At 36.7% G+C, this 109609-nt stretch carries 97 protein-coding genes, 16 tRNA genes, 2 rRNA genes, 3 CRISPR repeat arrays and 3 riboswitches (2 of these 121 cut by a window edge); of the genes, 85 read left to right on the top strand and 30 right to left on the bottom strand.

Annotated features, from left to right (window positions below; all coding sequences use genetic code 11):
• The 18 genes from UtA1_RS16190 to UtA1_RS16105 form a co-directional block, all read left to right on the top strand.
• Positions 1-1496: ribosomal RNA gene (locus UtA1_RS16190) — 23S ribosomal RNA — on the top strand; it begins 1431 nt to the left of the window's first position.
• A gap of 122 nt (positions 1497-1618) precedes the next feature.
• Positions 1619-1734, top strand: a 5S ribosomal RNA gene (gene rrf, locus UtA1_RS16185).
• A gap of 14 nt (positions 1735-1748) precedes the next feature.
• Positions 1749-1823 (top strand) — tRNA-Asn (locus UtA1_RS16180).
• Between the two features lie 8 nt (positions 1824-1831).
• A tRNA-Ser gene (locus UtA1_RS16175) sits at positions 1832-1924 on the top strand.
• A 13-nt stretch (positions 1925-1937) separates the two neighbouring features.
• Positions 1938-2012, top strand: a tRNA-Glu gene (locus UtA1_RS16170).
• 4 nt (positions 2013-2016) lie between these two features.
• Positions 2017-2092 (top strand) — tRNA-Val (locus tag UtA1_RS16165).
• Between the two features lie 21 nt (positions 2093-2113).
• A tRNA-Met gene (locus UtA1_RS16160) sits at positions 2114-2190 on the top strand.
• 4 nt (positions 2191-2194) lie between these two features.
• Positions 2195-2270 (top strand) — tRNA-Asp (locus UtA1_RS16155).
• Positions 2271-2278: 8 nt separating this feature from the next.
• Positions 2279-2354: transfer RNA gene (locus tag UtA1_RS16150), tRNA-Phe, on the top strand.
• A 7-nt stretch (positions 2355-2361) separates the two neighbouring features.
• Positions 2362-2437 (top strand) — tRNA-Thr (locus UtA1_RS16145).
• Positions 2438-2445: 8 nt separating this feature from the next.
• Positions 2446-2530, top strand: a tRNA-Tyr gene (locus tag UtA1_RS16140).
• 4 nt (positions 2531-2534) lie between these two features.
• Positions 2535-2608 (top strand) — tRNA-Trp (locus UtA1_RS16135).
• Positions 2609-2634: 26 nt separating this feature from the next.
• Positions 2635-2710, top strand: a tRNA-His gene (locus UtA1_RS16130).
• Positions 2711-2736: 26 nt separating this feature from the next.
• Positions 2737-2812 (top strand) — tRNA-His (locus UtA1_RS16125).
• 34 nt (positions 2813-2846) lie between these two features.
• Positions 2847-2921, top strand: a tRNA-Gln gene (locus UtA1_RS16120).
• A gap of 5 nt (positions 2922-2926) precedes the next feature.
• Positions 2927-3001: transfer RNA gene (locus tag UtA1_RS16115), tRNA-Gly, on the top strand.
• 7 nt (positions 3002-3008) lie between these two features.
• A tRNA-Cys gene (locus tag UtA1_RS16110) sits at positions 3009-3082 on the top strand.
• Between the two features lie 50 nt (positions 3083-3132).
• Positions 3133-3215, top strand: a tRNA-Leu gene (locus tag UtA1_RS16105).
• Between the two features lie 138 nt (positions 3216-3353).
• Here the strand turns inward: UtA1_RS16105 and UtA1_RS16100 are convergent.
• Together UtA1_RS16100 and UtA1_RS17530 are read right to left on the bottom strand one after the other, a co-directional pair.
• Complete coding sequence (locus UtA1_RS16100; RefSeq protein WP_197722728.1) at positions 3354-4304, bottom strand: ISL3 family transposase; 951 nt, start codon at positions 4302-4304, stop codon at positions 3354-3356.
• A gap of 12 nt (positions 4305-4316) precedes the next feature.
• Positions 4317-4616, bottom strand: a complete 300-nt coding sequence (locus UtA1_RS17530; RefSeq protein WP_197722727.1) for a transposase family protein — start codon at positions 4614-4616, stop codon at positions 4317-4319.
• A gap of 301 nt (positions 4617-4917) precedes the next feature.
• On the opposite strand from UtA1_RS17530, the gene UtA1_RS16095 reads away from it, so the two are divergent.
• Genes UtA1_RS16095 through UtA1_RS16080 form a run of 4 tightly spaced genes read left to right on the top strand, consistent with a single transcriptional unit; the run spans position 4918 to position 8045 of the window.
• Positions 4918-5469, top strand: coding sequence for an RNA polymerase sigma factor (locus UtA1_RS16095; RefSeq protein ID WP_096552212.1), 552 nt, complete (start codon positions 4918-4920; stop codon positions 5467-5469).
• Complete coding sequence (locus tag UtA1_RS16090; RefSeq protein WP_096552210.1) at positions 5462-6226, top strand: hypothetical protein; 765 nt, start codon at positions 5462-5464, stop codon at positions 6224-6226. The genes UtA1_RS16095 and UtA1_RS16090 overlap by 8 nt, the downstream gene beginning before the upstream one ends.
• A complete protein-coding gene (locus UtA1_RS16085) occupies positions 6223-7101 on the top strand; it encodes an ABC transporter ATP-binding protein (RefSeq protein ID WP_096552208.1) in 879 nt (292 codons plus the stop codon). Before UtA1_RS16090 ends, UtA1_RS16085 begins: the two co-directional genes overlap by 4 nt.
• Positions 7098-8045 carry a hypothetical protein gene (locus UtA1_RS16080; RefSeq protein WP_096552206.1) on the top strand — a complete coding sequence of 316 codons (948 nt, stop codon included), beginning with the start codon at positions 7098-7100 and terminating at the stop codon, positions 8043-8045. The genes UtA1_RS16085 and UtA1_RS16080 overlap by 4 nt, the downstream gene beginning before the upstream one ends.
• A gap of 126 nt (positions 8046-8171) precedes the next feature.
• Here UtA1_RS16080 and UtA1_RS16075 read toward each other — a convergent pair whose 3' ends face one another.
• Both UtA1_RS16075 and UtA1_RS16070 read right to left on the bottom strand, forming a co-directional pair.
• Positions 8172-9296, bottom strand: coding sequence for an IS4 family transposase (locus tag UtA1_RS16075; protein WP_096551139.1), 1125 nt, complete (start codon positions 9294-9296; stop codon positions 8172-8174).
• 218 nt (positions 9297-9514) lie between these two features.
• On the bottom strand, positions 9515-10870 hold the full coding sequence (locus UtA1_RS16070) for a transposase (RefSeq protein WP_096550004.1): 1356 nt from the start codon (positions 10868-10870) through the stop codon (positions 9515-9517).
• Positions 10871-11351: 481 nt separating this feature from the next.
• Here UtA1_RS16070 and UtA1_RS16065 point away from each other — a divergent pair, with 481 nt between their 5' ends.
• On the top strand, positions 11352-11855 hold the full coding sequence (locus UtA1_RS16065; RefSeq protein ID WP_096552204.1) for a hypothetical protein: 504 nt from the start codon (positions 11352-11354) through the stop codon (positions 11853-11855).
• 33 nt (positions 11856-11888) lie between these two features.
• Positions 11889-12488, top strand: coding sequence for a hypothetical protein (locus UtA1_RS16060; protein ID WP_126434545.1), 600 nt, complete (start codon positions 11889-11891; stop codon positions 12486-12488).
• Positions 12489-12649: 161 nt separating this feature from the next.
• On the opposite strand, the gene UtA1_RS16055 is transcribed toward UtA1_RS16060, so the two are convergent.
• Positions 12650-13774 carry an IS4 family transposase gene (locus tag UtA1_RS16055; RefSeq protein ID WP_096552200.1) on the bottom strand — a complete coding sequence of 375 codons (1125 nt, stop codon included), beginning with the start codon at positions 13772-13774 and terminating at the stop codon, positions 12650-12652.
• A 186-nt stretch (positions 13775-13960) separates the two neighbouring features.
• On the opposite strand from UtA1_RS16055, the gene UtA1_RS16050 reads away from it, so the two are divergent.
• A complete protein-coding gene (locus UtA1_RS16050; protein WP_096552198.1) occupies positions 13961-14179 on the top strand; it encodes a tautomerase family protein in 219 nt (72 codons plus the stop codon).
• 43 nt (positions 14180-14222) lie between these two features.
• Here the strand turns inward: UtA1_RS16050 and UtA1_RS16045 are convergent, their stop codons facing one another.
• Positions 14223-14969 carry a tRNA 2-thiocytidine biosynthesis TtcA family protein gene (locus tag UtA1_RS16045; protein WP_096552196.1) on the bottom strand — a complete coding sequence of 249 codons (747 nt, stop codon included), beginning with the start codon at positions 14967-14969 and terminating at the stop codon, positions 14223-14225.
• A gap of 114 nt (positions 14970-15083) precedes the next feature.
• Positions 15084-15980, bottom strand: a complete 897-nt coding sequence (locus UtA1_RS16040; protein ID WP_096552194.1) for an HNH endonuclease — start codon at positions 15978-15980, stop codon at positions 15084-15086.
• Positions 15981-16126: 146 nt separating this feature from the next.
• Between UtA1_RS16040 and UtA1_RS16035 the strand changes: the two genes are divergently transcribed.
• The 4 genes from UtA1_RS16035 (at position 16127) to UtA1_RS16020 (ending at position 21123) form a co-directional block, all read left to right on the top strand.
• Positions 16127-17008, top strand: coding sequence for a tetratricopeptide repeat protein (locus tag UtA1_RS16035; protein ID WP_096552192.1), 882 nt, complete (start codon positions 16127-16129; stop codon positions 17006-17008).
• 134 nt (positions 17009-17142) lie between these two features.
• Positions 17143-18258 (top strand): IS4 family transposase, encoded by a 1116-nt coding sequence (locus tag UtA1_RS16030; protein ID WP_096549683.1) that lies wholly within the window; start codon positions 17143-17145, stop codon positions 18256-18258.
• Between the two features lie 371 nt (positions 18259-18629).
• On the top strand, positions 18630-20009 hold the full coding sequence (locus tag UtA1_RS16025) for a M20/M25/M40 family metallo-hydrolase (protein WP_232019871.1): 1380 nt from the start codon (positions 18630-18632) through the stop codon (positions 20007-20009).
• Positions 20010-20229: 220 nt separating this feature from the next.
• Positions 20230-21123 (top strand): 3-hydroxyacyl-CoA dehydrogenase, encoded by an 894-nt coding sequence (locus UtA1_RS16020; RefSeq protein ID WP_096552190.1) that lies wholly within the window; start codon positions 20230-20232, stop codon positions 21121-21123.
• A gap of 141 nt (positions 21124-21264) precedes the next feature.
• On the opposite strand, the gene UtA1_RS16015 is transcribed toward UtA1_RS16020, so the two are convergent.
• The 4 genes from UtA1_RS16015 to nikC are packed head-to-tail and all read right to left on the bottom strand — an operon-like array spanning position 21265 to position 25194.
• Entirely contained in the window at positions 21265-22284 is a 1020-nt protein-coding gene (locus tag UtA1_RS16015) for an ABC transporter ATP-binding protein (RefSeq protein ID WP_269471052.1), read from the bottom strand.
• Positions 22247-23293, bottom strand: coding sequence for an ABC transporter ATP-binding protein (locus UtA1_RS16010; protein WP_096552187.1), 1047 nt, complete (start codon positions 23291-23293; stop codon positions 22247-22249). Before UtA1_RS16010 ends, UtA1_RS16015 begins: the two co-directional genes overlap by 38 nt.
• 31 nt (positions 23294-23324) lie before the next feature.
• Positions 23325-24281 carry an ABC transporter permease gene (locus UtA1_RS16005; RefSeq protein WP_096552185.1) on the bottom strand — a complete coding sequence of 319 codons (957 nt, stop codon included), beginning with the start codon at positions 24279-24281 and terminating at the stop codon, positions 23325-23327.
• 16 nt (positions 24282-24297) lie between these two features.
• Entirely contained in the window at positions 24298-25194 is an 897-nt protein-coding gene (gene nikC / locus UtA1_RS16000; RefSeq protein ID WP_096552183.1) for a nickel transporter permease, read from the bottom strand.
• A 332-nt stretch (positions 25195-25526) separates the two neighbouring features.
• Here nikC and UtA1_RS15995 point away from each other — a divergent pair, with 332 nt between their 5' ends.
• The 3 genes from UtA1_RS15995 to UtA1_RS17355 all read left to right on the top strand — a co-directional run bounded on the left by UtA1_RS15995 (position 25527) and on the right by UtA1_RS17355 (position 28816).
• Entirely contained in the window at positions 25527-26594 is a 1068-nt protein-coding gene (locus UtA1_RS15995; RefSeq protein WP_232019870.1) for a M42 family metallopeptidase, read from the top strand.
• A 17-nt stretch (positions 26595-26611) separates the two neighbouring features.
• Positions 26612-28201 (top strand): glutathione ABC transporter substrate-binding protein, encoded by a 1590-nt coding sequence (locus UtA1_RS15990; protein WP_096552179.1) that lies wholly within the window; start codon positions 26612-26614, stop codon positions 28199-28201.
• A 471-nt stretch (positions 28202-28672) separates the two neighbouring features.
• The gene (locus UtA1_RS17355; protein ID WP_172597779.1) at positions 28673-28816 is read left to right on the top strand and encodes a hypothetical protein; all 144 of its coding nucleotides are present in this window, start codon (positions 28673-28675) and stop codon (positions 28814-28816) included.
• Between the two features lie 78 nt (positions 28817-28894).
• Here UtA1_RS17355 and UtA1_RS15980 read toward each other — a convergent pair whose 3' ends face one another.
• The 3 genes from UtA1_RS15980 to UtA1_RS17865 all read right to left on the bottom strand — a co-directional run bounded on the left by UtA1_RS15980 (position 28895) and on the right by UtA1_RS17865 (position 29718).
• A complete protein-coding gene (locus UtA1_RS15980) occupies positions 28895-29176 on the bottom strand; it encodes a YjcQ family protein (protein WP_172597891.1) in 282 nt (93 codons plus the stop codon).
• A 50-nt stretch (positions 29177-29226) separates the two neighbouring features.
• Positions 29227-29451: a DUF2188 domain-containing protein gene (locus UtA1_RS15975; RefSeq protein ID WP_096552175.1), complete on the bottom strand. Its 225-nt coding sequence runs from the start codon at positions 29449-29451 to the stop codon at positions 29227-29229.
• Positions 29452-29595: 144 nt separating this feature from the next.
• Positions 29596-29718 carry a hypothetical protein gene (locus UtA1_RS17865; protein ID WP_269471051.1) on the bottom strand — a complete coding sequence of 41 codons (123 nt, stop codon included), beginning with the start codon at positions 29716-29718 and terminating at the stop codon, positions 29596-29598.
• 465 nt (positions 29719-30183) lie between these two features.
• Here UtA1_RS17865 and UtA1_RS15970 point away from each other — a divergent pair, with 465 nt between their 5' ends.
• From UtA1_RS15970 to UtA1_RS15955, 4 genes are all read left to right on the top strand, one after another.
• On the top strand, positions 30184-30630 hold the full coding sequence (locus tag UtA1_RS15970; RefSeq protein WP_172597890.1) for a helix-turn-helix domain-containing protein: 447 nt from the start codon (positions 30184-30186) through the stop codon (positions 30628-30630).
• A gap of 60 nt (positions 30631-30690) precedes the next feature.
• Positions 30691-31662 (top strand): hypothetical protein, encoded by a 972-nt coding sequence (locus UtA1_RS15965; RefSeq protein ID WP_096552171.1) that lies wholly within the window; start codon positions 30691-30693, stop codon positions 31660-31662.
• A gap of 367 nt (positions 31663-32029) precedes the next feature.
• On the top strand, positions 32030-32374 hold the full coding sequence (locus UtA1_RS15960; protein ID WP_096552169.1) for a hypothetical protein: 345 nt from the start codon (positions 32030-32032) through the stop codon (positions 32372-32374).
• Positions 32375-32537: 163 nt separating this feature from the next.
• The gene (locus tag UtA1_RS15955; RefSeq protein WP_096552167.1) at positions 32538-33461 is read left to right on the top strand and encodes a hypothetical protein; all 924 of its coding nucleotides are present in this window, start codon (positions 32538-32540) and stop codon (positions 33459-33461) included.
• A gap of 63 nt (positions 33462-33524) precedes the next feature.
• Here UtA1_RS15955 and UtA1_RS15950 read toward each other — a convergent pair whose 3' ends face one another.
• The 3 genes from UtA1_RS15950 to UtA1_RS15945 all read right to left on the bottom strand — a co-directional run bounded on the left by UtA1_RS15950 (position 33525) and on the right by UtA1_RS15945 (position 35327).
• Positions 33525-33923, bottom strand: a complete 399-nt coding sequence (locus UtA1_RS15950; RefSeq protein WP_232019869.1) for a winged helix-turn-helix transcriptional regulator — start codon at positions 33921-33923, stop codon at positions 33525-33527.
• 149 nt (positions 33924-34072) lie between these two features.
• Positions 34073-34351, bottom strand: coding sequence for a hypothetical protein (locus UtA1_RS16870; protein ID WP_096552165.1), 279 nt, complete (start codon positions 34349-34351; stop codon positions 34073-34075).
• Positions 34344-35327 carry a ParM/StbA family protein gene (locus UtA1_RS15945; protein WP_096552163.1) on the bottom strand — a complete coding sequence of 328 codons (984 nt, stop codon included), beginning with the start codon at positions 35325-35327 and terminating at the stop codon, positions 34344-34346. The genes UtA1_RS16870 and UtA1_RS15945 overlap by 8 nt, the downstream gene beginning before the upstream one ends.
• Positions 35328-35463: 136 nt before the next feature.
• Here UtA1_RS15945 and tnpA (UtA1_RS15940) point away from each other — a divergent pair, with 136 nt between their 5' ends.
• Genes tnpA (UtA1_RS15940) through tnpC (UtA1_RS15930) form a run of 3 tightly spaced genes read left to right on the top strand, consistent with a single transcriptional unit; the run spans position 35464 to position 37777 of the window.
• Positions 35464-35787, top strand: a complete 324-nt coding sequence (gene tnpA / locus UtA1_RS15940; RefSeq protein WP_096549686.1) for an IS66 family insertion sequence element accessory protein TnpA — start codon at positions 35464-35466, stop codon at positions 35785-35787.
• Positions 35784-36140 (top strand): IS66 family insertion sequence element accessory protein TnpB, encoded by a 357-nt coding sequence (tnpB, locus tag UtA1_RS15935; RefSeq protein WP_096549687.1) that lies wholly within the window; start codon positions 35784-35786, stop codon positions 36138-36140. The genes tnpA (UtA1_RS15940) and tnpB (UtA1_RS15935) overlap by 4 nt, the downstream gene beginning before the upstream one ends.
• Before the next feature lie 59 nt (positions 36141-36199).
• On the top strand, positions 36200-37777 hold the full coding sequence (gene tnpC, locus UtA1_RS15930) for an IS66 family transposase (RefSeq protein ID WP_126434373.1): 1578 nt from the start codon (positions 36200-36202) through the stop codon (positions 37775-37777).
• Between the two features lie 793 nt (positions 37778-38570).
• Here the strand turns inward: tnpC (UtA1_RS15930) and istB are convergent.
• Both istB and istA read right to left on the bottom strand, forming a co-directional pair.
• Positions 38571-39326: an IS21-like element helper ATPase IstB gene (gene istB, locus UtA1_RS15925; protein ID WP_096552161.1), complete on the bottom strand. Its 756-nt coding sequence runs from the start codon at positions 39324-39326 to the stop codon at positions 38571-38573.
• Positions 39323-40855, bottom strand: a complete 1533-nt coding sequence (gene istA / locus UtA1_RS15920; protein WP_016839663.1) for an IS21 family transposase — start codon at positions 40853-40855, stop codon at positions 39323-39325. Before istA ends, istB begins: the two co-directional genes overlap by 4 nt.
• Before the next feature lie 805 nt (positions 40856-41660).
• Between istA and UtA1_RS15915 the strand changes: the two genes are divergently transcribed.
• Complete coding sequence (locus UtA1_RS15915; RefSeq protein ID WP_096552159.1) at positions 41661-42026, top strand: hypothetical protein; 366 nt, start codon at positions 41661-41663, stop codon at positions 42024-42026.
• Positions 42027-42030: 4 nt separating this feature from the next.
• A complete protein-coding gene (locus UtA1_RS15910) occupies positions 42031-43326 on the top strand; it encodes a hypothetical protein (RefSeq protein WP_096552157.1) in 1296 nt (431 codons plus the stop codon).
• Between the two features lie 305 nt (positions 43327-43631).
• Here the strand turns inward: UtA1_RS15910 and UtA1_RS15905 are convergent, their stop codons facing one another.
• The gene (locus UtA1_RS15905; protein WP_096552155.1) at positions 43632-44756 is read right to left on the bottom strand and encodes an IS4 family transposase; all 1125 of its coding nucleotides are present in this window, start codon (positions 44754-44756) and stop codon (positions 43632-43634) included.
• 259 nt (positions 44757-45015) lie between these two features.
• The gene (locus UtA1_RS15900; RefSeq protein WP_096552153.1) at positions 45016-45822 is read right to left on the bottom strand and encodes a DUF3800 domain-containing protein; all 807 of its coding nucleotides are present in this window, start codon (positions 45820-45822) and stop codon (positions 45016-45018) included.
• Positions 45823-47023: 1201 nt separating this feature from the next.
• Between UtA1_RS15900 and UtA1_RS15895 the strand changes: the two genes are divergently transcribed.
• The 6 genes from UtA1_RS15895 (at position 47024) to UtA1_RS15875 (ending at position 52965) form a co-directional block, all read left to right on the top strand.
• Entirely contained in the window at positions 47024-47446 is a 423-nt protein-coding gene (locus tag UtA1_RS15895; RefSeq protein WP_096552151.1) for a MerR family transcriptional regulator, read from the top strand.
• Positions 47409-48914 (top strand): class I adenylate-forming enzyme family protein, encoded by a 1506-nt coding sequence (locus UtA1_RS15890; RefSeq protein ID WP_096552149.1) that lies wholly within the window; start codon positions 47409-47411, stop codon positions 48912-48914. The genes UtA1_RS15895 and UtA1_RS15890 overlap by 38 nt, the downstream gene beginning before the upstream one ends.
• Positions 48911-50581 carry an acyl-CoA dehydrogenase family protein gene (locus tag UtA1_RS15885; protein WP_096552147.1) on the top strand — a complete coding sequence of 557 codons (1671 nt, stop codon included), beginning with the start codon at positions 48911-48913 and terminating at the stop codon, positions 50579-50581. Before UtA1_RS15890 ends, UtA1_RS15885 begins: the two co-directional genes overlap by 4 nt.
• Positions 50582-51101: 520 nt before the next feature.
• A complete protein-coding gene (locus tag UtA1_RS15880; RefSeq protein WP_096552145.1) occupies positions 51102-51758 on the top strand; it encodes a FusB/FusC family EF-G-binding protein in 657 nt (218 codons plus the stop codon).
• Positions 51759-52167: 409 nt separating this feature from the next.
• Positions 52168-52368: an MBL fold metallo-hydrolase gene (locus UtA1_RS17730; protein ID WP_232019868.1), complete on the top strand. Its 201-nt coding sequence runs from the start codon at positions 52168-52170 to the stop codon at positions 52366-52368.
• A 9-nt stretch (positions 52369-52377) separates the two neighbouring features.
• A complete protein-coding gene (locus UtA1_RS15875) occupies positions 52378-52965 on the top strand; it encodes an MBL fold metallo-hydrolase (protein ID WP_232019867.1) in 588 nt (195 codons plus the stop codon).
• Positions 52966-52992: 27 nt separating this feature from the next.
• Here the strand turns inward: UtA1_RS15875 and UtA1_RS15870 are convergent, their stop codons facing one another.
• The 5 genes from UtA1_RS15870 to UtA1_RS15850 form a co-directional block, all read right to left on the bottom strand.
• Positions 52993-53760, bottom strand: coding sequence for an IclR family transcriptional regulator (locus tag UtA1_RS15870; protein WP_016839096.1), 768 nt, complete (start codon positions 53758-53760; stop codon positions 52993-52995).
• A 144-nt stretch (positions 53761-53904) separates the two neighbouring features.
• On the bottom strand, positions 53905-55059 hold the full coding sequence (locus UtA1_RS15865) for a CaiB/BaiF CoA transferase family protein (protein WP_016839095.1): 1155 nt from the start codon (positions 55057-55059) through the stop codon (positions 53905-53907).
• A gap of 130 nt (positions 55060-55189) precedes the next feature.
• On the bottom strand, positions 55190-55996 hold the full coding sequence (locus UtA1_RS15860) for an enoyl-CoA hydratase/isomerase family protein (protein WP_096552143.1): 807 nt from the start codon (positions 55994-55996) through the stop codon (positions 55190-55192).
• Between the two features lie 205 nt (positions 55997-56201).
• Complete coding sequence (locus tag UtA1_RS15855) at positions 56202-57254, bottom strand: acyl-CoA dehydrogenase family protein (RefSeq protein WP_096552141.1); 1053 nt, start codon at positions 57252-57254, stop codon at positions 56202-56204.
• Positions 57251-58405 (bottom strand): acyl-CoA dehydrogenase family protein, encoded by a 1155-nt coding sequence (locus UtA1_RS15850; RefSeq protein WP_016839092.1) that lies wholly within the window; start codon positions 58403-58405, stop codon positions 57251-57253. Before UtA1_RS15850 ends, UtA1_RS15855 begins: the two co-directional genes overlap by 4 nt.
• 186 nt (positions 58406-58591) lie before the next feature.
• Here UtA1_RS15850 and rpoN point away from each other — a divergent pair, with 186 nt between their 5' ends.
• The 7 genes from rpoN to UtA1_RS18095 all read left to right on the top strand — a co-directional run bounded on the left by rpoN (position 58592) and on the right by UtA1_RS18095 (position 69307).
• Complete coding sequence (gene rpoN, locus UtA1_RS15845) at positions 58592-59914, top strand: RNA polymerase factor sigma-54 (RefSeq protein ID WP_096552139.1); 1323 nt, start codon at positions 58592-58594, stop codon at positions 59912-59914.
• 473 nt (positions 59915-60387) lie between these two features.
• Complete coding sequence (locus tag UtA1_RS15840; protein WP_096552137.1) at positions 60388-62424, top strand: hydantoinase/oxoprolinase family protein; 2037 nt, start codon at positions 60388-60390, stop codon at positions 62422-62424.
• Positions 62425-62446: 22 nt separating this feature from the next.
• Positions 62447-64426, top strand: a complete 1980-nt coding sequence (locus tag UtA1_RS15835; protein WP_096552135.1) for a hydantoinase B/oxoprolinase family protein — start codon at positions 62447-62449, stop codon at positions 64424-64426.
• A gap of 124 nt (positions 64427-64550) precedes the next feature.
• Positions 64551-65990: an amino acid permease gene (locus tag UtA1_RS15830; RefSeq protein WP_096552133.1), complete on the top strand. Its 1440-nt coding sequence runs from the start codon at positions 64551-64553 to the stop codon at positions 65988-65990.
• Between the two features lie 130 nt (positions 65991-66120).
• On the top strand, positions 66121-67683 hold the full coding sequence (locus tag UtA1_RS15825) for a sigma-54 interaction domain-containing protein (RefSeq protein WP_232019866.1): 1563 nt from the start codon (positions 66121-66123) through the stop codon (positions 67681-67683).
• 217 nt (positions 67684-67900) lie between these two features.
• Positions 67901-69040 carry an IS110 family RNA-guided transposase gene (locus UtA1_RS15820; RefSeq protein ID WP_096550217.1) on the top strand — a complete coding sequence of 380 codons (1140 nt, stop codon included), beginning with the start codon at positions 67901-67903 and terminating at the stop codon, positions 69038-69040.
• Between the two features lie 132 nt (positions 69041-69172).
• Positions 69173-69307: a hypothetical protein gene (locus UtA1_RS18095; protein WP_172597927.1), complete on the top strand. Its 135-nt coding sequence runs from the start codon at positions 69173-69175 to the stop codon at positions 69305-69307.
• Positions 69308-69649: 342 nt separating this feature from the next.
• Here the strand turns inward: UtA1_RS18095 and UtA1_RS15815 are convergent, their stop codons facing one another.
• Positions 69650-71302, bottom strand: a complete 1653-nt coding sequence (locus tag UtA1_RS15815) for an IS1182 family transposase (RefSeq protein WP_096552131.1) — start codon at positions 71300-71302, stop codon at positions 69650-69652.
• A 233-nt stretch (positions 71303-71535) separates the two neighbouring features.
• Between UtA1_RS15815 and UtA1_RS15810 the strand changes: the two genes are divergently transcribed.
• The 4 genes from UtA1_RS15810 to UtA1_RS15795 all read left to right on the top strand — a co-directional run bounded on the left by UtA1_RS15810 (position 71536) and on the right by UtA1_RS15795 (position 75593).
• Positions 71536-72855, top strand: a complete 1320-nt coding sequence (locus UtA1_RS15810; RefSeq protein WP_016839086.1) for an aminotransferase family protein — start codon at positions 71536-71538, stop codon at positions 72853-72855.
• A 14-nt stretch (positions 72856-72869) separates the two neighbouring features.
• Positions 72870-73061: a hypothetical protein gene (locus UtA1_RS15805; protein ID WP_016839085.1), complete on the top strand. Its 192-nt coding sequence runs from the start codon at positions 72870-72872 to the stop codon at positions 73059-73061.
• Between the two features lie 55 nt (positions 73062-73116).
• Positions 73117-74532, top strand: a complete 1416-nt coding sequence (locus tag UtA1_RS15800) for an aldehyde dehydrogenase family protein (RefSeq protein ID WP_096552129.1) — start codon at positions 73117-73119, stop codon at positions 74530-74532.
• A gap of 428 nt (positions 74533-74960) precedes the next feature.
• Complete coding sequence (locus UtA1_RS15795; protein ID WP_096552127.1) at positions 74961-75593, top strand: cupin domain-containing protein; 633 nt, start codon at positions 74961-74963, stop codon at positions 75591-75593.
• A 49-nt stretch (positions 75594-75642) separates the two neighbouring features.
• Here the strand turns inward: UtA1_RS15795 and UtA1_RS15790 are convergent, their stop codons facing one another.
• Entirely contained in the window at positions 75643-76641 is a 999-nt protein-coding gene (locus tag UtA1_RS15790; protein WP_096552125.1) for a zinc-dependent alcohol dehydrogenase family protein, read from the bottom strand.
• 409 nt (positions 76642-77050) lie between these two features.
• Here UtA1_RS15790 and UtA1_RS15785 point away from each other — a divergent pair, with 409 nt between their 5' ends.
• From UtA1_RS15785 to queE, 12 genes are all read left to right on the top strand, one after another.
• Positions 77051-77287 carry a hypothetical protein gene (locus UtA1_RS15785; RefSeq protein ID WP_096552123.1) on the top strand — a complete coding sequence of 79 codons (237 nt, stop codon included), beginning with the start codon at positions 77051-77053 and terminating at the stop codon, positions 77285-77287.
• A 148-nt stretch (positions 77288-77435) separates the two neighbouring features.
• A riboswitch (Fluoride riboswitch) is annotated at positions 77436-77498 on the top strand.
• 55 nt (positions 77499-77553) lie between these two features.
• A complete protein-coding gene (locus tag UtA1_RS15780; protein WP_016839081.1) occupies positions 77554-77931 on the top strand; it encodes a fluoride efflux transporter FluC in 378 nt (125 codons plus the stop codon).
• Entirely contained in the window at positions 77931-78284 is a 354-nt protein-coding gene (locus UtA1_RS15775) for a CrcB family protein (RefSeq protein ID WP_197722764.1), read from the top strand. The genes UtA1_RS15780 and UtA1_RS15775 overlap by 1 nt, the downstream gene beginning before the upstream one ends.
• Positions 78285-78370: 86 nt before the next feature.
• Positions 78371-78721 carry a DUF2200 domain-containing protein gene (locus UtA1_RS15770; RefSeq protein WP_096552119.1) on the top strand — a complete coding sequence of 117 codons (351 nt, stop codon included), beginning with the start codon at positions 78371-78373 and terminating at the stop codon, positions 78719-78721.
• A gap of 90 nt (positions 78722-78811) precedes the next feature.
• Positions 78812-79591: an alpha/beta fold hydrolase gene (locus tag UtA1_RS15765; protein ID WP_016839078.1), complete on the top strand. Its 780-nt coding sequence runs from the start codon at positions 78812-78814 to the stop codon at positions 79589-79591.
• A 231-nt stretch (positions 79592-79822) separates the two neighbouring features.
• Entirely contained in the window at positions 79823-80377 is a 555-nt protein-coding gene (locus UtA1_RS15760; RefSeq protein WP_096552117.1) for a dihydrofolate reductase family protein, read from the top strand.
• Between the two features lie 22 nt (positions 80378-80399).
• Positions 80400-80792 (top strand): hypothetical protein, encoded by a 393-nt coding sequence (locus UtA1_RS15755; protein ID WP_096552115.1) that lies wholly within the window; start codon positions 80400-80402, stop codon positions 80790-80792.
• A gap of 268 nt (positions 80793-81060) precedes the next feature.
• Positions 81061-82014, top strand: coding sequence for a UV DNA damage repair endonuclease UvsE (uvsE, locus tag UtA1_RS15750; RefSeq protein ID WP_096552113.1), 954 nt, complete (start codon positions 81061-81063; stop codon positions 82012-82014).
• Between the two features lie 113 nt (positions 82015-82127).
• Positions 82128-82173, top strand: a riboswitch (PreQ1 riboswitch).
• Between the two features lie 84 nt (positions 82174-82257).
• Positions 82258-82758, top strand: coding sequence for a preQ(1) synthase (queF, locus tag UtA1_RS15745; RefSeq protein ID WP_016839074.1), 501 nt, complete (start codon positions 82258-82260; stop codon positions 82756-82758).
• 4 nt (positions 82759-82762) lie between these two features.
• Positions 82763-82806: riboswitch (PreQ1 riboswitch) on the top strand.
• 52 nt (positions 82807-82858) lie between these two features.
• Positions 82859-83539, top strand: a complete 681-nt coding sequence (gene queC / locus UtA1_RS15740) for a 7-cyano-7-deazaguanine synthase QueC (RefSeq protein WP_096552111.1) — start codon at positions 82859-82861, stop codon at positions 83537-83539.
• Entirely contained in the window at positions 83526-83996 is a 471-nt protein-coding gene (queD, locus tag UtA1_RS15735; protein ID WP_096552109.1) for a 6-carboxytetrahydropterin synthase QueD, read from the top strand. The genes queC and queD overlap by 14 nt, the downstream gene beginning before the upstream one ends.
• Positions 83989-84717 (top strand): 7-carboxy-7-deazaguanine synthase QueE, encoded by a 729-nt coding sequence (gene queE / locus UtA1_RS15730; protein WP_096552107.1) that lies wholly within the window; start codon positions 83989-83991, stop codon positions 84715-84717. Before queD ends, queE begins: the two co-directional genes overlap by 8 nt.
• Before the next feature lie 240 nt (positions 84718-84957).
• On the opposite strand, the gene adhP is transcribed toward queE, so the two are convergent.
• Complete coding sequence (gene adhP / locus UtA1_RS15725; protein WP_096552104.1) at positions 84958-85974, bottom strand: alcohol dehydrogenase AdhP; 1017 nt, start codon at positions 85972-85974, stop codon at positions 84958-84960.
• Positions 85975-86236: 262 nt separating this feature from the next.
• A complete protein-coding gene (locus tag UtA1_RS17345; protein ID WP_016838205.1) occupies positions 86237-86392 on the bottom strand; it encodes a hypothetical protein in 156 nt (51 codons plus the stop codon).
• Between the two features lie 172 nt (positions 86393-86564).
• Here UtA1_RS17345 and UtA1_RS15720 point away from each other — a divergent pair, with 172 nt between their 5' ends.
• The 15 genes from UtA1_RS15720 to tnpC (UtA1_RS15640) all read left to right on the top strand — a co-directional run bounded on the left by UtA1_RS15720 (position 86565) and on the right by tnpC (UtA1_RS15640) (position 107607).
• A complete protein-coding gene (locus UtA1_RS15720) occupies positions 86565-86936 on the top strand; it encodes a VOC family protein (protein WP_096552102.1) in 372 nt (123 codons plus the stop codon).
• Positions 86937-87183: 247 nt separating this feature from the next.
• The gene (locus UtA1_RS15715; protein ID WP_096552100.1) at positions 87184-87870 is read left to right on the top strand and encodes a phosphoribosylaminoimidazolesuccinocarboxamide synthase; all 687 of its coding nucleotides are present in this window, start codon (positions 87184-87186) and stop codon (positions 87868-87870) included.
• Between the two features lie 225 nt (positions 87871-88095).
• Positions 88096-89061 (top strand): asparaginase, encoded by a 966-nt coding sequence (locus UtA1_RS15710; protein ID WP_096552097.1) that lies wholly within the window; start codon positions 88096-88098, stop codon positions 89059-89061.
• 412 nt (positions 89062-89473) lie between these two features.
• Positions 89474-90382, top strand: coding sequence for a hypothetical protein (locus UtA1_RS17725; RefSeq protein WP_232019865.1), 909 nt, complete (start codon positions 89474-89476; stop codon positions 90380-90382).
• A 424-nt stretch (positions 90383-90806) separates the two neighbouring features.
• Positions 90807-92865: a CRISPR direct-repeat array (repeat unit 29 nt; unit sequence CTTTAAATCCCACTAAGTTCAGAGAAAAC).
• Positions 92866-93434: 569 nt separating this feature from the next.
• A complete protein-coding gene (gene cas6 / locus UtA1_RS15690; protein WP_096552095.1) occupies positions 93435-94151 on the top strand; it encodes a CRISPR-associated endoribonuclease Cas6 in 717 nt (238 codons plus the stop codon).
• On the top strand, positions 94144-95925 hold the full coding sequence (locus tag UtA1_RS15685) for a hypothetical protein (protein ID WP_096552093.1): 1782 nt from the start codon (positions 94144-94146) through the stop codon (positions 95923-95925). Before cas6 ends, UtA1_RS15685 begins: the two co-directional genes overlap by 8 nt.
• The gene (gene cas7i / locus UtA1_RS15680; RefSeq protein WP_096552091.1) at positions 95922-96821 is read left to right on the top strand and encodes a type I-B CRISPR-associated protein Cas7/Cst2/DevR; all 900 of its coding nucleotides are present in this window, start codon (positions 95922-95924) and stop codon (positions 96819-96821) included. The genes UtA1_RS15685 and cas7i overlap by 4 nt, the downstream gene beginning before the upstream one ends.
• A complete protein-coding gene (cas5b, locus tag UtA1_RS15675) occupies positions 96802-97503 on the top strand; it encodes a type I-B CRISPR-associated protein Cas5b (protein WP_096552089.1) in 702 nt (233 codons plus the stop codon). Before cas7i ends, cas5b begins: the two co-directional genes overlap by 20 nt.
• Positions 97504-97508: 5 nt before the next feature.
• Positions 97509-99824 (top strand): CRISPR-associated helicase/endonuclease Cas3, encoded by a 2316-nt coding sequence (locus tag UtA1_RS15670; RefSeq protein ID WP_096552087.1) that lies wholly within the window; start codon positions 97509-97511, stop codon positions 99822-99824.
• A 39-nt stretch (positions 99825-99863) separates the two neighbouring features.
• Positions 99864-100346, top strand: coding sequence for a CRISPR-associated protein Cas4 (gene cas4, locus UtA1_RS15665; protein ID WP_096552085.1), 483 nt, complete (start codon positions 99864-99866; stop codon positions 100344-100346).
• Positions 100336-101322 carry a type I-B CRISPR-associated endonuclease Cas1b gene (gene cas1b, locus UtA1_RS15660; RefSeq protein WP_096552083.1) on the top strand — a complete coding sequence of 329 codons (987 nt, stop codon included), beginning with the start codon at positions 100336-100338 and terminating at the stop codon, positions 101320-101322. The genes cas4 and cas1b overlap by 11 nt, the downstream gene beginning before the upstream one ends.
• A gap of 4 nt (positions 101323-101326) precedes the next feature.
• Positions 101327-101590, top strand: a complete 264-nt coding sequence (gene cas2 / locus UtA1_RS15655; protein ID WP_096552081.1) for a CRISPR-associated endonuclease Cas2 — start codon at positions 101327-101329, stop codon at positions 101588-101590.
• Between the two features lie 150 nt (positions 101591-101740).
• Positions 101741-105185: a CRISPR direct-repeat array (repeat unit 29 nt; unit sequence GTTTTATCTGAACTTAGAGGGATTTAAAG).
• 112 nt (positions 105186-105297) lie between these two features.
• Complete coding sequence (gene tnpA / locus UtA1_RS15650) at positions 105298-105618, top strand: IS66 family insertion sequence element accessory protein TnpA (RefSeq protein WP_003352856.1); 321 nt, start codon at positions 105298-105300, stop codon at positions 105616-105618.
• The gene (gene tnpB, locus UtA1_RS15645; RefSeq protein ID WP_145986163.1) at positions 105612-105968 is read left to right on the top strand and encodes an IS66 family insertion sequence element accessory protein TnpB; all 357 of its coding nucleotides are present in this window, start codon (positions 105612-105614) and stop codon (positions 105966-105968) included. The genes tnpA (UtA1_RS15650) and tnpB (UtA1_RS15645) overlap by 7 nt, the downstream gene beginning before the upstream one ends.
• Positions 105969-106029: 61 nt before the next feature.
• Positions 106030-107607, top strand: coding sequence for an IS66 family transposase (gene tnpC, locus UtA1_RS15640; RefSeq protein ID WP_096552079.1), 1578 nt, complete (start codon positions 106030-106032; stop codon positions 107605-107607).
• A 66-nt stretch (positions 107608-107673) separates the two neighbouring features.
• A CRISPR array of direct repeats spans positions 107674-109609; the repeat unit is 29 nt; unit sequence GTTTTATCTGAACTTAGAGGGATTTAAAG; it runs 268 nt beyond the window's last position.

Below are 109609 nucleotides of genomic sequence, written 5' to 3'. Positions count from 1 at the left end.
TGATATTCCTGTACCACCTCCCCGCCGTTTGAGTGATGGGGGGACGCAGGAGGATAGGGAATGCACGCCGTTGGTCGAGCGTGTCCAAGCAGTAAGGCGTGGAAGTAGGCAAATCCGCTTCCTAATACGCTGAGCTGTGATGGGGAGCGCGTTACGCGCGAAGTTCCTGATTTCACACTGCCAAGAAAAGCCTCTAGCGAGGCGGGAGGTGCCCGTACCGCAAACCGACACAGGTAGTCGAGGAGAGAATCCTAAGGTGAGCGAGAGAACTCTCGTTAAGGAACTCGGCAAAATGACCCCGTAACTTCGGGAGAAGGGGTGCTCATTGGGGTGCAAGCCCTGATGAGCCGCAGTGAATAGGCCCAGGCGACTGTTTAGCAAAAACACAGGTCTCTGCAAAACCGTAAGGTGAAGTATAGGGGCTGACGCCTGCCCGGTGCTGGAAGGTTAAGAGGAGGAGTTAGCGCAAGCGAAGCTCCGAATTGAAGCCCCAGTAAACGGCGGCCGTAACTATAACGGTCCTAAGGTAGCGAAATTCCTTGTCGGGTAAGTTCCGACCCGCACGAAAGGCGTAACGATCTGGGCACTGTCTCAACGAGAGACTCGGTGAAATTATAGTACCTGTGAAGATGCAGGTTACCCGCGACAGGACGGAAAGACCCCGTGGAGCTTTACTGTAACCTGATATTGAATTTCGGTGCAACTTGTACAGGATAGGTAGGAGCCGTAGAAGGGGGAGCGCCAGCTTCCCTGGAGGCGCCCTTGGGATACTACCCTGGTTGTACTGAAATTCTAACCCGCAAGCCTGATCGGCTTGGGAGACAGTGTCAGGTGGACAGTTTGACTGGGGCGGTCGCCTCCTAAAAGGTAACGGAGGCGCCCAAAGGTTCCCTCAGAATGGTTGGAAATCATTCGCAGAGTGTAAAGGCATAAGGGAGCTTGACTGCGAGACCTACAAGTCGAGCAGGGTCGAAAGACGGGCTTAGTGATCCGGTGGTTCCGCATGGAAGGGCCATCGCTCAACGGATAAAAGCTACCCCGGGGATAACAGGCTTATCTCCCCCAAGAGTCCACATCGACGGGGAGGTTTGGCACCTCGATGTCGGCTCATCGCATCCTGGGGCTGTAGTCGGTCCCAAGGGTTGGGCTGTTCGCCCATTAAAGCGGTACGCGAGCTGGGTTCAGAACGTCGTGAGACAGTTCGGTCCCTATCCGTCGTGGGCGTAGGAAATTTGAGAGGAGCTGTCCTTAGTACGAGAGGACCGGGATGGACACACCGCTGGTGTACCAGTTGTCTTGCCAAAGGCACCGCTGGGTAGCTATGTGTGGACGGGATAAGTGCTGAAAGCATCTAAGCATGAAGCCCCCCTCAAGATGAGATTTCCCATTGCATAAGCAAGTAAGATCCCTCAAAGACGATGAGGTAGATAGGTCCGAGGTGGAAGCACGGTGACGTGTGGAGCTGACGGATACTAATCGATCGAGGACTTAACCAATCATTTCAATGTCGTTATCCAGTTTTGAGAGAACAACCTCTCGTTATTAAAAAATATAAAAAATACTTGAAAAAAGTATAGAATATGATATAATAATACTTGTCTTTCGGTAAGGAATAAAGCCTAGTGGCGATAGCAAAGAGGTCACACCCGTTCCCATACCGAACACGGAAGTTAAGCTCTTTAGCGCCGATGGTAGTAGGGGGCTTCCCCCTGTGAGAGTAGGACGTTGCTAGGCTTATATAAAATCATTCCGAAGTAGCTCAGTGGTAGAGCAACCGGCTGTTAACCGGTTGGTCGTAGGTTCGAATCCTACCTTCGGAGCCATTCTTCTTGGAGAGTTGTCCGAGAGGCTGAAGGAGCACGATTGGAAATCGTGTAGACGGGGATAACCTGTCTCAAGGGTTCAAATCCCTTACTCTCCGCCATAATTAAGAGATTGGCCCCTTGGTCAAGTGGTTAAGACACCGCCCTTTCACGGCGGTAACACGGGTTCGAATCCCGTAGGGGTCACCAATTCGGAGGATTAGCTCAGCTGGGAGAGCACCTGCCTTACAAGCAGGGGGTCGGCGGTTCGATCCCGTCATCCTCCACCATAAAAAAACAATTAACATTATCGCGGGGTAGAGCAGTCTGGTAGCTCGTCGGGCTCATAACCCGGAGGTCGCAGGTTCAAATCCTGTCCCCGCAACCAAAGTGGTCCCGTGGTGTAGCGGTTAACATGCCTGCCTGTCACGCAGGAGATCGCGGGTTCGAGTCCCGTCGGGACCGCCATAAAAAGTGGGTCGGTAGCTCAGTTGGTAGAGCATTTGACTGAAGATCAAAGTGTCGGCGGTTCGATTCCGTCCCGACCCACCATAAATATGCCGGTGTAGCTCAATTGGCAGAGCAACTGACTTGTAATCAGTAGGTTGAGGGTTCGATTCCTTTCGCCGGCACCATACTTTCCGGAGGGGTAGCGAAGTGGCTAAACGCGACGGACTGTAAATCCGTTCCCTTTGGGTTCGGCGGTTCGAATCCGCCCCCCTCCACCATTACAGGGGCATAGTTTAACGGTAGAATAGAGGTCTCCAAAACCTTTGGTGTGGGTTCGATTCCTACTGCCCCTGCCATTTTTAATTTTCACCAAGATATTTTGGCGACTGTGGCGAAGTGGTTAACGCATCGGATTGTGGATCCGACATACGTGGGTTCGATTCCCATCAGTCGCCCCATACATATTTTAATATACCTGCTTTTGGCGGCTGTGGCGAAGTGGTTAACGCATCGGATTGTGGATCCGACATACGTGGGTTCGATTCCCATCAGCCGCCCCATAAAATAGAATAAAAGTTGTTTATATAATATTATTGGGGTATAGCCAAGTGGTAAGGCAACGGATTTTGATTCCGTCATGCCCAGGTTCGAATCCTGGTACCCCAGCCATTCAAGCGGAAGTAGTTCAGTGGTAGAACACCACCTTGCCAAGGTGGGGGTCGCGGGTTCGAACCCCGTCTTCCGCTCCAGTAATTTGGCGGCTTAGCCAAGCGGTAAGGCACGGGTCTGCAACACCCTTATCACCGGTTCGAATCCGGTAGCCGCCTCCAAATAAATAAATATCGGTTTAACCGATTTATTTTTTTCTCTTTTTTATTATGCCGATGTGGCGGAATTGGCAGACGCGCACGACTCAAAATCGTGTTCCCAAAAGGAGTGTGGGTTCGACTCCCACCATCGGCATTAGGATTCAAGGAAACCTTATATCATCAAACCCTTCAGTAATAATGGGTTCTTTGTCAAATGGTGTTGGTGAATAAATGTTAGTGACATTATTTGGTAATATGTAATCGGATGGCTTAGGGGAAATTCGAGGTTCCCCTAAGCTGTTTTTATTTTCGCTAAGTTTTGGGTAATGAATATTCGGTTTCTAAAGTGATAGAAGGATCGATAACCGAAAGAAATGCGTTTAATCACCTTGATTTTGCTATTAATCCTTTTGTTATAATCATATTTCAACGTATTCTCCACGTAATTGATGTATTTGTTTATTGTCTTGATGGCGGTTTTCATATAGCTGGAAACGCTGTTCTGTTTATTTGCCAAGGTTTTCTTCAAGAGCTCAAAGTCTTTGGTTTTGATGCAATGTCGAACGTATTGGTATAACTCATAGGACGCTTTTAATTCAGAATCTAAATCAATGAGATAGTGGAGAATCTCCACCTCACACATATGCTTTTTAAAGCAACGATGATATGTATAGTTCTTATAATCAAGTTTTGTTTGATCTTTCAGAAGGAGCTTCCAGTATGTTTTCAATTTATTGTAATTCTTTTTATCCCGATTCATGACGTTGATGCGCGTTTTGTTTAAAGCTCTGCTAAATAGTTGGAGGATATGGAATTTGTCGAGTACGATTTCCGCTTTAGGGAAAACTTCTTGGATTAAGGAAATATAAGGGCTGTACATATCGATGACAATCGTTTTTACCGCATCTCTCGCCTTCTTGGAATACCGTAAGAAATACTCTTTGAGGACATGTAATCTCCGGTCCTCCACGATATCCACAATCTTCCCCGTTTCAGAGTCGCAGAAAATAAAGGACATCGCTCCAGCTGCGGATTTCACTGATTTAAACTCATCAAAACACAAATGCTTTGGAAGGTAGTGAACATTTGGTTGATAGTAGCTATAAAAGCTGTCAATGACACGACTGACAGTGGCATGAGAAACATGATGTTTCATCGCAATATCTTTTTCGGATATTTTATCTTTGGCGTTTAAAGCAATCGATACTTTGGTATTGTTGGAAATACAACAGTTTTTAGCCACGACGCTCGTTTTTCAAGTAAACGTGGAATGACAATGTTTACAGAAATGACGCTGTTTACGCAATTTTAAGTAAGTATGAAAACCTGAAATGCTAGGCATTTTAATGAGAGACGTTTTAAAACCGTGTATAATGATTTGATCATCAAAGACATATCCACAAGCATAACAAGCTTTTGGTTGATACGTTAACGTCCCATGAAAGACTTTCGCTTTTACTTTTTTGATCGTTTCGGTAGAACAAAAATTTTCATCGAAGGTGATATTTTTGTCTTTTATATTCAGTAGATTTCGTATAGAATGTTGGTGAGACATGTGACACAACTCCTTTGGGAAATGTGGTTTTGGTCGATTACATTTTACCAGAGTTTGTCACGTGTCTCATTTTTTTGTGTAAAAAATGGTGCTGGTTGTATCCACCAACACCAAATATTGTAGAGCCGTTTTAAATTGGCTTCACATAGTAGATTGTAAGTTGCGTAAAATAAACCTAATTTCTCGTTTTCCCATTTAGAGAAATTAGGTTTTTTATTATTTATAAAAATAGTCAAACTATTTTATAGTCAATTACGGATATATTAATAGAATTTCATGATGGAAAATAAGTGGTGAAATTATGAATGTTGAAGAGATATGGATACGGAAAATAAAGAGAAATGGGAATGAAGCGGCGGCAAATAAACTCATTTCCAAATATTATAAAGAGATGTACGCCTTTGTATACAAACAAACGCTCAATAAAGAATTAGCTTTAGATTTGACGCAGGAAATTTTTATTGTCGTATTAAAATCTATCAAAAACTATGACAACAAGAGGGCTTCCTTTCGTACTTGGCTTTATCATGTAGCTTCGAATCGCTTGATTGATTATTATAGGTCGAAAAACTACAAAATACAATTGCTGGAAGATCCCATAGAGGACTATCAATTTCAAGATGAAGAAAATATCCAAATTTCACTGGAGTATAAAGAAGATTATGAAAAAGTTACTCAACTGATTAATCATCTTGAAACTTCATCTCAGCAAATACTTCGGCTTCGTTTATTTGCGGAATATACATTCCGGGAAATCGCAACAATGGTGATGCTGCCTGAAAGCACGGTCAAAACAAAATATTATGCGGCATTGAAACAACTTCGAAAAAGATTGGAGGGTTATCATGAATAAAGAAAAATTCACTATACCATTCCCTGATGAATCTGAAATTCAAAAAGAAATCCATCAAATTGTAAGGACTGGCTTGAAGCCTAAACAGTCATTTTTTTCTTACATAAAGTCAATGTATCAATGTCTTGGTATAAGGCAATTGTTATCAGACCGTTCAGAGCTGGCTTTTACTATTATTATTGCAGCTTTTGTAGTATTCTTTTACATCCTAAAACCGGACCCGGAATTTATGAAAGCGGAGGATCTATATATTTCCCTTTTTTGCTTGTCACCGGTCTTATTCATTGTACTTACTGTATACACCTACTCGAACAAACTGATCAATGCAACTTATGAAGTTGAAATGGCATGCAAATATAATGTTTTCCAAATCATTGCCTTTCGGATGTTACTTTTCAGCTTCATGACGGTTTTAGCGAATACATGGACTATTCTTGTGATGGTCAAAACATATGACGCTTTTCAATTTATAAGGGCATTTATGATTTCAAATTCGGGGCTGTTCATTTTCTCTATTCTTTTTTTATACGTGATGATGAAACGCCGTACAAAAATGGCAGCGGGCATGATGATTTTCGGATGGTTAATTGGGCATCTGCTCCTTGGATTTTTGGCGAATGAACTGTATAGTGCGTTATTAATGAGCATTCCACTCTTTGTATATGGATTGATTTTAGTTGCAAGTATCGTGATATACTTCAACTTTATTCAGAAATTATTTCACTATAAAACTGAAGGAGGAGCTTTTGTAGGGTGATTATCGTAAACAATGTGAGCAAATATTATGGAGATTTTTGTGCTTTAAAAAATATTAACTTGGAACTGGTGCCAGGGGTGTATGGGCTACTTGCACCAAATGGAGCGGGGAAAACTACATTAATAAAAATGCTTGCCACTTTAATTTTTCCGACTGAAGGGGAAATTCTGTATGAAGGAAAAAACATTCTTGATATGGATGAAGATTATCGGAAACTTATCGGTTATTTGCCACAGCAATTCGGCTTTTATAAAAATTATACGCCAAAACAATATTTAACCTATTTGGCGGCATTAAAAGGAATAAAGAAAAAAGAAGCAAATCAAATAATTCCTGAACTTCTAGAAAAAGTATCATTGCAAGATGTGATGAACAAAAAAATGAAGAAGTTCTCAGGTGGAATGATCCAACGTGTAGGCATTGCCCAAGCGCTTTTAAATGATCCTAAAATTTTAATATTGGATGAGCCCACTGCCGGACTAGATCCTAAGGAACGGGCAAGATTTCGCCACATCATTTCGGAATTATCCCGAAACCGCATCGTGTTAATTTCCACCCATATCGTATCAGATGTGGAATCCATTGCGAATGAAATTGTGATGATTAAAAATCAGGAAATTTTTATGAAAGACTCTGTTGAACGAATTTGTAAAAACTATGAAGGATTTGTATATGAAACAAAAATAAAAATAGAAGAATTCAACAGATTTAGTGAGCAACATTTTATTATTGCTGAAAGACAAGAGCAAGATGGAATAAAAGTCAGATTTGTGGAGAAAAATCAAAAGGCTGAAGATTGGGTGGCAGTTGATCCAAATTTGGAAGATGTATTTCTTTATGAGTACCGTGATCGAGAGAAAGCAGGGATTGAATGAACATTCTTTTTCATGAATGCAAAAAAGCTTTTTTATCCCCTGTATTAATATTTCTGCTTCTTTTATTTACGGCGTTCAACTTGTATTTCATTTTCAGCCATTCCTATCTGAAAGATGAATTATCAGTTGCCAATGAAATCGCCAAAAACTATGGTTTGAATATTACTGATGAATCCTTGAAAAAATTTGAACAAGATTATTTAAAAAATTTAAATCGACTCAATGAAATGGTAGAAAGATATACAGAGGAAAAGTTTACGAGTGTTCAGCAGTTTTTGGATACGAAGAGTATTGAAATGTACGATTTATTGAGCGAAGAAGAGTGGAAGTTTATCAACAAATGGTATTTGGAAGAGCAATATTTGAATATGGCCAATATATTGATAAGAGATTACGAACAGTTAAATTGGAACGAAATTAGGGAAACCGTTGCAAGGAAATATCAATTAAGTGGCCAAGCTGAAAAGATATTGGAAAATGAATATAAACAACTTGCTGAACGATTTGAGGAAATCAAAGAAAATGGGGAGCATAAAACATGGTTCTTTGCAGGAAATCCTTATCGGATGCACAGTTTTTTATTCAGAAAATTATTTAAATATATATTTTTTGAATCGCTCATTCTCATTGTTTTGGCAACAGCATTAATTACAAATTATGAATTCGAAAATAAAACTCATTTGGTTGCCTATTCTACTAAAAGAGGAAGAAACTTGGCAAAAGATAAATTTTGGGCAAATCTAATCGTGGCAGGAAGTCTCGCTACCTTTCTATTCATTGTCACTTTAACTTTCTATTTTTCGGTTTTCGATTATTCGCATTTATGGAGAAGTTCCGTAAGCAGTGCATTGAATTGGGAATACAATGAGCCTTATGTTTCTTGGTGGGATTTGAATTTTTTACAATATTTTTTATTAAGTGAATCACTACCGTCGCATAAATGATGTCTGAATTTTCAGTTTTATTTTTTTCTGGACTTTAGAGAAAAAACGAAAACACCTAAGCGAGGGTAGTAAACATCCATTTTTTTACTATAACCTATGACTTGTGCAACAACGACTGGCAAACCTTTATGGGACGCCGTTTCCTTCGATTTTTCGTAACCAAATGTGAGCGGATTTCCACAAAGAAGCCTTTAAATAGCGACTAATTTGTAAGTAACTGCGTTCGCTATTCGTGTTCAACTGAGCTAAAACATTCAGACAGTACACTATCATGGCTACGTACACTTGATTATGCACAGCTTGTTCACTGTGACCGTAGAATTTTTTAATGTTCAGGTGCTGCTTCATCCATTTGAAGAACAGTTCAATCGCCCAGCGTGACTTGTAGATTTCAGCGATTTCAACTGCACTTAAATCAAAACGATTTGTCAGTAAATGAAGCTCATTTCCTTTTGTATCCTGCAATTTGAGTAAGCGAAACACGTTTTCAGAACGATTTTGTGGTGTCCCAATGACAACCATTTCATCAGAGAATACGGGTGAATCTTCTGGTAACGAAAAGGATTCTAACACTCGGACAACAGCGTTTTTACGCAAACGGGTCACAAAGAAATAGCCATCTTCCGTCATTTGATCAAAGCGCCCATAATCCAAGTAACCACGATCAAACACGTACATGCATTCTTTGTCATCCACGAATACTTCTAGTTGACCACGATCATGTTCGTTGGCATTCGTGAGTACGGCTTGATCTGGATAGGAGAGTCCTTTTTCCATAAAAACAAGTCGTAAGTGAAGCTTTACTCCTGATTTTGTTTTTCGAAACTCTGCCCACTTATGATGGGTCAAATCAAGCGGTAATGTACTCGAATCAATGATTTTTAGTGGCGTTGTCAGCTTTCTTCGCTTTTGAAAATGTGTTTTCTCATGAATTTGAGTCACTAAATCAAGAAAAATCGATTGAAAGAAAACCGTTGGAATGGCGTTGATTCGTCTCCCTAACTGTGAAAAACTAATCGATTCCAATCCCGTTGCTCGTTGTAATTCTTCTAAAAAGACAGCGTCACTCAACGCCCGTAAACTCTCGGTTTCATGGAGTTGGGCATACAAAAGCAGTTTCATAAATGAAGCCATATAAAGCTTCTTGGTATAGTGATTTAATTGATGAGTTTTCACTAGGTCGTCAAATAATGGACGATTAATCGGTGAAAACCATTGTTCAAATGATGTTTTTCGTGTAAACTTATCCATTATCGAAATTCCTTTATATTGGATTTGGATAGGTTTACTACCACCAAACCATTATAAAGGATTTTTTTGTGTTTGGATTATATTTCAGAAAATTCGGTTTGTTTGAAGGTGTTAAATTTTTTTAATGCGACACTAGTGTAAGTGAATCAATTTCATAAATCATAGTATTTCTGAAGTATAGAGTACCCCTATACTAAAAACTTTGTTTTTTTTTAAAATTATGCAACTTGGTTTTGTTGCTGTAATAAAGCATTGATTCGATCAACTGCTAGTTTGCAGGTATTATAAATTAACGTCACCAGATTGAAATGCATTTTTGCTTTCTTTCCTGTACGATGACGGACATTGTTTAATTGAAAGTATTCCTTTAAATAAGCGTTAACGCGTTCGACTGCTGTACGTTCTTGATAAAGCTGTTTCCATCGTTCTGTCCCACGTGCTGGATAGGTAAATTTACGGATATCTATATCACATTTGATTTTGAAAACTTTTTGGCAAAGGGTGTCTTCTCGTAATGGGCAAGTTGCACATTCCTTTGGACGTGTGAATTTTAATGTATTGTACTTAGCGTCAAAGCTGTCATATTGGTAACTATGTTCACGCACACAGGTTGGACGAAAATGTTCATCGAATCCTATATATTCTCCTTCTCGGCGAACGTTGTAAGGAATCACGACTCGCATGGACTGTGATACGGCTTGACGGTAAATAGGTTCAACATCATAACCAGCATCAAATATAGCTATTGTAAATTGACCGTTTCCTAAGTGATGAAGTTTTTTCAATAATGGAATCGCAGCTTTACAATCACTTAAATTACCTGAGGACATCAAACGAGTGATGATATATTGACTTTTCGTCGAAACAGCTAAATGTGCTTTATAACCAAACCAGAATGTATTTTTTCCTTTACTATTCTTTTTCACACCCCATTTTGGCTCAATCGGTACATCCTTCCAAAGGGTTTCTAATGGGATATCCAGCTGTTCTTTCAGTTCTTTTTCATAGGTTGATTGATTTCCTTTTTTCTCTACTTGTTCGGCTAACCAAACAGCTCGTTCAGCTTTCGTTTTACGACCACGTTTTTTAGGAGTTTTAGGTGCTTTCTTTTCTGATGGTGTGAACGCATCACGAGCTTCAAAGTGACTCGCATCGATGGCGACATGTTCATCATTTAGAAAGCCTTCCAACATCGCTGTTTTGATGAGTGTATCGTTCATTTTATCTAGCACATCTGATTCACTAATGACTTGAATCATGCGTGAATAAGAGCTTTCAGATGGTACGACATCAGACACAAGGAATCCACAGTCGAAACGAAATAAAGGATCATGGACCAAACGTTTGACTAAATCCTTGATAGTTGGAATACGTTCGACAATACGTATAATCAGCGATTGAATCATTGCACCATAATTCAATTCACGTGGTGCACCTTTCAATGTCTTTTTAGAAAACAATTGAAATATAGGCTGAATGTCGATAGCACTAAAAATGGCATCATAACGATGGGAACTTTCCATTTCTAATAATTGATGGATGTCAAAAAGAGAAATTTGTTTTACAATAGTCATAGGGTACTCACCTCTTTCGTATGGTTTGTTTAGTTACCTACCATTATAACGAAATTTGGGGAGGTACCCATTTTTTATTGTCTTGAATCCCTTGAAAATCAAGGGGTGAGAATTATGAAATTAACTCAAGTGTATTTGTGATATGCATTTGCTTACTCATTTTTTCAATTATTACATTTGAGATTTCACTATTCTTGAAAAATAGCTATTTTACATTTTTTGTGGTTGCCATCTTTTTTGGAATGTCCATATTAATGCCAAGTTTTATGTCTAAGTCGTCCATTTTATTATTTGTTTTTCATTTTAACCCAGCTGTACTTGCGATAAATCCGCATATGTTTTTCATGGGCAACAGTGAATTGACCATGTTCAAATATTATGAAGTGTGGATATTAAGTGCATGGAGCATCCTAGTTAGCTTTTTCTATGTTTATAGTATGAAAAAATTTAGGAGACAAGATTTTCATTAAGGAGAATGGATATGCACGTATTATTACATGAAATAAGGAAGCTATTCTCTTGGAGAATGCTACTGATAGTGTTTCTGGCAAATCTCATTTTATACTTTCTTCTCATTGAGTTTCATATTACAAATTTTCCAAATGGAAGACCATCTCGTGATTTATATAATATTGGAGTAGAGATGATAGATAAATATGGAACTTATATGGATGAAAAAGAAATTGAAGACTTTATCAATGTTTATAAGGCGAAGGTAAAGGAAGCGGATGCATTTTTGCAATCCAGAAAGGAATTTGTGGATGCCCATTTGGATTCCTATGAAAAGTTGCGCCATCTAGAATTTGGCGATGAAAGAATGGAACTTAGCAATCAAATCATGTTCGACGAAAATGTAGATTTGTTTTGGAAATTGCAGGCAAGAGAGTATATAATGGAAGAAATTCAAACAAGAGAAACTTATTTGGCATCTTATTTAAATGAAGCGAAAGGAGCTCAAAAGGAACGCTATCAGGAATTGCTGTAAAGAGGCAGACATGGCTTGTATCCATCGGAGGCGATGAGCAATTATCAGGATTTCATATCCAATGTGGCGATTGCCATCATCATTAGCGTCATAATCATCATATCTCCAATTTTTATAAAGGATCGGACAAGTCAAATGCTTGAATTGCAGTATACGACGAAAAAGGGCCGTGCACTGTTTAAAACGAAAGTTGCTGCCGGAGTGATGGCTGCAATCATTGTCATGACGGTCTTATTCGCAATTTATTTCAGTCTGTATTCTCTCAATCATACATCCATGTTTTTTAATCTGCCAATTTATCTGTTTACTTGGTTTGAATTTTGGTATGATGTAACATTTTTCCAATATATTGTGATAACGGTTTTAGCAATTTATATTCTTGGAATGGTTTTTGCCCTTTTCTCCATGTTCTTTTCAAATAGAATGGCAAATTACGTTTCTTTAATCGGTATTCAAATTCCATTCATCATTGCTTTAATTGCAGTTCTCATTCCTTATTTGGTGAGACGGCTTATGGATTTAGACATACCGAAATGGATTGCGCCAACGTCTTATACAGTGATGGCATTAAGTAGCGTAATATTGGTTGTTTTATTATGGGGTAGGGAGAAAAGAAAGGATATTGTGATGTGAAGTATATATAATCAATCACTACCGTCGCATAAATGATGTCTGAATTTTCAGTTTTATTTTTTCTGGACTTTAGAGAAAAAACGAAAACACCTAAGCGAGGGTAGTAAACATCCATTTTTTTACTATAACCTATGACTTGTGCAACAACGACTGGCAAACCTTTATGGGACGCCGTTTCCTTCGATTTTTCGTAACCAAATGTGAGCGGATTTCCACAAAGAAGCCTTCAAATAGCGACTAATTTGTAAGTAACTGCGTTCGCTATTCGTGTTCAGCTGAGCTAAAACATTCAGACAGTACACTATCATGGCTACGTACACTTGATTATGTACAGCTTGTTCACTGTGACCAAAAAACTTTTTAATGTTCAGATGTTGTTTCATCCATTTGAAAAAAAGTTCGATTGCCCAACGTGATTGGTAGGTTTCTGCAATTTCATCTGCGTCAATGTCAAACCGATTTGTCAGTAAATGAAGCTCATTTCCTTTTGTATCATGCAATTTGAGTAAGCGAAACACGTTTTCAGAACGATTTTGTGGTGTTCCAATGACAACCATTTCATCAGAGAATACGGGTGAATCTTCTGGTAACGAAAAGGATTCTAACACTCGGACAACAGCGTTTTTACGCAAACGGGTCACAAAGAAATAGCCATCTTCCGTCATTTGATCAAAGCGCCTATAATCCAAGTAACCACGATCAAACACGTACATGCATTCTTTGTCATCCACGAATACTTCTAGTTGACCACGATCATGTTCGTTGGCATTCGTGAGTACGGCTTTATCTGGATAGGAGAGTCCTTTTTCCATAAAAACAAGTCGTAAGTGAAGCTTTACTCCTGATTCTGTTTTTCGAAACTCTGCCCACTTATGATTGGTCAAATTAAGCGGTAATGTACTCGAATCAATGATTTTCAAAGGCGTTGTCACTTTTCTTCTTGTTTGGAAATTGGTTTTCCGATGAATTTGTGCCACTAAATCGAGAAAAATCGTTTGAAAGAACTCAGTTGGGATGGTATTGATTCGTCTCCCTAACTGTGAAAAACTAATCGATTCCAATCCCGTTGCTCGTTGTAATTCTTCTAAAAAGACAGCGTCACTCAACGCCCGTAAACTCTCGGTTTCATGGAGTTGGGCATACAAAAGCAGTTTCATAAATGAAGCCATATAAAGTTTCTTGGTATAGTGATTTAATTGATGTGTTTTCACTAGGTCGTCAAATAATGGACGATTAATCGGTGAAAACCATTGTTCAAATGATGTTTTTCGTGTAAACTTATTCATGGTTTTGTCCTTTGTATTGGATTTGGATGGTTTACTACCACCCAACCATTATAAAGGATTTTTTTGTGTTTGGATTATATTTCAGAAAATTCGGTTTATTTAAAGGTGTTAAATTATTTTAATGCGACGCTAGTGATAATCAATATATTTCTGAACAATAAGGTTCCGGGAAAGGAGAAATTCAATATGCCAATCATTACGGTAAAGCTAGCGAAGGGGAGAACGGCTGAGCAAAAACAGCAGTTTGTGGAAGCCATTACGAAAGAAGCCGCCAAAACATTACAGGTAAACGAGGAATGGGTGACGGTTATTTTTGATGAATATAATCGGGAAAACTGGGCATCGGGCGGTCAGTTGCATTCAATCAAGTTTGGAGAAGGATTTGGAAGAGCCGGTACGGAATGAAATACAAGCTGATAATAAAAAACTGTGGGTTCATTCCCACAGTTTATTTATCCATTCTCCAAAAATCTTCTTCCCGCACATTTTTCACCGCATGTAAAAAGTTTTGTCGCACATTTGGGTATTTTTCGCTTAATCCTTTGACGAGTTCTTTCATTTCTTCCCGTTTTGTGTTTTTATCCGCAGGGCAAGGGTTATGTATAATAGGAATGTCTTTCGTTTTGACGAATTGAATGATGGATTGTTCTTCAATGGCAATCATTGGGCGAATTAACGTGATGTCCAAACGACTCATATAGGATACCGGTTTAAATACGCCCAATTTTCCACCAAACAGCAAATTCATGAAGAACGTTTCGATGCCGTCATCCAAATGGTGGCCGTAAGCGACTTTATTGCAGCCAAGGGATTTTGCGTAATCATATAAAATCCCTCTTCGCAAGTTGGCACATAAGGAACAAGGATTTTTTTCCTGGCGGATGTCAAACACGATTTTGCTGATGTTGGTTTCTTTTATGTGCAGCTCGTGGCCAAGACTTTCCACATAATTTTGCAGCGGCGCAAGATTCATTCCTTCAAAGCCGAGAGTCAAGGTAACAGGAACAATATCAAATTGGAAAGGAGCCTGTTGCTTGAGCAGTGTGAGAAGATAAAGCAAAGTGGAGCTGTCCTTTCCCCCAGATAAGCCAACAGCAACCCGATCTCCTTCTTCAATCATATTGTATTCCATAATCGTTTTCCGAAAGGGTTTGTAAAGGCGTTTGTTTTCGGAGTTTGAAATTTTTAATACCATTGCAGACACCTTCTGTTTAGGATATGTTTTCTAACAAATTATAAAATATGGTTCGAAAAATTTGAAGGACTCGAGAAGGTTTGTATTGCTAATTTAAAGAACGCTTTGTCACGGTTAACGATTTTCACTTCCGCCGCCCCATAAAAATCGCCCGCCGGTATGAGCCGTATGGTTATGTATGTCTTCATCCACTAGCTGCAAAACACCGGGTTCTTCGTTATGATGCCAGACATAACCATCTGGAGTTTCACCATTAGCAAGCATTTCAATATCGGACTGGGAAAGGTGCAAGTCATTGGCTAAGCTCGGATTGTCCAAAATGGCTTGATACAATGTGTGATTGGCGATGCTAAAATGCACATCATCGCTTTCCAGATAGTAATCTTCCGGAAGTTCCACACTAAATTTGGATTCAAAAATCGGGAAGACCCCTTCCTTCACTTCACCATCAGGCAGTTCCACCGTTTTATCTTCAAAAGGCACCCCAGTTTCTGGATGCTCCGTGCCATTTAAATGATCGTTGATGGTATCGATTTCTTGCGCCTCTGCTAGATCAGCCCCATCCAATAAATCAACGACTCCAATGGCAAGGGTAGAAACCGCTGCGACTTTTCCTATATTTTTTAAACCTTGTATTGTTTGAGTCTTATCTCCACTCACAATTCCCTGATAAGTAGTAGAAGCATTATGGACAGTGTATTTTACCGAATTGACAACGCCTTTTACAGTTTTGCCAGTGGATTCTTTTAAGTCGTTGAATCCCTTTTCTTTATAATAGTCATCTTTTTTGATAGCTCCATATGAAGTTTCCATTGCTCCGTCAATAAATTGTCCTGCATTTTCTAAGGCAATTTTTGAAGCGGATTGGATGCCCTCTCCCACTTCTTCCATCCATTCGCCTAGACCTTTCCACTTTTGGCCAACCGCTCTGCCAGTCACCTTGACAGTACCACCAATGAGGCCGCCACCAACTGTTCCGATTCCTTTTCCAACTTTGCGGAATAGAGCCATATGATCTCCCCTCCTGAATCAAAATACATGAACTGTAAAAGATATAGTATTATTTTATTAGGGAGAATTTTCCTAGTCAATTATCTTTTGGAAACTACTTATTACCTTAAAGAACTGACACAATCCTGTTTAGAAGGGAATGGATAATGTTGTTCAGAGAATTTGAGAACCACTCTATTGAAGATTTACTTGATATTGAACAAGTGCTATTGGAGAAAAGAGCAGAGGATGAACCAGGGGCGAATAACCGGTTGCATCATTTATATAAAATACTGCTGAAAAAAATAAGAAGAAATAAAGAATATCGATATTTGGAACAGTACATAACTAAACGGTTTATTAAGCATTTAATTTGGTTTGGAACTTATATGAAAAGCTCTGTGGAAAAATCAGAAAAGGAAGCAGAACGTTACTTTCATTTAGCTCTAAAGGAAGAGCCACATATTCCTATGGCTCGTTACCGTTTAGGATTTTTAGCGTATAAAAGAAAGGATTATGTGCAAGCCTTACAGCATTTTGAAAAGGCTATTCAATTAAATGAAGGGGAAGTTGAGCCAGATTATCAGTTAAATGAGATTCAACATTACTATGCCCATTTGTATTTGACGAACAGTGCGCTATTCATCGCGAAAAATGCCCAATATTCCATCATGAACATAAAAAATAAATCCTTCCATCAACTTCCAAATTATGAAATTTCACCATTCTATGAAATGATTGCTTCTAATAATGAAGAATATTTAACGCAAAATGCTTATACCGTTGTTTCAAAAGAAGGAAAACGCTATTGCACAAAGGAAGAGGCAGAAAACTTGCAAGATACTGAGGGCATGTTAATTTGCTATTTTGGTGACCGGGAAATTGCAGCAATTTTCAATGGCGAATACGTGAAATTGACCAATCAACAAGCAGAGCTGCTTCGATATCTTTTGATATATGGAACAGAAAAGCATCCAATCACTAAAATTGATGTGGCAGATATATTTACTAGAAAAAATCCAAATTTCGAATTGAAAAATAATCACTAGCATTGCACTAATTAAATCTGATGATTCAAAATACTAAGAATGTTCAATTTTTTATTGATTTCGAAACAAAAAAATCCTTTACAATGGAAGTACAGGTGGTTCCTGTCCAAATCCAATCGTAAAGGATAAACGTTATGGACAAGAATACACTAATTTCATCATTTGGTAAATGGGTTTCACCCATAAATATTCAAAAACTTAGCGAACAAGTCAAAGAATTGAAACAGGACTATTACACAAAAAAGCTGACAACAGAAGCCTATATTAAACTTTTATTGGTAGCCCAGCTGCTCGAATTTAAGAGCTTAGAGGAAATGAGTGATGCACTTGTAGACGAAGATCTTCAAAAAGCACTCGGATTTGAATCGATAAGTGCCTCTCAGCTATCCCGAAAAAACAATCAGATCAACCCACTAATTCTTGCAAATTTGTTCTTGGATCTTGTTTGGAAAATTCAACGGTACCATTATAAAACCGGAAAGAATATGCCACTGAAAATCATTGATTCAAGTACACTCCCGTTGAATTTGACCAATTATAAATGGGCAAAATTCCGTAAAACAAAAGCTGGTGTAAAGCTACACTTACGGCTCGTTTTCATGGATAAAGACACCGTCTATCCTGAAAAAGCAGTGATTACGACAGCAAAAGAACATGACCGAAATCAACTCGAAGTCCTAGTGGATGATAAAGAAGCCATGTATGTGTTTGACCGCGGTTATGTGGACTATGAACGTTTTGATCGGATGACAGATGATGGCTATTTCTTCGTTTCAAGACTGAAGAAAAACGCAGTCATTCGTGAAGTCTATACATTTTCACTTCCTGATGATTGTCACGTTCTATCCGATAAAATGGTCTACATTGGTACCACACAAAATCGTACTGAAAATGTCTTTCGTCTACTAGAAGTTATGGACACAAAAGGGAACTTACTTCGTTTCATCACCAACCGATTTGATTTAAAACCAGAAGAGATAAGTGATATTTACCGATCTCGCTGGGCTATTGAACTCTTTTTCAAATGGCTCAAGCAACACGTAGAAATTAAGCACTTTTATGGAATGAGTGAAACAGCTATTCAAAATCAAATTTTCTTAGCCCTTATCACGTATTGCTTACATGTTCTCATTCAATTGGAGATGAAAAGTAAGAAATCTCTACTTCGAATTACTCGTTGGTTAAAGAGAGCTCTGTGGAAACCAGCTTATGTTTGGTTGCGAAAATTTGATGGGCGAGCCAGTCCATAATCTCCCTTTTGTCGTTGTCGCTCTGGTTTAACTGTATATATTTACCAAATGGGCAGTGCCACCTTTCTTTAGGTTTTGTCTTTTTGGCACAAATTCACAAAAATTAATTAACAGAAAATTCTAACTATATTTATGCAATGCTAATGAAAAATAATACATTTACAAAAGCGATTCAAAGACTGAAAGAAAGATTGGAAAACATTCATTTCCCAATTAGGATGATTCAGAATAAACAGGCGGGATATTACTTTGCTGATGAAATAGACTATCTTATCATCCACCGTACAGATGAGGATTTCTTTTTGAAAAAATGACAGGTCTGTCACCCTCCTTTTATATCATAAATACATCAAAGCAAAGGAGTGGTGATGATGTTGAAAACTTGGAATCAATTATTCACAAGAAGCGGCTGGATTTTAGAGGAACAAGGGAAAAATACATTTGATTGCAAAAAGGAAACGGAAGAAAATCTTCAATTTTTGCAAGCCTGTTTAGAAAAAGCGGATGTACAGTATGTTTTAAAAAATAGGGAATTAATGATTGTTCAAGAATTGATGGATGAATCCAATTGGATAAGAGCAGTTGAAAAGGCGGCAAAAGAACGAAGAGACACAGCCTATTACTTCAACCCGGAATACGACGAACTGGAAATTTGTCATTTGGATTTATATATGATGGGAACTGTCCGTCAATTAAACCGTTTGGGGTTTTCTACAACCTTGTCATGTGACGGCCATGACAGAAGATTTCCTATTATTTATTTGATGAAAGATATTGACATCGACCTGCTAACAAGCATATTGCGGCTATTTGGCATTCCTCGCGTGTCTTTTTATGAAATGCGAAACCATTATAAATTATCCCTGCGCATCAAACGCTCTCAACTTTTAGACTTGGCTGAACAGTTAAGCAATCTACATTCAGAATGGTTGGAGCAAGGAATTGAATATATTGAGCGACAATTATTAAATCAAGAAATTGAACAATGCCTTTCAATTCCGGGCTCAAGCGGGGAAGAGGATGTTATTCGCAAAGTGGTGCGAGAAAAAATGAAACCGTATGTGGATTACATCACGGTTGACCACTACGGCAATTTGTTGGCAGAAAAGACATACGGAAACGGCAATGGACCAACCATTCTTTTAAATGCTCATTTAGATACGGTTTATGAAATAGAACCTGGTAGAACGATTCAAAAGAACGGAACGATTTGGACTTCCAGCGAGGGAATTTTAGGAGCGGATGACCGGGCAGGCGTAGCGATAATAGTAATGATTGCAAAACATCTGAATCAATCTGATTTTTGTGGAAAAGTAAAATTTATTTTTACCGTGGAAGAAGAAATCGGATTGGTTGGGGCTCAGCATGTCGATGAATATTTCTTGTGGGGTGTTGATGCAGCGATAGTTTTAGATCGGCGTGGAAATTCTGATATTGTAACTTCTTGCGGAGGAATCATCCCATTCTGTAGTTCGCAATATGGATTATTTTTTGAACAAGTGGCGAAAGAAATCGGCTTAGTCGGCTGGGCTTGCAGGGAAGGCGGAAGCAGTGACACGGGCGTTTGGGCAAGCCATGGCATTGAAAGTGTGAATCTTTCAGTAGGATATGGCAATGAGCATACAGCTCAAGAATTTTTAGATGTTCAGGCTACTTACCAAACTTATACTTTATTAAAAGGGATTTTCCAAAAAGGAAGAGAATTGCGTAGAACTTTGCGGAATATTTCAACGATGCGTTGCGCACAATAAGGATATTGAAAAGAAGAGACTTTGTTCTGCTTGGCAGAATGAAGTCTTTTTTATGGAGGAATTGTTACCTATACTTTATGTTTAAAATTTTTTCAGAAAGCATTTTTTGTGAAAAACCTTGAAGTTTATACATTTTATGAACCTTATCTACTAACCATATTTTTCAAAAAATTATAGGTGTAAAATAATAGTAGATTTCTTAAGAAACGGAGGCATACTTATGAACATTAAACAAGTGACAGTAGCTGGCGGAGGAGTATTAGGAAGCCAAATTGCATTTCAGACAGCGTTTTCGGGATTTCCAGTCAATCTTTATGACATTAGTGACGAAGCTTTAGAGAAAGCAAAAGAAAAAATTCGTGCATGGCAAGAAGCATATAAGAGAGATTTAGGGGCTACTCAGGAAGATGTGGAAAAAGCCTACAATAACTTAACTTTCTATACAGATTTAGAAAAAGCGGTGAAAGGTGCAGACCTTGTCATTGAAGCGGTGCCGGAAGTGTACGATATTAAAGCAGACTTTTATAAAAAACTTTCTGAAGTGGCGGATGAAAAGACCATCTTCGCTTCCAATTCTTCTACGATGTTGCCAAGCCAATTTGCTGACATTTCCGGAAGACCTGAAAAATTTTTGAATTTGCATTTTGCCAATGAAATTTGGAAGCACAATACAGCCGAAATTATGAAACATGAAGGCACAGACGAAAAAGTATTTGAAGAAATCATTGAATTTGCCAAAGCCATTGGCATGGTTCCACTGCCATTATATAAAGAACAACCTGGATATATTTTAAATTCTTTGCTCGTTCCATTTTTAGATGCGGCCCAAAAATTAGTGGTCAATGGCATTGCCGATCCTTATACAGTGGATAAAACATGGATGATTGCAACAGGAGCCCCACAAGGTCCATTCGCTATTTTGGATGTGGTTGGCATTAACACTCCTTATAATTTATGCCTTGCCAGAGCAAAAGCAGGAGACAAAGAAGCAGAGAAAGTTGCCGAGTACTTGAAAAAAGAATTTCTTGATAAAGGCCGCTTAGGTGTACAAAACGGCAAAGGTTTCTATGACTATCCAAATCCGAAATACCTTGATCCGGACTTCTTAAAATAAAATAGATTTATTGGAAAAAGGGGAAATTCAGTTCTCCTTTTTCTTTGAGAATAGAAACAAAATCATTTAAAGGAAAAGGGTCTGTTTTATAAATATTTGTAACAGACCCTTCTTTTTTATGTTGATAGAAAGCGTCCATAATCAAATGTTGAGAGGTTTTGGGGATGAAATTTCCTCCATATGATGGCAGGCTGCTAAATGGCCCTCATTGGAATGCTTAGGCTTTCTTAGTTCTGGATTCGTTGTTCTACAAACATCAGTAGCGAACGGACAGCGACTGTGAAAACGGCAACCCGTCGGCGGATTAATTGGGGAAGGCACATCGCCTTTCAAAATGATTCGCTCTTTTTTTCGGTCAATATCTGTGCTTGGAATAGCTGATAATAAAGCTTTTGTATATGGATGTTGAGGGTTTTCAAACAATGTTTTTTTATCAGCCATTTCGACAATTTTGCCTAAATACATTACAATAATGCGATCAGAAATATAACGGACAACCCCCATATCATGGGAAATAAATAAATAGGTCAATCCCAATTCCCTCTGAAGTTTTTTCAACAAATTAAGAACTTGTGCTTGAATAGAAACATCAAGGGCGGATACTGCTTCGTCTGCAATGATTAATTTAGGATTAACTGAAAGTGCGCGGGCAATCCCAATCCGTTGACGTTGACCGCCGCTGAATTCATGCGGGTAGCGATCAGCCTGTTGTGCAGAAAGTCCGACAAGTTCTAATAATTCCAATACTCGTTTATCCCGTTCATTTTTTGGTAAGACATTTTGAATTTCCATGGCTTCCAACAAAATTTGTCTTACCGTTTGTCTAGGATTTAACGAAGCATACGGATCTTGAAATATGATTTGCAAATTTTTCCTCATTTTATTCATTTCTTTTTTGCTTAATGCTAATAAGTCGACTCCGTCAAATTCCACACTGCCTGAAGTTGGTTCATCAAGGCGAAGTATGGCTCGTCCCGTTGTAGATTTTCCGCAGCCTGATTCTCCGACGATGCTTAGCGTTTCCCCTTCATAAATAGTAAAGGAGATGTCATCAACCGCTTTTACATAATTAAGCGTTCTTCCCAAAATGCCACCTTTAATTGGAAAGTATTGTTTTAAATGTTCAACTTTGAGCAATATTTTCTTTTCTTGCACGGACATCGATCCCTTTCTCACCGTCCCACTCATTGGTATAAATCCAACAGCGGACTTGATTGTTATTTTTGTCTGTGATTAGCTCAGGCATTTTTTGTTTGCAAAGTTCTGTTGCAAAAGGACAACGAGGTGCAAATCGACAACCAATTGGGATTTCAGCTGGACTTGGCACCATTCCTTCAATAATATCTAAATCCCCTTCCACATCATAATCGTGAGGAGGAATTGATTTCATTAATCCGACGGTATATGGATGTTTCGGCTGTTTAAATAATGTTTTTACATCGGCATATTCAACCACTTGGCCACAATACATCACTGCGACATAATCGCATATTTCCGCCACTACACCAAGGTCATGGGTAATGAATAGCACACCCATTCCGAGTTTTTGTTGAAGATCTTTGATGAGGTTAAGAATTTGCGCTTGAATCGTTACATCTAGCGCAGTTGTTGGTTCATCTGCAATAAGCAAGTCAGGATTGCAAGCTAATGCCATGGCAATCATGACACGTTGCCGCATTCCCCCTGAAAGTTCATAAGGATATTGTTTGATTCGTTTTTCCGGGGAAGGGATGCCGACAAGTTTTAACATTTCAATGGAACGTTTCGTTGCCTCTTTTTTGCTGAGTCCTTGGTGAATGAGATAGGCTTCATTTATTTGTTGGCCAATTGTAAGGGTTGGGTTTAAGGATGTCATCGGTTCTTGGAAAATCATAGAAATTTCATTTCCCCGTATTTTTCGCATTTCAGCTTCTGATTTTTCGAGTAAATTTTCCCCTTTAAAAAGAATTTCCCCTCCGACGATTTTTCCCGGTTTTTCTATTAGGCGAAGAATGGAGAGTGAGGTAATGCTTTTTCCAGAACCGGATTCTCCAACGACGCCGAGCGTTTTTTGTTTTGGAATAGTAAATGTGACGCCATCTACCGCTTTTACTTCTATTTCTTTTGTAAAAAAGGAAGTTTGCAAGTTTCTTACTTCCAATATATTTTCATAGGAATTTGAAGAAGCCATATGTATTTTCCTTTCTAGTAAAAATGTTCGTCTATTCGAAGTCAATGCGTTTATTTAATAATTTGTAAGCAATGTCGACGAGTAAATTTACCAGTACAAACAATAAGGCGATGATTAAAACGGAGCCTTGAACAACAGGAAAATCCCGTGTAGCGATGGAATCTACAATCAGTCTTCCAAGCCCGTTGATAGCAAAAACCGTTTCCGTTAATACTGCTCCGCCAAGCAATGTACCGAATTGCAAACCAACTACTGTGACGACAGGAATTAATGCATTTTTTAAAGCATGCCGATAAATCACAATACTTTCTTTTACACCTTTTGCACGTGCTGTTCGAATATAATCTTGTCCAATTACATCTAGCATGCTGGAGCGGGTCATTCTGGCAATAATCGCTGCACTTCCAGTACCAAGTGTGAGGACAGGCAACACCATTTGTTCAAAACTTCCCCATCCGGATGGTTTAAACCAACTTGTATCTTCCAAAAATGGAATCCAGCTTGGCAAATCAATGCCGATTGCAAACCATTGGATAAGCATTAATCCTAACCAGAAATTAGGCATAGACAATCCAAATAAGGCAAGAACCATAATTCCTGTATCGATAAATGAATTTTTTCTTGTAGCAGAAATAACTCCTGCAATGATTCCTATAAAAATAGCTAATACCGTACTATAAAAGGCTAATTCTATTGTGATTCCAATGCGCGATTCGATTTCTTCCGTCACATCACGACCACTTCGAATGGATGTACCTAAATCGCCTTGAACGGCATGTCCAATATATTTGAAGTATTGAACAGGCAATGGATCGTTCAAGCCGAGTTGTTCTCGGATATTTTCAACTTGTTCTTTTGTCGCGCTTTCACCAGCCATAATTTGTGCCGGATCTCCCGGTATCAGATGTAGCATGCTAAAAACTAATATGGAAATCCCAATTAACACAGGAATTGTTTGCAAAATCCGGCGCACGATAAATTGAAACACGTTTGGTCACCTCGTTTTAGTCTTTATTTTTTGGATCAAGAGCATCCCTCAATCCGTCCCCGAGCAAGTTAAAGGCAAGTACAACAATGACGATGGATAAACCAGGAAATAATGCCACATGGGGTGCGTTAAATAAGTAATTTCGCCCGTCACTAAGCATTGCTCCCCACTCTGGAGTAGGAGGTTGTGCCCCTAAACCAAGAAATGAAAGACCGCTTGCAGATAAAATCGCTGTAGCAATATTTAATGTTGCCTGAACAATTAATGGTGAAGTGATATTAGGAAAAATATGTTTAAAAATAATTCTTCGATCGCTTGCACCGAGAGCACGTATCGCATCAATATATTCCAATTTTTTTACTGATAAAGTGGATGCGCGGACAATGCGTGCAAAAATAGGAATTGATGAAAAGGAAACGGCTATTATCACGTTAATTAAACTTCCGCCTAATATAGTGACAATGGCAAGGGCTAAAAGAATTCCAGGAAATGCAAGGAAAATATCCATGATTCGCATGATGACTGAATCGATTTTTCCCCCGTAGTAACCGGAAATGATGCCCAATAAAACGCCAATTGTTGCACCTAATGCGACAGAAAAAAATCCAACAATCATTGTAAGCCTTGTGCCGTAAAGGATTCGGCTAAAAATATCCCTTCCAAAGTTGTCGGTTCCAAACCAATGTTCACTGGAAGGGGTCTGAAGCTTATTTAACATATCCTGTTGGATGGGATCGTAGGGTGCCAACAATGGGGCAAAAAATACAATAATCATAAATAACAGAATAAAGCTTCCCCCTATAACGGCTGATTTATTTCTAACCAATCGGCTAAATACTTTTTTCCAATTGTTGAGTCGAGCGGTGCGCTGTACAGGCAAGTAGGTATTGGAACTATTTTTCATCCCAACCATCTTTTTACTTCCTTTCTATTTATCTAAAATTTTCCTTAGCTGTTTTTTGATTTTAACATAGTTTAAAAATTATTAGAATAATAAATTCTCTAATTAGCATCTTCATTCTGAATTTTCTAAATGATGATAAAATATCCCTTTATTTTCGGTAAGTACAGAGAATTCTATCGTTGAGTATAGAAAGAATATATTATTAAAATCTATTATACCTTCATAATTTTCTAATTATTTTATAAAAAAGAATTGATTTTCCTACTTGTTTTAGTATAATTCTAAGGTATAAATTGTCATAATGGCTAGTACTTAACTAGGCATTTTTATGAAAGGAGTCCATGATGGAACAACTTTTAAAACAACTGAGTGAATTGCATGGTCCTTGTGGGTATGAACATGAAGTAACATATTTCATTCGAGACTATGTAAAAAACAAGGTTGACGAATTTTATGTTGATTCTTTAGGAAATGTCGTCGCCAGAAAAAAAGGTAGCAGGTCAGGTCCGGTTATATTGTTGACTGCTCATATGGATGAAGTAGGATTTATTGTTAGAAAAATTGAGGACAATGGCTTGTTACGCTTTGAAAAGCTGGGAGGACATGATGATCGGATTTTATTGGCGCAACAAGTGAAGGTTCTAGGTGACAAACAAGTGTTAAATGGTGTCATTGGAACAATGTCTGCCCATTATATGAAATTCGATGATCCGAAAAAAGTTCGCACCCATAAACAATTGTATATTGATATTGGTGCCACTTCGAAGCAAGAAGCTCTGGAAATGGGAGTGGATGTAGGAACTCCTGTTACATGGGCAACCGAATTTAAAACAATGGGGAAAAAGGAAAATGCTTTTTTTGTCGGCAAAGCATTTGATAACAGAGCAGGTTGTGCCGTCCTATTATCAGTTTTAAACGAATTGGATGGCAAAGACTTTTGCGGTGAAGTCATTTTTCTTTTTACCGTTCAGGAAGAGGTTGGTTTACGGGGAGCTAAAACAGCCATTAAACAATTAGAAGATGTGGATGTGGCAATTGCCATCGACACAACTGCTGTCAGTGATACGCCGGAAGAAACAATGGATAGAAGCTTGGCACTTGGGGCAGGAACAGGTATTAAAGTGATGGACTTTAGCTTAATTGTACATAAAAAAGTGAAAGACACTTTAAAAAATATTGCCAAAGTGAATCAAATTCCATATCAATTAGAAGTATTTCCGGGTATCGGTACTGATGGGGGTGGAATTGCTTATGAAACGAAGGGAATTCCAACAGGGGTTTTATCTATCCCTTCCCGTAATGCCCATTCTCCAGTCGAAGTGATTAGCCGTTCTGATTTAATGGCGACAAGAGATTTGGCGCTCGCTTTTATTTTGAGTTTAGAAGAAACGTCAACATTTGAATTTTAAGAAAGGAAGGAAAAAGAATGCAGAAGTTTAAGAAATCCTATATTTTCACATTGCTACTGATTCTAACTTTAGTGTTAGCTGCATGTAGCGATGATAAGAAAGAGGAAAGTTCGGATAATCCAAAATCAAATAATGAAGGAGGCAATTTAGTTATTGCCACTCAATCTGATGCGGTATCTTTAGACCCGCATTTAACAAATGATACGGCATCTGCCAATGTTCGCATCAATATTTATGACACATTAGTTGTGCAAGATGAAAATATGCAAAATCAACCAGGTCTTGCAGAAAGCTGGGAACAAGTAGATGATACAACTTGGGAGTTTAAACTTCGTCAAGGTGTTACTTTCCATGATGGAACACCGTTTAATGCGGAAGTTGTAAAAGCGAATATTGAACGTATTTTGGATCCAAAAATAGCGTCACCAGTACAATTTATGTACAACATGATTGATAGTGTAGAAGTTGTCGATGATTATACAGTTCGCATTAAAACAAAATATCCTTTCTCTCCACTTCCTGCACACTTTGCTCATCCAGGTGGACAAATGATTTCTAAAAAACAAATTGAAGAAGATTATGCAGCAATGGAAAAAGGTGAAAAACCAGGAAGTGTAATCAATGCCAACCCTATCGGTACAGGTCAATTCAAATTTAAAGAATGGAAAAATGGACAGTCCATTACTTTAGTGAAAAATGAAGATTACTGGGGAGAACCATCAAAACTAGATTCTGTTACATTTAAAGTTGTTCCTGAAGATTTAACTCGAATTTCTGAATTGCAAACAGGAGATTCTCATATCTCAACACCGTTAAGTCCATCCGATTTGGAACAAGTGGATAATACAGACGGATTACATTCTCAAAAAACAAAAAGTTCAGCAGTTACTTATATCGGTATGAATATGTCGAAAAAACCATTTGATGATGTTCGAGTTCGTCAAGCAATCGCAATGGCTATTGATAAAAAAGAAATCATTGATGGTATTTATAATGGTGTAGCTATTGAGGCAAAAGGACCTTTAGCACCTGGCCTATTTGGTTATGATGATAGTATTAAAGGAATTGAATATAATCCAGAAAAAGCGAAAGAGTTATTGGCAGAAGCGGGTTATCCAAATGGATTCTCCACAACAATTTGGACAAACGATGACCGCCAACGTTCAGATATTGCAACAAATGTTCAATCTCAATTAGCAAAAATCGGTATCAAAGTGGAAGTAAAAACTCTTGAATGGGCATCAATGCTTGAACAAACAGCTAAAGGCGAACACGAAATGATGGTATTTGGCTGGACAACTGTTACAGGAGATGCCGATAATGGCTTATATGCGTTGTATCATTCTTCTAATGTAGGTGTTCAAGGTAACCGTACATTTACGAAAGATGCAGAATTAGACAAAGCCTTAGATGAAGCTCGTAAAACAGCAGATCCTGAAAAACGTCAAGAATTCTATAGTCAAGCTCAACAACGAATCACTGAACTTGCGCCATGTGTATTCTTGCTTCATCAAGAAAATCTAGTAGCTGTTCGCGATGAAGTAAAAGGATTAAAACAACTTCCTATTGGATTGTTAGACCTTAAAAAAGTTTCTATTGAAAAATAAAAATGATGGAAAGCATCCGAAGTCAATGCACTTTCGGATGCTTTTTTTAGTGCGCCTGGCATGGGTGTAATCTATAGGGTGTAAGTCCCGAACTGTGAAGGCAGAAGTAACAGTTAGCTTAACGCAAGGGTGTCCGTGGTGACGCGGAATCTGAAGGAAGCGAGCGGCAAACTTCCGGTCTGAGGAACACGAACTTCATATAAGGCTAGGTATCATTGGATGAGTTTGCTAAACAAAACAAAGTCCTTTCTGCCAAAGGTGGTACAGAGTAAATGAAGCAGATAGATGGAAGGAAAGATTACATTCTTACCCGGGGAGGTCTGGCGGATATGTGAAGTACGCTTCATAACCTACTTAGTGATAAGTAGCTGAACCGTCAGAAGTCAGCAGAGGTCATAGTATTAGTTGGTTTAGAACTACTAAGAAGGACCGAACAATTAAGAGAGAATAGCCCTTGGCATTCAGTGAGTCATGATGAACACAGAAAACGTAGTACCTCACTTGAGGAAGGAAGCGGTGAATCCCGTGGGAGACCTCTTGGAGGGTGGAGTGACCACTGGCATAAAGAGAACAGCTATTCACGGAAGTTATAAAGACTTGCGTCAATCATCTTAATTGAACCGCCGTATACGGAACCGTACGTACGGTGGTGTGAGAGGACGGGAGTTAATCGCTCCCTCCTACTCGATTATCTTATAGCTTGATAAAATCTTTAACTTCTTTAGCTATTCGATATGCTTTAGCCCATTTACTGTTTTCATCCAAATATTTAAGTCCTGACAATGTTATCTTTGCCATCTCATAATGTGGGATATTGTCCGCCCAATATATATTTTGAATGAACCCTTCTTGTTTTGCTATACCTATGATATCATGCAGTTCTTCTTCACTAACGTCAAAGCTGTTTGCAGTGAATGAACAATTCCCTTTATCAATTTCTTTTAGAACAACATAAAGTAATCGTTGTTTATCCATAGTATCTTCCTCTAATTCAGAATCAATTTGTAGTAAGAGATGCATGTAAATTAACCCTTTGGAGGGTAAGAATCGTTTCCGTAACTATTTCTTTCTCTGATTTGTCCTCTTCTGTTATGAATAAATAGTTCTGATTTTTGATTCTGAGCAATGGTCTTAGCGAACGAAATAGCTTCACGTTGAGTATCAAAAATTTTAGTGGCTCTTGAATTACCCGCACCTTTAACCTGATAACCACCGCCAGGATGTGGAGTAACATGTTGGTTCTTTCCCATATAGTATCACCTCTGAGTTTTGAAATAGGAGGGGGGCGAACATATTGTCCTCTATACTTAAAAAGAAATTTTCGTTAATATATATAACTGCAAATACATTATTCTGTTGCTCTTATTTGTTCGGCAAAACAAATAAGGGCTTTTTTATTTCAATTTTCTCTTCAGTTCACGTTCAAGCTTCTGCAATTCTTTCTTCACTTGTTTTTCGATTTCTCTATTCAAATCTCTAATAGCTCTATTAAGTTGATTGATATTTACTTTTAACATATTAGTCACCTTCACTTTCAGAATATTATAATCATTCCCCCCTGCACTTTAGCATTATATCATTAGTTATCTGTATAAACAATATATATTGTGGTTGTTTTGGTATCAAAATACTATATATTGTGTTTTGTGGTATTTTTAATTTAATTTGTCAAATGATAAAACATATGAATAGTAGAGGAAAAAAGAGTATTTATAAGAAAATACGGGGGATCCATCCGAATTTAAACAAATTTTATTTTTGCATTTTGTTAAAACATTTTGTCAAGGAAGACAAGGTGTTTTTTATGTGAAAATAATAGCTTAATCGCACTATATAACCAATCTATTAACGAATAAATCAAATTCTAAAATCTATAATATAAAGTTCTTTATTACAAACACGGATTTCTATTTAAGAAAACTGCCAAAACAGGATGCTCTAATCGAAATGATTAGACAAATTTAACGGGAGGAGAAATGAATATGAGTAAAAATGATAGGGCAGTAAGTAACAATTTTGGGTCGACTTTGAGGTACTGGCGTGAAAAACGGGGCTACTCTTTACAACAGCTTTATGAAAAAACGGGGGTTAGCACTGGCTACCTTAATCGACTTGAGAAGGGAGAAAGAAAAGCACCATCTGTCCCAATTGCTTCTAAAATTTCCAAGGCCCTTGGAATCCCACTATCTTTATTGTTGGATATTTCAACAACAGAAACTTCGGTACAAGAAGCTCCTATGATATCAGAGTTAATCTTGTACAATGACTGTAAGATTGATGAACACAATCTGATTAGTAAAGATGCGAAAGAAGCTCTTGTACAGATAATTGAGTTCATAATCGAAATGTCTTGGGATGAGAATAGTAAAATTAAGCAGTTATTTGACCTTTCGGAACTGATTGATGACTTTAAACAGGTAAGTAAATAGTTTAAAAATAGGGGGCTTTTTTAAAAAAGTCTCCTTTTTATTACAGGGAGGAAAAAAGAGATGAGTTTTAAGGGAAGCGAAAAAGAGTTTATATTTTCTTTATCCCTGCAACAAAATAAAGGAATTCTTGAGAAGGAGCTTGGTTTTAGCTTAGAAAACGTACAATTGGAAAAACATTATCCAGGTATGAAAATTGATATGTATGGATTTGACAACACAGGGAATGAAGTATTTGTAGAAAATGTTTTGCTTAAGAGCAATACAACGCATCAAAAAAAGGTGTTAAAAATAATCAACATGATTGAAAAAGGAAGCGTTGTCTATCTTGCTTACGATTTTCAAGAGCACCACATAAAGGAACTACAACAAACAATTTTGAAATCTGGAAAATCAATCAATTTGTACTTGATAAAACTGAATCCTAATATTTTAAATCCTCTTGAAATGTTAAATAGGATGCATAAGTTAAAAATCTATGAAAACTTGCACTTGTTAGATATAACTAATCCTATTCAATTCTTAGAAAAGGATAGCATTGTAAAGCCGATACAAGGAACGAAGATAGAGAGAAAAGAAAAGAGGTATAATTTTGAATTAAGAAAAGATGCCAATGAATATCTCTTAGAAACACTAAGGAAGAGAATTCCATATTTCCTTCCATTTCATCGGCAAAAAGCTAACTTAGATAGTATTCGTGTGATTAGCTTTGGTGCTGGTCGAAGTGACTGCAATTACTTTGTCTCTTTGAGCGACAGACGGAACATGGCGTTCGTAGAATTGCGGTTTAGCGAGAATACCAGGAAAATATACAACGCTATTAAAGAAAAAGAGGTCCTTGTTAAAGAAAGAATAGGGGAAAAGGTTGTATTTAAGGATAACTCAATTTTGGTAGAGTTCAAGCCTTTAAAAAGCGTGAAGGATACAGTAGAAGAACTGGTAGATATTTTTGAAAAAATGATTATTGCTTTCTCGAATTACACTTATTATTTCTATGAGGAGCACATGTGGCAGTACCATAGTCAAGGAATATAAGAGGGAGAAAAGGCATTGGAAAAACCAGTGCCTTTTTTAAGGCGTTTTTGTTTTAGTAAGGATAGAAAGGAATACTAAAAAGGCGTTTGTTACATAAATATGTTGCAACAATGCTGAAAGAAGTAATAAACAGTTCATAATATGTTCATACGATTTTAGTAACTATTTAGAGCAATTGCATAAGAAGTACGAAATAGTTCATACCTCTAAATCATTTTAGTGGTCTATTTGTTTTTGAGGAAACCATCAGTATAGTGACGTTTTGTTTTATTCCTTCCGCAAAATGTCTTCAACAGAGTTATTGTTTTATAAGGATAAATAATTGTTGTTGTATAATATTTTGTAAAGAAAAAAGGGGGAGTCACTCATGAAAGAGGAAATCTTGTTATTGAAAATCCATAAAGCATTAAAAGAAGGTAAAGATTACTATGAAGCTACTCGTGGAAATTGGAAGATAAATAAAGGCAGAATTCCGTATATTCAATATGTCGCTGGAGTTAGTGGTGGAAAAGTTGTTTGTGCATTTCAACCTTCAAAATGGGAAATTATCGAAGAAGGTTCTGAGAAGGGAAGAAAACGTTTTGAAGGCACTGAAGCTCCTTTGGAAATATTGAAAAAGTTACAAAATGCAGAAGAAAAAGTGCTGAAAAAATTTGGACGTGGAAGTGCAGTTGCTTATATCTCTTTGTCCGAATTGAATAGTATCTTATAAAATAGTGAGCTATTTTCTAATTTAAGAAATTACGTGAACTGTCAAGACAAGATGAATTAACTGACTTTGAAATAGAGACTTATTAGAACCGTTCGAGTATTGGATTAAATAGTGTTGCAAATGAAACAAGAAGGTTAGTCAATCTTGAAAGTGGTGAATTGTAATGGATGCTTTTGAGCATTTAAGAAAATGGCAGAATATGATAAATCAAATAAACAGTAGTCAAAGAATGATAAATCAAATGACAAGAGCCAGTGAATTAGCCAGTAAACTAATAGTCAGTTATCCTATGGGGCAAGAAAGAGCTGTAATAAAAGCCAGTAAGTTAGCCAGTGAAATGAGAAATAGTGGTCTAATAGCCAGTTATCATGCGGAAAAAGTAAATTCTATAGAAAAAGTAAGTGCATTAGCTCATGAAATGGCAAAAAGCAGTGCAATGGCCCGTTATTCTACGGAGCGACAAAGAGCCATAATCAAAGCAAGTAGATTAGCAAGTGAATTAGCTAAAACTAAAAGTGGTCTAATAGCCAATTTTTCTAATGATTCAGTAAGAGCAATGTCAAACATTCCACGCCATGACTTTTCTAAAATGGCAAAAGCAATAACTCTTTTAAACACTCATAAGATTGTTTTTTCAAACACCCATAAGTTTTCTTCTTTTTTCAATCATCTATCTTCTAATATAAATGATTCTTTTATTGAGAAATTAAATGACTACGTTCAGGATAAGAAAGAGGATGAGTTTGAGGAAATTGAAGAATTGCAAGAGGATTTGCAAGTGGAAATTAAAAAACCAGAATTTTTCAATTTAGCTCTTAAAATCAACATTATCCTTGATTTAACAGATGCTGATGTTCAGGAAGGCAAGTTAGACGAAGAAGACGTGAGCACTTGGAAAAAGGTTTTAACCCCAATTTTAACGGTTCTCAGTCAGCTATTTCTTGCTTGGGCATTTAGCGATACACCAATTCAAGAAACAAATATCTATAAAAGCATTGAAAGTATTATTCAATATGTCGAAAAGATGAATATAGATATAGATGACCAGGAACAGCAACAGAAACTCCCAGAGAAAGAGTCACAGTAAATCTAAGTATTGCAAGAAATTTTGAAGAAAAGCTTGGGGCTTAACTCATAATCTTCCTAAAAGTCATAAGCCAGAACCAAAGCTATTATTGATAAAGCCCCATGCTCTTTGGATTTCATTCAATTCTACTTTGAGTTCCTCGCTTTGAGATTTGTAATCACTATAGAGTTCAGGTTTTTTGGAAATTAGAAGCAATAAGTCGAAAACCAAGACATAGGGAGTATCTCTTAAGTCGCCACTTAATAACTGATATTGTCCATTTTTAATCTTGCGTATTGCACTGTATTTAAGCAGTCTATTAATTCGTTTTGATATGTTTGAAGGGGAAATACCTAACCTGTTTGAAAGCTCTTTTTGTGAGATGTTAGCTACTCCATTTTCATCTTTTAATTCATTAAGTATATTAATCAAAGACAAGTCTGTTTCCATCATTTTTTTGAAAGCCTTTATAAAATCATCCACTATAAAGCACCATCCTACTTAATAGTAAGTCATTTCTTATAAAATCTCTTGCCTTAATTATATCACTGAACTGCTTGTTACAAGGGAATATATTTGTTCTATAAGGTTTGAGTAAGCACAAATGAAAAGAGCCATTTATAATGATGGCTCTAAAATAATTGATTAATTAAATCTATATCCTCTTCAGAAAGTTTTTCCACCACGTCGTTAGTTTTCAAAGAGACATTTGCTAATAAGTTCTTGTTTTGAAGAAGCTTGTACACGATTTCCTCCACTTTAGCTTCTAAATCTGGAGCATTCTGTTGATTGTACATGTCAGCTTCAATTAACTTGCACAGATAACTGCTGATATTATCTTTCGTTTTAAGATATTCGTAGAGGTGTAGAGCGTTTTGTTTGAAACTTATCGACACTTTATATTTAGACAAGTTTCTTCACTTCCAAAACTCTATAGAAGCTAAGAACATTGGAAAACTGGCTGTCTTGTTCGATTATTGCTGAAGGATATTGCTTTAAAATTTCCTCTTTTAGTAACAGAGCACCACCTCCGCAACACACGACAGTAGTATTGTTAAACGTAATCCCTCTTGATTTGGCATAGTTGAACAGTTCAGCTACATGAGTACTGATTAGGTTCTCTATAATTTCCTTGCTGTCTTCCTGTTTAGTACCGTTGGCATATAGATAACAACCATCTTTTAAAATCTGTTCCACATCCTCATCTGAAACAGATATACCGTATCGGGATGTCAACTTCTCTGCAATTTTTGAGCGTAGGATATTGATTCCATTGTTACTAATGACCATTGTATCCAGTAATGGAACAAGTCCGTTGAACGAGCAATAGTTTACGTTCAGGCCACCAATATCGACAATTAAGCTACGCTTTGTTTTAAAATCTCCTATTCTTGAATAAATCGGACCAGTTCCTTCTGGCAATAAAATCACTTTTTCAATTCTGAAAATGAATGCTTTACCGTTCACTCGAAGTGTGATAGCTCTTTGTTGATTTTGGATGAAATTACCAAATCTCTCTTTTAAGACTGCATTTTTATAAATGTTTATCGGAACATTAACTGCAACACGAATATTGGGTATACCATGATTCTTGGCATCGTTTTTTTCGATAAACTTTGTAATTGCCAGGTAGATACATAGCAAATGTTCCATTGAATGTTTAGTAATATCATAACTTGTTTTATTTTCAGCTACCATATCACCTATCAGATAGGTTTTTCCTTCAAATTCAATGATATGGTTATTCGCTGTGATGTCTATCCCTAAATTCTGAATCTCCTGTATCTTTGTTCTAAACTGTATTTTGTGTAGAGTTCCGTTAATTGAGCAAACACTTTTTGTTGTGTGTTTTCCACTATCAACTGCAATGGCTAAATAATTAATCATATATTTCGATTCCTCCTTTAAAATTTTTGTTTTTATATGATAAGCAGATTAAAGGTAAGCGTCAAATACTCAGCACCTTCTAGTTGTGAATGTTCCGTGAGATAATCTCCTTAGAAAAAATGCTGGAGGTTATGCTATGAATGATGCTGACAAAAGAATAGAATGGAAATCTAGGTACGATGCTTGGAAAACAAGTGGGTTGAGTGCTGCTGAGTGGTCTCGCATCAACGATGTAAAAAAGCATCAAATGTACTACTGGATACGAAAGTTTAGAGAGGAAGAAATTTCTACGAATGAGCATCAAACAAAATGGTTGACGGTGGATGTCCAAGATATCTCCTCCCATCATACGGGTCAGGAATCTGTGCTTATTCATTACGGTGCTCTGTCCATCGAAGTACGTCCGGGCACCGATTTGAATCTACTTTCTGATGTAGTGCGTGTGATCCAAAAACGATGATATCCAACGCAAATTTTGAACGAGTGTACCTTGCGCGTGGAAGCACAGATCTCCGGAAATCGATAGATGGTCTCGCAGTCATCGTCAAAGAATGCTTCGATTTGGATCCTTTTTCCCCTTGTTTATTCGTTTTCTGTAATCGGAAAAGGGATAAACTTAAAATCCTACAATGGGATAATAATGGGTTTTGGCTCCATTATCGAAGATTAGAGCGAGGAACATTCGACTGGCCATCCGATCAGGATGGGACACCAATGAATATTAGTCCACGCCAACTTCGTTGGTTATTGGACGGATTATCTATTGAGCAAAAACAAGCGCATCCCGCAGTGAAAGCTCGTACCATTCTTTAAAATTAAAAAATTTGAGAATCCGACTGGTCAAGCCGGATTCTTTTGCGTATACTGGAACTATGAAAAACATGGACATGAAAACTCAAGAAACAATTGAATACTATAAAGCGCGTACCGAAAAGCTTGAAATAGAAAAGGAAGCTTTGGAAGCAAAGCTAAAATGGTATGAGGAGCAATTTCGGTTAAGTCAACAACGTCGTTTTGGTTCTTCCAGTGAGAAGATCAATTCAGACCAACTGTCTCTTTTCAATGAAGCTGAAGCTACCGCAAATCCTGATGAAGAAGAGCCGACGATTGAAACCATTACATATACACGCAAGAAGAAGCGAAATCGTCGAGATGAAAAACTAGACAACCTGCCTACTGAAACGGTGGAATACCGTTTGCCAGCTGAGGAACAGGTTTGTTCGTGTTGCGCTGGACCGCTACACGAAATGAGTACGCAGGTACGCAGAGAAATAGAAGTTATTCCAGCACAAGTAAAAGTGAAAAAGCATGTCCAATATGTTTATAGTTGCCGTCATTGTGAACGCCATGAACTCGAGACGCCTATTGTCACGGCGAAAATGCCGGCTCCTGTTTTTCCGGGAAGTCTGGCATCTCCATCGTCAATGGCTTATACGATGACGCAGAAATACGTTGAAAGTATGCCTTTGTATCGCCAGGAAAAACATCTGGAGCGATTTGGCATATTCATTTCCAGGCAAACCTTATCCAATTGGATTTTGTATGGAGCCGACACCTGGTTGAGTCCTGTTTACGACCGAATGCGTAACCATCTATTGAATCAGGATATCCTCCATGCGGATGAGACCACCTTACAGGTTCTTTCAGAACCTGACCGACGAGCGACTTCCAAATCATTTATGTGGCTTTATCGGACAGGACGAATGGGGCCTCCAATTGTATTGTATGACTACCAGCGAACCCGTGCATCCAAACATCCTTTACGATTTTTGGAAGGTTTCCGTGGATATTTACATGTGGACGGGTATGCCGGTTATAACGGAATCCCCGATGTCAGTCTGGTCGGTTGTTGGGCTCATGCCAGACGTAAATTCACAGAAGCTTTGCAGGCTCTTCCTGAATCGGCTAAAACTACTCACGTTAAAGCCAAAGAAGGTCTTGCATTCTGTAACCAACTTTTCTCGATAGAACGGGATCTAAAGGACGTTAGTCCTGAAGAACGTTATAAGAAACGTTTAGAACGCAGCCAACCGGTATTGGAGGCTTTTTTGGCATGGCTTCGTGAACAAGCCACAAGAGTGTTGCCAAAAAGTGCACTTGGGCAAGCCATTAAATATTGTCGTAATCAATGGGACCGTTTAGTAGCTTTTTTAGAGGATGGTCGTTTAGAAATTGATAACAACCGCGCAGAACGATCCATTAAACCGTTTGTAATCGGGAGGAAAAACTGGCTGTTTAGCAATACCATAAAGGGAGCTAAATCCAGCGCAATCATTTATAGCATTGTGGAGACTGCGAAGGAAAACGGATTAAACCCATTCAATTACCTTAAATATTTATTTGAACAGCTTCCAAATATTAATCTGACTGACAAAGAAAAATTAGATCAACTCCTTCCTTGGTCCACAACAATTCCAGAAGAATGTCGTGTTCCTAATAAAGCTAAATAAATCATAACAATAGTCCACATCTAAAGGTAGGTGTGGACTATTTTACGCTTACGATTAAAGGAGAAAATTCCGAAATGTAGGACTAACCATGTCGTATAAGGTGCGAAGAAGGCAGATATAGTCGAGGATATGAATGATTTAGTAATAGTTCATAACTGTTAAGAATTTTGGAATAAGAAGTGATGAATTCTTTGGAAACAATTTAATGTTTGTAATTGCGATGACTAATGGGAACAAAACTTTTAAGAGTCCATACAAGGTTTTAGAGTAGTTCCCAGTAATTAGGAGGGCTCAAGTGGTAAGGAGCAAAGTATGAAATCCGTTGACTTAGAGGATACTGTTTGATTTGGATAATAAATTCGTTTTTTAAATAGTGTTTGAATCATGTCAACTTTTTGATGAGTTTTATATGTGATAGTTACAAAATTGAAAAGTGATTTTTATTGTGAAAAGAGGGGTTAAACCCAGATTTATCAAGGCTTTACGCCTTGTTGCAACTTTCGGAAAACATAAACCTATATATTAGGCAGTAAAAAAATCTAAAATTGACTAAGAAGAAAGTTGTATTATTTATCAAACGTCAAAAATTTTAAGGAAATTCATCCTTTCAAGTTGTCGATAGTAAATATGAAAAATCCAATCCACTATAATCAATCGCCAGTATGCGATTAAATTTAAAAACATCTAAGAAACGCAAAATTATCTAATAGTGTAACCGTCAAGTAGAATTAAACAATTTTCCACAAATAATTTTAAACAGTTTTCTACAATTAAGATTCAACAGTTTGCTAAATTAAAATAATACCTTTCTGTATTTCATACGAATGCTATCCGTTTCGTTATCGAAAGTGATAATTTCACTCCTATGTAATAAACGGTCAAGTATAGCTGTTGTTAAAGTAGGATCACCAAGAAATTTTCCCCATTCATTTGGCCCTTTATTAGAGGTTAGAATGAATGCTGCTTTATCATATAAATCATAGATAAACTGGAAAAATAGATTGGCTTCCTGAGTCTCGTAAGTCATGTACATGACATCATCAATAATAATTAAATCCGAAGCTATAATACGTTTGTAGCGTATTTTAGATTTATTGATATATTCTTTTGTTTTTAAAATATACATAAGCTGATTCATGGAGACAAAGGATACTTTGTATCCTCTCTCCACAGCGTGTATTCCTAATGCAACGGATAAATGTGTTTTTCCTGCTCCTGTTGGTCCCATCAAAATTAAAGTAAAAAATTCTTCAATCCAATTCAGTTCTTTTAATACATTTAGTTGTTTTTCACCAAGAGCTGTTTGTTCCTTCAAATCATAGGTATCAAACGTCAATATTTCTGGGAACTCTGCACATTTCATTAATCTCTCATTATTTTTCTGCTCTCTACATCGCATCTCATAGCTTAAGATTTCATAAACCAGTTCATGATATGTCCAATTCTTTGCTTCAGCTTCACGGAGTAAATTCGGTAATTCTTTAGCCGTCTCAGCGAGGCGCAAGGTACGACATTTATCTTGTAAAATTTCATAGGGATGATGATTCATTCATTTTCACCTCCAGATAAGACTTTTAAATAAATGTCTTCGGATCGTTCTGGTGCTGATAAATCTTTATACTTCTCATTCAATTCAACGATTTTAGGTGAACTTTTTTGATATTGTACAGATAATGCATGTGCAATATCCCGAAAATCATTTGCACTGGTCATTCCAAGTTTCTTCATTTCAGATAAAGCTTCCTCACAATGATTTGGGTAAATTCTGATGGCTTGTTGTAGTACTTTGAGTTGATCCACTAAATGACGTGGATATCGTTCTTTCAATTTGTGTATTAACCATTGAATATTCTCTTTATCTATGAATGTTTCTTGAATTTGATGAATTAAAAGATCTCGTTTACTTGTGCTATGTTCCCGATGGGAGGGATCTGTAATAATCAATCCTTTTCCTTCGGATATTCGGTGCTTTGCTAACTCCATCCCAGTTTCTTTCAGTCGAATAATTAACCAACCATCCTCTTCTTGTAAATAAGCAAGATTTGGGGCATCTGCTCTATATGTTCCTTTAGGAACGCTATATCGATTTCCTTCATAACGAATAACATTGTCCTTATGGATATTTCTTGTTATACTTGGAGTTGAAACATTTGCGAAAATGTAAGTACCAGAGACTTTCTTTAAGTGTTGCTTTTCCAGGGCGTGCACTTCAGAAGGTCTCTTTTTCGTATTATGATGAACTTTATAGTTTCCTGTTCTTTTCAACCAAGCGTGGCACGATTGATTCCAATCTGAAAGATGATCGAATACTCGATTTTTGCTAAAATTATTTTTTACAAATTTCACAACCTGTTCAATTTTACCTTTTGATTCCGGATCACTCTTTCTACATAAATAAACATTAAATTTACGGGTATGATGATATTTAGTAAATTCAGCTGTAAGAATTAAATCACCTGCATTTTCACTAACTGCTAATAACGCATCTTGGTCATAGACCATTTCTTCTGGCATTCCTCCAAAGTATTCAAATGCATTTTCATGCATTCGAATCATATCGGAAGTACGAAAAGGTCGATCGAGCCATTCTACATATTTATATCTTGAATGTGATAAAACAAATGCGATAAAATACAACTTTTTATTCTCACCTTGTCTGTTTTTGACGGTAGTTTGTCCAAAATCCACTTGAGCCTGTTTTCCCATTGGTAATTCTGGAACTACACTATATGTCCTCTGAACCTTTACCTTTGGAATCCGATAGTAATCCCTCATTTCGTTTAAATAATTTCGTACAGTGTTCTCAGCGACTTCCCTGAAACCTAACTTTTCTTCCAACCAATCATAAACTTGTGCAGCAGTTAAATCAGGATGTTCCTTCAACCACCCTAGAATTTGATCATGATAAGGGTCTAGTTTCTTTTCTCTTGTACGTAATGTACTTAAAAATTCTTCAAACTCATCAGTACTCATATTCAAATAATCTATCACTCTATTTCTTGAAATATTTAGTTTTCTTGCAATAGCACTCTTGGAGAATCCCTCTTTGTATAAACGATGAATCTCGATGTAAAGCATAAATCTGTTCACTCCTAATTCCTCACTTTCAATAGACTAGTAACAGTATATTTGAAAGTGATTGATGGTGGGGAAACTGTTTAATCTTATTTGGGGAATTCTGTTGAGTTCTATTTGTGGAAAACTGTTGATTCTAGTTTAGCGTTTACAAATAGCCAAAGAACGTATTAAATAGTTAAAAACATAATATTTATTCTAAAAATACTATGATAAAAAATGTTTTTGCGGATAAACACAAAAGTAAATAGCAAATGTCGTATTACTTTTTAAGAACTCTATACGCAAAAATTGTCGTGATAAATTTCAAAATTCCACGGGAATATAACATAATCAAGGAATGATAATGCTATATATGAAATATCTAAAATAAACTTGAAAAGAAAATATAACTATAACATAAACGTGGAATGGTACTGCCACTTTTAAATACGACATTTGCGGAAGTACTATTCAAAAAGATACATTTGAGCAAAAACATCATTTCCAATAAACAATAGAATCGCTATTCCTGTAGTGTACTAAGTAAAACTAAATTGAAGCCGAAAACTACAAAATACCAAAAAATTCAAGTTGTTAAAAGTAATCCTTTTTTCTTAAAAATTCATAGAAATTTATGTAATAGTTTATAAAAAGGTATGAACTTTTTTACATAATCTATGAAAAAGTTATAAAAAGTAAATATACCAACTGCTAATTGTAAAATATTAGGGTAAGACGTTGTTCCACAGATAATCTATAGGTAAAATTATCAATCCAATTTATACTCTTCTACATAGACGATACTTAGTAAAGGAGGAAGTATAAATTGGAGATATTTGAGGAGTTGCGATTACAAGTTTTTGACAAAAACAGATGGAACGACAAGGTATTTTTTGTTTTTGGTTATGAGGCTGGATTGGGAAAAAGCAGGAAAGTACAGCAATTCTTAGCTGAAGTAGAAGATAAGTCATTATACGTACAAAAGTTTGAAAAAGACGGGGAATTGGATACCACTGTTGAGAGAATGAATTCATTGGCGGGGAAGAGAGTAGCAGAAAGGTTTGCAGGGGATGATACTAAATCTAAAAAGGCAAGAAAAAAGGCAATTGAGGCGAAGGTTCTTTGTATTACTCACAAAATGTACTCGCAAATTTGTAAGGGACTGCACAAGGACTTGATAGAGGGGGCGTAAAATTTTGTGTATCGACGAATACCCAGACCTATTAGTTCCGATAGCAGTTACGAATCAAGAAATTGGTCAATTGTGGACAGACATCTATGAATATGGTTTTCCTGAAACTGATGAATTCGCCAGTCGGTTGAGAACTATGTTAAATCAATACTCAAATGATTATAAGGTCTTGGAAGATAAAGAAATGGTATTTATCGACTTTAGGGCAGAGAAATTCGACAAGTATAAAGAAACAGTAGGAAATTTATTAAAAAAGGTAAAGAAGAAAGAACATAAAGAATTATTATTTAAGTTTCAGCAGATTCTTAATAATGGCTGTTACTACTATGAAAATGCTTTCCACACATTCGATTCATCAGCTAAGTTTGTTATGCTTGAGTGCAATATCATATTGGATGCGAATGCAGATTATGATTATAGATACTCTTTATCCAATAAATTTTTAGTAAAGAAACAGCCCAAATTCTATGATTACTCTCAAACAGAATTTTTCCATTATGAGCTGGATACGAGTAAAAAAGCATTAACAAAATATATTAATCTTACAGAAAATGTTTTAAAAGAGATATCACTGGAAGGAAGAAGTGGTGTATTGTTCATAACAGATAAAGAAAATAAGGAGCAAGTAGAACAAGCAATTGAGGATTATTTTAATAATAAGTTGGAAGGGGTTAAAGAGACGCCTGTGTTTTCGGTTTCAACGGATTATTTTGGGAATTTAGTCGGGAAAAATTGTTATAGAACGCTGGATACAGTTATTGTGCTGAAGACCCCCAATTTTAATTATTTAACTTATGCCCTCACTAATTTCTTCTACAAATTCCACGATAACCTTGCAGTTGGTACTATCTCCATTTTTAAAGATGAAGATGTGGAAAGAATAAGAATCTCCACAATTGCAGGAGAATTTTATCAAGGAATCAGAAGAATTTCACGTGACAATCCTGCAGACGCAAAGATATATGTATTTACAAATAACCAAAAAGCAATCGACACCGTTTTAGAGCAATTACCAAACATTAAATATAACAAATATCAAATTAATGTTGAGAAGAGAGGAAAGGAACAGTCAAATAAAATTCAAAAAGAACTAACTGAATTTGAAAAGAAGATTGCAGAGGTTAAATCTATTCTTATTAAAGCTAAGCAGTCGGGAACAACAAGTATAAAGAAAAAAGAACTTAGAAGTCAAGTTGATATTTCCGATAAGTCAAATTTCTCAAAGATATTAAAAGCACTTCAGCCATTTCTAAGAATAAATAAAATTGAAAGCAATGGACAAAAACTCATTTTTAAATAAATATCCAAAGCTATTGCGAAGGATGTCTTTATAGGCATCCTTTTTTCTATATCAATGTGAATAGTTGTAAAGCACGTTCGTTGGTTATCAATCAGGTCATTCGAACTGTAGTCATCTGTTTTCTCTCAAGGATAGATGTTATCAAAAACATAGTAAGGATCACTACCGTCGCATAAATGATGTCTGAATTTTCAGTTTTATTTTTTCTGGACTTTAGAGAAAAAACGAAAACACCTAAGCGAGGGTAGTAAACATCCATTTTTTTACTATAACCTATGACTTGTGCAACAACGACTGGCAAACCTTTATGGGACGCCGTTTCCTTCGATTTTTCGTAACCAAATGTGAGCGGATTTCCACAAAGAAGCCTTCAAATAGCGACTAATTTGTAAGTAACTGCGTTCGCTATTCGTGTTCAGCTGAGCTAAAACATTCAGACAGTACACTATCATGGCTACGTACACTTGATTATGTACAGCTTGTTCACTGTGACCAAAAAACTTTTTAATGTTCAGATGTTGTTTCATCCATTTGAAAAAAAGTTCGATTGCCCAACGTGATTGGTAGGTTTCTGCAATTTCATCTGCGTCAATGTCAAACCGATTTGTCAGTAAATGAAGCTCATTTCCTTTTGTATCATGCAATTTGAGTAAGCGAAACACGTTTTCAGAACGATTTTGTGGTGTTCCAATGACAACCATTTCATCAGAGAATACGGGTGAATCTTCTGGTAACGAAAAGGATTCTAACACTCGGACAACAGCGTTTTTACGCAAACGGGTCACAAAGAAATAGCCATCTTCCGTCATTTGATCAAAGCGCCCATAATCCAAGTAACCACGATCAAACACATACATGCATTCTTTGTCATCCACGAATACTTCTAGTTGACCACGATCATGTTCGTTGGCATTCGTGAGTACGGCTTTATCTGGATAGGAGAGTCCTTTTTCCATAAAAACAAGTCGTAAGTGAAGCTTGACTCCTGATTTTGTTTTTCGAAACTCTGCCCACTTATGATTGGTCAAATTAAGCGGTAATGTACTCGAATCAATGATTTTCAAAGGCGTTGTCACTTTTCTTCTTGTTTGGAAATTGGTTTTCCGATGAATTTGTGCCACTAAATCGAGAAAAATCGTTTGAAAGAACTCAGTTGGGATGGTATTGATTCGTCTCCCTAACTGTGAAAAACTAATCGATTCCAATCCCGTTGCTCGTTGTAATTCTTCTAAAAAGACAGCGTCACTCAACGCCCGTAAACTCTCGGTTTCATGGAGTTGGGCATACAAAAGCAGTTTCATAAATGAAGCCATATAAAGCTTCTTGGTATAGTGATTTAATTGATGTGTTTTCACTAGGTCGTCAAATAATGGACGATGAATCGGTGAAAACCATTGTTCAAATGATGTTTTTCGTGTAAACTTATCCATGGTTTTGTCCTTTGTATTGGATTTGGATGGTTTACTACCACCCAACCATTATAAAGGATTTTTTTGTGTTTAGATTATATTTCAGAAAATTCGGTTTATTTGAAGGTGTTAAATTATTTTAATGCGACGCTAGTGAGATTTCATTACAAAAAATTTACTATAGAAAAATAATTATAAAAAATGTAATGCTCTATAGAGAAGTGGTGACAAAGCTGTTCCGAAATTTAAGAACTGAATTGAAAGGATTCGAGAATTTTGCTTACCAGGTTTGTTTTACTAAGAAAGCAGAGATGTAATCTGAAAAGTGTATAAAACTCAATTCTTTGTTTCCACGCCACTCATAATATTTAATGTTGCTTAGAATTTCTTTAAACTCTGGATTTTTTAAAAGTTCGATTGTAAGTCTAACTTTTGCTTGTTCAATCTTACTTGTTTTATCATTAACAGTTGGATTTCTAATTATAGTTCTTATTAATCCTAATAGTACATCTGTCAATTCTAATCCAATCTCGGAGTTTTTAGGAAACATATAGCATTCTTTAGCATAGAATTTTTCACCACGGTATAAAGAATGACTATTCAGAGTGGAAATGAGAGTTTTATCTAATTCTAATGTTTCATACTCCGTTGATTTGTCAATATAAATATTAGCAGAGACTCTCATATCTCCACCATATCCTCTAATAAGACCATATATTAGTCGCTCAGGGAATTTTGAGTAAATAGTTGCATCTCTGTCTTTTTTGGAAAATAACTCCTGTCCTTTTAAGAAACCATAATGATAGTTTATTACATTGAGTTTAATAAATTCTTTATACATTATGAAAATGTCAATCAGATTTAAAATGTTTTCTTTCGCAAACTCGTTACCATTATAGTTTTTCCAGTGTATTTTAAAAATTTTCTTCTTTAAAAAATAATTCATATATTGGATATCGTCTTGCTCATATATTTTTTTAGGAATTGAAAGAGAGCCCAAAAGATTTGGTCGGTCATCACCTTTTCCTGATTCGTCAAAAAATACATTTATTTCTCGAGTGTGAAAGGCGTTAAATAAGTGACTCATGTTTCAATTTCCCCCCATTAGAAAAATATTGACTTTTTTATTGAAATGTAATAAAATTTCCTTACCAATGATGAATAAAGTTTTTATTTTCAATTAAGATAGTTAATATCCCTCTCATTCAATATGAGTGCGAGGTCGGATAAAGGCAACTCATTCAATCTGAATGCGTTGCCTTTTTGATTTGGTGAAAGTTATGTTCCATAAAGCGGAAGAAATCGTCAATTTTTTACTCTAATTTTATTTTCATTGTACCTTTAACTGGTGTATATAGGAAGTCTTTTTTGAAGGAGTTTTATTAATTGCTGGTCAGGGGGATATAATGCCTTAGTTTAAATAAAACAGGGATTTTTCTGTTAAATGTTCAGCACATTGGTGTTTGTTTTGTTATTTAAGATTTTTGTGGTTTAAAGTTTAAAGTCGAATTTCATTTTTAGTTAATTACCTCAGTGTAGAAAAATTTATGAATCTTAATAATGCAGAAAAAAGGCAAGAAAAAAGTATTGACCAAAAATGAGATAATTTATACAATATCTGTAAACAACACGAAAGCTCGAATCGTATTCGGTAATAATGAACAAAAAATGAGGAAATGAAAGAACCCCTTGTTGCATATGGATTTGCTTTAATTGAGAGGAATGCACGGTTTCATAATCGACTCAAAATCGTGTTCCCAAAAGGAGTGTGGGTTCGACTCCCACCATCGGCATTAGGATTCAAGGAAACCTTATATCATCAAACCCTTCAGTAATAATGCTGAAGGGTTTTTTTTCGTTCAAAACATATGGTGTTTTAACCACTTTGAAAATAGAGTGGTTTTTATTTAGGGAAATTGCAGGAATTAAAATACTTTAGGTGCGATTTAACGTGAATGGTTGCAAAAAAGGACATATCTAAACGGTGCCATTACATACCGTGAAACATCAAAATGTACAAGCAATAAATTCTTGAAGGATTTTTTTAGTAAAATGGATGGATTACGATTTTGTGGCGGTGGCTATATGCTACCGCCAATTTATTTAGTTTAACGTGTTGAAAGGCGAATCAATTCCGATAAGGAGAAACAGTCTATCAATTTTCAACTCGATTGTTGCCAATCTAGTAGCTATAATAGATTATAAAATATTCAAAAAATTCATATATCTAATTGAAGTTTACGTTAACGTCAATGTTATAATAAGACAAATTCGAAGAGGTGAGTGGAATGAAAACAATACGAGAAGTTGCAAAGCTATTCAATGTTACGCCTAGGACACTCAGATATTATGAAGAAATTGGATTGCTTTCGCCGACCCGTTCTCATTCAAAATTGCGCACCTTTTCGAAAAAAGAAATTGCAAAATTAAAATTGATCATGAGGGGCAAAAGATATGGCTTTTCACTTGACGAAATAAAGGAGATGATCATGCTCTTTGATTGCGACCGTACCGGTATTCAGCAGCTAGAAAGAACTGTAGAGTATGGTGAACAGAAAATCAAAGAAATTGAAGAAAAGATTCAAGAGTTGACCCAATTGAAAAGAGAGTTAGTGGAGTTGCATGCGACATTTAGCGAAAAATTAGCGAAATTAAAGGGGGAAAATGCTAAAAATGAACAGTTCCATGTTATTAGCAAGAAATGCCCGTAAATATCCAATGAACGAAGCGGTGATTTGTCAAGGGCGACGGGTGATTTATAAAGAATTGGACGAACTCGTTACTCGTTTTAGCCATGCTTTGCTCAATCTTGGTATTAAACCAGAAGATAAAGTCATTATCTATATGCCAAATGTATTGGAATTTGTCGTTAGTTATTTTGCTATCCAACGAATTGGAGCAATTGTTGTTCCAGTCAATGCAAGATTCACTTTATCGGAAGTAGAATACGTAGCGGAACATGCTCAAGCAAAAGCCATTATTGCCCATGAAGCGATCTTTGCAGCAGTTGAAAACATAGAAAATATCAATCTAAAAATTAAAACAGGGACCAAAAAAGAAGGCTGGCATGATTTTGACGAATTAATTGAAAACGCTACCAATACCCCAATACAATGTCTTTTAAGTGAAGATGATTATTCAACTATCCTCTATACATCAGGAACAACTGGAAACCCTAAAGGAGTTTTATTTATCTATCGAAATATTTTAGCGGTTGCCCACATGATTGCAATAGAAATGGAAGTCAAACCAGAAAGTCGTATGTTGTTAATGATGCCACTAACCCATTCAGCACCACTTCATTTATTCCTAATGTCAGCAGTACTAGTCGGAGCAACAAATGTACTCACTCCAACTTTCACGCCAGATTTATTCATCGACATAATTGAAAAAGAAAAAACAACTCACTTTTTTGGTGCACCTGTTGCCTATTTAGTTACTGCTTCTCATCCGAGATTACAAACGGCAGACTTATCATCAATGAAATGGTGGGTTTATGGTGGTGCACCATTATCTGAAAAAGAGGTGCGTTATTTACAAAAAGCATTTAGAACAGACAATTTAACTTGCGTATATGGTCTAACAGAGGCGGGGCCAAGCGGGACGTTGTTATTCGGCCATGAACATAAAGAAAAAGCAGGTAGTATTGGAAAGCGAGCAGCATTTGGAACAGAAATTCGAATAGTGAATGACATGGGAGAAGACGTCCTTGTTAATGAAATTGGAGAAATCGTATTGTTTGGAGAAGGAAATATGGTCGGTTACTATTGCGATGAAGAAGCAACAAAACAAGCCTTTATCGGTGAATGGTTAAGATCTGGCGATTTAGCACGTGTAGATGAAGATGGCTATATTTGGATTGTTGACCGGAAAAAAGATGTGATTATTTCAGGTGGCGTTAATATTTATCCAAAAGAAATTGAAGATCGAATTTTACAATTTGAGGGAATTCATGAAGTGGCTGTCATCGGTGTGCCACACCCAGAGTGGGGAGAAACGGTGAAAGCTGTGTTTGCGGCGAAAAAATCAATTGATATCGAAGAATTAAAGGCGTATTTATCTAGTCATTTGGCGAAATACAAAGTACCACGTATTTATGAACAAGTAGAAGCTCTCCCTCGAAATGCCTCAGGAAAAATCTTGAAACAACAATTGAAAGTGCAGGCGATTACAGAATGAAAGTATTACAAAACTTGGTTACTGAGAAGGAGACAAATTTTTTTACAAGTGATGAAACTCTACAAAAAATACTAAAGCAAATGCTTGATAAAGACTTCTATGATTATGCAATGCGTGAACTAACAGATTTTGGGTCACTTGTATGCGGTGAAATTGATAAGCGTGCTAAACATACGGATCGAGAAGGAGAACCTCGTCTCATCCGTTACGATAAATATGGAGAAGAAGTATCTGAAATTTGGGTCAATGAAGGATATAGAAAAACAGTTGAACAAACTTACAATACAGGAGTTGTAGGTTACGTGCATAAAGAGATCCCACAACTCGGAAGAAAAGGGAACTATGTTTATAGTTTTGCACAAGGGTATCTTTTATCCCATGCGGAGCCAGGATTTTATTGTCCTGTGACGTTGACATTAGCGACTGCTTATTTGTTAGACCATTATGCAGATGAAGAGTTGAAGGCAAAATTTTTACCACACGTTTGTTCAACTGGGGAAGTAGAGTTATTTGAAGGGGCAACTTTTTTAACGGAGCGACAAGGTGGATCAGATGTTGGAGCAAATATGGTTGAAGCAAGATTTGACGGTACTCATTATCGATTATATGGAGAGAAATATTTTGCATCCAATGCGGGGATGTGTGGAGTGGCAATGGTATTGGCTCGCATGCCAGGTGCTCCAAAAGGTACAAAAGGTCTAACTTTATTTGCTGTTCCTTGGAGGAATGAAGACGGTTCAATCAATAATCTGCGCATCCGTAGGTTGAAAGATAAATTGGGAGTGCGCGCTGTGCCTTCAGGTGAAGTAGAATTTGACGGATCCATAGCTTATGTGGTCGGGGATCCGAAAAAAGGGATCTATTATATGCTTGAGGCATTAAATTTATCAAGAATTTGTAATGCGGTCGCTTCTGTCGGAATCATGAGAAGAGCGTTTCTAGAATCAAAATATTATCTATCAAATCGCGAAGCTTTTGGTCAAAGATTAATAAATTATCCAATGATTCAAGATTCTTTATCAAAAATGGCTGCAAAACTTCATGTTGAAGTAGCAACGACCTTTGACTTGATTCAATTATATGATTTGGTAACGAACGGTAAAGGAACTGAGCGAGATACTATTTTAAATCGATTGAACATTGCAATAATGAAGAAAGAAACTGCTGAACAAGCTGTTCGTTTCGCCCAAGAAGCGATTGAACTTCATGGCGGAAATGGTTATATTGAAGATTTTGTCACGCCAAGATTATTACGTGATGCTCAAGTGTTAACTGTTTGGGAAGGAACGGCAAATATATTAGCCCTAGAAGTAATACGATTATTTAAGAAATATAACGCACATGAGTTATTTATAGAAGAAATAAACAATCGTTTGAAGAAAGTGAAAGAATCCAACTTAAAACAAATTGTTATGGAAAAACTAGAAGAATTAGCGGAAGAATTAGAAACGTTTGTTGCTTTAGATGATGCACTGCAAACATTTGAAGCGAAAGGCATCACACAGAAATTGGCATGGATGTATGAAAGTATAGTAGCTGTTGAATGGGGAAGCCAGTACGGTGAAAAATATGAAAAACTAGCTGAAATCTATTTAGAAGATACGTGGAAGCTTCGAAAATTAGGAGATTCAATGAAAACAGTTTTATATTTTGATGAAGTGGTATAAGTGTATGACATCTATTGGTTTTGACAATCTTGGATGGTTAAAAATACGGTGATTGTAAATTAGAAAAATCCTTATTGGGTCACTCCGATAAGGATTTTTTGATCATCATTCATCGTGATTCTAAGAAAGTAGGTGTTAAAAATTAAATGTCAAAACGCATTTAAAAGTAGATTTTTATCTCTTACAACTTTATATTTACTCCTTCAATCCTACTTTTTACACAATATATAAAAGAAAGAAATCTTACATCTCAAGTGGTGGATATTTCTCTATTTCTTCTTATTTGATAGAAGCATCGAAATATTGTATAATACAATTATTGTTTGGAGGTGATATTTAATGGCAGATAAAATAAATTATCAGCCAGAAATTGGAACTTCCCATGCGAAGTCTGTTGTTGAAATGGCGATACTTTGCATGGGTGGATTGTAATTAAATCGCCTATGGTCTATCCCATTTCTGAAACAGCTTTGCATATAACGTTAATTTCTTTATTAAATTAATTAAGGAGCTGTCAGGAATGGAAAATTATAATGTAACAAAATTTGAACCTTTTATTAGAAATGACCAATATAATTTTATTAAATACGAACTAAAGAATATTATTTCAGCATATTCGTCTATTAAAGATAAGGAAACGCTTAATGCTTTAAAATTGAATTCCCTAGATAAGATTCTAAACTTGTTTCCTGAGTTAAGTAATGAACAAATAGAATACTTTAATTATATTATTGAAATAGAAGAGGAAGCTCAAGCTAAGCATTTTCTTGAGGTATTAAAACAATTTGTTATTCCGTTTACGAATTTAACAGATAAAACTATAAGAAAACTCTTTCCTAAAATTAAAAAATTAAGAGTTCCTTCCCTTGAGGAATTAGATCTTAAGCAAATTTCATATTTTGGTTGGAACGATATTGGGTTAGGAAGAAAGTTTCTTATTGTAGAATATAAAGGCAAATTAATGGGTATTGAAGGAACATTTAAGGTAACAAACAAAGGGATATGTTCTTTATGTAACAGGTATGAAGAAATTGGTTTGTTTATGGCGAATGTAAAAAGTGGAAAAGAATCGTATACGAATAGAGGAAATTATATTTGTAAAGATAGTCAGAAATGTAATGAAAATATCACTTCAATAGACAAACTAAATTATTTCATTGAAATATTAAAAAATTAACTGTGGGTTCAATCCCACAGTTTTTTTACTTTCTAAAATTCAAATTCCCATAATAATTATCAAAGAATGGAATAAAATTTTTATCTTTACAGAATTACAAGAAATCAATAAGTTAAGCAAGCTTGTTATAAAAGACAAAAATGAAATGAGTTAATCAAAAAACAACATATCAAAATCTCCCGACAAATTCTTGATTAAAAAACTAACCACCATTAAACAAAACAGTATATAGAGTAACGTGAAAAGTAAATACGGTTCCTTTTTAAGATAGCTAAGGGCGTACTTTTCAACGTTTATTACGTACTCGTAATGACTTAGAATATTGTTTAGAGCAATCATTGAAAGAGATTCAAATTGGTAATATTGAAGATTTACGATAGTGACAAATTAATACAAAGAGGAGATCAATATGATTCAATATCAAGACAAACACCTCACCGTATTCGAAAGCCAACTTTATAAAACTACGTCCACTGTTATTCAAACTGAAGATTGTGTGATTGTCGTCGATCCATGTCTGCTTCCTTCTGAAGTGGATGAAATTCGTGAGCATGTAGTAAGCATGAAAGGAAACCGACCTGTTTATTTGATTATCACTCATTCCGATTAGGACCACATCGTGGGGGCTGGAGCATTTCCAGAAGCAATTGTTATTGCTAGCGAAGCCTTTCAGTTGAAAAATCCAAATGAGATTCTGGAACAAGTAAAGGCGTTTGATGATGAGTATTATATCGATCGAAAAACTCCGGTAGTTTATCCCAATGTGGATATTGTTGTGAAGAAAGACGGCGAGCAACTGAAAATCGGCAATACCACGCTCACTTTTTATGAAGCGAAGGGACATACGGATGATGGCATCTTTGCAATTGTTGAGCCTCTCGGGATTTGGATTGCAGGCGATTATTTATCCGATATAGAATTCCCATTTATTTATTCAAGTTCAACCGACTATATGAAAACATTAGAAAAAACGGAAGCGATTTTATCGGTTCACCGAATTAAATTCTTAATTACAGGGCATGGCCATGTTGCTCGCAGCACAGAAGAAATTCTAATAAGAAAACAGGATAGCCTTAAATATATTAATAATCTTAAACAAGTGATTCAGTCCAATGCAGAACATGAACATTTAGTTGATTCATATCGTTACAAAAGAAGTTTAAAGAAGTGCCATGAGGAAAATGTACGGTTCTTGTTGAATGAATAGGTGCTAGGTACAAAAAGTGCCTGGCACCTAATACAATTGATTTTCAATTTCTTTTGCGGCTTGTTGCATTTTTTGTATGAGTTCTGTTTCATTGTAATCCGTATATCGAATTACTGGAATGACTATGCTGATTGATGCAATGGATTCCTGTGCTGCATTTAAAATGGGAACAGATATGGACCATGCTCCGCGAACTCTTTCACCGTTGCTGATGCAATAGCCTTGCTCACGAATTTGTTCCAATTGTTTCAGGAGCTGTTCCTTTGTTTTTACGGTATGTTCAGTAATCTTATCTAATTGAACATTATTTACATAATCCTTATAATTAGGCATAAATGCAAGCAGCGTTTTTGATGATGCTCCTGCGTAAAGTGGGGAAGTGTCACCTACTAGCATTTTTGTTGAAAGTGGATATGATGAATCAAAATTTAAAATGCATCTTCGTTCATAACCATCGATGATATTAAGTGAAAGACTTTCTTTTGTTTCTTCGTTTAAACGTTTTAAAATGGGTTCTGCTACAAGAATTAAGCTCGACTCTTGTTTCACTAAGTTTCCTAAATATAATAATGAGTGGCCGAGTTGATAACGCTTTGTTTGCTCATTTTTATGCAAAAATCCTTCAACAACGAAGGTAGAAACAATGCGTTGCAAACTGGAGATGGTTATTCCAGTTTTTTTGCTGAGTTCTGTTAAGGAAAGACTCGGTTCATCATTTGAGAATGCTTTTAATACTCGAATGGCTTTGTGCAGCGATGTAATTGTATAGTTTTTTTCATATGTTACTTTATCCAATTCTTACACCTACTTCACGCAGTTTTTTAGTTTAACACTTGTCCGGGAAACCTACTTCATTAAAGAGAAAATGCAAAATGAGTTCTTTTGCTATTCCATTATTATATAAGAATATTTAAGTTGTTTCATATTAACGAAAGTGTTTTATGACTGTTTAAAATTTATTGGTTGTTCCAAATACTTATCGGAATGTTCGCCAAGCAATGGAGGTGCAAGTTTATATTGGATATTTAAGCCCGAAAATTGCAATGGATTTTTAATGAATTTGACTTTGCCATATTGAGGATGTTCGAGTTCTCCAATTAAGTTGCGAGCTTTTACTTGAGGCTGCTCAAGAGCTTCAGCAATGGTATGCACTTTTCCACAAGGGATTTTATATTGATGTAATAAGAGAATCCATTCATCCCGTGTTTTAGTAAGTGTAATTTCAGATATCATTTGGCTAAGAATCGATTCATGTTTTTTGCGCAGGGAATTCGTTAAGAAACGTTCATCTTCCACCCATTCTTCGTGGCCAAGCATTTTACAGAGTTTACGGAACTGGTCATTTGTACCTGCACAAATCATCAATGGACCATCTGCACAATTGAAAACTTGATATGGAGCGACATTATTATGAAGGTTGCCTAAACGTTTAGAAATGAAGCCGGCATTAATATAGGCACTTGCAACATTTGCAAGGCTGCTAATTTGCACATCAAGCAGGGAAAGATCGATAAATTGTCCTTCTCCAGTCATGTCACGCATGCGCAATGCTGATAATACGCCAATGACAACATATAGAGAAGTTAAAATATCGGCAATAGGCACCCCGACTTTTGTCGGCTCGCCATCCGGTTGCCCTGTAACGTCCATTAAACCGCTCATTGCTTGAATGACTGGATCGAATCCAGGCATATGTGCGAGAGGACCAGTTTGGCCGAATCCTGTTACTGCACAATGGATGAGGCGGGGATTGATTTTTTTTAGTTCTTCGTAATGAAGCCCCATCCGCTGCATATCGCCAGTTTTGAAGTTTTCTAATAAAACATCTGCATCTTTAATTAAGTTTTTTAATTGTTCTTTCCCTTCATCCGTTTTTAAATCAAGCGTGATGGAGAGTTTATTGCGGTTGGCACAAAGGTAGTAGGTGCTTTGTCCATTTATGAATGGACCCCAATCACGCATGCTGTCCATGCCTTTTGGATGCTCGATGCGGATGACTTCTGCACCTAAATCGCCTAAAATCATAGAGCCTGCTGGTGCAGCATAAACTCGGGATAAATCTATGACTTTTATATTTTGTAGAGGCTGTTGCATATTCAATTCTCCTCTCTAAATTTACTTTCCAGAGAATTTACGTACTGCATGTTTCCCTATACTTGATGAAGTTATATATCATTCGGCTTTTTTTTCATTACTACATCTATATTGCATCCGAATAGTTGTCTTATTTATAAAAAGGTTTACGCTTATTGACTACTGCATCTACGCCTTCTTTAAAGTCATCAAGTTCTGTCACAATGGCCATTTGAGATGAAATGTAGTCAAGCGCTGAGCGTAAATCCATTTTTTGGCTTTGATAAACTGCCCGTTTAATAAAACGAATGGCTGTTTGCGGTCCATTTGCAAGCTTTTCTGCATACGAGCGGGTAAATTGTTCAAGTTCATTATCATCTACAACAAAGGTTACGAATCCCAATTGTTTTGCTTCCTCAGCTGTAAAAATCCTTGCGGTCCAAAACATATCCAATGCTTTGTCGATGCCAACAAGTTTCGGTAAATAATATGCACCACCATCTCCTGGCACAATGGCAACGTTTATATAGCTTTCCGATAACTTTGTTGAGACTGCAGCAATTCGAATGTCACACATTAATGCCATATCCAGTCCAGCTCCCATTGCAAAGCCGTGTATTTGTGCAATCACAGGTTTATCGATTTCTTCCAAAAGCAAAGGAATTCGTTGAATTTTCTTCCATAGTGAATTTTTACGTGCCAATCCGGTGGAAGAGATGTCCTCCTTGCTTTTGAAAAAACCTTCTCCAGCTTGCATGGCTTTCACATCGCCCCCAGCACAAAACGCTTTTCCGTTTCCTTTTACAATGACCACTCGTATCGAATCATCATCTCTTACTGTTTCCAGTGCTTTTATCCAATTGGCAATCATTTCTTCGCTAAAAGCGTTATAGCTTTCAGGACGATTTAATGTAATCGTAGCAATATGATTTTCTACTTCAAAAATTAAATCAGCCATAAAAAATCTCTCCTTTAAAATTCTTGTTCTATCTTTCTGCTAAGTTTCGTTATTAAAAAAATATCTGAGTCAAAAAATTTCAAAAGGTGAAAGGGGAAGGTGATACGGGATGTTTACTGATATCTTTCCAGTGAAACACTGGAGGAAAGTGCAGTAAAACGTCCCGAAAGCACGGCTTTTCTTAAATTTACTCAATTGAGAAATATTATTTTTTTACAACTGTTTGAGCTGTTTTTGTGAGATAAGCCCACAATTCAGCATCATGATTCAATAAATAGTCGGCAATATGTTCACTCCAAAAATCCGCATTTGTTCCTTCATCCCGCCAAGCCCATAAACGTCGAGTGTATTGGTGTAATGCATGTTCATGTGTCGTACCAATTGCAGCATGCAATTGATGGGAAACGGAAGCAACTGTTGAAATTGCGTCTTCAAAACGGATGCGCGCAAATGCAACTTCATGCAATAATTTTTGTGATTGAATAGCGGCACAAACGTTATTGAATGCAGCAATTGCAATGGCGGTTTCCCCAGCTAATTGTGCGATTTGGTATTGCACCAACTGGAAGCGGTGAATTGGGCGTCCAAATTGTTCCCGTTCTTTTGAATATTGGACAGATAACTCATTGATTTTTTCAATGGCCCCCGTCATTAAAGCGATTTTAAATGCAGTTTCGATTGTTTTGAAATAGAAAATTTGTTCATCCGATAAAACGGCTGAAGAGTGTGCTTGCGCATTATTCAATATGACTGTATCCCGTGGCTCGCTTGCCAAGTTAGTGCTTGGCTGTATCGTAGCATTAGCCAAATCGATTAGTGCAACATGCACCCCTTGATTGCTTTGTACAAGGGCTACTAGATATTTGGCATGTCTTGCCCAAGGAACGTTGTGCAATACACCATTAATTTGATTATTCTGAGAAATAAATCCATCTTGAAGGGAGTAAGTCGCAATTTTATCAACTACTGCCAGATTGCTGGTTTCAAGTATGAAGTTGGCAAATGTTGTTTCTGCAAAAGGAATGGGTGCAGCATATTTACCTGTTAAACGTACAAGATTTAGAAGGTCCTCTAAGTCTCCTCCAGCACCGCCATGTTCTTCTGAAAGGGCAACGGAGACCATACCGTTTTCTACAAATAATGTCCAAGTATCTTTTGACCAATCACCTTTTTCAAGCACATCCACTACGTCTTTTGTAACACGATCTTCCAACATGCGTTCCGCAACATCTAAAATCATCTCTTTCATTTCGCTCATTTCGCCACAACCCCTTTCGCCAACATACCGTAGAGAATTTCTGTTGTACCACCGCGGATTGTAAAACCGGGTGAATGTAAAATGGACTGAGCCATATAGCGGTCAAATTTTCTCTCTGCATCCAGTTTTGGATAGGTTTCAACGAGCAGTCGTGCAACCTCAGGAACGCTTTGTTCAAACTTAGTACCGATTGCCTTTACTAAAGATGCAGGTATGGCAACGTTTTTTCCATCGCCGGATTCCAATAATTTTGCAACTCCAATGGATAAATTCCTCAGGCTCCATAAACGGGAAAGAAGTTTTGTTGCTTGTTTTAATCCTTCTTTATTGTCCTGAAGCTTTAATTCTTGAATCAATTCGTCTATTAGGAGATACGTACTTAAAATACGTTCCGGACCACTTCGCTCAAATGCAAGTTCTGCCAAGCCTTGCTCCCATCCATTTCCAATCTGGCCTACAACCATATTGTCTGGAACAAACACATTATCGAAAAATACTTCGTTGAAATGATGTTCACCTGTTAAAAATTTAATCGGAACTATTGATACTCCTTCTGCATGTAAATCGATAATCAGTTGGCTCAATCCCGCATGTTTGTTTTTTCCATCAAATGGACTTGTGCGTACAAGAGTCACCATGTAATGACATACGTGGGCGTTGCTTGTCCAAATTTTCTGACCGTTCACAATCCAACCACCCTCTACCTTTTCTGCCCGTGTACGAACCGAAGCCAAATCCGAACCACTGTTTGGTTCACTTAAACCAATGGCAAAGTAGCATTCCCCTCGGGCGATTTTTGGCAGGAAAAATTGCCTTTGTTCTTCTGTACCGTAACGAAGTAGCAATGGCCCCGTTTGACGATCCGCAAACCAATGGGCTGCAACAGGTGCTCCACTTGCTAAAAACTCTTCCGTTAAAATATAGCGATCAATAGTGCTCCTCTCCTGACCTCCATATTTTTTTGGCCACGTCATGCCAATCCAGCCTTGTTCACCGATGAGTTTTGAGAATGAAGGATCGACACCGCTCAACCAGGAATCGCATTTTGGGGTAAAGGTTCCTTTTTTAACATGCTCTTGCAGGAATTTGCGGACTTCTAAACGAAACGTTTCTTGTTCCTGCGTAAATTGTACTGTTGGCAATCGAAACATGACATCATCCTCCTTATTTTACCGTATTACGGTAATCATTATCGTATTACAAATATAATCATAGTTTTTTAAGGTGTCAATAAAAATATAAAAAATTCTAACAATTTTGTTATTTTTTCTCTTTCATGTAGATAAATAATTTTATAGGGAAAAATTAAATGGGGATTAAAAAATGGGGGGAACACAATGCAAATGCAAGTAAAATTGGAAAATAGATTAATGAAAACTCTGCGATTAGATCAAATTCAAAGTTTGGAAATCTTGCAAATGTCCAGTTTGGAGTTGGAACAATATTTAATTGAAAAAGCAAATGAGAACCCATTGCTTACTTTAGATAGTGAAAATAATAGTTTTCAGAAGCTCTTGGAAACCTCTTATATCAAAGAAAAAATGTCTCCATCCTTTTCGAGCGAAGAAAATCATTGGGATTTTATTGAGCGCAGCGCAAGAGTTCAAGAGAATTTTGAACAATTTTTTATTGAGCAAATTCCACTAGCGGTTCCTCTAAGTGATTTGGATGTAAAAATATTAAAATTTTTAATTTGTTCTTTAGATGACCGTTTATTTTTAGATGTTGAAATAGCTGAAGTAGCTGAAAAATTTCATACGACTTCAGCTCATGTTGAAGAGATCATCCAATTGCTTCAGACGCTTGAGCCTGTCGGAGTTGGAGCACGTAATTACATTGAGTATTTATTGATTCAAACGAACCGATTTCCCAATGTGCCCCCATTCATAAAAGAGATTATAAAAAATGATTTGCACTTAGTTGCGGAAAATAAACTTAAACAGGTAGCGAAAAAATACAGCGAATCTTTATCAGAAATTCAGCAAGCTGTTGCATTTATAAAAAATCTAAAACCAATTCCTGCTGGTTTTAAAGAAACAGCCATTCATTATATTGTTCCGGATATTGAAGTATACCGTGCAGGTGGAGAATGGGCTATTCAAGTGATTCAAAAGAATTTGCCTGCGGTTCAAATCAATGAAGAATATGTGGAATTGTTAAAACAACAAACAGAAAACAAGCAATTTTTAAAACGTTATTTGAAAGATGCAAAAGCAATTTTATTAGGAATCGAAAAGCGTAATAAAACAATCTATGAATTTGTTCGGTTGCTATTAGAGATTCAACCTGACTTCTTTGAACAAGGAATAGCAGGATTAAAACCTATGAGATTAAAAGATATAGCAGATCATCTAAAAGTCCATATTTCTACGATTAGTCGAATGGTTAAAGGAAAATATCTGCAGACTCCCCATGGCATTTATAGTTTTCAGTCATTATTTTCAAAAGGAATTATAAGTTCATCAGGAAAATCAGATTCAATTATATTTATTAAAAAACGGATAAAGGAATTAATAGAACAAGAGAATAAAAGAAAACCTTTAACCGATGAACAATTAGCAATCCAACTCAATAATGAGGGAATAAGTATTTCCAGACGAACAGTGGCAAAGTATCGAATAGAAATGAATATTGCTAGCTCATTTAACAGGGCATTATAAATAATTTCAAATTACAATAACCGATGCAATAATGCATAACAATTGAATTTCTGCATACAAAGATGGTTTTTTGGTTAAATCAAAACCATTGAAAGAATTATCAGGTTAAAGACCTATTAATTTTGTTAAATAATTCTTGAATTAACATTCATTTATCGGAATATAAAAAAATACTAGCCATAAATAAATTATGAAACAGTTAACAAGTTCTATTCATACTAATTTTAATTACTTGCTGAATATGGCTTTTTTTGAAGTCAATTTTAAAAAAATAGTTTATTTATGCATTTTAATGCATTTTTAATATTTTATGAAAAAAATGATTGAGGATATGACGGGAAAGTTGGCATATTTTTTGCTTTAAATTTTGTAACTGCATTGTGATTAGTTCACGCATTTAAGAACAGCGGTCATACCAGAAGCTATTGTGTTCTAGTAATTTACAGATAATTTTATAGAAAGAAGGGGATGTCATGATTACTGCCAAAAAACGTTTAGCTATTGATGTCGGGGGTACTTTTACTGATGTTTTTGTATTCAACGAGGAAACCGGTGAAATTTTTGTTACGAAAACATCGTCAACACCATCCAATCCTGAGAAAGGAATATTAGAGGGAATTGCAAAGGCGAAAATTAATGGAGAGGATATTAAAGTCTTTTCCCATGGAACGACAGTAGGTACGAATGCACTCATTGAAAGAAAACTGCCCAAAACAGCACTGATTACAACAAAAGGCTTCAGGGATGTAATTGAAATAGGACGAGGTACAAAAGAAGATATTTGGGATACTTATAAGGATAAAGCAAGACCATATATTAAAAGGCGCGATCGATTTGAAGTGACAGAGCGGACAGACTATAAAGGAAATGTTTTGATCCCTGTAGATGAAAATGAGGTTCGTGAATTAGCAAGAAAACTGAAAAAACGTGGAACAGAATCGGTAGCAGTATGTTTCATTAATTCATATGTGAATGGAGAAAATGAAGCAAGGGTGAAGGAAATTCTTCAAGAGGAATTACCAGGGGTATATGTGTGTATCTCCAGTGAAGTATTACCTGAAATCTTTGAACATGAACGAATGAGTACGACGATTATTAACGCTGTATTAGGACCGATTATGACTTCGTACATTAATAAGTTGGAAGAAGAAATGCATGAGCGCGGTTATAAAGACGATATTTTGGTTTTACATTCCGGCGGCGGTGTGATGACATCCAGTACAGTCCCTCGTTATGCTGCCAGACTTGCAAGCTCAGGAATTGCAGCAGGTGCCATTGCAAGCAAACATATTGCAAAATTATGCGGTTATAGTAATGCGATTGGTTTAGATATGGGTGGAACAAGTACGGATATTTCATTAATGTATGACGGTAACATTCGGATTACAAAAGATTGGGCAATTGAATATGGTTATCCGATTGGTTTCCCAAGTATCGAAATTTTAACTATTGGTGCAGGCGGTGGAAGTTTAGCCTGGATTGATGAGGGCGGTTCATTGCGAAATGGTCCGCAAAGTGCAGGCGCTTCACCAGGTCCAGCATGTTATAGCCACGGTGGTACTGAACCGACGAATTCGGATGCAAATCTGGTGTTGGGACGTTTAAATGAAGAATTATTAGGCGGTACGATGAAATTGAATTTAGAGAAAGCGAGAGAAGCTGTACAAAAAATTGCAGATGAATTCGGCTATTCAATCGAAGAAGCGGCAAATGCAATCATCGAAGTGGCCAATGCTAATATGAGCGATGCAGTAAGACTCATTTCTGTTCGCAGAGGGTATGACCCAAGAGACTTTGCTTTAGTAGCCTTTGGCGGAGCAGGTCCATTGCATGGTGCTCATTTAGCGAAAGAATTAAATATCCCTACAGTCATCATTCCGCCTTATCCAGGTGTAGCAGCAGCGATGGGATGTTTATTAGTAGATGTACGGCACGATATTTCAAAAACATATTTAAAGCAAGCTTCGGAAATAACACTAGATGATTTACAGCTGGAATTCGAAAACATGAAAGCTGAGGCAAAAGCGTTGCTTGTTGAGGAAGGAATTCCTGAAGAACAATCCACTTTAATGAATTTCATTGACTTAAGATATCAAGGTCAATGGCGTTCGTTATCGGTACCAGTAAGCGAAAGTAATTCATCAATCGAAGAGATTTTAGAATTATTCCATAAAGAACATGAGCGTGAGTTTGCATATTCTGACAGGGAACAAAAAGTTGAAATTTATGGGCTTCGCGTTACAGCAATCGGTACTGTGCCAAAACCTGAATTTCCAAAGTATAACCCGGCAGGAAAAATTGAAGACGCCCTTAAAGGGACAAGAAAAGTTTACTTCGATGGCAAATTTGTAACGACAAAAATTTATGATAGGGACAAAATTCCAGTGCAAGCTGAAATTGTAGGGCCAGCAATTATTGAACAATTGGATACAACAACTGTAATCCCACCGGAATTTACAGCAAAGGTTGATCAGTACAAAAACATTATTATTTCTGTAAATCAAGAATAATTTTGGAAAGGTGGAATGATTTATGAGTTCTTCACAAAAAACGATTCCTAAACAGGAGTCAACTTTAGATCCGGTTACTTTTGAAGTGTTAAAAAATGGTTTTGTGAATTTGGTTGACCAAATGGCAGAACAGATGTTAAGAACATGTTACTCATTTGTCATTTACAACCGTGATTTCAGCTGTGCCTTGTGTGACGCAGATGGAAATACAGTGATGCAAGGAACACATGATATTTCGGTTCATGTAGGGACATTGCATTTAACGGCAAAAGCAGTTTTGGAAGATTTTAAAGATGATATTCATCCAGGTGATGTGTTTTTAGTGAACGATCCTTATAGGGGTGGCACTCACTTCTGTGATACAAGGGTAATTTTACCGGTGTTTTATGAAGACAAATTAATTGCTTTCATGCAAACAAATGGGCATTGGGCAGACGTTGGTGGTTCTAACCCAGGATCTTTTGATGTGAAGTCCAGATACCATTTTGGAGAGGGGATCCGTATTCCACCAGTCCGTATTTACAGAAAAGGCGAATACTTATCAGATGTCGTCAATCTTTTGATTTCGAATATGCGAGTGTCTAAAGAGCGCTTAGGCGATTTGCGTTCACAAGTGGAAGCGGCAAAAGTTGGGCAAAAGCAACTGTTAGAGTTGATTGATAAATATGGAATTGATACGGTGTTAACTGCATTTAAGGAAGTGCAGGATTACGTTGAACGCTTAACGAGAAAAAAAATCGAGTCATTACCTGAAGGCACGTGGGAAGCGGTTGACTATATTGATATGGACCCTGAAGTTGGAGACGGGTTAATTCCTATTCGAGTGAAAATGACGATTCAAAATAATGAAATCCATTATGATTTAAGTGGAACTCATCCATATATCAGCTGCTTTTTAAATGCAGGTTTTGGTTCAGCATTATCAGGATTATATGCAGGTACAAAAACATTTTTCCCGGAAGTACCGCTAAACTCCGGATTTTACCGGGTTGTAAAAGCATACTTGCCTGAAAATTCAGTAGTGAATGCTCCTGAACCTGTTGCTGTTTCTGGTTTCTGTTCAGGTGCTTTTGAAAAAATTATGAATGCTTGTTTCGAGATTTGGTCTGAAATAATGCCAAAACGTGCAATTGCGTGTTCATTCAATCTGGAATATTTATTAATTGGAGGATATGATCGCCGCAATGCAGCCAACAATTACTTTATGTGGTATGACTGGATGGCGGGAGGTCATGGCGGACGCATAGACCGCGACGGAGCGAATGCAACCTCACCTGTTTTTGGAGTAGGGCTCAGCGTACAGCCTTGTGAAGGGCAAGAGCGTTTGTCACCTGTTATTACGACAAAACATGAAATTATCACCGATTCAGGAGGACCTGGAAAGTATCGGGGTGGATGTGGAGTTGAAAAAGGGGGCATTTTAACAGACGTATTCGGCGGGGTGATGTCTTATTGTTGTGACCGTTCCCGTTCGATTACTTGGGGAATTATGGGAGGTCTGCCATCGATTCCACAAGGAGCCATTTTATATCCTGATACGGAGAGAGAACAATTTTTAGGTACCATTTTCTCAAATGTTCCTTTGAAAAAGGGGGATTCGTTTACTAGGCCATCCGCTGGTGGAGGCGGCTTAGGTGATCCATTGGAACGAGATGTAAACGCTGTCTTGGAAGATGTCATTGATGGGTACGTATCAATCGAAAGAGCCAAAAAGGATTATGGTGTAGTCATTACAGAAATCAATCGAGATTTGGATCTATTTGAAATTGACTTTGAGGCTACTAAAAAAGAAAGAGAATACATTCGAAAAAATAGAAAAGTATGGCTCAGTGTAAATCCATTTGAAGTAGAAAAGATGTATAAAAATGGAGAAATCAATCAATTAGATGTAATTCGCCGTTACGGTGTAATTATAGATTATACAACGAATCAAGTATTGATTAAATCGACAGAGCAATATAGGGAAACGATGATCAAGCGTTCAATGGCGTATTGGGATTAATGATGCATTTGGTATAATGGTAGTTTTTTAAAATTTTCCATTCATCAATTTCTGAAAATATAAAAAATTGATTTGATTGTTAACTATGGATTTTACTTTAAATTTCATAAAAAGGGGGAATCAAATGGGAAAACTGCAAAATTCATTGAAGACTAGGCATATTACAATGATTTCTATTGGTGGGGTAATAGGTACAGGCCTATTCGTTGGAACAGGTAAAAATATTTTAAGCACCGGTCCAGCTGTCATTTTTTCTTATCTAATTGCATGTTTGATTATTGTATTCATTATGCAAATGGTTGGTGAAATGGCTTCTGGTGAACTGGCTTTAGGAATGAATCGAAACGGCGATCCGGAAATGGGTTCGTTTGCTTCCTATGCTTCGAAATATATTGGTGATTGGGCAGGTTTTACAGTTGGTTGGCTTTATTGGGCAAGCTGGGTATTCATTGTTGGACTGGAAGCAGCGTTAATTGGTGGAATGATTAATGCTTGGTTTCCTGTCATCCCTATTTGGGCGGGTTCTATTGGCATTACATTGCTTATGACCATTATTAATGTGTATTCTGTAAAAACGTTTGGTGAATTTGAGTACTGGATTTCTTTCTTAAAAGTAACGGCAATTGTTGTGTTCTTAATTGTAGGTACGTTAATGGTGCTCGGTGTATGGCCGACATTTAATCCACAGGGATTCGGTATTTTATTTAATCATGGAGGTTTTGCTCCACAAGGTTTAGTTCCGATTTTGACGGCAATTGTATTTGTTATTTTCTCCATTTGTGGAGCAGAAGTAGCGGCAATCGCAGCTGCTGAATCGGAAAATCCGGCGAAAAATATTGTCCAGTCAATCCGGAATGTTGTTTTTCGGCTGGCATTGTTTTTTGTAGGGTCAGTTACTTTGATGGTTTTAATATTGCCATGGAATGATGCTGACAATTTAGCAGCACCATATGCAAACATTTTGAGGATGGCAGGCTTACCAATCGCAGCTGAATTAATGCAAATCGTTATTTTCGTGTCACTGGTTTCAGTATTAAACTCCGCACTATACACAAGCTCACGTATGTTATTGTCCATGTCTCAACAAGGAGATGCCCCAAAATTTTTCTCCAAAATCAATAGCAAACGGGGCGCACCAGTTCCTTCCATTATTGGCAGTACAATCGTTGCGTATATTTGTGCTATGTTATATTTTATTTCGCCGGATGTGATTTTCTACTTTTTAGGAAACTGTGTAGGCGGTTTAATGATTATTGTATATATTTTCATTGCGATATCACAACTCCGCTTCCGCAAAGAATTCTTGAAGTGGAATGAAAAAAAATTGCCGATTCGTATGTGGTTATTCCCTTATTTAACCTATGGGACGATATTCTTGCTTGTGGCAGTATACATTTCTCAACTATTCATTGAAAGTTTACAATCGCAGTTTTATTTAAGTACTGCGGTGTTTGTTTCTTCAATTGCATTATTTTTTGTCATGAGAAAGATTAATCCCGCTCCATCGGAATCCAAAAAAGAAGTAGAAACATTAGTGAAAGAAACTGTGTCTGAAACGAATTAATGTGATAAAAGCCCTGCTCCTTTAAATGTAATCCTAAGGTTGCATTTTGGAGCAGATTATTTTTTGTATTTGCTAAGAGAAATAAGCATATAAAAATTAAGAGAAAATAGTTTTGGAAGGGAGATTATCTATGGCGGTTCAAAAAATGCAAAAAACAGAGCACTTTTTTTATGTACAAGACAATCAGATTAAGTTTTCCAGTAATCTTCCTATGGAGAAAATAGAAAAAATTTTTGTACATTATGAGAAAGGCAAGCAGTTTTACACGGCGGAAGATTTTCATGTGCATGTGCTTCCTTCTCAAAATGGAATGCTTTTTTGCCTCATGCCAATTCAACAGTACACCGATTTGGATATTTTGAATCCCTTATCTATAAAATTATTAAATTCAATTTCGGATGGTATTACAATCAGCGACAAACATGGCAAGATTATATTTCAAAATGACATTGATATTGAAATTGTTGGCATCAATTGTGTCAACCGATACGCTAAGGATTTGATTGCTGAGGGAGCAATGAGTGACTCGCTGACATTGAAAGTGTTGAAGTCAAAAGAAGATGTCACTATTTTCCAATCTTTTTTGAATAATAAATGCTTTTTGGTGACAGGGAAACCGATTTTTGATGAAGCGGGAGAACTGCAGTATGTATTGATTATTACCCGGGATATGTCGCGATTGAAAAGTTTGGAAGAAGAAGTAAAAAAACTCGAGATTCAAAATGAAAAGTTTAAGCAAAAAATTAGAGAATTGAATGAACTCGAACGAAAAAAAGTGAATATCATTGCAACATCCCCGGTGATGCAAAATGTATTAAAACGCATGTTGCGGGTTGCTGAGGTGGACTCCACCGTTTTAATTGAGGGTGAATCAGGTGTCGGAAAAGAGGAAGCAGCAAAGCTAATTCATTTAAACAGCCGAAGAAGTACAAAACAAATGGTCACAATCAACTGCAGTGCAATTCCGGAATCTTTGTTGGAATCGGAGCTTTTTGGTTATGAAGCAGGTGCTTTTACAGGTGCCATTAAAGGTGGGAAAGCGGGATTATTTGAAACTGCATCGGGCGGTACAATTTTTTTGGACGAAATTGGAGAAATGCCTCTTCAATTGCAGGCAAAACTTTTGCGGGTATTGCAGGAATCGGAAGTGCAGCGGATTGGAAGTGCGAAGCCAATTCCAATTGATGTGCGAATCATAGCAGCAACCAACCGCAATTTGGCTGAAATGGTGCAACAAGGAATGTTTCGTGAGGATTTATATTATCGTTTAAATATCATTCCGATTGACATTCCTCCATTAAGAGAGCGGCGGGAAGATATTGTTTCACTTGCCTATCATTTTTTAACTCAAATTGAACAAAAATATGATATTCATCGAACGTTTGATAAGGAAGCATTAAAGGTATTGGAAGAGTACGATTGGCCGGGGAATATCCGCCAATTGAAAAATATTATCGAAAGGGTATCTTTATTGGCGAATCAGCCGGAAATTAATGTAAGCATGATTCGTGAGGAACTAAAAGAAGCATCGAAAAAGAGCAGCAAAACGAAAAAGCAACCTAAGGAATCTATCGATCTAGCAAAAAATATAGATATATCCCAATATAACGGAACGCTAAAGGAGCAAGTGGCAGCTTTTGAAAAGGAAGTCATAAAAAACAATCATGAATTTTCATTCACAACCCTGGCATGAAAATGGATATTTCTTTCCCATAATGTAGATAACACAAACAGTTAACAATACGTAGGCTTTTATGGTGGATGATACCCTGAATAAAAAACTGTTTGAGTGGATTTGGTGAACAACCCATTGTTAGCTCATTCATTTGGAATGATGACTACGTACAGAAAAATGCTTATATTTCAAATTCACTCGCTGTTTGTGAATCTACTTTATGGGAGGGATTATATTGGATGTACTGATGACACGTTGTGCAGGATTAGATGTACATGCTGAAACAATTGTTGCTTGTGTCATGATTGGCGAACAGGACGATGAATTATTCATTGAAACAGAAACTTTCCCCACTTTAACAAAGGATCTCTTTCGTTTACTAAAGTGGTTGGAAAACCATGGCATTACGCACATTGCGATGGAGAGTACTGGAGTTTATTGGAAACCTGTTTATAACATTTTGGAGGATTACTTTGATATTACATTAGCGAATGCTCAAAGAATCAAGAATGTCCCTGGAAGAAAAACAGATGTTTCGGATGCAGAGTGGATTGCGAAGTTATTGCGTTATGGACTGATTGAAAAAAGTTTTGTTCCACCAGAAGATATACGAAGCCTTCGTGATTTAACTCGGCTTCGTAAAAAATGGATTGGCCATTTGACTTCAGAAAAAAATAGGATTCTGAAAGTATTAGAATGCTCAAATGTTAAACTAAATTCAGTTATTTCAGATGTGTTTGGTGTTTCTGGAAGAAAACTTCTATCCAAATTAATTCAAAATGGATATGTTGATTCCATTGATGTAGAAAATAGTATTCACGGAAGAATGAAGCACAAAAAACAAATGATTACAGACTCTTTATTCGGTACTTTAAACGATCATCAAATCTTTCTAATCAAACAATCTTGGCAACACATCGTTTATTTAGAATCATTAATCAGCCAAATCGAGGAAAGAATAGATGAAATTCTGAAGAATTATAAAGAAGAAGTGGAGTTATTACTAACGATTCCGGGTATTAAAAAGGATTCCGCAGCAATTATTATTGCAGAGATTGGGGTGAACATGGAACAATTTCCTACCTCTCAACACTTAGCGTCTTGGGCCGGAGTTGCTCCAGGAAATCATGAAAGTGCAGGAAAACGAAAGTCAACTAAAACGACTAAAGGGAATCCTCATATCAAAACTGTACTGTGCGAAGTAGCATGGGCAATCTCTAGAAGTAGGAATCGTTGGTTAGCTGCTAAATATTGGTCGATTGCTGCAAGAAGAGGAAAGAAAAAAGCACTCGTTGCCATATCGCATCGAATGCTTCGAATCATTTACTCCATGCTAATTAATAAGGAGCCTTATAAAGAACCTTTAATTAATTAGTATAACCAAAGAAGAATAAGTTTAAACAAAGTTACCTTCCATTAGGTAGCTCTGCTTTCTTATTGTCTTTTTTAGGTTATTTATATATTACCCTCAATAGATTGAAGCTATTCATGGGCTAAGTGGAATTAAATTATTTTCACAGAAAAAGCATTATCTGAGCATGATAGCATCAGAAAGGCAGCAACAGCATTAGGCTGCGATCAATCTACATTGGTCAGGAAAATTCAGCGTTATAAACTGACAAAAAACGTAACATATAATTAATTATGCAAAATTTATACTTTAATGCATTAAGTGATGCAAAATTTCATCAATCTGTTAATTTTTGCATTAAATTATGTAAAGAAACCTAACAAGTTTTAAATATACACAACAAAATGAAAAAATTTATTTTAAGTTTTTAGTAATGAGTGATAGGCATTCCAGAAAGCAAGAGAGCTTCTGGAATGCCTATTTTTCGTTATTCCTGTAATAGGATTGAAGATTCATAGGATGTTTGCCTCAAAAAAATTTCTTCCGACTCAAATAAAATAAACGATTTTTTTTTATTTTTGGCTACTTGGCACAAGATTTGCTCATTTATTTATAAATGGGGCTGGGACAAAACTAGCTTCTAGATAGGAAAAAGGAGAATTTGAGTTGGCTCAAATTCTCCTTTTTCCATTTATCCCCATTATTTTTGGTTAGTTGATCTTTGTTGGCCGTGTATTTTCGTAAATTCACGGCCATTAAGGCAATGCCCATTTCATTTTCCACTTTCGATTTTCCTCGAACGGAAAATCGAGTGAAACGCAAATTAGCCTTCAAGAATCCAAAAACTGGTTCTACGTCTATTTTACGTTGACGGAAAATAGAACCAGCTTTTTCTTCTGAAAGCTTCGCTCTTACATATTCTTTTTGTTGTTCCCATTTTTCATTCACCATGACCTTTCGGTGATTGCCTTCCTTTGCTTTTGTACATGATGAACGAAATGGACATCCTGAACAGTTTTCACATTCATAGATTTTCAATTCTCGTTTGAAACCGGTCTTATCGGTACGTACAGAACGATATCGGAAGGTTACTCGCTGCTGATTTGGACAAATGTAGGTATCACTTTCTTCGTCGTACATCCAATTGTCTGGATGAAATGGATTTTGTTTATATTTCTTCTTTTGTTCTTTCTCATACATGGTATATGGAATGAGTGCCTCACATTTTCGATTCGAAAGGATGTCTTCATAGTTTTGTTCACTACCATAACCAGCATCTGCGACAATATACTTTGGCAACGGAAAATAATCCTTTTCTATCTTATTCAAGAACGGAATTAATGTACGTGTATCAGTAGGATTTGGAAAGATGCTATAAGCTAGTGCGTATTGACCTTCTGTTGCGATTTGTACGTTGTATCCAGCCTTCAATTGACCGTTTTTCATATAGTCGTCTTTCATTCGCATGAACGTCGCATCTAAGTCTGTTTTGGAATAACTATTCCGTTCACCCAAGATTTCGAAGTCTTTTTGATACTTTTGTTTACGTAAAATCAAGTCAATCAACTGTTTGTACACTCGCTTCGGATATTTCCGTTCGCTTCTTAATGCTTTTCGTTCTGTGGCATCGGGCGATGTTTCTATCTTTTGGTCATATTCCTTAATGACTTCATCGACTTGTTGCACCATTTGAGCGAGTTCTTCAACGGACAGTTCTCCCTCATTTTCCCGCTCCATTTCAGGGATGATTTCTTTTTCTAATAGTTCGTTGTATAACTGATTGGACTTTTCAATTAAGTTTTGGTTGTATTTTTCAATGGATTTCTTCCATACGAAAGTAAATTTATTGGCATTCGCTTCAATCTTCGTACCATCGATAAAAATGGCTTCTTGATCGATTAACTTTTCTTCCACCAGTTGGCAACGGAATTGGACAAAACATTGACGAATTAATTCTTTTACTTCCGGATGCACACGAAAACGATTGATCGTCCGATAACTTGGTTCATATCCTTGTGCCAACCACATCATTCGTATACTGTCCTTTAATAGCGCTTCAATTTTTCGACCTGAAAAGACAGACTGCGAATAGGCACACAAAATAATTTTTAGCATCATGCGTGGATGATAAGCAGGACAACCTGTATTTCGAAGAAACGGCTGGAAGGCTTCATCTGGAATACTTTCAACTAAATGGTGAATGTGGAAGGCAATATCATTTTCTTGTAATTTTATTTCTAAATCTAGAGGCAAAACTAATTGATTCATGTTATAATATTTGAACATAAGGACCCTTCTTTCTGTTAGGTTTTGTGTGCTAACTTAATTTTAACAGAAGAGGTCCTTATTTTTTATTGAAAAAATGAAAAACAGCCCATGAAATTTCATTCCAAAATTTCATGGGCTGTTTCCATTTTAGAGGGGGTTTTGTCCCAGCCTCATTTATTTATAAATACGCCAGTAGTGAATAAAAACTTTTTTTGTTCATTGCAATATTTCAAAAGAAAGAGGTTGATATAATGGCAATTCAATTAGTTGAGCAATTAAAATATTTGGACCAAAAGCATTTCTTGCATCCAACAACTTCAATTGAAGAGCAGCAAACTTACGGTCCGGCGGCAATCTTTTATGAAGGAAATGGAATCTATTTAAAAGATTTAGAGGGTAATACGTACATTGATGGCATGTCATCTCTTTGGAATGTAAATGTCGGACATGGGCGCAAAGAAATTGCAGAAGTGGCAAAAGAGCAAATGGAGAAGCTGGCTTTCAGCTCCTGTTTTGCAACGTTCAGCAATGAACCGGCAATCAAGCTTGCAGCGAAAATTGCTGAGTTGGCGCCTGGAGATTTAAATACTGTATTTTTCACTTCCGGTGGTTCAGAGTCGAATGATACAGCTATAAAACTTGCACGCCATTATTGGATTTTAAAAGGCCAGCCAAATCGCCAAAAAATTATTTCCCGAACATTGTCGTATCATGGGGTCGCATTCGGATCAACAAATGCAACGGGTATTGAAGGGTTCCGCAAATTTACAAATTCACCGGCCCCTGATTTCCATTATGTCAATAAAGATTCTGCGGAAGAGTTGCGCAATTTAATTCTTGAGCTTGGTCCGGAAAATGTGGCGGCATTTATTTCAGAGCCGGTGCAAGGAGCAGGCGGAGTGAATGTGCCAAAGCCGGATTATTTCAAAAAAGTGCGTGAAATTTGTGATGAGTTTGGAGTTTTATTTATTGCTGATGAAGTGATTACCGGATTTGGACGTACAGGGAAGAACTTCGCGATTGAACATTTTGATGTAGTTCCGGATTTAATAACTTTTGCCAAAGGGGTATCGAGTGGTTACGCACAGTTGGGTGGAGTGTTAATTTCTGAAAAAATTCATAAAGATTTGTGCACTTTATCCAGGGGAGTACTCATGCACGGCTACACGTACAGTGGCCATGCAACTGCTTGTGCAGTAGGATTAAAGAATATTGAGATATTAGAGCGTGAAGGGCTTGTGCAAAATGCGAAAGTCATGGGCGAGGAAATGCTAAAAGGTTTTAAAGTGTTGCAGCAAAAGTATAACTTTATTGGTGAAGTCCGAACATTCGGGTTATTGGGGGCAATTCAAATTGTAAAAAATCGAGAGACAGGTGAGCTATTCAATCCGCTATTAAGCCCGATTGCTATAAAGGAAATGACAAAGCGCGGGTTGATTTTGCGTACAGTGACGTACGATCAAGATACAATCGTTTTTGCTCCACCATTAATCATCACAAAAAATGAACTGAATGAGATGTTGCGCATTGTTGATGAGACATTTGATTATTTCAAAAAGAAATTATTATAAAGGGGTAGTATGACATGATTATCGGAGTTCCAAAGGCCAACATACCGGGTGCAGTTGCACGAACATCGACAATGGCATTATCAAACTTTACGATCACACATGCATTACAAATTGTCAATAAAGGTTACGAGCGTGCTTGTTCAGAAAATCTGGCACAGGTGAAAGGGTTAAATGTGATTGCCGAAAAATTACGTATGAGGCAGTAGCGGAGGCGCATAACATACCGTATACACCATTATTTGAAGTAGGAGGGGAATTGAAATGGTAATGGGCGTAAGAGAAATTCGTGAACAGTTTAACCCTGCGAATACATCGGAATGTATTGGAAAAATCGAGTTACACACAATTGAAGAAACGGAAGTGAAAATTAGAGCAAGTGAGCAGGCATTCCAACAGTGGAGCAAATTGTCATCTGTATCACGTGGGGAAATTTTAAATTCTATGGCCAATTTATTAATCGAACATCTGGAGCCATTAGCTGAGCTTGCTTCGAAAGAGATGGGAAAAACGGTTCCGGAAATGATGGGTGAAGTTAAACGGGGGGCTTCGATTTTACGTTATTTCTCACAGGAAGGTATGCGTGCTGCTGGTGAGGTATTACCATCTGCTTCTGAAGATAAAATGCTTTATACGAAGCGCGTTCCTTTAGGAGTTGTAGGAGTTATTACTCCTTGGAATTTCCCGATTGCGATTCCGCTTTGGAAAATAGCTCCGGCACTTGTGTATGGCAATACGGTTGTGTGGAAGCCATCAATCGAAGTATCGCTGACAAGCCAGTATATCGCCGATTTGTTTGAAAAAGCGGGTTTGCCGAAAAATGTATTGAATATTGTACAGGGACGCGGATCGAAACTTGGGGCAGTAATTATAAAGTCTCCTAAAGTCAAAGCTATTTCGTTTACTGGTTCAAACGTAGTTGGCCAACAGATTTTAAATACAGCTGGTCCAATGAATAAAAAAATTCAATTGGAGCTTGGCGGAAAAAATGCGGCAATCATTCTTGCGGATGCGGATTTAGATTTGGCAGCCCGTCTGACGATTGAAGGTGCAATGAAGCAAACAGGGCAACGTTGTACCGCTACAAGCAGGGTGTATATTGAAGCATCTGTGTATGATACGGTAGTGGAAAAATTAATCGAAAATGCAAAGAAAATTAAAGTAGGAGAAACAATGGGGCCTCTTGCCTCAAAACAGCAATTCGAAAGCGTTATTGAACATATTGCACGTGCAAAAGCACAGGGAGCGAAATGCATTTTCGGTGGAAAACCTGTCGCAGAGTTATCCCATGGATATTTTGTAGAACCGACATTGTTTACTGAAGTTACGCATGATATGGATTTGGCAAGAGAAGAAATATTCGGTCCAGTTTTAGCCATATTTAAAGTGGCAGATTATGAAGAAGCAATTCGCTTATCAAATGATTCGGAGTTTGGATTAAGTGCTTCCATCTATACGACGAACATTCATAAGGCTTTTGATTTTATTGAACGCAGCGAAGTTGGCCTTGTGCAAATTAATGATGAAACAGGTGGCGCTGAGCCGCAAGCACCGTTTGGCGGCATGAAAAATTCAAGTACAGGTTTTCGTGAGCAGGGACAAGCTGCCAAAGAATTTTTCACTGTTTTGAAAACTGTAACAATCAATAGGATTCGTGTGAAAGGTAAGTGCGAACAATAGTATAACCAATTTAAAAGAAAGGGGCTGATCAGAAAGTCGAACACTTTCTGAACAGCCTTACTTCTTATAGTAATATTCTCTTAAAAACTTTGCTCCTGCGGTGGTCACATCAAACGCGCCTCCTCGTCGCAATTTATCTGCGGCGAAAGCATGTGCGACAGCCGCAAAGTGGGCGTCTCAAAATATTTTCAGACGCCCACCTTTTTTGGCAATAGCAAGTTAACTGAAATTAAGGGTATCCACCAATTAAAGAAATGGATAAAAAAGTAATTGTGAAAACAAATTTTTTAATTAGCCCTTATATAAGCCATACTTGTATCGGTTTTTTATAAACCTCGGTAATAGTTGGTTTATTGCCTAGGACATTTAACTACGTTCTCATACTATTTAAATTAGGTATTTTCATTACAAAATGAAAGGATGGGGCAATGAATTTTTTCCATTATCACAACCCTTATGGATATCCTTATTATTTTTATGAATCTCCGTATTATATGAATAGAAATTTAGAATATGTACAACACTATCCTTATTACGATTCAAGCAATTACCAAATGCCGTACAGAAATCCAAATTATAGCGGAAATAATGTAGATTATCAGAGAATGCTACCCTTATTTCCAAATCCTCATGGTTTCTCTCAATTCCCTAGTCAAGATTTGGGTCCTGAACCAGCTACGGTAGATATTGAAAAGGAAACGAAGAATAACAATGCGTATCGTACAGCCTTATGGACAGGTCCGCATTTGCAAGTAACATTGATGAGCATACTTCCTGGAGAAGATATTGGCTTAGAAATTCATCCAGATACTGATCAATTTTTACGAATTGAACAGGGCGAAGGAATTGTGGAGATGGGAAGAACTAAAAATCATTTGAATTATCGAAGAAGAGTCAAAGAAGATTCAGCCATTATGGTACCTGCTGGAACATGGCATAATGTAATAAATACAGGAAATATCCCATTAAAGCTTTATTCGATTTACGCACCGCCACATCACCCACATGGAACGGTTCAAAGAACGAAAGCTGAAGCCATGGCACAGGAAAACCATCAATAAATAGCCAAAACTCACAACCCTTTCATAAAAGGATTGTGAGTTTTTTATCTTACCATTTATTTACTAAAACAATTTTTCCAATTGCTTTACCGGATTCTAAGTGTTCATGGGCTTTGGAGACTTCATCAAATGTGAAAATGTTTGGATCAAGAAGCGGACGAAGTTTTCCATCTTCAATGATATTTGTAATCTTCTCTAAAATTTCACCATATTCTTTTCGTGATTCTTTGTTTAAGATTTTTAATAACATAAACGTTACGTGAAGTGATAATCCTTTCGAATGTAGTGGGGAGAGGTCATGGGTAGAACGAGCAGCAATTGCTAGAACTGTTCCGTGTAAAGCAGCTGCTTCAAAAGAGCGGTCTAAGTTCTCCCCTCCAACTGTGTCAAATACGATGTCAAAACCTTTACCATTCGTATATTTTTGTACATAATCTTGGACGCTTTCTTCCAGATAGTTGATTGTTACATCAGCCCCAAGACGAGCGCCGATTTCAAGCTTTTCTTTTGAAGAGGCAGTTGAGTAGACTTTCGCACCAGCCCATTTTGCCAGTTGGATGGCAACATGTCCCACACCGCCTGTTGCTGCATGGATTAATATGTTTTGTCCAGGAGCCAGCTTTCCTCGATTGAACAATGCTTCCCAAGCGGTGATGGCAACAAGCGGTATAGCAGCAGCTTCTTCCATTGATAAATTTTTTGGTTTATGGGCAAGTAAATCAGCATCGGCCAGCATGTACTCTGCCAACGCTCCCCCTGTAGTTCCTTTAAATCCACCGGCACAGCCGTAAACTTCATCTCCTACTTGAAATTTTGAGACCCCTTCACCAACTGCACAAACGACTCCAGCTACATCTCCATGTAATACAGCTGGAAATTCAGGAGCAACAGCGGGAACGAAACCAGAGCGAACTTTTGTATCAATGGGATTGACACTCGTTGCTTTTACTTGGATGAGCACATGGCCAGGAATGACTTCAGGTGTGGGAAGATCTTGAATTTGAAAGACGGATGGATTACCAAAAGTTTGAATGACTTGAGCTTTCATTTCTTGCACTCCTTTTTTATTTAAGAACTCGATGAATAATTAATGCTATAAAATTGATTTTATTCCCAATTTTGAGAAATTACAAATTTAGGATGAATTTTAAATAGAAAAATTCTCTTAATCTAGTGGAGGTTGGATAGGGAACATAATTTACACAACCTAGTTACACTAGAATTTTTATACACGAGTTACGAAGTGAAATGCACAAGTATAAGGGGATGTGCACAAGTCAGGAAGCTATATGCACAAGCTAAATAATCATCCACACAAGTTGGGAACGTATCTGAACAAAAGGATGTATTATCTACACAAGAACTGTAGTTATCCGCACAAGAAGGAAGTTTATATGCTCGAGTAATGAAACTATTCATACGAGTTAAGGTGTTAAACGCACAAGGGAGTGGATTATGTGCACGAGCTGAGAGTATATGTACGACTATGTGCACGAGTTAAGAAGGTAACTGCACAAGCTGAGTGGTTATATGCACGAGCAAAGAAGGTAAACGCACAAGCTGAGTGGTTATATGCACGAGCAAAGAAGGTAAACGCACAAGCTGAGTGGTTATTTGCACGAGCAAAGAAGGTAAACGCACAAGCCGAGTGGTTATATGCACGAGCAAAGAAGGTAAACGCACAAGCCGAGTGATTATCCGTACAAGCGAAGAAGCTAAACGCACCAGTATGTAGATTATCCGCACGAGCTAAGGATATCTATACGCCAAAACAGAATTTATCCTATCGTACAAAATAATTGAAAAATGTATGATATCATGTTATAAGTTAATTACCAAATAAGTACAATAGGTGATGGAGTTCACCTTTAACCGCCGAAGTTGGCTGATGACTCCTGCTGGTGATATGGAATTTCCCTATCACGAGCAGGAGTTTTTTTATGGAAAGGAGGAAAATCAAATGGTTTATATGTATGTCGGCATTGCAGGTGCACTAGGTGCCATTTCTAGATATTTCATCGGAATCACCTTCATGACTAATAGCGTGTTTCCTTGGGCTACACTTATCGTCAACTTAGTTGGAAGTTATTTATTAGCTTGGTTGACTACATCATTATTCAACAGAATTTCTGTATCGCCAATCATAGCAACTGCAATTAGTACAGGGTATGTCGGTTCATTTACAACTTTTTCTACATTGAGCGTCGAAACGATTGAGTTGTTTGAGAATCAGCATTATTTGTTAGGAGTGCTTTATGTTTTAGTAAGTATTATCGGTGGATTGGTTATGAGCCGATTAGGTTTTAAAGGCAGTAAGGAGGTTGATTCGACTTGTTGATGCATTTCGTATACGTGGGAATTGGGGGGTTTCTAGGCGCTATCTCTCGATTTGCCATTGCTAAAGTTTTAAATAAACAAGAGTCACTGCCCTTTGGAACAATGACTGTAAATTTATTAGGAGCGTTTATATTAGGCATCATCACGGGTGCAAAAGCAAATGAAACCTTGCTCTTACTTTTAGGGACAGGATTTCTTGGGGCATTTACAACCTTTTCAACATTGAAATTAGAACTCATTCAATTTTATTTAAAGAATAAAAAGCATTTTCTTTTGTACATAATAATCACTTACGGTGGAGGAATTGGTTTAGCAGTTTTAGGGTATTTGATTGGAAGCATTTGTTGGAACTAACTGTATGGAAGTTGCGGCTGTTTATTCATTTTGAACTTCGATATAATGAAAAAAATATTTCGCCTGAAGAAAAGGAGTAGCATGTGATGAAAAACAATCGGATTTATAACATGAAATTTTCAAGTGTATATCCTCTTTATATTCAGAAAGCAGAGAAAAAAGGTCGTACAAAAGAAGAAGTAGATGAAATAATTCGTTGGTTAACTGGATATAGCCAAGAAGAATTAGAGGCGCAAATAGAAAAAGAGTCAGATTTTGAAACATTCTTTAATGAAGCTCCTCAATTAAATGCTAATCGTAAACTCATCAAAGGTGTTATTTGTGGAGTGCGGGTAGAAGAGATTGAAGAACCTTTGATGCAGGAAATTCGTTATTTGGATAAACTGATCGATGAATTGGCAAAAGGAAAAGCGATGGAAAAAATTTTGCGAGCATAAAATAAAATTGTTTCTTTACTTTCTAAGAGATTCACCTATATTTTCAGCCCTGAATATCCTATTCCGAGACTGAATTACGGGAGGGTATGCATGGGCTATTTTGTTACTGTTGATTCGGGTGTAAAATTATATGTGGAAGATATTAATCCTCATGGAAAGAAAACCATTGTGTTTTTACACGGTTGGCCTTTAAATCATAATCAGTTTGAATATCAGTATAACGTCTTGCCGATGTTAGGATATCGTTGTATCGGCATTGATTGGAGAGGTTTCGGAAAATCGGATAGACCTTTTGAAGGATATTGTTACAACAGGTTAGCTGATGATGTTCGTGCAGTTGTGGATGCTCTAAAATTAAACAATTTTGCATTAGTAGGCCATTCTACTGGCGGAGCTATTGCAATACGTTATATGTCTCGTCATCATGGCTTTGGTGTATCGAAATTAATTCTTGTTGCGAGTGCAGCTCCAATCGGCTTTACACAAGAGACTGCACAAAGTTTTCTTCAACTAGCATATAATGATCGACCGAAAATGATGCAAAAAGTAATCGACGGATTTTTCTTCCAATATATTACAAAAGAATTTTCTGATTGGTTTATGAAAATGGGATTGGATGCAGCAAGTTGGTCGACAATTGCAATCATTAATACTTTAAGAGATGAAAATTTATATGCGGATCTTTCAAAAATTCATGTGCCTACGTTAATCATTCATGGAATACATGATAAAGTAATCCCTTTTGCACAAGCTCAAGAACTCAATGAACTCATACCAAATTCGAAGGTCGTTCCTTTCCAATATAGCGGCCATGGAACGTTTTGGGAAGAACGGGATCGATTTAATGAGGTATTATGGCAATTTATTTAAGGCGGATTGGAGTGATTCCAATTCGCTTTTTGCCTTTTGTCTTCTTTAGTCCAACTGTAAGTTTTGTCTAGATGAAAATGAAACTTCAACGAGGATCATTCGTCCAATCTTAGAAAAATCAATCATGCTAACATAAGATTTTGTCACTATCAAGGAGATATTTGACAATAAAGTTCAAGCGTATGATATAGTAGTTTTCCAATCGAAAATCTAAGGAAGAGAGGGAAAACGATGCAAAACCAAAGAAAGATTATACTAGATTTAGCCGTGACGTTGGATGGCTTTATAGAAGGGAAGAATGGGGAAATCGATTGGTGCATTATGGAACCAGAAATGAACTTTACGGAATTTCTCCATCAAATCGATACGATTTTTTACGGAAGAAAAAGTTATGAATTGTGGGGACAATATTCACCTGGAGAAAATGCAAGCGCAGAAGAAATAGAAATGTGGGAAATAATCGAAAGTAAAGAGAAATATGTGTTTTCTAGAACACAACAAAGTGCTGATGGGAAGGCTAAGTACATCAACGACAATGTAGTAGAAGAAGTAAAGAAAATAAAAAATAAACCTGGGAAAGATATTTGGTTATATGGAGGAGCCAGTCTCATTACAACATTTGTTAATCATGATTTAGTTGACGAATATCGTTTATCAGTCCATCCAATTATTCTAGGAGCGGGGAAACCATTGTTTATTGATATTCAACATAGAGTAGCACTAAAACTTGTAGAAGCAAAGACGTTTCCATCGGGAGTTGTTCAATTGATTTATCATAAAAAATAAAAATTTAATGGAGCGGAGAATAATGAAAGAATTACTCGTATTTGGTGAACTACATAAATACTTAAATAGCTTAGGTTTTATCGAATGTACTATTGCTAATAAGAGTTTATCATTAGGATATAAACCAATTACCATTAGAGGTGCTTCTAAAAAATTTGCAACTTTGAATGGTGATAAAAGATATCGTTGTTTAATTTTGCATGTTGATCCTGGAAATCCTGAATCTGCGAAAGGAAAAATCGTCCAAAAGGAGATACAAAAGATTTTAAATTTTGATATCGGGCAAATGAGAACATTTAAATTAAAAAAGCATGAAGTATTTATTCCATTTGAAGTAATAGATACAAAAGAGAAGATGGTATTATTAAAAAATTTCATAGGTAATCAATACAAGATTTTTTTAGAGAATTATTAGTAATTCTAGTTATTATTCAAAATCAATTGTTCAAATTGAATTTATTGCAACGATTTAAATAAAATTATGGAATGGGATAATTTTTTCAAACTTTCCTCATCTCATTTCGTCAATGAATTGGAAGTATCTCGAATGAAATTTATAGAAACGAAAAGAAATAGTGGGGTAATCACTATTGTCAGATTTCATAATCCTCCTTTCATGATGTATGTATCGTTCTCCATTGACAAACACTATCCTCATCATTCTTTTTTAGGATGGTGTACAGATGATACTTCGATTTGGTTATGTTTCAATGGCGCTCCCATTGTGGGAAGCGTCTCCTTCACATACAATTACTTTTACCAACTGGAAAAAACTCGATGAAACAAGTAGAGCCGAGAAATTATTAACCATCACGGAGCGAAATTTAAAAAATACAATTCGCATTCTCCATTACAATATTGCCCACGGAATACTAGTGTACCGAATGTCTTCATCTCTCATTCCATTAGCTGCACATCCGGAAGTGGATTGGGAGTTTATCTCCCCGTTTGAACATCTTTTTAAAGAAATCGGAGAAATGGTTCGAAATTATGGAATGCGGGTCAGCTTTCACCCAGGACAGTTTACTTTATTCACAAGTAAACAAGCTCATGTAACAAACAATGCCATTGTGGATATGACCTATCATTTTAAAATGTTGCAAGCAATGGGGCTAGAAAAAGAGGCAATGTTAAATATCCATGTTGGAGGAGCTTACGGGGATAAAGATGCATCTATTTCTCGATTTTATCAAAACTTCCAAAAATTAGATTCAACAATTCGCTTGCAAACGACTCTGGAAAATGATGATAAAACCTATACAGCAGAAGAGACATTAGCCATTTGTGAAAAATTAAAAGTACCTTTTGTATTTGATTACCATCACTATATAGTAAATAAAGGAGACTGTGAATTAGAAGAGTTGTTGCCAAGGATTTTTGCGACTTGGGAACATACAGGGAAAGTTCCGAAATTTCATTTATCATCACCAAAATCTGAAAAAATGTTACGGGCACATGCGGATTATGTTGATATGGATTTTGCTTTTCCATTAATTAAAGCCTTAAAGGATTTCGGAAAATCTGCAGATATTATGATTGAAGCAAAAGCGAAAGATCTTGCATGCCTCCGTTTTGTGGAGGAGCTAGGGAAATTGCGCGGCTTTAAGCGAATCAGTGGTGGGATAATTGAGATTTGAAATGGCAATCCATTGATTATCTCATTGTTTTTTTTAATAAACTTTCTAAAAAAATTTGACCTTTTTCACTATATTCTATAATATTACTAAGTAAAGTTGAATACCCGACTAGAACGGGAGAGGTTCATAGCATAACCCTCTATAAAAAACTATGAAACAATAATATTTCATCAGTTTTAATAGAATGAATTGGGTTTACCTCTCTTGAAAATGTTGGGAAACATTTTGCAAGGAGGTTTTTTTATGTCTAGTCGCAAATTGGAAGATGGTTTAAAGGATTTGACGCTGCTCGGTAATCAAAAGACGTCATATCCAACAAAATATGCGCCAGAAGTATTGGAAGCAGTGGATAATTTACATGTCAATCGGGATTATTTTGTAAAATTCAATTGTCCTGAATTTACTAGTCTTTGTCCGCTTACACAGCAGCCGGATTTTGCAACGATTTATATTTCTTATATTCCGGATAAAAAATTGGTGGAAAGCAAATCGCTGAAATTATATTTATTCAGTTTTCGAAATCATGGAGATTTTCATGAAGACTGCGTAAATATCATTATGAATGATTTAATTGAATTATTAGATCCAAGATATATTGAAGTGTGGGGGAAATTTACTCCGCGCGGGGGAATTTCAATCGATCCATGGTGCAACTACGGAAGACCTGGAACGAAATATGAAGAAATGGCAAATTACCGTTTAATGAATCATGATTTATATCCAGAAAAAGTGGATAATCGATAAATGAATAACAGAGGTTCTTAGCTACCCTCTATAAAAAACTAAGAAGAAACAGCATTTCCTTCTTAGGATGCTGTTTTTTCTTTATGAAGGAGTGTCTTTAATGATATTAAAAGAAGAAAATGCAATCGTCGTATTCAGTGGTGGACAAGACAGCACGACATGTTTGTTTTGGGCAAAAGAACAGTTTAAAGAAGTGGAAGCTGTGACGTTTGATTATGGTCAAAGACATCGATTGGAAATTGAATGTGCAAAGGAAATCGCAAAGAAAGTAGGGGTAAAGCATCACATTCTTGATATGTCCCTTTTAAATCAGCTAGCTCCAAACGCACTAACACGGGATGATATCGAAGTTGAGGAAGGGAAAGATGGCGAGCTTCCTTCTACCTTTGTGCCGGGGCGCAATTTGCTATTCCTTTCCTTTGCAGGGGTGTTAGCAAGCCAAGTAGGAGCAAAGCATATCGTAACAGGCGTATGTGAAACGGATTTTAGTGGCTATCCTGATTGCCGTGATGTTTTTATCAAATCGTTGAATGTAACAATGAATTTAGCGATGGATGATACGTTTGTCATTCATACGCCGCTCATGTGGTTAACGAAAGCACAAACATGGGAACTGGCAGACCAATTAGGTGTGCTTGATTTTGTACGAAACAATACATTGACTTGCTATAACGGAATCATTGCAGATGGCTGTGGAGAATGTCCAGCATGTAAGTTGAGAAAAAGAGGTCTTGATGAGTATTTACGTTCTAGAAAGGGTGCTTCACATGTTAGATTTTAGAATTGTTGATAAGCTTCAAAAACTAGATGAAGATATTCAAAGAGACCAATTGAGATATCACTCGAAGCGTGTGCTCGTCAGCAAGGAATTTACATTTGATGCCGCCCATCATTTGCATGCATATGAAGGGAAATGCAAAAACCTCCATGGGCATACGTACAAAGTAGTGCTTGGAGTAAGCGGATATCCGGATGATCGAGGGTTAGTTATTGATTTTGCTGACCTTAAAGACATTTGGAAAGAAAAAATTGAAATCTATTTGGACCACCGCTATTTAAATGAAACGTTGCCGACAATGAATACAACAGCTGAGAATATGGTCGTTTGGATTTATGAAAAATTGGCGGAAGCGTTGCAGGAGAAAGGTTTTGACGGGGCGCGGGTAGAATTTATTCGACTCTATGAGACTCCTACAAGTTATGCAGAAGCTAGACGGGAGTGGATGGAAAGTGAGTAAAATTCCCGTTATGGAGATTTTTGGCCCTACCATTCAGGGAGAAGGGATGGTCATCGGGCAAAAGACGATGTTTGTTCGCACGGCAGGCTGTGACTACTCTTGTGAATGGTGCGACTCAGCCTTTACATGGGATGGCAGCGGTAAAGAGTTGATTCGGCAAATGACCGCAGAAGAAATTTGGACGGAATTGAAACGGCTTGGCGGAGACGGATTCTCTTTTGTAACGATCTCAGGCGGCAACCCGGCATTAATTCGGAATTTAGAAGGATTAGTGCGGATTTTAAAGGAGAATGGAATCCAAATTGGCGTCGAAACTCAAGGCTCTAGATGGCAAGATTGGCTGTACGATGTAAATCAAGTGACGATTTCCCCAAAACCGCCAAGTTCTGGGATGAAAACAGATTTTACTGTGCTTACTGAAATCATAGATAAGCTAAATGCCCGAAACGGCAACCAGCACATTTCATTGAAAGTCGTTGTATTTGATGAGGAAGATTATGAATATGCAAAAAAAGTACATTTAAGATATCCGACTATTCCATTTTTCTTACAGGTTGGCAATGATGACACAACTACAAAAGATCAAACGAAACTCGTTAGCCACTTACTGAAAAAATATGAAAGGCTCATTAACAAAGTAATGGCAGATGAGGAATTACAAAACGTGAAAGTACTGCCGCAACTCCATACCCTTGTGTGGGGGAATAAAAGAGGCGTGTAGGGGCCAGAAAGGACTTCTATAAAATTTGCGAAGATCCTGATAATCGCCGAATAGAGGAACATAATCGCCAAAGGAAAAAAACGTTTCTGCAGAACCCGATAATCGCCAACCAGGCAAGAATAATCGCCAAATCGCCGAACTTATTCGCCAACCAAAGAGGCAAACCGTCTTCTGACCGCCAAATTCTTCAAAATTTAAAAAGGAGCATGTCCAAAAGAGACTGCTCCTTCCTTTTATTTTTTAGTTCGTAAAATCGATTACCATTCGACCAGTGAACTTTCCTTGCTCCATTTCTTCCATGATATCATTGATTTCTTCAAGTTTTCGGAGGGTTACTCTAGGTACTACTTTTCCTTCAGCTGCAAATTGGAACGCTTCTTTCAAATCTTGGCGGGTACCGACGAGGGAACCGACCACTTGAATGCCGTCCAGCACAAGGCGAGGAATATCAAGATCCATTTTATCAACAGGCAAACCAACTGCAACAACCCGGGCGCCTGCTTTTACGACATCTACAGCCTGGTTGAATGGTGCTTTCGCCACAGCTGTCACAACGCAAGCGTCCAATCCTTTTCCATCTGTGATTTCAATGACTTTTTCTTTCGGATTTTCTTTTAACGAATTCACCGTGACATCTGCTCCCATTTCTTTTGCAAAGGCCAATTTATTGTCATTAATATCGAATGCGACTACTCTTGCGCCAAATACATTTTTCGCATATTGGACAGCCAGGCTTCCTAAACCGCCAATGCCAAATACGCCAATCCATTGCCCAGGCCGGATATCCGACACTTTTACCGCTTTATATGTTGTCACTCCGGCGCATGTAATGGAAGTGGCAGCTGCCGGATCCAAGTTGTCAGGCACTTTTACCACATAATTGGCAACCACGATTGCCTGTTCCGCCATGGCTCCGTCAACCGTATAGCCGGCATTTTTTACATTTCGGCACAACGTTTCTCTTCCTGTTGTGCAATACTCGCAATGGCCACAGCTTTCGTATAACCAAGGAATGGCTACCCGGTCGCCGATTTTTAAGGAAGTGACCCCTTCAGCCACTTCAACGACTTTTCCAACGCCTTCATGGCCAAGAACAACACCTGTGACATCCCCAAAATCCCCGTTTTTCACGTGCAAATCTGTGTGGCAAACTCCGCAATATTCCATCTGTACCAAAGCTTCACCATGTTTAAGCGGACGTAATTGTTTGTCCACCACACTCACCGTTTTTTCTTTTGAAACAACTGCAGCTTTCAATAATAATCCCCCTTTGTTTGAATTTCGTACATGGAAGCGTATCCATATACTTAAAAATAAAGATACTAGCAGAGAGTATGTTCAGCAATATAGGAAATACTACTATTTAATGTAAATAGATTTCCATTTTTCGACATAAAAAAATAGGGAGATAAGCGCGGATTATATCTCTTTGTGAATAGTAAAATATGATTATCAAAATAAGTTTTATAGAGGATGAAAATACTACTGTTGAGTTACAAATCATCGTCTTTTGAAAAATTTATCTCTTTTCTGCAAACAATAAAAGCAATGTGGCCAATGGTCCCAATAAAAGTGAAATCAAGAACCAGTTCAATCCGGAGCGGTTTTTTCCTTGGGCAAGCCCTGCATTGATCAACGCCAAAGTGCCCCAACCAACAACATATTCGTTTTCCATGATAGCCTCCTCATTGATTCCTTTATATATATTATAATCCTGGAATCTGATCATGGTTATATTATATAGGAGAAAAAATCCATATTTATAGGAAAATATTCAGTTTGAAAAATACTTAGCCAATCCATTTTTATGGCATAATGAAATGAAAAAACGTAAAAGGAGAATCTCGATGATCCAAATTGGAAAAATCACAATCTATGTTGAAGATCAGGAACAGGCAAAAGATTTTTGGATTAACAAAGTAGGGTTTGTATTGAAATTCGAACAGCCGATGGGGCCTGGGATGGCGTGGATTGAGGTGGGACCTGAAAATGATTTTGCGACATTGGTGCTATACTCAAAAGCATTGATGAAGAAACAAAAACCGGAAAATGTCGCTCATCCAACCCTCCTTTTCAGCACACCGAACATTGAAGAGGCGTATGAGCGGTTGAAAAATAATGGCGTAAAGGTGGATGAACTCCAAAAATTTCCTTATGGTTCGATGTTCACTTTCTATGACCAAGATGGAAATCAGTATTTGTTGAGAGAAGATAAATAATAATGTCAGCTAATCGTGCTATCCGGAGAGAAGGACTTTCCGGGTAGTCTTTTTATTTGATCCACGGCGGTAAAACGGTGTATGTCACAAGACAGCAGCTTTTAGATTCATCTGCCTCATCGCTATAATAATGAAGAAATTGTAAATAATAAAAGAGGCCCTCTTGTCCGATAAACTTTGTTTGATTTATTATAAAGACAGCATCAGTTCTATCGATGTAAAGGCTAAAAGAAGAAGGAGACTTGACATGAAGCACATTTACACTGGTAAAACGAAAAATGTTTACGAATTGGAAGATGGCAACTATTTATTGGAATTCAAAGATGACGTAACAGGCGTTGACGGGGTATTTGACCCAGGTGCCAATACGGTGGGATTGACAATTGAAGGTGCAGGACTTGCAGGATTGAAATTGACGAAATATTTCTTCGAATTGCTTAATGAGAAAGGCATCCCAACACATTTTATTGAAGCGGATATCGATAAAAAGACGATGAAAGTGAAACCGGCGGAAACTTTCGGCAAAGGCTTGGAAGTGATTTGCCGCTTCCGCGCAGTGGGGAGCTTCTTGCGCCGCTACGGCCTTTATGCAACAGAAGGGCAACCTCTTGATGCCTTTGTGGAAGTGACAATTAAAGACGATGAACGGGAAGACCCGCCAATCAGCGAAGATGCGTTGGACATGCTTGGCATTTTATCCAAAACGGAATACAAAGTGTTAAAAGAACTTACACAAAAAATCGCCGGCATTGTAAAAGAAGAATTGGCGAAAAAAGGCATCGAACTTTACGATATTAAATTCGAATTCGGCCGTGATAAAGAAACGAATGAAATCATGTTGATTGACGAAATTTCCGGCGGCAACATGCGCGCCTACAAAAACGGCGAATACATCGAGCCGTTGGAATTGGAAAAATTGATTTTGGAAGGATAGAGATAGGGACTGGTAGAAAAAGAGCGGGTGGAGAAGACCATGGAGTGTTGCCATTCGCTCTTTTTTGCATTTTAAACCCGGAGAAAAAATGCACTTTGATTTGAATTAACTCCCTTGGCAGCTGCCGGGGGTTTTTCTTTGGACGTGCGACAGTTGAAGTTCTTGTAACAATGGTTTATTTTGATAAATGAACGTTTATAAACTGAGAGTTTAGGAGTGCAAATAATGAAAAAGAAAGTGGTTTTGATCAGTACGGGCGGCACGATTGCTAGCGGCGTGAATCCGGAAACGGGGCTCCTCACATCCGGCATGTTGACGGGGGAAGATTTGTCCAAACAATGTGTGCTGCCATCACATATTGAATTGAAGGTAGAAACCCTATTCCATTTGCCAAGCAATGAAATGACCTTTGACCATTTAATTCAGTTAAAAGAAAAAATTGAACAAGTTTTTGAGGATCAAGAAGTGGCAGGAGTGGTCGTGACCCACGGAACGGATACGCTGGAGGAAACGGCGTATTTCTTGGATTTGACAATTGGTGACGGGCGGCCGGTGGTGGTGACAGGCGCCCAACGAAGCCCGGCCACGATTGGAACGGATGCCTTTTCCAACTTGCGTCAAGCCATCATTTTGGCTGCAAGCGATGAAGCGAGAAACTTGGGCGCGGTTGTGTTGTTCAATGAAAAGATTTTGCCCGCCCGCTATGTGAAGAAGTGCCACGCCTCCAACGTGGACGGCTTCAACGCGCCGGGGTTCGGCCATTTGGGGTATGTGGATGATGAAGAAGTCATTTTATATGGAAAAGCGGTGAAAAGGGAAACCTATGAGCTGAAATCCGAATTGCCTTATGTGGAAATCATCAAATGTTCATTGGGCTCCGATGGCCGCTTGATTAAGTATGCGGTGGAGACGGGAGCAAAAGGCATTGTCCTTGAAGCGTTCGGCCGAGGCCAAGTCCACCCGGCTGTTGCGGAACAAGTGCAATATGCCATTGAAAAAGGCGTCATCGTGGTGGTGACAACAAGCACGGCGGAAGGAAACGTCAAAGTGGTGTACGACACTCCAGGCACTGCCTACGACTTGCAAAAGAAAGGCGCCATCCTCGGCCGCGACTACGACAGCAAAAAAGCCCGCATGAAGCTGGCGGTGATGTTGGCTGCCGAGGTGGGGGAGATTAAGGAAAGATTTTAATACAAGTGGAAAATTATGTAAAAAGCATCTCTGTTCATGAACTGTGGATGCTTTTTATTTTTTGGATAAATTATGAAAATCATAATTCACTAATTTGCATTTATATAATAAATTTGTAAAATTTAAGAAAAAATATAATTGACTGCTGTAATTTTTCGCATGATTGTATATGAAACAACAAAAGTAGAATTTATGAATCATGTTTTTTTGGATGTGCTTATAAAGAACTTTGGAATGAAACTGGCGATCCAGTATGGGAATTTTTGTATCAATTTTCTAAAACTAAACAATATAAAGCTAAGTAATAAATACTGTCTTTGTTATTAAAATTATAGTAGTTTTTTGGGTGGAGTGGGTAGTATATAATTTGACTCACTCTTTCCCATATTTTTATAAAAGAGGATGTTTCAGTATGGATATTTATGTATGTATAGATTTTTTTGCCGAATATTCTTTAAAAAGTGAACTCGAAAGACTTTTTGGAAAATTTGATATTTCATTAAACTTTCCGGATAAGCCGAAAATGGGGACTGAAGTATATCTTCAGGTTCCAATCCGACTCAACGGAAAGGTAGGAATAGATACAATTTCTTATATCACTTCTCATTTAAAAAAAGAATACCAGATTTCATGTGGTGAATCATTTTCTTGCAGGTTTAATTATTTAGATTTTGAACGATCGCCTTTTTTTAGGTTGGTTTCTACAGGTAATTCATCAAAAGCGTTTTTAGAACACAAAAAGGATGGAATTAAATGGAAGACGATTTGCCCATCTTGCGGCATTCAGGAAAAAGTTCAGACTTCCCCTTTAGTCATGGATACTTCAAAAGTGGGGGATCGATATATGGTCAATGTCGGTGTCGATTACTGGGTTGTATCGGAGAAAATGGCGTATTTAATGAAAGAGTGGGAAATAACAGGGTACGAATTGAGAGAGGTGATACATAGCGGTAAAAAGCCTGCACAGCCCGTATTTCAAGTGATTCCTACAAATGTTCTTCCATCATGGAGTTCCGAAATGAAACATTATTATTTTATTACGGAACCGGAAGAACGATGTCAAACGTGTAACATTAGAGGACGGATTGATTATCCATATCACTATAATAAAAGGGATCTTGAACAATATCCTATTAAAGATATAAATATCATGAAAGAGTTGAAATCTAATGGAAGCTGGGCGTATAGACCTGTATTTCTGAGTAAAAAATTTAGAGATTTGTTAATTGAAAATGGCATCACTCGGGAAGTTATAAATAGAGACGATGATAATTACAAATCAAGAAATTGGTTGTTTGAACCGGTTGTTATCATTGAATGAACAATATTACTTGTATTTTTGGGCTGCTTAGCTTTTTACGTTAAGCAGCTCAATCTTGTGGCCCTTCTTCAATTAAAGTTTCTAAGTCAATCGCAATTGTATCGTATGGTACGCTTTTTTCTTCCTCCGAGTAACCATCGTAATATTTCACTGCTTTTCCATTTTGGTTGACTAAATAAAAGGAATAATTATTTGGTTCCTGGTATTGTTTTTTCCGGATTAGTAGTTACAGTATTTGGTTATTCAAAAGGACAGAGTTAGTAATCAAAAAATGTTCAAATTGGAGCTTTATGGCTTGAAATCCTACTAAGTTCAGAGAAAACGATTACAGTTTTGCGATTCACTGGGCTATCAAGCTGATCATAAATTCCACTAAGTTCAAAGAAATCTCGATCAGTTCTTCGTCCGTTTCCTCCACCGTGATTTTTAAATCCCACTGAGTTCAGAGAAAACTGGAATGTCAAAAGTGGAAGATTGGTTTGACAAAGATTCCTTTAAATCCCACTAAGTTCAGAGAAAACTCACTACTTTTCAAAACGATTGTTTCCTTGATTCCATTCTTTAAATCCCACTAAGTTCAGAGAAAACCTTGAAGCCATCCATTTCAAGACGTTTGACGATTAAGGCTTTAAATCCCACTAAGTTCAGAGAAAACGAAGAACGTGTTCCGGAATCAATCAAACAGAAGTTCTTTAAATCCCACTAAGTTCAGAGAAAACTGAAACCGAAGATGGAAAAACAAGAATAAAAGGAATCTTTAAATCCCACTAAGTTCAGAGAAAACCACAAATCAAACAACCGGAGACACATGGCAATACACCTTTAAATCCCACTAAGTTCAGAGAAAACTGTGTTTAACGAACATATCGGAAAAGCAATTGCATTCTTTAAATCCCACTAAGTTCAGAGAAAACTTAACCTTCATGCTATCACTCCTTCAAGAAAAAAAGCTTTAAATCCCACTAAGTTCAGAGAAAACAATAAGCACCCCGTCGATTTCAATGGGGTGCTTGATCTTTAAATCCCACTAAGTTCAGAGAAAACAAACAGGCATTGTACAAGCAAAATACAACAAATACACCTTTAAATCCCACTAAGTTCAGAGAAAACTTAAAATGTATAGATCCTTGCTTTTTTCAAGTACTTTCCTTTAAATCCCACTAAGTTCAGAGAAAACGGTCTCAAGATAGCCGTTTTAAATTTGCCGAATAACACTTTAAATCCCACTAAGTTCAGAGAAAACGAGGCTTAGTAATCGATTTAATTGTGCCAGCATTTACTTTAAATCCCACTAAGTTCAGAGAAAACGAGATTCGTCAAGAAAGCTACGATTTACTCGAAGCTCTTTAAATCCCACTAAGTTCAGAGAAAACGTTTATCATAGCTGAATAAATATGGTGTAAAATTTGCTCCTTTAAATCCCACTAAGTTCAGAGAAAACCTTGATTTAAGCAAGAATTCTAATAATACTAAGAAAATCTTTAAATCCCACTAAGTTCAGAGAAAACTAAATCATTTGATGATGAACTTTTGTTGCCGGTCATGACTTTAAATCCCACTAAGTTCAGAGAAAACTTCTTCTGTAATACTCTTACCTACATCTTCAACTTCCTTTAAATCCCACTAAGTTCAGAGAAAACTTTCTTCCAATCTTTTCCCAGTTCTTTTGAAGCAACTTTAAATCCCACTAAGTTCAGAGAAAACTTTCTTCCAATCTTTTCCCAGTTCTTTTGAAGCAACTTTAAATCCCACTAAGTTCAGAGAAAACTCCATCCGCTCGCTTGACCAATATAGGATACTAAGCTTTAAATCCCACTAAGTTCAGAGAAAACTCTGCAAAAGCTTTACGCGCTACTGCGTTATATGCCTTTAAATCCCACTAAGTTCAGAGAAAACAGTAATTTACAAGCTTTCTTTGCACAAAATGTTGAAACTTTAAATCCCACTAAGTTCAGAGAAAAGGTAAAAAGCCTGTAGTGATTGAAGTTTTTAAATGGACCTTTAAATCCCACTAAGTTCAGAGAAAACATTGTTCTCTGATATTTCGTTCATCCCGTCTTTATACTTTAAATCCCACTAAGTTCAGAGAAAACACCAAGCGTTGAATTGTTAATCGTTCCGGAATAATCCTTTAAATCCCACTAAGTTCAGAGAAAACATTGTAGAAACACATGCACAAATGGCGAGGATGCACTTTAAATCCCACTAAGTTCAGAGAAAACGTAATTTGAATTAGTGGAAATTATTAAAACGATCAATGCTTTAAATCCCACTAAGTTCAGAGAAAACATAAAAATAAAATTTCTAACGCAAATAGAAAGAGAAACTTTAAATCCCACTAAGTTCAGAGAAAACTTAATAATGGATATAGTAGATTTCATTTTTACATTCTTTAAATCCCACTAAGTTCAGAGAAAACGAATTAAAGATTGCATTTGATACGCATAAATCACACTTTAAATCCCACTAAGTTCAGAGAAAACCCCTTGCTAAAAACCTTATAAAAACAACATGTAGAAACAAACCATTGCAGCGAACGTCCAATCGTGCGAATTACTTTTACTTGCTCAACCTTTACAACCCTTGATATAACAACATTTTAACCCAATATCTCAAAATTTGGCAAAATGCATTTTAGAAAAATCAATCGAAATCTGCCTTTTCAATTACTGCATGCGAATTTTCAAAATTTCAATAGCCTTTTATTCAGTTTTAATTCTATTATAACTGACTATATTAAGATTAAGAATAATATGCTGCATGCTTCCTAAATGAAAGACGACTCATGGAATGTTAACATGAGTCGTCTTAATTATGAAATAAATATATCTTTTCTACTAAATTCAGATAAATAAATGATTAATATAATTTAAAAATAATTTTAAATCCAACAAAATTCAAATAAAATTACATTTTTTAACAAAAATATACTAAATAACAATCGATTGATATTGGTTAGATTTTCTTACTTATATTTACAATTGATTTAGTTATAAATATACTTACTAATAAATAGTATAGTTCATACTTTAATAATAAAGGAGGTACAATATTGCGCTTCAAAATTTTATTAGATGTACAAAAGGTTCCTCAAGCTTACCGAATGTATTTATTATCATTTATTAAAGAAATGTTAAAGAAAGGCGATGAGGATCTGTACAATCAATTATATGATGGTAAAAAGAAGCCCAAGCCTTTCACCTTTTCCTTTTACATGAACAATTTCAACCTTCTCGAAGAAACTGCAGAATATGAGATGAAAAACGCAACTTTGATTTTTTCAACATCTGATGTAAGAGTAGGAGTAGCATTTTTCAATGGATTAAGTATAACACAAAAATATGATCATCCCGAATACCCTCTAAAAATTATAAGCAAACAGATCGCTCACGAAAAACCAATCACCTCAAATGTAGTTACTTTTAATATTTTAAATGGATTATTAGTTGAGGACAAGATGAAAAAGACCTTACTAATTTCTAACCCTTCTTTTGAGCAAGAATTCAACATTATTACGAATAAACAATTTCAAGCGTTATATGGCCGCCCATTGTACGAACCATTAAAAATTTGCGGACATTGCTTAAAGAAACAAGTGATTAAAGAAACGAATCGCCATGCAAACGGTAAAACCCTTTTTTATACAGCACAAAAAGGCGTCATTAAGCTTCAAGGACATCCAGAAGATTTAAAACTCCTATATTTGGACGGAGCGGGACTACGGAGGGCCCAAGGCTATGGCACGCTGGAGGCGATTCAGCATGGTTAAAATATTAATTAATGACTGGCTGTTTTCAATGGGAGCAACTGCCCTTTTACGAATGGATGAAGAGCATCAAATCAAATGTGACGGAAATGTTTTAGATGTACCGATTGAATGGATTGAATCTTTACCAGAACGCTTTTTTGATTATTTAGTTCGTACGTATAGTATGGGGGCAAGACGTAAAGAGCAATTAGATCAATCCTTTCAAAAAATAAAGCTTTCCATTGAAAATGGTAAAGTAAAGAATACGGATTCTTATAAGTTTCATGGAGATATTATCAATAATACATTGAAAGAAGGATTGGATCGAGTAGCAAAGTATTTCCCTGACTATCAAGATGAAGCGACTAAACTAATACTTGAAGGAAAGGATGCTTTGAAACAGATCGATTTGCCTACCTTAGAAAAGGTGATTCATCGAGCGATCGAAATTTTAAATGAGCCGGAAATTGATCAAAAACTGACTATCAATGTGGTAAAAGGAACAATTTTATCAAGTTCGGGAGGCCAGGTATCGTTTTTAAATGTTGCGAAAAATACATTGTCGTTTAAAGAGCAAATCGCAGTATTTCGAAAAGATTTTATTGATCCACTTGTTTTGGAATTGAAACTGCAACAGTGTATTGAAAATAATGATGCGGATACGGCATGGAAACTTATTCAAGAAAGCGATATAGGTATTGCCGAACAATGGAAGAAAAAAAATAAAAAAGCAAAGTCTATTGATTTTAGTTATTTTGAGAAACTTCCTCCGTGCAGTGGAATTGAAGGACAATGGGGAACACTGGCATATCAGGAAATGATGTTTATGCCACTTGCATCAACAAGTTTTAATGATTTTTATAATGGGCAAATGACAAGCGCACCTCTCATCAGTACATTAGCGAGGTTATTATTGTTCATATCTCCTCTAGGGTGTACAAGCTATCGGAAAACGATTGGACGAGAAGAACATTTTGTTTTTAGTTTCTTACATGTTGAAGGGGATTGTGAAGAAACAAGGAAGCGTAATGATGCTTTTGCGCGGGCGTTTCGCCGTGATAATTTATTTAGTACTGCATTGATATCTAGTCATGAAAAAATGATTAAAAAAGAGAAAGAGCGGGAAACTGTTACGTTATTAATTGAATGGGTAACATTCAATAAATCGAAAAAAACTTTACTCGAATATCGAGTGGTAAATGAAAAGTTTATTAAAACATTGCTTTCGGGTTCGACTCATTTTGATATAAATAAGATTTTTCCATATGCATTTCGCGAGCAGCTTATTCACGAAGCGTTGCGAAATAACGATACAAAGACGCTAATTTTTGAAGAAATGCGCCGATTAATTACTGATAATTCGAAAAATTATTACAGTATTAAAATGGCACTCAATTTACGTGAATTGATTTTGAAGGAGGGGCAAACAGTGGAACAAAAAACGTTAACAGACCGTATGTATGGACGTGGTCAAGCTTTGCAAAAAAAATTGTTTAAACCACAAACTGTGCAAGAAAGTGAAGAGTATACTTCTCCAAATGAGAAAAAAATTGCAACGATCGCTTATCGTTTATTAAATGCCGCAAAAGGCGGAAACAGGGAAGTTTTCTTTGAAACGGTATTGCGTCTACATTTGTTAGCAAATCTTCCAATCAATAAAGAGTTTACAAGTTTATTAGATCGTAAAGTTGTTTCAGACCATGAGTTTGCCACAATGTCATTGGCGTTTATTGCCGGTCTAATGTCACAATTTGAATCAAAAGAACAAAAAGAAGTGGAGGAAGTTGAAGCATGAGTAAATCATTAACATTTACTGCTATTGTTGAGGCAGGTTCACTTAACTTTGGTGAAGGATTTTCCAATATTTCAGAATTAAAGAAATTTAATCGTGCGGATGGCAACACTTATACTTTCGCTTCCCGCCAATCATTACGTTATGATGTCGTTCGTTTAGGAAATGAATTATTTGGCTGGAATCTAAACACAGTTTCTAAACAAAAGGGAACTTTACAATTTAAAGATGAATTAACAATTGAAGATTCGGTCGAAATGGATTTATTCGGTTATTTAAAAACGGGTAAAAATTCCCTTAAACGTCCTGCAACCGTTCGTTTAAGTCATGCGATTTCCTTAGAGCCCTACAATGGGGACATGGAGTTTTTAACGAATATGGGGTTGGCTGAGCGCTTAGGAGAAAATGCAAACCTAGCAAATATTGAAAATCATATTAGTTACTACACTTATACAGTAACTGTGGATTTAAGCAAGGTTGGCATCGATGAAAATAACCAGGTGGAGTTGCCGAATGAAGAACGTTTTAATCGTGTTCATCAATTACTGGAAGTGTTGAAATTATTATCCCGTAATATTCGTGGCCGTCAGGAAAACTTAACACCACTGTTTGTGATCGGAGGGGTGTACCCTGTGGCAAATCCATTTTTCCAAGGACGTATTCAATTGGAAGGAAATTCGTTAAAAATTGAGCCTCTTGTTCAAACAAGCGAATTCACTTTTGCTGGTGAAGCAATGAAACAATTTACAAAGGTCGGCTTAACAAATGGAATATTTAGTAATGAATCAGAAATCAAAGAAGCTTTTGGACAAGTAGGAACGGTAGAGGAATTTTTCCAAGCTGTAACTCGTGAAGTAGCAGAATATTACGGGGTTGCCTATGAAGTTGCTAAGGCTTAAATTGTTTCAAGAAACAGCTTGTTTTCTAAAGCCATTTGCCTATAAAGTCGGCGAAACATATCCTCTCGTACCATTTTCTACCGTAAAGGGCATGTTACACGCGGTGCTGGGTGCGACGGAGTACATTCCGATGAATATATCCATTCAAGGACAGTCCGAAAGCTTTATGATAGATTATCAAAAAAAGTTTATGTACAAGAAAGCCGAAGTGCCTCCGATTGTAACAACAGATGGGTTACCAGAAGCTCCTTTACCTGACAGTAAATTGTATACAACCATGCCAATGTATCAGCACTTACTATTTAACGTGGAACATGTTATCCATGTTGATGCAGAAGAAACTATATTAAATGAGCTTTACAACAAGTTTCATCAATTGTCCACAACAATAAGCATGGGCCGCTGGGAAGATATTGTAAGGATTGATGAAGTGCGTTTTGTAGAGGCAACAGAAGATAGTATGGAAGAATTGGTTTACAATCAATATATTCCAGTAGATTTAGAGATAGATACTTACTTTGATGTGCCAAAAGCATATTATCGTCTTCCTCGTAAATATGAGATTCGTGATGGCCGGCGAGAGTGGGATTATATAGCGGCTGCTTATGTTCAAAAGTCTACTTTATTGGAGGACGATGTTATGACGGATGGGGAATACAGTATTTTCTTATTGAAAGGATAAGGGATATGTATTTTGCAAAATCTAAACCGGATGTTTTAACGATTGCTGAACATACTTCAGACGTTGTGGAGGCAGTGAAAGCTCTTGCTCAAGCTTATGGCAATGAGCTTTCATTTTTTACAACTAAAGATTTTGAGTTAGTTGAAGTGGCAGCTATGTATCATGATTTAGGGAAATATAGCGAGACTTTTCAAAATATGATCCGTCCCTCGATTGATAAAAATTGGCGTAAAACAAATCTAGTGAACTATCCACATAATTATTTATCGGTTTGTTTATTGCCATTTGGTGAATTACGAAAAAAATATTCGAAAGAAGAAGCTGAAATTGTGGCATTAGCAGTAGGATATCATCATGAAAGAGATTTGAATCCGAATGAGAAACTCATCCTACAAATATATGAACAACATTTAAAAGAAGCAATTCCGTCTATAAAAGAGGAAATCCCATTATCGTTTGAGTTAACAGATAAAGCCAACCGTTTCGCAATTAGAGCGATTTGTAATCGAGTAAATATTGTTAATCAATTCAATCATTATATGTGGTTAAAGTATATCTTAATAAAAGGCTTCCTCCAACGTGCAGACCATGCAGCATCTGCGAAGAGAAAAGATGAGAATGTTGCAATTTATGTGGAAGAAGCGGTGGATCAAAATGTAGGGGAGCAGACGAAAACATTTCTTGAAAAGAAATATTCATTACGTCCTTTACAGACCTTAACTTATGAAAATCAAGATAAAAATATTGTCCTTATCGCTCAGACAGGTAGTGGGAAAACGGAAGCGGCTTTATTATGGATTGGCCAAAAGAAAGGTTTTTTTACACTGCCTATGCGAGTGAGTTTAAATGCGATGTATGACCGAATTCAAAGCGAAAAGGGTATTGGTTTTAGTAGTACGGGTTTGCTTCATTCAACGGCTTTAGACCATCTAATGTCAAAATCAGATGAAACGACTTCCTTTGAGCAATCGATTATTCAAACGGAGCATACACGTTTACTTGCGAAAAAATTGACCCTTTCCACAATTGACCAATTATTCAAATTTCCACTTCTTTACCGGGGGTTTGAAACAGAACTTGCTACCCTTGCCTATTCCAAAGTGGTAATCGATGAAATTCAAGCATATGACCCACATATTGTTGCGATACTGCTAAGAGGTTTGGAACTGATTCATCAATTAGGTGGTCAGTGGATGATTATGACTGCTACATTACCACAAATATTTCTTGATGAATTGCAAAAGAAAGGCTTGTTGGATCATAAATCATTAGTTAAAACTGTACTGATTCCAGACGACCGAGATGCTAATCCGGTTATGCCGAGAAGACATCGGATACAACTGCTGGATGATAAAATAGAAGCTTTAACGAAAATCGTTCAATTTGGTGAAACTTCCAAAGTATTAGTTGTTGTGAATACGGTGAAGGAAGCACTTGCAATGTATGATCAGTTAAAGCAACTTGTTGGGGAAGAACAAATCAATTTATTACATTCACAATTTACAAGGAAAGATCGTTTGCCAAAAGAAGAGAAAATAAAAGAGTTTGGACAGTTAACGAATAATCGGCCAGGAATTTGGGTGACGACACAAATAGTAGAGGCTTCTTTGGATGTAGATTTTGATTATTTATTTACCGAGGCGGCTACACCAGATGCATTATTTCAACGGTTTGGCCGCTGTAATCGAAAAGGTCTCCGATTTAATGGTGGTACACCAGATGAACCGAATATTTTTATATTATCGAATCTAGAAGAGGTGTCTGGCCTTGAGACGATTTATGAAAAGGCGATCGTCCAAAAAGGGGTGGAAGCGTTGTCTGCTTTTGATGGCCAATTAATTGGGGAGCATGAGAAAATCGATATTGTGAAGCAAGTATTTAGTAGAGAACAACTTGCAGGGACAAAGTATTTAGCAAAATTTGAAAAGGCCAATCAAGAATTGCAAGATATGCGAGCATTTGATTTAAGTAAGGAAGAAGCTCAACAAATATTACGTGATATTCAAAGTGTAAGTTTTGTGGCTGGAAGAGAAAATTATGAAGCGGTAATGGCGTTAATTGAGCAATATGATGCAATTCCTGATTCTTTAGATCGAATCGAACGGAATAAGCAGAAGAAACAAATTCGAATGGAGATTGAGCAATACATTATTTCGGTAAGTGCTAAAAGCTTATTTTTTAAAGCAAAAGAATCAGGATTTAAAGTTTCCCCTTTCGAACATCCGGATTTTAATTATATTCAGTATTCAATAGACGTTTCATATGATTCAAATCGAGGGCTGGAGTTACGATTAGATGAAAATTTTGATGTTCTTTTCTAGAAGGGAAGGGTATTTTTGCAAAGTATTGGTGGATTACACATGCAGTATTATGTGGTTTGCACGAGAAAACTATGGTTATATAGCAAACAGATAGGTTTTGAAACGGAACATAATCGAGTAATTGAAGGAACTCTTCTTCATGAGAAATCTTATCCTAGGAAAGACAAAGAGCTTGTTATTGGAGATGCTGTAGTGGATGTCATAGATGATGAGTACATTCAAGAAACAAAGCTGTCCAGTAAAATGCAAAAAGCAGATGAGTGGCAACTTTTATATTATTTGTATTTATTGAAACAACGAGGCATTGAGAAGAAAGGGAAAATTGCGTATACAAAGGAAAAGAAAGTTGTTGAGGTTGTATTGACTGAAGACAATGAAAAAGAGTTGAAGAAAAAGATTGCTGGCATTTATCGCGTGATCGAATCAGAGTCTGCACCGAAATTCAAGAAATTACCCTATTGTAAAAATTGCGCTTATTTTGATTTTTGCTTTGCATTGGAGGGGAAGGACGATGCAACGTGATATTTATATGTTTTCAAATGGCACTGTAAAAAGGAAAGATAATACGATTTATTTAGTATCAGAAATGGACAATAAAAAGAGACCACTTCCCGTGGAGCAAATTGAAAATTTACACTTATTTGGAGAAGTAAATCTAAATTCAGCCTTTTTAAATTTTATGGGGCAAAAAGGAATTTTCGTACATTTTTATAACTATTACGGTTTTTACACTGGAAGTTTTGTACCAAGAGAGCAGAAGGTTTCAGGAATTGTGACAGTACGGCAAAGCGAGCATTATTTAAATAAAGAAAAACGTTTAGCTTTAGCACAAGCATTTGTTCAATCTGCCGCATTTCATATGATTCGATTCAATCGGAAGAAAAATAATATGGATTCGGAGCATGTTAAAGAGATTCAAGAGTTGCAGAAACAAATCGCTTCAGTTAAAGATGTACAGCAACTAATGGGACTTGAAGGATTGATTCGACAAAATTATTATCAATCGTTGAATGAATTAATATTACCGGAATTTTATTTTACGGAACGTACAAAAAGACCCCCTCGTGATCCATTTAATGCATTAATTTCATTTGGTAATACGATGATGTATACGACTATTTTGAGTGAAATCTATAAAACTCAATTAAATCCAACAATCAGCTTTTTACACGAGCCATCCCAAAAACGTTTCTCATTATGTTTGGATCTTGCGGAAATATTTAAACCCCTTTTTGTAGATCCGCTAATTGTTTCTCTAGTAAATATGAAAAAAATTCAACCGAAACATTTTGAGGATTATGAAGGAATGGTATATTTGAATGAGGAAGGAAGAAAAATTTTCATTGCATCTTTTGATAAAAAGTTATCAGATACAATCAAACATCGTCAGTTAAATCGAAATGTTTCTTATCGTTATTTTATCCGATTAGAATGTTATAAACTGATTAAGCATGTCATAGGGGATACGCCATATAAGCCTCTAAGGGCATGGTGGTGATCAAATGTTCGTAATTATAACTTATGATGTAAGTGAAAAACGAGTAAATAAAGTGTGCAAAAAATTAAAAGAATATTTAAATTGGACACAAAATTCAGTTTTTGAAGGGGAAATGACAAAGACACAATTTTTAAAGTGTCGTCGTGATTTGGAGAAAATCATTGATCATGAAACAGATAGTATTTATTACTATGTTGTGGAAAATCCAAAACATTTAAAGAAATTTCATGTAGGAGCAGAAAAGGCAGATTTAGATTTGTTTTTCTAAATTGCATTTTGTTAATTTTTTAGATATCAGGTAATAATGTTGTCATATCAAGGCTTAGAGAGATTAAACAAAAATTGTGGTTTGCACGATTAGAGGTTCACTGCACTTGTTTGTCTCTAAAGGATTGATTTTATGGGGTTTTTTAGCAGGGTTTTATCTGAACTTAGAGGGATTTAAAGTTAAAGTTAAAACACTTTGTTAAACATTTTTTCAAAGTTTTATCTGAACTTAGAGGGATTTAAAGGCCTCCCACTTTAGCATGCCGAGTTTTGATTTTGCAGTTTTATCTGAACTTAGAGGGATTTAAAGGCCGAAAAGGGAAGGGCGTTCAGAAAGCATTCAAGCGAGTTTTATCTGAACTTAGAGGGATTTAAAGATATCCCTAACAGCCAATTGAGCTATTAACCCGGAGTTTTATCTGAACTTAGAGGGATTTAAAGTTTTGTTCAACGATATTGTTTAATTGCTTATCCATTGTTTTATCTGAACTTAGAGGGATTTAAAGTCGAACGATCTCGAAGTCCTTGCACAACTTTTTGAGTTTTATCTGAACTTAGAGGGATTTAAAGATGCCAAACAAGATACGATGGCTACTGCAGGTCATGTTGTTTTATCTGAACTTAGAGGGATTTAAAGAAATCCCCCTTCTCAAAACGTGTAAAATCAATCATCGTTTTATCTGAACTTAGAGGGATTTAAAGACATTTCCCGCTGTTTCACATTCTAAAATAAATTCGCGTTTTATCTGAACTTAGAGGGATTTAAAGAATGATTTTAAACGCTCTTTTACATCATCTAACATGTTTTATCTGAACTTAGAGGGATTTAAAGTTGTCTAGATATTAGCAAATACAGGAGGCAAAGGGGTTTTATCTGAACTTAGAGGGATTTAAAGCTGGTTCACCACTTCTTGTAAATTCTTTTGTCACTCCGTTTTATCTGAACTTAGAGGGATTTAAAGTTACATTTGATGGCCAAAGTATGAAAACTGCTACCGGTTTTATCTGAACTTAGAGGGATTTAAAGGATGAACGAGGACGCAAAATTGTTAAAGCGGGTACACGTTTTATCTGAACTTAGAGGGATTTAAAGTTTACATCCACCACTTCAATGTGTCCATCGGTATAGTAAGTTTTATCTGAACTTAGAGGGATTTAAAGGTGAAAGTGAAGGTTGAGGTTGAATTCTAAGATGGCCGTTTTATCTGAACTTAGAGGGATTTAAAGTACGCTGATTACACGGCATTTTATGAAGTTTGGCCATGTTTTATCTGAACTTAGAGGGATTTAAAGACTCTTGGTCATCTACTCCACCGCCATTCAGCTGGGTTTTATCTGAACTTAGAGGGATTTAAAGTCATCTTCTTCCATTGCCTTCGCATATGCTTCACCCAAGTTTTATCTGAACTTAGAGGGATTTAAAGAAGCGGTAAATCGATAGAAGATTTCAAGAAGATCCGTTTTATCTGAACTTAGAGGGATTTAAAGAAAACTTGTAAGAGTCGATGGTTTGAGTGGGTTAGCTGCGTTTTATCTGAACTTAGAGGGATTTAAAGTTTGTCGAATTGAGAATACAAAAGGAGGAGTTTTATGTTTTATCTGAACTTAGAGGGATTTAAAGTCGTGCATGTGTGATGGGTCGAACGAATCGCAGAGCGTTTTATCTGAACTTAGAGGGATTTAAAGCACTCATTGCATAACGTGTTGCGTCGATACTGTGGTTAGTTTTATCTGAACTTAGAGGGATTTAAAGGCTTTAATCGCTGCTTGTGTAGCATTACCTAATTCGGTTTTATCTGAACTTAGAGGGATTTAAAGATTGGAGAGACAGTGTTAGTTTATTACCAATATCAAGTTTTATCTGAACTTAGAGGGATTTAAAGGCTTTATATTCATAACGGTTAGAATCTGTTTGATATAGTTTTATCTGAACTTAGAGGGATTTAAAGTGATAATAAAATCTTACTTGTATATATTCTGCTCGTGTTTTATCTGAACTTAGAGGGATTTAAAGTCAATTTTTCAATCGCTAAATCCAAAAAAGCGATTGGGGTTTTATCTGAACTTAGAGGGATTTAAAGTCAAAAAATATATGGTGCATTAGTTACGCCCCCCCACGTTTTATCTGAACTTAGAGGGATTTAAAGTTAAAACGCTGCAGCAATGATCGCTACGAACAATAAAGTTTTATCTGAACTTAGAGGGATTTAAAGCTTAGAAATTGGTAGAGATTCCAGCGGAAATTCACCATCGTTTTATCTGAACTTAGAGGGATTTAAAGACTTCATCCACAATCACAAAATAACGTTCTTTAATAGTTTTATCTGAACTTAGAGGGATTTAAAGTTTGAAACCATATCTTCCCACTCTTCGTTATCTCGTTTTATCTGAACTTAGAGGGATTTAAAGGTTTTCAAAATTACAGTTCCATTCATTCCTTACATGTTTTATCTGAACTTAGAGGGATTTAAAGTTAGAAGTGACAATATCAACAAACATTATTCCACCTTGTTTTATCTGAACTTAGAGGGATTTAAAGCAATGCCATAGAAAGCGGTTTTGGTGGAGCTGCTCAAGTTTTATCTGAACTTAGAGGGATTTAAAGCTTTCTTTTTCAATCTTAACTCCTTAAGACGTTCGGCAAGTTTTATCTGAACTTAGAGGGATTTAAAGTTTAAAGGGCGTTTTTTTATTTAGGTGGTGAAACAGTGGGTTTTATCTGAACTTAGAGGGATTTAAAGCTATTCAAAACAACTCCACCAGCTCTAATCCCGTCTGTTTTATCTGAACTTAGAGGGATTTAAAGGCTTGTACTTCTTCATTAACTGCTTGTATTTGTACCGTTTTATCTGAACTTAGAGGGATTTAAAGTTTGTTTTTGCATCTTTTATCATCATCTCATGTGTTGTTTTATCTGAACTTAGAGGGATTTAAAGTTGTTGTAAAATTGAATATTGACGTCTATACATCTCAGTTTTATCTGAACTTAGAGGGATTTAAAGCGAAAATTTTGATACAATCGGCTTTTGTTAAAGCGTCTAGTTTTATCTGAACTTAGAGGGATTTAAAGCCATTAATATGGACTTTAAATGTTTTCATATTTTAACAGTTTTATCTGAACTTAGAGGGATTTAAAGCTGCACGGTCAGCAATTCGTTTTTTATCAGCTTTTGTGTTTTATCTGAACTTAGAGGGATTTAAAGATTAAATCAGAGAAGATATGGACTGCACTGATATTTGTTTTATCTGAACTTAGAGGGATTTAAAGACAAGTTTAAGAAAAAAATATTCAACACTCATTATTGTTTTATCTGAACTTAGAGGGATTTAAAGTGCGGTTTCGCCTTTATCGAAATAAATTGTTGGTGGGTTTTATCTGAACTTAGAGGGATTTAAAGTCCATCAGCAACAAACTTAATTTCACGTAGAACTCGGTTTTATCTGAACTTAGAGGGATTTAAAGTTTGGTAATGTTGCTTCAATTCCGTATTGAGCAACGCCCGTTTTATCTGAACTTAGAGGGATTTAAAGTTCCGTCCGCTCGAATTATTTTTTGCTGTTTTCTTTGTTTTATCTGAACTTAGAGGGATTTAAAGAGATTCTTTGAATTGCCATACAATAACGGTAAGCGTCAAATCTTGCACACCTTCTTGGTGTGCTAATTTCATGAGATAATCTCCTCCAGATGAAATTGAAGGAGGTTTTTTTATGCCTAAGAATCCTGAATTACGAAAGGTTTGGGAACAACGAATCGCTGACTATCGTAAAAGCGGTCAAACTCAAGTAAACTGGTGCAAGGAAAATCAATGGAGTATTCACCAGTTTAAATACTGGTTAAGAAAAATTGAAAATCCAATAAAAAATCAAGGAAAGTCTACAAAATGGGCATCCGTTACCCTAGAAGATCATTCACAAACAGTTGAAAATTCATTACGGATTGAAATTAGTGGGATTTCAATTGAAGTAAAACCTGGTTTCGATCCGGCCTTTCTTTCAGAAGTGGTTAGGACGTTGAAATCAACATGTTAGTTGGTACAAGAGCTGAACTAGTTTACTTGGCAAAAGGAAGTACTGATTTGAGAAAATCCATTGATGGATTAGCTGCTTTGGTGAAAGAGGGATTTGATTTAGATCCCTTTTCATCAAGTTATTTTGTGTTCTGTAATCGAAAGCGAGATAAATTAAAAATTCTTCACTGGGACTATAATGGTTTTTGGCTTTATTATCGTCGATTGGAAAAAGGAAAATTTCAATGGCCAAATGAAAATGACACTGGAACGATACAAATTAGTTATCGGCAATTACGCTGGTTATTGGATGGTCTTCCAATGGAGCAAAAGAAAGCACACCCAGAAGTAAAGGCTAGAACAGTTATATGAATTTTTTACTTTTAACAAAAACCTTGGAGGAAAATAGCTAAAACCGTCGAATTATTACTACATGATGAAAAATTTAAAGAATCCTAACCAAAACCCATTTGAATTAATTGAAAAACTTCAACAGCAAATCGTTGAATTGACGGCGAAATTACGATGGTATGAAGAACAGTATCGTCTTAGTCAAAAACGAAAATTTGGCTCTTCAAGCGAAAAAACAAATCCTAATCAATTAGAACTACCTTTATTCAATGAAGCAGAGGTAGAGTCTAATGTAAAAGCCGAAGAGCCAACTGTTGAAACAATTACATATCGTCGTAAAAAGAAACGTGGTCAACGTCAAGCTACGTTTGAAAACCTGCCTATGGAAACGATTGAATATCGTTTACCCGAAGAAGAGCAGGTCTGTTCGTGTTGCGGTGAAAAAACACACGAAATGAGCACAGAAGTACGACAAGAATTAGTGATTATTCCGGCTCAAGTCAAAGTTTTAAAACACGTTCGATATGTCTATGGATGCCGTCATTGTGAGCGTAATGAAATAGAGACACCAATCGTTACAGCACCTGCCCCAAAATCTGTGTATCCAAAAAGTTTAGCTTCACCGTCAAGCATGGCATATATTATGAATCAAAAATATGTAGAGGGGCTACCTCTATATCGCCAAGAACAACAGTTCAAACGATTAGGTGTGATCTTATCCAGGCAAACCATGGCCAATTGGATGCTTTATGGTGCCGAAAAATGGCTTGCGCCAATTTATCAACGAATGAAAGAGCATCTCCTCTCTAAAGACATTCTACATGCGGATGAAACAACTGTTCAGGTTTTACATGAACCTGGAAGGTCAAGTACATCGAAATCTTACATGTGGCTTTATCGGACTGGAAGAGAGGATCCACCACTTGTCCTTTATGACTATCAGGAAACTAGAGCCGGAGAACATGCCAAAGAATTCCTAAAAGGGTTTAAAGGATACCTGCATGTCGATGGATATGCAGGATACCATAAGGTATCCGGCGTAACATTAGTTGGATGTTGGGCTCATGCCCGCAGAAAGTTCGATGAGGCTTTAAACGTACTTCCTGAATCCAAACGTCATTCAGCAGTCACAGCTCGGGAAGGACTCAATTTCTGTAATCAGCTATTTGCCATCGAGCGTGATTTGAAAGAATGTACACCAGAAGAACGATATAAAAAACGACTTAAACACAGCCAACCATTGTTGGAGGCTTTTTCAGCATGGCTAAAAACAGAGAAAAGCAATGTTTTACCAAAGAGTCTATTAGGTCAAGCCATTACATACTGCCTCAACCAATGGGAAAAACTCGTGGCATTTTTAGAGGATGGACGTTTAGAAATCGATAATAATCGAAGTGAACGATCCATTAAACCATTTGTGATCGGAAGGAAGAACTGGATTTTTAGCAATACTCCGAAAGGAGCTAAGGCCAGCTCAATCATTTACAGTATTGTGGAGACAGCAAAAGAGAATAAATTAAATCCATTTTATTATCTTCGCTACTTATTTGAAAGGCTTCCCAATATGGATATAAGCAATATGGATGAGCTTGATCAACTACTTCCTTGGTCCAAAACAATTCCTTTGAATTGTCGGGTTTTTAATAACTTATCACAATAATAGTATTTAATCCCTATCATTAAAAGGTGGGGATTATTTTACGCTTACCAATAACGGCGTATGGTTGTTTTATCTGAACTTAGAGGGATTTAAAGTCAACATCTTCTGCTAGCACCACAATAGCCCCGTGTTTTATCTGAACTTAGAGGGATTTAAAGTGATTCGCTTGTTGATGACATAAAAAACGCATTCGAAGTTTTATCTGAACTTAGAGGGATTTAAAGGCACGTTTCGCTCCGCTGGCAACTAATATTTTCGGTGTTTTATCTGAACTTAGAGGGATTTAAAGGTTTTGCTTTGCTATTTCTTCTGATAAATCGGATGTCTCGTTTTATCTGAACTTAGAGGGATTTAAAGTTATGATTGAGGGGATTTCTCCCCTCGCTTTATACGTTTTATCTGAACTTAGAGGGATTTAAAGATATTTAAACGTGGGGATACTGCTGTATTAAAATTTAGTTTTATCTGAACTTAGAGGGATTTAAAGATTCTTGCTATCTTCCTCATTAAAGCCGTTCGGATAGTTTTATCTGAACTTAGAGGGATTTAAAGAGCCATGGAGGACGTGAATTTGTAGTCATCTCATCAAGTTTTATCTGAACTTAGAGGGATTTAAAGCTCATTATAAAGGGACTTTCTCAGCATAAACGACCGTTTTATCTGAACTTAGAGGGATTTAAAGAATTCTTCCTCGACCTTATTGATATCTAACTCATGTTTTATCTGAACTTAGAGGGATTTAAAGTTCTTCATTACTTCACTGTGTAATCAAGCACTTTAAGTTTTATCTGAACTTAGAGGGATTTAAAGGATTTCTCGAAAACTATTAAACTTACAGAAGAAATGCGTTTTATCTGAACTTAGAGGGATTTAAAGTCTCTAGCCATTTCTGCTTTTAAATTTGAATAAGGTACATGTTTTATCTGAACTTAGAGGGATTTAAAGACTGATGTAACAATATTCGTTGTATCAAACGAAGTTAAGTTTTATCTGAACTTAGAGGGATTTAAAGTTGATTCCAAAAGAATTTATCTCTGTATGGACTTTAGGTTTTATCTGAACTTAGAGGGATTTAAAGCATAAATACAAAGTGTTGCAAAAGCACTTTGATTGCTGAGTTTTATCTGAACTTAGAGGGATTTAAAGGAAATTGTAGATTTAATGTATAAACGTTATCTTGTTGTTTTATCTGAACTTAGAGGGATTTAAAGTTTTAATAGTCATCATTCGTCGATTTCTACAATTTCGTTTTATCTGAACTTAGAGGGATTTAAAGTTTCCTCGGTAAAGGAGGGAGGATGATGCACCAAGGTTGTTTTATCTGAACTTAGAGGGATTTAAAGGGAACAGGACAACGAACCATAATTCCAACACCACGTGCGTTTTATCTGAACTTAGAGGGATTTAAAGTAGTTTGTTCCTGCGCATTCGGCAGGTTTGTCACCGTTTTATCTGAACTTAGAGGGATTTAAAGTTTATTTTTGCAAGCATTAGGAATTGAATTGTCTTGGTTTTATCTGAACTTAGAGGGATTTAAAGCTCGTAGCGGTGGAGTTGTCCGAATTGTCGTCATTGCAGTTTTATCTGAACTTAGAGGGATTTAAAGTCCACAACTTTATCAATTGTTTGGAGCCATTCGTGTTTTATCTGAACTTAGAGGGATTTAAAGTTTCCATATGGAATGTCGCCGATGTATTGTACGCCGTGCTCGTTTTATCTGAACTTAGAGGGATTTAAAGTTATTTTTTTTTTATAGTTTCGCCTGGCGTTGCGGTCATGTTTTATCTGAACTTAGAGGGATTTAAAGTGCATCCATTTGTCAATTGTTTCGACAGTTTCATCCGTTTTATCTGAACTTAGAGGGATTTAAAGTTTTTACTGGCGTATTCTAATGCTTGAGCAAGTTGACGTTTTATCTGAACTTAGAGGGATTTAAAGTTGAAGTTTTCGAGCTTCAATGAAACCAACTTTACGACGTTTTATCTGAACTTAGAGGGATTTA

The organism is Ureibacillus thermosphaericus, from assembly GCF_002370195.2.
Taxonomy (GTDB): Bacteria; Bacillota; Bacilli; order Bacillales_A; family Planococcaceae; genus Ureibacillus; species Ureibacillus thermosphaericus.
This window is presented reverse-complemented; position numbering and strand designations above follow the sequence as displayed.

Bases quoted from the DNA above. Each gene is read 5' to 3' on its own strand.
- UtA1_RS17530 (WP_197722727.1), bottom strand. From the start codon at position 4,616: ATGTCTCACCAACATTCTATACGAAATCTACTGAATATAAAAGACAAA.
- UtA1_RS16095 (WP_096552212.1), top strand. From the start codon at position 4,918: ATGAATGTTGAAGAGATATGGATACGGAAAATAAAGAGAAATGGGAAT.
- UtA1_RS16090 (WP_096552210.1), top strand. From the start codon at position 5,462: ATGAATAAAGAAAAATTCACTATACCATTCCCTGATGAATCTGAAATT.
- UtA1_RS16080 (WP_096552206.1), top strand. From the start codon at position 7,098: ATGAACATTCTTTTTCATGAATGCAAAAAAGCTTTTTTATCCCCTGTA.
- UtA1_RS16075 (WP_096551139.1), bottom strand. From the start codon at position 9,296: ATGGATAAGTTTACACGAAAAACATCATTTGAACAATGGTTTTCACCG.
- UtA1_RS16070 (WP_096550004.1), bottom strand. From the start codon at position 10,870: ATGACTATTGTAAAACAAATTTCTCTTTTTGACATCCATCAATTATTA.
- UtA1_RS16065 (WP_096552204.1), top strand. From the start codon at position 11,352: ATGCACGTATTATTACATGAAATAAGGAAGCTATTCTCTTGGAGAATG.
- UtA1_RS16060 (WP_126434545.1), top strand. From the start codon at position 11,889: ATGAGCAATTATCAGGATTTCATATCCAATGTGGCGATTGCCATCATC.
- UtA1_RS16055 (WP_096552200.1), bottom strand. From the start codon at position 13,774: ATGAATAAGTTTACACGAAAAACATCATTTGAACAATGGTTTTCACCG.
- UtA1_RS16050 (WP_096552198.1), top strand. From the start codon at position 13,961: ATGCCAATCATTACGGTAAAGCTAGCGAAGGGGAGAACGGCTGAGCAA.
- UtA1_RS16045 (WP_096552196.1), bottom strand. From the start codon at position 14,969: ATGGTATTAAAAATTTCAAACTCCGAAAACAAACGCCTTTACAAACCC.
- UtA1_RS16040 (WP_096552194.1), bottom strand. From the start codon at position 15,980: ATGGCTCTATTCCGCAAAGTTGGAAAAGGAATCGGAACAGTTGGTGGC.
- UtA1_RS16035 (WP_096552192.1), top strand. From the start codon at position 16,127: ATGTTGTTCAGAGAATTTGAGAACCACTCTATTGAAGATTTACTTGAT.
- UtA1_RS16030 (WP_096549683.1), top strand. From the start codon at position 17,143: ATGGACAAGAATACACTAATTTCATCATTTGGTAAATGGGTTTCACCC.
- UtA1_RS16025 (WP_232019871.1), top strand. From the start codon at position 18,630: ATGTTGAAAACTTGGAATCAATTATTCACAAGAAGCGGCTGGATTTTA.
- UtA1_RS16020 (WP_096552190.1), top strand. From the start codon at position 20,230: ATGAACATTAAACAAGTGACAGTAGCTGGCGGAGGAGTATTAGGAAGC.
- UtA1_RS16015 (WP_269471052.1), bottom strand. From the start codon at position 22,284: ATGTCCGTGCAAGAAAAGAAAATATTGCTCAAAGTTGAACATTTAAAA.
- UtA1_RS16010 (WP_096552187.1), bottom strand. From the start codon at position 23,293: ATGGCTTCTTCAAATTCCTATGAAAATATATTGGAAGTAAGAAACTTG.
- nikC (WP_096552183.1), bottom strand. From the start codon at position 25,194: ATGGTTGGGATGAAAAATAGTTCCAATACCTACTTGCCTGTACAGCGC.
- UtA1_RS15995 (WP_232019870.1), top strand. From the start codon at position 25,527: ATGATGGAACAACTTTTAAAACAACTGAGTGAATTGCATGGTCCTTGT.
- UtA1_RS15990 (WP_096552179.1), top strand. From the start codon at position 26,612: ATGCAGAAGTTTAAGAAATCCTATATTTTCACATTGCTACTGATTCTA.
- UtA1_RS17355 (WP_172597779.1), top strand. From the start codon at position 28,673: ATGATGAACACAGAAAACGTAGTACCTCACTTGAGGAAGGAAGCGGTG.
- UtA1_RS15980 (WP_172597891.1), bottom strand. From the start codon at position 29,176: ATGGATAAACAACGATTACTTTATGTTGTTCTAAAAGAAATTGATAAA.
- UtA1_RS15975 (WP_096552175.1), bottom strand. From the start codon at position 29,451: ATGGGAAAGAACCAACATGTTACTCCACATCCTGGCGGTGGTTATCAG.
- UtA1_RS17865 (WP_269471051.1), bottom strand. From the start codon at position 29,718: ATGTTAAAAGTAAATATCAATCAACTTAATAGAGCTATTAGAGATTTG.
- UtA1_RS15970 (WP_172597890.1), top strand. From the start codon at position 30,184: ATGAGTAAAAATGATAGGGCAGTAAGTAACAATTTTGGGTCGACTTTG.
- UtA1_RS15965 (WP_096552171.1), top strand. From the start codon at position 30,691: ATGAGTTTTAAGGGAAGCGAAAAAGAGTTTATATTTTCTTTATCCCTG.
- UtA1_RS15960 (WP_096552169.1), top strand. From the start codon at position 32,030: ATGAAAGAGGAAATCTTGTTATTGAAAATCCATAAAGCATTAAAAGAA.
- UtA1_RS15955 (WP_096552167.1), top strand. From the start codon at position 32,538: ATGGATGCTTTTGAGCATTTAAGAAAATGGCAGAATATGATAAATCAA.
- UtA1_RS15945 (WP_096552163.1), bottom strand. From the start codon at position 35,327: ATGATTAATTATTTAGCCATTGCAGTTGATAGTGGAAAACACACAACA.
- tnpA (WP_096549686.1), top strand. From the start codon at position 35,464: ATGAATGATGCTGACAAAAGAATAGAATGGAAATCTAGGTACGATGCT.
- tnpB (WP_096549687.1), top strand. From the start codon at position 35,784: ATGATATCCAACGCAAATTTTGAACGAGTGTACCTTGCGCGTGGAAGC.
- tnpC (WP_126434373.1), top strand. From the start codon at position 36,200: ATGAAAAACATGGACATGAAAACTCAAGAAACAATTGAATACTATAAA.
- istB (WP_096552161.1), bottom strand. From the start codon at position 39,326: ATGAATCATCATCCCTATGAAATTTTACAAGATAAATGTCGTACCTTG.
- istA (WP_016839663.1), bottom strand. From the start codon at position 40,855: ATGCTTTACATCGAGATTCATCGTTTATACAAAGAGGGATTCTCCAAG.
- UtA1_RS15905 (WP_096552155.1), bottom strand. From the start codon at position 44,756: ATGGATAAGTTTACACGAAAAACATCATTTGAACAATGGTTTTCACCG.
- UtA1_RS15900 (WP_096552153.1), bottom strand. From the start codon at position 45,822: ATGAGTCACTTATTTAACGCCTTTCACACTCGAGAAATAAATGTATTT.
- UtA1_RS15895 (WP_096552151.1), top strand. From the start codon at position 47,024: ATGAAAACAATACGAGAAGTTGCAAAGCTATTCAATGTTACGCCTAGG.
- UtA1_RS15890 (WP_096552149.1), top strand. From the start codon at position 47,409: ATGAACAGTTCCATGTTATTAGCAAGAAATGCCCGTAAATATCCAATG.
- UtA1_RS15885 (WP_096552147.1), top strand. From the start codon at position 48,911: ATGAAAGTATTACAAAACTTGGTTACTGAGAAGGAGACAAATTTTTTT.
- UtA1_RS15880 (WP_096552145.1), top strand. From the start codon at position 51,102: ATGGAAAATTATAATGTAACAAAATTTGAACCTTTTATTAGAAATGAC.
- UtA1_RS17730 (WP_232019868.1), top strand. From the start codon at position 52,168: ATGATTCAATATCAAGACAAACACCTCACCGTATTCGAAAGCCAACTT.
- UtA1_RS15865 (WP_016839095.1), bottom strand. From the start codon at position 55,059: ATGCAACAGCCTCTACAAAATATAAAAGTCATAGATTTATCCCGAGTT.
- UtA1_RS15860 (WP_096552143.1), bottom strand. From the start codon at position 55,996: ATGGCTGATTTAATTTTTGAAGTAGAAAATCATATTGCTACGATTACA.
- UtA1_RS15855 (WP_096552141.1), bottom strand. From the start codon at position 57,254: ATGAGCGAAATGAAAGAGATGATTTTAGATGTTGCGGAACGCATGTTG.
- UtA1_RS15850 (WP_016839092.1), bottom strand. From the start codon at position 58,405: ATGTTTCGATTGCCAACAGTACAATTTACGCAGGAACAAGAAACGTTT.
- rpoN (WP_096552139.1), top strand. From the start codon at position 58,592: ATGCAAATGCAAGTAAAATTGGAAAATAGATTAATGAAAACTCTGCGA.
- UtA1_RS15840 (WP_096552137.1), top strand. From the start codon at position 60,388: ATGATTACTGCCAAAAAACGTTTAGCTATTGATGTCGGGGGTACTTTT.
- UtA1_RS15835 (WP_096552135.1), top strand. From the start codon at position 62,447: ATGAGTTCTTCACAAAAAACGATTCCTAAACAGGAGTCAACTTTAGAT.
- UtA1_RS15830 (WP_096552133.1), top strand. From the start codon at position 64,551: ATGGGAAAACTGCAAAATTCATTGAAGACTAGGCATATTACAATGATT.
- UtA1_RS15825 (WP_232019866.1), top strand. From the start codon at position 66,121: ATGGCGGTTCAAAAAATGCAAAAAACAGAGCACTTTTTTTATGTACAA.
- UtA1_RS15815 (WP_096552131.1), bottom strand. From the start codon at position 71,302: ATGTTCAAATATTATAACATGAATCAATTAGTTTTGCCTCTAGATTTA.
- UtA1_RS15810 (WP_016839086.1), top strand. From the start codon at position 71,536: ATGGCAATTCAATTAGTTGAGCAATTAAAATATTTGGACCAAAAGCAT.
- UtA1_RS15805 (WP_016839085.1), top strand. From the start codon at position 72,870: ATGATTATCGGAGTTCCAAAGGCCAACATACCGGGTGCAGTTGCACGA.
- UtA1_RS15800 (WP_096552129.1), top strand. From the start codon at position 73,117: ATGGTAATGGGCGTAAGAGAAATTCGTGAACAGTTTAACCCTGCGAAT.
- UtA1_RS15795 (WP_096552127.1), top strand. From the start codon at position 74,961: ATGAATTTTTTCCATTATCACAACCCTTATGGATATCCTTATTATTTT.
- UtA1_RS15790 (WP_096552125.1), bottom strand. From the start codon at position 76,641: ATGAAAGCTCAAGTCATTCAAACTTTTGGTAATCCATCCGTCTTTCAA.
- UtA1_RS15780 (WP_016839081.1), top strand. From the start codon at position 77,554: ATGGTTTATATGTATGTCGGCATTGCAGGTGCACTAGGTGCCATTTCT.
- UtA1_RS15775 (WP_197722764.1), top strand. From the start codon at position 77,931: ATGCATTTCGTATACGTGGGAATTGGGGGGTTTCTAGGCGCTATCTCT.
- UtA1_RS15770 (WP_096552119.1), top strand. From the start codon at position 78,371: ATGAAAAACAATCGGATTTATAACATGAAATTTTCAAGTGTATATCCT.
- UtA1_RS15765 (WP_016839078.1), top strand. From the start codon at position 78,812: ATGGGCTATTTTGTTACTGTTGATTCGGGTGTAAAATTATATGTGGAA.
- UtA1_RS15760 (WP_096552117.1), top strand. From the start codon at position 79,823: ATGCAAAACCAAAGAAAGATTATACTAGATTTAGCCGTGACGTTGGAT.
- UtA1_RS15755 (WP_096552115.1), top strand. From the start codon at position 80,400: ATGAAAGAATTACTCGTATTTGGTGAACTACATAAATACTTAAATAGC.
- uvsE (WP_096552113.1), top strand. From the start codon at position 81,061: ATGATACTTCGATTTGGTTATGTTTCAATGGCGCTCCCATTGTGGGAA.
- queF (WP_016839074.1), top strand. From the start codon at position 82,258: ATGTCTAGTCGCAAATTGGAAGATGGTTTAAAGGATTTGACGCTGCTC.
- queC (WP_096552111.1), top strand. From the start codon at position 82,859: ATGATATTAAAAGAAGAAAATGCAATCGTCGTATTCAGTGGTGGACAA.
- queD (WP_096552109.1), top strand. From the start codon at position 83,526: ATGTTAGATTTTAGAATTGTTGATAAGCTTCAAAAACTAGATGAAGAT.
- UtA1_RS17345 (WP_016838205.1), bottom strand. From the start codon at position 86,392: ATGGAAAACGAATATGTTGTTGGTTGGGGCACTTTGGCGTTGATCAAT.
- UtA1_RS15720 (WP_096552102.1), top strand. From the start codon at position 86,565: ATGATCCAAATTGGAAAAATCACAATCTATGTTGAAGATCAGGAACAG.
- UtA1_RS15715 (WP_096552100.1), top strand. From the start codon at position 87,184: ATGAAGCACATTTACACTGGTAAAACGAAAAATGTTTACGAATTGGAA.
- UtA1_RS15710 (WP_096552097.1), top strand. From the start codon at position 88,096: ATGAAAAAGAAAGTGGTTTTGATCAGTACGGGCGGCACGATTGCTAGC.
- UtA1_RS17725 (WP_232019865.1), top strand. From the start codon at position 89,474: ATGGATATTTATGTATGTATAGATTTTTTTGCCGAATATTCTTTAAAA.
- UtA1_RS15685 (WP_096552093.1), top strand. From the start codon at position 94,144: ATGGTTAAAATATTAATTAATGACTGGCTGTTTTCAATGGGAGCAACT.
- cas7i (WP_096552091.1), top strand. From the start codon at position 95,922: ATGAGTAAATCATTAACATTTACTGCTATTGTTGAGGCAGGTTCACTT.
- cas5b (WP_096552089.1), top strand. From the start codon at position 96,802: ATGAAGTTGCTAAGGCTTAAATTGTTTCAAGAAACAGCTTGTTTTCTA.
- UtA1_RS15670 (WP_096552087.1), top strand. From the start codon at position 97,509: ATGTATTTTGCAAAATCTAAACCGGATGTTTTAACGATTGCTGAACAT.
- cas4 (WP_096552085.1), top strand. From the start codon at position 99,864: ATGCAGTATTATGTGGTTTGCACGAGAAAACTATGGTTATATAGCAAA.
- cas1b (WP_096552083.1), top strand. From the start codon at position 100,336: ATGCAACGTGATATTTATATGTTTTCAAATGGCACTGTAAAAAGGAAA.
- cas2 (WP_096552081.1), top strand. From the start codon at position 101,327: ATGTTCGTAATTATAACTTATGATGTAAGTGAAAAACGAGTAAATAAA.
- tnpA (WP_003352856.1), top strand. From the start codon at position 105,298: ATGCCTAAGAATCCTGAATTACGAAAGGTTTGGGAACAACGAATCGCT.
- tnpB (WP_145986163.1), top strand. From the start codon at position 105,612: ATGTTAGTTGGTACAAGAGCTGAACTAGTTTACTTGGCAAAAGGAAGT.
- tnpC (WP_096552079.1), top strand. From the start codon at position 106,030: ATGATGAAAAATTTAAAGAATCCTAACCAAAACCCATTTGAATTAATT.